The 115,343-nt window shown below is 50.7% G+C and carries 91 protein-coding genes and 2 pseudogenes (2 of these 93 running past the window's edge); 43 read left to right on the top strand and 50 right to left on the bottom strand.

Going from position 1 to position 115,343, the window contains the following annotated elements:
* The 4 genes in view from ACO0K9_RS03170 to ACO0K9_RS03155 are tightly spaced (at most 13 nt apart) and all read right to left on the bottom strand, a layout consistent with a single transcriptional unit that may run on beyond the window.
* Window positions 1-702, bottom strand: partial view of an EboA domain-containing protein gene (locus ACO0K9_RS03170; protein ID WP_422981668.1) — the 5' portion only. 210 nt of this gene lie to the left of the window's left edge; only the first 702 of its 912 coding nucleotides appear in the window; the start codon lies at window positions 700-702; its stop codon lies off the left edge, out of view.
* A gap of 11 nt (window positions 703-713) precedes the next feature.
* Window positions 714-1,685 (bottom strand): UbiA family prenyltransferase, encoded by a 972-nt coding sequence (locus tag ACO0K9_RS03165; protein WP_422981666.1) that lies wholly within the window; start codon window positions 1,683-1,685, stop codon window positions 714-716.
* Window positions 1,682-2,890, bottom strand: coding sequence for a metabolite traffic protein EboE (gene eboE, locus ACO0K9_RS03160; RefSeq protein WP_422981664.1), 1,209 nt, complete (start codon window positions 2,888-2,890; stop codon window positions 1,682-1,684). Before eboE ends, ACO0K9_RS03165 begins: the two co-directional genes overlap by 4 nt.
* 13 nt (window positions 2,891-2,903) lie before the next feature.
* A complete protein-coding gene (locus ACO0K9_RS03155) occupies window positions 2,904-4,175 on the bottom strand; it encodes a 3-dehydroquinate synthase (RefSeq protein ID WP_422981662.1) in 1,272 nt (423 codons plus the stop codon).
* A gap of 14 nt (window positions 4,176-4,189) precedes the next feature.
* Between ACO0K9_RS03155 and ACO0K9_RS03150 the strand changes: the two genes are divergently transcribed.
* The 3 genes from ACO0K9_RS03150 to ACO0K9_RS03140 all read left to right on the top strand — a co-directional run bounded on the left by ACO0K9_RS03150 (window position 4,190) and on the right by ACO0K9_RS03140 (window position 7,179).
* Window positions 4,190-4,414: a hypothetical protein gene (locus ACO0K9_RS03150; protein WP_422981660.1), complete on the top strand. Its 225-nt coding sequence runs from the start codon at window positions 4,190-4,192 to the stop codon at window positions 4,412-4,414.
* Between the two features lie 236 nt (window positions 4,415-4,650).
* Complete coding sequence (locus tag ACO0K9_RS03145) at window positions 4,651-6,039, top strand: nucleotide pyrophosphatase/phosphodiesterase family protein (RefSeq protein WP_422981658.1); 1,389 nt, start codon at window positions 4,651-4,653, stop codon at window positions 6,037-6,039.
* 18 nt (window positions 6,040-6,057) lie between these two features.
* The gene (locus tag ACO0K9_RS03140) at window positions 6,058-7,179 is read left to right on the top strand and encodes a TatD family hydrolase (protein ID WP_422981656.1); all 1,122 of its coding nucleotides are present in this window, start codon (window positions 6,058-6,060) and stop codon (window positions 7,177-7,179) included.
* 63 nt (window positions 7,180-7,242) lie between these two features.
* On the opposite strand, the pseudogene ACO0K9_RS03135 reads toward ACO0K9_RS03140, so the two are convergent.
* The 5 genes and pseudogenes from ACO0K9_RS03135 to ACO0K9_RS03115 all read right to left on the bottom strand — a co-directional run.
* Window positions 7,243-7,376: pseudogene (locus ACO0K9_RS03135) on the bottom strand (efflux RND transporter permease subunit); the annotation flags it as partial.
* Window positions 7,377-7,445: 69 nt separating this feature from the next.
* Entirely contained in the window at window positions 7,446-8,216 is a 771-nt protein-coding gene (locus tag ACO0K9_RS03130; RefSeq protein ID WP_422981654.1) for a hypothetical protein, read from the bottom strand.
* Window positions 8,176-9,369 carry a hypothetical protein gene (locus ACO0K9_RS03125; RefSeq protein WP_422981652.1) on the bottom strand — a complete coding sequence of 398 codons (1,194 nt, stop codon included), beginning with the start codon at window positions 9,367-9,369 and terminating at the stop codon, window positions 8,176-8,178. Before ACO0K9_RS03125 ends, ACO0K9_RS03130 begins: the two co-directional genes overlap by 41 nt.
* Window positions 9,370-9,506: 137 nt before the next feature.
* Entirely contained in the window at window positions 9,507-10,133 is a 627-nt protein-coding gene (locus ACO0K9_RS03120; RefSeq protein WP_422981650.1) for a response regulator, read from the bottom strand.
* A gap of 58 nt (window positions 10,134-10,191) precedes the next feature.
* A complete protein-coding gene (locus ACO0K9_RS03115; protein ID WP_422981648.1) occupies window positions 10,192-13,155 on the bottom strand; it encodes a two-component regulator propeller domain-containing protein in 2,964 nt (987 codons plus the stop codon).
* A 152-nt stretch (window positions 13,156-13,307) separates the two neighbouring features.
* Between ACO0K9_RS03115 and ACO0K9_RS03110 the strand changes: the two genes are divergently transcribed.
* Both ACO0K9_RS03110 and ACO0K9_RS03105 read left to right on the top strand, forming a co-directional pair.
* Entirely contained in the window at window positions 13,308-14,225 is a 918-nt protein-coding gene (locus tag ACO0K9_RS03110; protein ID WP_422981646.1) for an alpha/beta fold hydrolase, read from the top strand.
* An 81-nt stretch (window positions 14,226-14,306) separates the two neighbouring features.
* Entirely contained in the window at window positions 14,307-15,098 is a 792-nt protein-coding gene (locus ACO0K9_RS03105; protein ID WP_422981644.1) for an SDR family NAD(P)-dependent oxidoreductase, read from the top strand.
* Between the two features lie 272 nt (window positions 15,099-15,370).
* Here ACO0K9_RS03105 and ACO0K9_RS03100 read toward each other — a convergent pair whose 3' ends face one another.
* The 4 genes from ACO0K9_RS03100 to ACO0K9_RS03085 form a co-directional block, all read right to left on the bottom strand.
* Window positions 15,371-18,412 carry an efflux RND transporter permease subunit gene (locus ACO0K9_RS03100; RefSeq protein WP_422981642.1) on the bottom strand — a complete coding sequence of 1,014 codons (3,042 nt, stop codon included), beginning with the start codon at window positions 18,410-18,412 and terminating at the stop codon, window positions 15,371-15,373.
* Window positions 18,409-19,470, bottom strand: a complete 1,062-nt coding sequence (locus ACO0K9_RS03095; protein ID WP_422981640.1) for an efflux RND transporter periplasmic adaptor subunit — start codon at window positions 19,468-19,470, stop codon at window positions 18,409-18,411. The genes ACO0K9_RS03100 and ACO0K9_RS03095 overlap by 4 nt, the downstream gene beginning before the upstream one ends.
* A 391-nt stretch (window positions 19,471-19,861) precedes the next feature.
* The gene (locus ACO0K9_RS03090) at window positions 19,862-21,172 is read right to left on the bottom strand and encodes an ATP-binding protein (RefSeq protein WP_422981638.1); all 1,311 of its coding nucleotides are present in this window, start codon (window positions 21,170-21,172) and stop codon (window positions 19,862-19,864) included.
* 20 nt (window positions 21,173-21,192) lie between these two features.
* Window positions 21,193-21,855, bottom strand: coding sequence for a response regulator (locus ACO0K9_RS03085; RefSeq protein WP_422981636.1), 663 nt, complete (start codon window positions 21,853-21,855; stop codon window positions 21,193-21,195).
* Between the two features lie 445 nt (window positions 21,856-22,300).
* Here ACO0K9_RS03085 and ACO0K9_RS03080 point away from each other — a divergent pair, with 445 nt between their 5' ends.
* The 3 genes from ACO0K9_RS03080 (at window position 22,301) to ACO0K9_RS03070 (ending at window position 24,353) form a co-directional block, all read left to right on the top strand.
* The gene (locus tag ACO0K9_RS03080; RefSeq protein WP_422982516.1) at window positions 22,301-23,038 is read left to right on the top strand and encodes a hypothetical protein; all 738 of its coding nucleotides are present in this window, start codon (window positions 22,301-22,303) and stop codon (window positions 23,036-23,038) included.
* Between the two features lie 235 nt (window positions 23,039-23,273).
* Window positions 23,274-23,684, top strand: coding sequence for a hypothetical protein (locus ACO0K9_RS03075; RefSeq protein ID WP_422981634.1), 411 nt, complete (start codon window positions 23,274-23,276; stop codon window positions 23,682-23,684).
* A 234-nt stretch (window positions 23,685-23,918) separates the two neighbouring features.
* A complete protein-coding gene (locus ACO0K9_RS03070; RefSeq protein ID WP_422981632.1) occupies window positions 23,919-24,353 on the top strand; it encodes an EamA family transporter in 435 nt (144 codons plus the stop codon).
* Window positions 24,354-24,445: 92 nt separating this feature from the next.
* Here ACO0K9_RS03070 and ACO0K9_RS03065 read toward each other — a convergent pair whose 3' ends face one another.
* The 5 genes from ACO0K9_RS03065 to ACO0K9_RS03045 all read right to left on the bottom strand — a co-directional run bounded on the left by ACO0K9_RS03065 (window position 24,446) and on the right by ACO0K9_RS03045 (window position 30,051).
* On the bottom strand, window positions 24,446-25,573 hold the full coding sequence (locus ACO0K9_RS03065) for an ABC transporter substrate-binding protein (protein ID WP_422981630.1): 1,128 nt from the start codon (window positions 25,571-25,573) through the stop codon (window positions 24,446-24,448).
* Between the two features lie 201 nt (window positions 25,574-25,774).
* On the bottom strand, window positions 25,775-26,644 hold the full coding sequence (locus ACO0K9_RS03060) for an ABC transporter permease (RefSeq protein ID WP_422981628.1): 870 nt from the start codon (window positions 26,642-26,644) through the stop codon (window positions 25,775-25,777).
* A 16-nt stretch (window positions 26,645-26,660) separates the two neighbouring features.
* Window positions 26,661-27,437 (bottom strand): ABC transporter ATP-binding protein, encoded by a 777-nt coding sequence (locus ACO0K9_RS03055; RefSeq protein WP_422981626.1) that lies wholly within the window; start codon window positions 27,435-27,437, stop codon window positions 26,661-26,663.
* The gene (locus ACO0K9_RS03050) at window positions 27,437-28,432 is read right to left on the bottom strand and encodes an ABC transporter substrate-binding protein (RefSeq protein WP_422981624.1); all 996 of its coding nucleotides are present in this window, start codon (window positions 28,430-28,432) and stop codon (window positions 27,437-27,439) included. The genes ACO0K9_RS03055 and ACO0K9_RS03050 overlap by 1 nt, the downstream gene beginning before the upstream one ends.
* 302 nt (window positions 28,433-28,734) lie before the next feature.
* The gene (locus tag ACO0K9_RS03045) at window positions 28,735-30,051 is read right to left on the bottom strand and encodes a porin (RefSeq protein ID WP_422981622.1); all 1,317 of its coding nucleotides are present in this window, start codon (window positions 30,049-30,051) and stop codon (window positions 28,735-28,737) included.
* A 195-nt stretch (window positions 30,052-30,246) separates the two neighbouring features.
* Between ACO0K9_RS03045 and ACO0K9_RS03040 the strand changes: the two genes are divergently transcribed.
* The 5 genes from ACO0K9_RS03040 to ACO0K9_RS03020 all read left to right on the top strand — a co-directional run bounded on the left by ACO0K9_RS03040 (window position 30,247) and on the right by ACO0K9_RS03020 (window position 34,679).
* Window positions 30,247-30,921 carry a response regulator gene (locus tag ACO0K9_RS03040; protein ID WP_422981620.1) on the top strand — a complete coding sequence of 225 codons (675 nt, stop codon included), beginning with the start codon at window positions 30,247-30,249 and terminating at the stop codon, window positions 30,919-30,921.
* Window positions 30,905-32,302: a sensor histidine kinase gene (locus tag ACO0K9_RS03035; RefSeq protein WP_422981618.1), complete on the top strand. Its 1,398-nt coding sequence runs from the start codon at window positions 30,905-30,907 to the stop codon at window positions 32,300-32,302. Before ACO0K9_RS03040 ends, ACO0K9_RS03035 begins: the two co-directional genes overlap by 17 nt.
* A 262-nt stretch (window positions 32,303-32,564) precedes the next feature.
* Window positions 32,565-33,245, top strand: a complete 681-nt coding sequence (locus tag ACO0K9_RS03030; protein ID WP_422981616.1) for a Fe2+-dependent dioxygenase — start codon at window positions 32,565-32,567, stop codon at window positions 33,243-33,245.
* Window positions 33,246-33,449: 204 nt separating this feature from the next.
* Window positions 33,450-33,617 (top strand): hypothetical protein, encoded by a 168-nt coding sequence (locus tag ACO0K9_RS03025; RefSeq protein ID WP_422981614.1) that lies wholly within the window; start codon window positions 33,450-33,452, stop codon window positions 33,615-33,617.
* A gap of 99 nt (window positions 33,618-33,716) precedes the next feature.
* Window positions 33,717-34,679 carry a WD40/YVTN/BNR-like repeat-containing protein gene (locus tag ACO0K9_RS03020; protein ID WP_422981612.1) on the top strand — a complete coding sequence of 321 codons (963 nt, stop codon included), beginning with the start codon at window positions 33,717-33,719 and terminating at the stop codon, window positions 34,677-34,679.
* 176 nt (window positions 34,680-34,855) lie between these two features.
* On the opposite strand, the pseudogene ACO0K9_RS03015 reads toward ACO0K9_RS03020, so the two are convergent.
* A pseudogene (locus tag ACO0K9_RS03015) lies at window positions 34,856-35,047 on the bottom strand (S46 family peptidase); the annotation flags it as partial.
* A gap of 181 nt (window positions 35,048-35,228) precedes the next feature.
* On the opposite strand from ACO0K9_RS03015, the gene ACO0K9_RS03010 reads away from it, so the two are divergent.
* The 5 genes from ACO0K9_RS03010 (at window position 35,229) to ACO0K9_RS02990 (ending at window position 37,762) form a co-directional block, all read left to right on the top strand.
* On the top strand, window positions 35,229-36,095 hold the full coding sequence (locus tag ACO0K9_RS03010; protein WP_422981610.1) for an MBL fold metallo-hydrolase: 867 nt from the start codon (window positions 35,229-35,231) through the stop codon (window positions 36,093-36,095).
* Window positions 36,096-36,125: 30 nt separating this feature from the next.
* Window positions 36,126-36,365: a hypothetical protein gene (locus tag ACO0K9_RS03005; protein ID WP_422981608.1), complete on the top strand. Its 240-nt coding sequence runs from the start codon at window positions 36,126-36,128 to the stop codon at window positions 36,363-36,365.
* Window positions 36,362-36,682 carry a GlcG/HbpS family heme-binding protein gene (locus ACO0K9_RS03000; protein WP_422981606.1) on the top strand — a complete coding sequence of 107 codons (321 nt, stop codon included), beginning with the start codon at window positions 36,362-36,364 and terminating at the stop codon, window positions 36,680-36,682. The genes ACO0K9_RS03005 and ACO0K9_RS03000 overlap by 4 nt, the downstream gene beginning before the upstream one ends.
* Before the next feature lie 11 nt (window positions 36,683-36,693).
* Complete coding sequence (locus ACO0K9_RS02995) at window positions 36,694-37,329, top strand: DsbA family protein (protein WP_422981604.1); 636 nt, start codon at window positions 36,694-36,696, stop codon at window positions 37,327-37,329.
* 181 nt (window positions 37,330-37,510) lie between these two features.
* Complete coding sequence (locus ACO0K9_RS02990) at window positions 37,511-37,762, top strand: hypothetical protein (protein ID WP_422981602.1); 252 nt, start codon at window positions 37,511-37,513, stop codon at window positions 37,760-37,762.
* A gap of 282 nt (window positions 37,763-38,044) precedes the next feature.
* Here the strand turns inward: ACO0K9_RS02990 and ACO0K9_RS02985 are convergent, their stop codons facing one another.
* From ACO0K9_RS02985 to ACO0K9_RS02970, 4 genes are all read right to left on the bottom strand, one after another.
* Window positions 38,045-38,461 carry a nuclear transport factor 2 family protein gene (locus ACO0K9_RS02985; protein ID WP_422981600.1) on the bottom strand — a complete coding sequence of 139 codons (417 nt, stop codon included), beginning with the start codon at window positions 38,459-38,461 and terminating at the stop codon, window positions 38,045-38,047.
* Window positions 38,462-38,504: 43 nt separating this feature from the next.
* Complete coding sequence (locus tag ACO0K9_RS02980) at window positions 38,505-39,248, bottom strand: SDR family NAD(P)-dependent oxidoreductase (protein WP_422981598.1); 744 nt, start codon at window positions 39,246-39,248, stop codon at window positions 38,505-38,507.
* Between the two features lie 105 nt (window positions 39,249-39,353).
* A complete protein-coding gene (locus tag ACO0K9_RS02975) occupies window positions 39,354-39,938 on the bottom strand; it encodes an NADPH-dependent FMN reductase (protein ID WP_422981596.1) in 585 nt (194 codons plus the stop codon).
* 416 nt (window positions 39,939-40,354) lie between these two features.
* Complete coding sequence (locus ACO0K9_RS02970; RefSeq protein ID WP_422982514.1) at window positions 40,355-41,179, bottom strand: pirin family protein; 825 nt, start codon at window positions 41,177-41,179, stop codon at window positions 40,355-40,357.
* Window positions 41,180-41,442: 263 nt separating this feature from the next.
* Between ACO0K9_RS02970 and ACO0K9_RS02965 the strand changes: the two genes are divergently transcribed.
* Window positions 41,443-42,357, top strand: coding sequence for a LysR substrate-binding domain-containing protein (locus ACO0K9_RS02965; RefSeq protein WP_422981594.1), 915 nt, complete (start codon window positions 41,443-41,445; stop codon window positions 42,355-42,357).
* A 39-nt stretch (window positions 42,358-42,396) separates the two neighbouring features.
* Here ACO0K9_RS02965 and ACO0K9_RS02960 read toward each other — a convergent pair whose 3' ends face one another.
* Window positions 42,397-44,559 carry a S46 family peptidase gene (locus ACO0K9_RS02960; RefSeq protein ID WP_422981592.1) on the bottom strand — a complete coding sequence of 721 codons (2,163 nt, stop codon included), beginning with the start codon at window positions 44,557-44,559 and terminating at the stop codon, window positions 42,397-42,399.
* Window positions 44,560-45,370: 811 nt separating this feature from the next.
* On the opposite strand from ACO0K9_RS02960, the gene ACO0K9_RS02955 reads away from it, so the two are divergent.
* The 10 genes from ACO0K9_RS02955 (at window position 45,371) to ACO0K9_RS02910 (ending at window position 57,156) form a co-directional block, all read left to right on the top strand.
* Entirely contained in the window at window positions 45,371-46,777 is a 1,407-nt protein-coding gene (locus ACO0K9_RS02955; protein ID WP_422981590.1) for a hypothetical protein, read from the top strand.
* Window positions 46,778-46,955: 178 nt separating this feature from the next.
* Complete coding sequence (gene ribA, locus ACO0K9_RS02950; RefSeq protein WP_422981588.1) at window positions 46,956-48,239, top strand: GTP cyclohydrolase II; 1,284 nt, start codon at window positions 46,956-46,958, stop codon at window positions 48,237-48,239.
* A gap of 191 nt (window positions 48,240-48,430) precedes the next feature.
* Window positions 48,431-49,699, top strand: a complete 1,269-nt coding sequence (locus tag ACO0K9_RS02945) for a hypothetical protein (protein ID WP_422981586.1) — start codon at window positions 48,431-48,433, stop codon at window positions 49,697-49,699.
* A gap of 14 nt (window positions 49,700-49,713) precedes the next feature.
* Window positions 49,714-51,543, top strand: a complete 1,830-nt coding sequence (locus tag ACO0K9_RS02940; RefSeq protein WP_422981584.1) for a WD40 repeat domain-containing protein — start codon at window positions 49,714-49,716, stop codon at window positions 51,541-51,543.
* 5 nt (window positions 51,544-51,548) lie between these two features.
* Entirely contained in the window at window positions 51,549-52,292 is a 744-nt protein-coding gene (locus tag ACO0K9_RS02935) for a sulfotransferase (protein ID WP_422981582.1), read from the top strand.
* A gap of 39 nt (window positions 52,293-52,331) precedes the next feature.
* A complete protein-coding gene (locus ACO0K9_RS02930) occupies window positions 52,332-52,769 on the top strand; it encodes a VOC family protein (protein ID WP_422981580.1) in 438 nt (145 codons plus the stop codon).
* Window positions 52,756-54,039 (top strand): hypothetical protein, encoded by a 1,284-nt coding sequence (locus ACO0K9_RS02925; protein WP_422981578.1) that lies wholly within the window; start codon window positions 52,756-52,758, stop codon window positions 54,037-54,039. Before ACO0K9_RS02930 ends, ACO0K9_RS02925 begins: the two co-directional genes overlap by 14 nt.
* 94 nt (window positions 54,040-54,133) lie before the next feature.
* The gene (locus ACO0K9_RS02920; protein ID WP_422981576.1) at window positions 54,134-55,117 is read left to right on the top strand and encodes a glycosyltransferase; all 984 of its coding nucleotides are present in this window, start codon (window positions 54,134-54,136) and stop codon (window positions 55,115-55,117) included.
* Between the two features lie 48 nt (window positions 55,118-55,165).
* On the top strand, window positions 55,166-55,969 hold the full coding sequence (locus tag ACO0K9_RS02915; protein WP_422981574.1) for a hypothetical protein: 804 nt from the start codon (window positions 55,166-55,168) through the stop codon (window positions 55,967-55,969).
* Window positions 55,930-57,156, top strand: a complete 1,227-nt coding sequence (locus tag ACO0K9_RS02910; protein WP_422981572.1) for a 3-deoxy-D-manno-octulosonic acid transferase — start codon at window positions 55,930-55,932, stop codon at window positions 57,154-57,156. The genes ACO0K9_RS02915 and ACO0K9_RS02910 overlap by 40 nt, the downstream gene beginning before the upstream one ends.
* Before the next feature lie 80 nt (window positions 57,157-57,236).
* Here ACO0K9_RS02910 and ACO0K9_RS02905 read toward each other — a convergent pair whose 3' ends face one another.
* The 3 genes from ACO0K9_RS02905 to ACO0K9_RS02895 form a co-directional block, all read right to left on the bottom strand.
* Window positions 57,237-58,655, bottom strand: a complete 1,419-nt coding sequence (locus tag ACO0K9_RS02905; RefSeq protein WP_422981570.1) for a glycoside hydrolase family 88/105 protein — start codon at window positions 58,653-58,655, stop codon at window positions 57,237-57,239.
* Window positions 58,656-58,722: 67 nt separating this feature from the next.
* A complete protein-coding gene (locus ACO0K9_RS02900; protein WP_422981568.1) occupies window positions 58,723-59,421 on the bottom strand; it encodes a DUF6250 domain-containing protein in 699 nt (232 codons plus the stop codon).
* 56 nt (window positions 59,422-59,477) lie between these two features.
* A complete protein-coding gene (locus tag ACO0K9_RS02895; RefSeq protein WP_422981566.1) occupies window positions 59,478-60,407 on the bottom strand; it encodes a rhamnogalacturonan acetylesterase in 930 nt (309 codons plus the stop codon).
* Between the two features lie 305 nt (window positions 60,408-60,712).
* Between ACO0K9_RS02895 and ACO0K9_RS02890 the strand changes: the two genes are divergently transcribed.
* A complete protein-coding gene (locus ACO0K9_RS02890) occupies window positions 60,713-62,119 on the top strand; it encodes a hypothetical protein (RefSeq protein ID WP_422981564.1) in 1,407 nt (468 codons plus the stop codon).
* A 46-nt stretch (window positions 62,120-62,165) separates the two neighbouring features.
* Here ACO0K9_RS02890 and ACO0K9_RS02885 read toward each other — a convergent pair whose 3' ends face one another.
* Window positions 62,166-62,831: a 3-keto-disaccharide hydrolase gene (locus ACO0K9_RS02885; RefSeq protein WP_422981562.1), complete on the bottom strand. Its 666-nt coding sequence runs from the start codon at window positions 62,829-62,831 to the stop codon at window positions 62,166-62,168.
* A 98-nt stretch (window positions 62,832-62,929) separates the two neighbouring features.
* Here ACO0K9_RS02885 and ACO0K9_RS02880 point away from each other — a divergent pair, with 98 nt between their 5' ends.
* The gene (locus ACO0K9_RS02880) at window positions 62,930-63,865 is read left to right on the top strand and encodes an alpha/beta hydrolase (protein ID WP_422981560.1); all 936 of its coding nucleotides are present in this window, start codon (window positions 62,930-62,932) and stop codon (window positions 63,863-63,865) included.
* Window positions 63,866-63,938: 73 nt separating this feature from the next.
* Here ACO0K9_RS02880 and rhaM read toward each other — a convergent pair whose 3' ends face one another.
* From rhaM to ACO0K9_RS02850, 6 genes are all read right to left on the bottom strand, one after another.
* The gene (rhaM, locus tag ACO0K9_RS02875; protein WP_422981558.1) at window positions 63,939-64,253 is read right to left on the bottom strand and encodes an L-rhamnose mutarotase; all 315 of its coding nucleotides are present in this window, start codon (window positions 64,251-64,253) and stop codon (window positions 63,939-63,941) included.
* A gap of 17 nt (window positions 64,254-64,270) precedes the next feature.
* Window positions 64,271-65,482: a glycoside hydrolase family 88/105 protein gene (locus ACO0K9_RS02870; protein ID WP_422981556.1), complete on the bottom strand. Its 1,212-nt coding sequence runs from the start codon at window positions 65,480-65,482 to the stop codon at window positions 64,271-64,273.
* Window positions 65,483-65,519: 37 nt separating this feature from the next.
* Entirely contained in the window at window positions 65,520-66,974 is a 1,455-nt protein-coding gene (locus tag ACO0K9_RS02865) for a glycoside hydrolase family 28 protein (RefSeq protein WP_422981554.1), read from the bottom strand.
* Complete coding sequence (locus tag ACO0K9_RS02860) at window positions 66,971-69,730, bottom strand: glycosyl hydrolase (protein WP_422981552.1); 2,760 nt, start codon at window positions 69,728-69,730, stop codon at window positions 66,971-66,973. Before ACO0K9_RS02860 ends, ACO0K9_RS02865 begins: the two co-directional genes overlap by 4 nt.
* A gap of 176 nt (window positions 69,731-69,906) precedes the next feature.
* A complete protein-coding gene (rhaI, locus tag ACO0K9_RS02855; protein WP_422981550.1) occupies window positions 69,907-71,202 on the bottom strand; it encodes an L-rhamnose catabolism isomerase in 1,296 nt (431 codons plus the stop codon).
* Between the two features lie 71 nt (window positions 71,203-71,273).
* On the bottom strand, window positions 71,274-73,382 hold the full coding sequence (locus tag ACO0K9_RS02850; protein WP_422981548.1) for a bifunctional rhamnulose-1-phosphate aldolase/short-chain dehydrogenase: 2,109 nt from the start codon (window positions 73,380-73,382) through the stop codon (window positions 71,274-71,276).
* 388 nt (window positions 73,383-73,770) lie between these two features.
* Between ACO0K9_RS02850 and ACO0K9_RS02845 the strand changes: the two genes are divergently transcribed.
* From ACO0K9_RS02845 to ACO0K9_RS02820, 6 genes are all read left to right on the top strand, one after another.
* Entirely contained in the window at window positions 73,771-74,637 is an 867-nt protein-coding gene (locus ACO0K9_RS02845) for a DeoR/GlpR family DNA-binding transcription regulator (RefSeq protein ID WP_422981546.1), read from the top strand.
* Window positions 74,634-75,638: a rhamnose ABC transporter substrate-binding protein gene (gene rhaS / locus ACO0K9_RS02840; RefSeq protein ID WP_422981544.1), complete on the top strand. Its 1,005-nt coding sequence runs from the start codon at window positions 74,634-74,636 to the stop codon at window positions 75,636-75,638. Before ACO0K9_RS02845 ends, rhaS begins: the two co-directional genes overlap by 4 nt.
* Window positions 75,639-75,781: 143 nt before the next feature.
* Window positions 75,782-77,353, top strand: coding sequence for a sugar ABC transporter ATP-binding protein (locus ACO0K9_RS02835; RefSeq protein WP_422981542.1), 1,572 nt, complete (start codon window positions 75,782-75,784; stop codon window positions 77,351-77,353).
* Entirely contained in the window at window positions 77,350-78,357 is a 1,008-nt protein-coding gene (locus ACO0K9_RS02830) for an ABC transporter permease (RefSeq protein WP_422981540.1), read from the top strand. The genes ACO0K9_RS02835 and ACO0K9_RS02830 overlap by 4 nt, the downstream gene beginning before the upstream one ends.
* An 11-nt stretch (window positions 78,358-78,368) precedes the next feature.
* Window positions 78,369-79,370, top strand: a complete 1,002-nt coding sequence (locus ACO0K9_RS02825) for an ABC transporter permease (protein WP_422982512.1) — start codon at window positions 78,369-78,371, stop codon at window positions 79,368-79,370.
* Between the two features lie 25 nt (window positions 79,371-79,395).
* Window positions 79,396-80,784 carry an FGGY-family carbohydrate kinase gene (locus tag ACO0K9_RS02820; RefSeq protein ID WP_422981538.1) on the top strand — a complete coding sequence of 463 codons (1,389 nt, stop codon included), beginning with the start codon at window positions 79,396-79,398 and terminating at the stop codon, window positions 80,782-80,784.
* A 127-nt stretch (window positions 80,785-80,911) separates the two neighbouring features.
* Here the strand turns inward: ACO0K9_RS02820 and ACO0K9_RS02815 are convergent, their stop codons facing one another.
* The 13 genes from ACO0K9_RS02815 to ACO0K9_RS02755 form a co-directional block, all read right to left on the bottom strand.
* Window positions 80,912-82,843, bottom strand: coding sequence for a family 43 glycosylhydrolase (locus ACO0K9_RS02815; protein ID WP_422981536.1), 1,932 nt, complete (start codon window positions 82,841-82,843; stop codon window positions 80,912-80,914).
* Between the two features lie 186 nt (window positions 82,844-83,029).
* Window positions 83,030-86,200 (bottom strand): TonB-dependent receptor, encoded by a 3,171-nt coding sequence (locus ACO0K9_RS02810; RefSeq protein ID WP_422981534.1) that lies wholly within the window; start codon window positions 86,198-86,200, stop codon window positions 83,030-83,032.
* A gap of 408 nt (window positions 86,201-86,608) precedes the next feature.
* Window positions 86,609-87,556, bottom strand: coding sequence for a LysR substrate-binding domain-containing protein (locus ACO0K9_RS02805; RefSeq protein ID WP_422981532.1), 948 nt, complete (start codon window positions 87,554-87,556; stop codon window positions 86,609-86,611).
* A 31-nt stretch (window positions 87,557-87,587) separates the two neighbouring features.
* Window positions 87,588-88,394, bottom strand: a complete 807-nt coding sequence (locus ACO0K9_RS02800; protein WP_422981530.1) for an SDR family oxidoreductase — start codon at window positions 88,392-88,394, stop codon at window positions 87,588-87,590.
* A complete protein-coding gene (gene araH / locus ACO0K9_RS02795) occupies window positions 88,391-89,410 on the bottom strand; it encodes an L-arabinose ABC transporter permease AraH (protein ID WP_422981528.1) in 1,020 nt (339 codons plus the stop codon). Before araH ends, ACO0K9_RS02800 begins: the two co-directional genes overlap by 4 nt.
* 18 nt (window positions 89,411-89,428) lie before the next feature.
* Window positions 89,429-90,946, bottom strand: a complete 1,518-nt coding sequence (araG, locus tag ACO0K9_RS02790) for an L-arabinose ABC transporter ATP-binding protein AraG (protein ID WP_422981526.1) — start codon at window positions 90,944-90,946, stop codon at window positions 89,429-89,431.
* Window positions 90,947-90,959: 13 nt separating this feature from the next.
* A complete protein-coding gene (locus ACO0K9_RS02785) occupies window positions 90,960-91,970 on the bottom strand; it encodes an arabinose ABC transporter substrate-binding protein (RefSeq protein WP_422982510.1) in 1,011 nt (336 codons plus the stop codon).
* Window positions 91,971-91,972: 2 nt separating this feature from the next.
* Window positions 91,973-93,052: an SMP-30/gluconolactonase/LRE family protein gene (locus tag ACO0K9_RS02780; RefSeq protein ID WP_422981524.1), complete on the bottom strand. Its 1,080-nt coding sequence runs from the start codon at window positions 93,050-93,052 to the stop codon at window positions 91,973-91,975.
* Between the two features lie 200 nt (window positions 93,053-93,252).
* Window positions 93,253-93,909 carry a 2-dehydro-3-deoxy-6-phosphogalactonate aldolase gene (locus tag ACO0K9_RS02775; RefSeq protein ID WP_422981522.1) on the bottom strand — a complete coding sequence of 219 codons (657 nt, stop codon included), beginning with the start codon at window positions 93,907-93,909 and terminating at the stop codon, window positions 93,253-93,255.
* A 49-nt stretch (window positions 93,910-93,958) separates the two neighbouring features.
* Window positions 93,959-94,978, bottom strand: coding sequence for a 2-dehydro-3-deoxygalactonokinase (locus ACO0K9_RS02770; protein WP_422981520.1), 1,020 nt, complete (start codon window positions 94,976-94,978; stop codon window positions 93,959-93,961).
* 2 nt (window positions 94,979-94,980) lie between these two features.
* The gene (gene dgoD / locus ACO0K9_RS02765) at window positions 94,981-96,129 is read right to left on the bottom strand and encodes a galactonate dehydratase (protein ID WP_422981518.1); all 1,149 of its coding nucleotides are present in this window, start codon (window positions 96,127-96,129) and stop codon (window positions 94,981-94,983) included.
* A gap of 165 nt (window positions 96,130-96,294) precedes the next feature.
* Window positions 96,295-97,941, bottom strand: coding sequence for an alpha-L-fucosidase (locus ACO0K9_RS02760; protein WP_422981516.1), 1,647 nt, complete (start codon window positions 97,939-97,941; stop codon window positions 96,295-96,297).
* A gap of 110 nt (window positions 97,942-98,051) precedes the next feature.
* Window positions 98,052-99,746: a rhamnogalacturonidase gene (locus tag ACO0K9_RS02755; RefSeq protein WP_422981514.1), complete on the bottom strand. Its 1,695-nt coding sequence runs from the start codon at window positions 99,744-99,746 to the stop codon at window positions 98,052-98,054.
* A 514-nt stretch (window positions 99,747-100,260) separates the two neighbouring features.
* On the opposite strand from ACO0K9_RS02755, the gene ACO0K9_RS02750 reads away from it, so the two are divergent.
* From ACO0K9_RS02750 to ACO0K9_RS02725, 6 genes are all read left to right on the top strand, one after another.
* A complete protein-coding gene (locus ACO0K9_RS02750; protein ID WP_422981512.1) occupies window positions 100,261-104,286 on the top strand; it encodes a beta-galactosidase in 4,026 nt (1,341 codons plus the stop codon).
* Window positions 104,287-104,422: 136 nt separating this feature from the next.
* Window positions 104,423-107,188: a Tat pathway signal sequence domain protein gene (locus tag ACO0K9_RS02745; protein WP_422981510.1), complete on the top strand. Its 2,766-nt coding sequence runs from the start codon at window positions 104,423-104,425 to the stop codon at window positions 107,186-107,188.
* A 120-nt stretch (window positions 107,189-107,308) separates the two neighbouring features.
* On the top strand, window positions 107,309-109,753 hold the full coding sequence (locus ACO0K9_RS02740; RefSeq protein WP_422981508.1) for a TonB-dependent receptor domain-containing protein: 2,445 nt from the start codon (window positions 107,309-107,311) through the stop codon (window positions 109,751-109,753).
* 198 nt (window positions 109,754-109,951) lie between these two features.
* The gene (locus ACO0K9_RS02735) at window positions 109,952-111,202 is read left to right on the top strand and encodes a rhamnogalacturonan acetylesterase (protein WP_422981506.1); all 1,251 of its coding nucleotides are present in this window, start codon (window positions 109,952-109,954) and stop codon (window positions 111,200-111,202) included.
* A gap of 60 nt (window positions 111,203-111,262) precedes the next feature.
* Window positions 111,263-112,129, top strand: coding sequence for a rhamnogalacturonan acetylesterase (locus ACO0K9_RS02730; RefSeq protein ID WP_422981504.1), 867 nt, complete (start codon window positions 111,263-111,265; stop codon window positions 112,127-112,129).
* 65 nt (window positions 112,130-112,194) lie between these two features.
* Complete coding sequence (locus ACO0K9_RS02725) at window positions 112,195-112,905, top strand: GDSL-type esterase/lipase family protein (protein WP_422981502.1); 711 nt, start codon at window positions 112,195-112,197, stop codon at window positions 112,903-112,905.
* A 60-nt stretch (window positions 112,906-112,965) separates the two neighbouring features.
* Here the strand turns inward: ACO0K9_RS02725 and ACO0K9_RS02720 are convergent, their stop codons facing one another.
* The 3 genes from ACO0K9_RS02720 to ACO0K9_RS02710 all read right to left on the bottom strand — a co-directional run.
* Window positions 112,966-113,433, bottom strand: coding sequence for an Rrf2 family transcriptional regulator (locus ACO0K9_RS02720; protein WP_422981500.1), 468 nt, complete (start codon window positions 113,431-113,433; stop codon window positions 112,966-112,968).
* Between the two features lie 147 nt (window positions 113,434-113,580).
* A complete protein-coding gene (gene hmpA / locus ACO0K9_RS02715) occupies window positions 113,581-114,798 on the bottom strand; it encodes an NO-inducible flavohemoprotein (protein ID WP_422981498.1) in 1,218 nt (405 codons plus the stop codon).
* Between the two features lie 171 nt (window positions 114,799-114,969).
* On the bottom strand, window positions 114,970-115,343 hold the 3' portion of the coding sequence (locus tag ACO0K9_RS02710) for an HNH endonuclease (protein WP_422981496.1). Its footprint extends 187 nt past the window's final position; the window shows 374 of its 561 coding nt (coding positions 188-561); its start codon lies beyond the right edge, outside the window — the gene reads right to left on this strand; it ends in the stop codon at window positions 114,970-114,972.

The following is a 115,343-nucleotide window of genomic DNA, read 5'->3' as shown; positions in this document are numbered from 1 at the left end:
ACAACGCCATAACTCCGGGCTGATGGACCGGCCTGCCGCCCAGCGTTCATGTACCAGATCCAGCAGGATGGCAGCCAGTGCCGGATTATTTCTTTGTTCCAGTCCCTGCAGCGGCCATAAAGGGCTATCAAGAAAAAAACATTTGACCACCATCTGGTTCCAGGCGGCTTCATCAAATGCTTCCATGGGATAGGGGTTGCGATGCGCCATCGCTTCAAAAATGGGACGCATACTCGAACGTATGGCTTCACGTGCGCGATGCTCTATCGCCATGGCCGCCGGATACAGGGGAAAGCCGCAATACAGGGCAATCAGTTCATTGATTTCAGCACTGTCGGCAATGCGGTCCAGTTGGTTGGCAAATTGCGCTTCATCGCTAGCATAGCTGGCAAGCAGGAAAGCTACCCTGGCGGCTATATCCAGGCTCCAGCCAGACGGATCGAAGCCGGGGCGCAACTGGTTGGCCGCCGCCAGTTCATCGCTGTCCAAGTTCAAGTCAGCCTTGCCCATTTTACGCGCTGCCAGGCCCATGGCACGGTAGACATCGCGCTCCTGTTTTGCTGTGCTGATTTGCTGGCATTGCTGTCTGAACCAAAGCAAGGCTTCCGGCGTACTACGCGATGCTATCCAGGCGTCAAGCTGTGCCTGAGCCGCAGCTGTTTGTGGCAGGGCCTGTATTTCTTCTGTGGAAGGATGTTTCATGTTTGCGGGCTTCAGGTTCCGGGTATCACGCGTTGCAAAACCCTGGTCATGACAAAGGCGCAAAGGCAAAAAGCCACGGCAGCGATGCCGCCACCAGCTATTGCGATCACCAGGGCATCGAGCAAGGATGTTGCGGCGATCAATTGTGCTACCGCCCTGGGTACGGCACCGGCGATATGGCGTGTGATCAATAAGCGCACGGCAATGATGTCGGCAACAATCAGCGCCAGCAACATCAGCAAGGGCAAGCCACCCTCACCCCAACTGGTGACCGAACGGCTGCCATATAACAGCACAGGCAAGGCCAGGATCAGCAAGGGCCACAGACTGCCAAGGCGATTCAGGCTTTCCTGCTTTGCTGCATAAGTCAGACCAACCACATGTGCCCAGATGGCCAGTGCTGCCAGCACAACTGTGGTATTCACCAGCACGGTATTGGTCAAAGGCGGGATGCCGCCGGTTTGGAACAGGTTTTCATCCGCCATATCGCCGGTGATGACCATGGCGCTGGCAGCCGCAGCAAAATAAACAAGTGCGCGGCACAAGCCCATGATCAGAGGGCTTAGGGGATTGCCCTTGTGCCAGACGTTATACAGCAAGATGGTTGCGGCCAGCGCGCAGCCACAGACGATGGCCCAGGTGCCGTAATAACTGAGTATGGCGATGCCGGCAAGCTGCAATATAAAGCCGATGGCAAATACCGCACGGGCACTGATTTGGCCCGAAGGTATGGGCCGTCTCGGTCTTTCACGGGCATCGATTTCCCTGTCAAAGGCATCGTTCAGATACATGCCGGCGCAATAAAAAGCCGAGATCGCCAGCATCACCAACACCGTATGCAGGGTGGACAAAGAGCGACCGGTAATGCTGCTGGCGACAATCGCCCCCGCCAGCACATTGGTCCATACCGTAGGCAGGTTGGATACCCTGCCCAGGCGCAAATAAATGCCCATGCGGCTGTTGTTCATCACTATCGTATTCATGTCAGCAGTTCTTTCATGATAAAAACCAGCTCACGCGCAATGGCATGGGCTTTGGATTCATTTTTTAAATGGGCGGGCAAGACATCCCAGGTATAGGTTTCCACTTCCAGGTGATTTGAAAAACCTTGTTTGCGCAAGGCTTGCAAGGTCGCCAGCAATTCTGCACGGGTTGAACCCAGTTGACCATTGCCATCCCAGAATATCGGTACATGGCAATGAATACGCCATTCACCATCTGCCTGGCCCGCTTGATAAGCCGCAAAGGCAGCAGGCAGGTCGGTATAGCGCTGCAAGCCATGTTGATTCCGGACGACAACCTGATGCAGATACACGCCGTCATCAAAACGCTGTAATTCAGCCAGCATATCGGCCTGCATGGCTGGAATGCGCAAGGCGCAAGACAACTGGATCTTGGGCACGCGTATGCCCAGGGCGGTCAAGGTCTGCAGTGCATACACCGGGTCTTCAAATTCAACAGCGGCATGGCAAACGTCATAGCAGACACCCAGATGCCGACGCATGAGATGGCTGGCTTCCGCTTCTGTACTGCCACATAAATCTGCCAGCCTGGCTATGCTGTCTGTAGCCCACAATTGCTGGCTAAAAAAAGCGGTGGTTTCGACCAGAGTTTCCAGAAAACAGCAGGGCTCAGGTTCCAACGCCAGGGCGATGTATTTACCGGTGTCTTGCTCCAGTTGCGCCAGCGTGGCCACTGCTGCTATCAGTTGCCCGACAATTTGATTCTGTGCATCTGCTGTTTGTGCTTCAGTTTTGTAGGCACCGGGGACGGTGGAAATACTACCGTCCATGCCATCCGGTAAAAGCGCTGCCAGGATATGCGCGCATTGTCTGGTATAACGCAAGCGCTCATCATCGCGCCAGTCGGGCAGATAAACTTGTTCTTTCACCCTGACCGTATGAAAAGGCCCATATGGAAAGGCATTGATGGTAAAAACGTAGGCGCCCAGGCGTGTCAGTTGCGCTTTAAATTCATCCAGCTTTGCTGGAACGATGAGACTGTCCGCCGCCTGTGCAGACAGCCGCAAGCCTATGCCAAAAGCCTGGCCGTCACTGAGTTCCAGTTTTTTTCTTAGCACAGGAATGGTTTCATCCAGACTGGATACCACTTCATCCCAGCTTTCACCCGCATGAATATTCGTGCAGTAAGTCAAATGCAGGTTTTGCAGTGGCGGGGATAATTGCATATCAGCCTTTGCCTCAGGTAGCCATGACGGGCTGCAAATCAGATACCGAATCGGCTGCTGAATCGGCATGCAGGTTTTGCAGCCAGTCTATCGCGGCACGTACCTGTACTGCATCCATCTCATGCACTTCCACACCGCTGCCTATGGCAGCCAGCAGGGTGATGGTCAATTCGCCGCCCAGGTGTTCACGGAATTCTTTCAAACCTTGCAGTACCAGTAATTCGCCTTGTGCATCCTGTGTCAGCAATTGCGGATGCCACAAGTCAAAACCCAATCGTGTCAGCAAATTGTATATGCGCGCATCTTCACCTGTCGGCAGTAAACCTGCCAGACAGGAATAACGGGCATCCAGCGCCAGGCCGATGGCAACCGCTTCGCCGTGAGATAGCGCGTGCGCAGTCAGGCGTTCGAGTTTGTGCGCGACCCAATGTCCATAATCAAGCGGCCTGGCAGAACCACTTTCAAACGGATCGCCGCCGTGCGCAATCTGGTGCATGTGCAGGCTGGCTGAACGGGCAATCACGGTATTGAGGATATGGCTGTCAAACGCAGCCAATGCAGGCAACTGCTTTTCCATCATCAGGAAAAATGCGTGATCGCGTATCAGTGCCACCTTGACGGCTTCTGCCAGCCCTGCGCGTTTTTCACGCACGGGCAAGATATCGATAAAACGCGCATCGTTGATGACTGCCCAGGGTGGTGCAAAGGTGCCGATCAAATTCTTTTGCCCTTGCCAGTTCACGGCGTTTTTAACGCCGACGCCACTGTCATCCTGCGCCAGCACCGTGGTGGGGAAGCGTATATGCCGCACACCACGATGGAAAATGGCAGAGGCATAACCCACCGCATCCAGCACGGCACCGCCACCGATGGCGACCGAGTATGAATGCCTGTCTATCGCCCGTTCGGACAAGGCCTGCAGCAGTTTTTCCACCAGCGCCGGATCATTCTTGCAGGCTTCACCGCCTGGCATCATGAAGATGTCGCCGATCAACTCGATTGCTTCATGGTGAAAACGCAGGTAGGCAAGTATCTGCTCGACCAAACCCGGCATGGCTCTGGCCACGCCTTCATCCAGGAAGATGGCAAGACGATGACGCCGCTGGGACTCGCGCAAGCTCAGCACGGCACGAAAATCAGGGTTGGCAATATCAAAGGCATCGCGGGTGGATACCACAGGGAAGGAATAATCGACGCGCACATGTTGCTGTTGCCAAGCACCGCGCAAGGCGGTCGGTGCGGTCACATCCAGATCGGGTAGCCTGTTCAGTTCAGCCAATTTCACGATAATTCCTCTCCATGGATGACCATTTCCAGTTTTCTTTCGTGCTTACACATTTTCTCTCGCCTCATGCTGGAAATGATTATAAAACTGATATGCATTCATTTGCAAATTTAGAAACACATGGGCTTGCCATCGGCATATTGAAAGCAGCGAACGTCCTGGCCGGATGGTTCAGGATCAGCGCCACTCTGCTTAAACTTGCACATACATATTTCATAAAACATAATTACCAATATTGAAATATTAGTGCAAAATAAGCAATGTCTTTTGAGCATCTTTCAAGAAATATCTTTTTTACACAACATTTATCTTCAAGAAAGATTTTGCGGTAATAAGTTATTGCACAAAGTGGCAATTAAATTGATAATAAGGAAACAATGCATCTGCAATGCCTGAGTGCTGATTCCCTTTGCCATGGCCAGAATTGGATGTATTTCCCAACTTCATCGCAGTATGAATACGCAAGGCCAGACGCATGCAAAGCTTGTTGATGTTGAATATCGTTGGACTGACACCCAGACTGTTGGGGGAACTGACCCCGCGCCTGTCTACCTTTGTTGCCAGCGGCAAGATGCAGCCGCTGCAAACCGTGACCCCGGCGGTTACCTGCACAGTGCAGGCAACGCTGATGACAGGCTTGCCGCCTCAGCAACACGGCATCGTCGGCAATGGCTGGCTGTTTCGTGATCTGGCAGAGATCTGGTTTTGGCGGCAATCCAACAAACTGGTGACCGGCGAAAAAATCTGGGAAGCCGGTAAGGCACGCAACCCCAAGTTCACCTGCGCGAATCTGTTCTGGTGGTACAACATGGCGTCCAGCCATGACTATGGCATTACCCCTAGGCCCATATACAAGGCAGATGGCCGCAAGCTGCCCGACTGCTATACGACCCCCCCTGGCTGGCGGGATGAACTGACCAGCAAGCTCGGTGCCTTCCCGCTGTTCCAGTTCTGGGGGCCAGCTACCACGATCAAATCGAGTCGCTGGATTGCCGACGCCGCCAAGCTGGCGATCAGTGAAAAAGATCCTACACTGACCATGGTCTACCTGCCGCATCTTGACTATGACTTGCAAAGGCATGGTCCAGACCTGAGTAACCCGGCAGTACAACAATCCCTGCGTGATATCGATGAAGTGGCCGGAGACCTGATCGCCCATGCGCAACAGGCTGGTCGCCGCGTCATGGTCTTGTCAGAATATGGCATCACGGCGGTTGACCGGCCTGTCCACCTGAATCGCATCTTGCGCGAAGCCGGTTATCTGGTGGTACGTGAAGAAGATGGTGCCGAATTGCTGGATCCTATTGCTTCCAGAGCCTATGCCGTGGCTGATCACCAGTTTGCCCATGTGTATATTGCGCGTCCGGAATTGATCGCCCCAGTGCGCAAACTGTTAAGCAGTGTCGCCGGTGTCGAAGGCATCTGGGCCGGTAGTGAACGGGCAGAGATGGCGCTTGATCATCCGCGTTCGGGCGAGCTGGTAGTGATGGCCGACCAGCGTTCCTGGTTCACTTACTATTATTGGCAGGATGATGCACTGGCCCCGGACTTTGCACGCACGGTGGAAATCCATCGCAAGCCTGGCTATGACCCGGCAGAGTTATTTGTCGATGCCAGTATCCGCTTCCCCAAACTGGCGGTGGCCTGGCGTCTGGGCAAGCGCATGCTGGGTTTTCGCAGTTTGATGAATGTCATAGGTCTGGATGCCAGCCTGGTACAGGGGTCGCACGGCAGGCCGGTAGATGATGCTGCCGATGGCCCTTTGCTGATACTTGATCGCCCACTGCCAGATGGCAAGGATAAAGTCCACGCGGCAGATATCAAGGGTATCGCTCTGGACATCATGTTTGAAGAAAATCAGTAAAGTACAAGGAGCAGGCAAATGAACAACAACGGCACATACCCAGACAAATCCCCAGGAAATTTCGTCGCTGACAGCAGCATCGTGGATGAAATGTTTTCTGACCGCACAGTGACCTGCCCCTGCTGCAACGGCACCATCACACCGCAAATGCTGCAAAACCTGCTGGCGCAGGCCGGTCAATTACAACAGGGACAGGCAGCCTTTCGTCAACTGGCCAGCGGCGGCAATGGCATGATGATAGACCCACATGCCCATATGATCGCGCGCACTACCGATGACTACGAAGCCATGGCCAAAGCCGGTATCGTCGCCGTCATCGAACCAGCCTTCTGGCTAGGGCAGTTGCGTACCAATGTCGGCAGTTTTATCGATTACTTTTCCACCATCACCGGTTTCGAACGTTTCCGTGCCGGGCAATTCGGCATACGCCATTATTGCGCGATAGGCCTTAACCCCAAGGAAGCCAACAACCCGGCCCTGGCCGAAGCCGTGCTGGATATCATGCCACGTTATCTGGGCAAGGAAGGTGTAGTGGCACTGGGAGAAATTGGTTACGATGAACAGACCGAACTCGAAGACAAAGCCCTGCGTGCACAAATCGCCATGGCGATAGAATTTGAATTGCCTATCATGATACACACGCCACATCGGGATAAAAAACGCGGCACCACGCGGACCATGGATGTGCTGGAAGAATGTGGCTTTGATCCGGCACGCTGCGTCATTGATCACAATAACGAAGAAACCGTGCAAGAAGTGCTGGATCGTGGCTACTGGTGCGCCTTCACCATCTATCCATCCACCAAGATGGGCAATGAAAGGCTGGCCGACATCGTCAACCAGTATGGCCCTGAACGCATCATCGTCAATTCTGCCTGCGACTGGGGCGTATCTGATCCGCTGGCCGTTCCCAAATCAGCCCGCCTGATGGCCAGCCGCGGCATTTCAGCCGACGTTATTCATCAGGTTGTGTATGCCAACGCCCTCGCCGTCTATGGCCTGAACCGGGAAATGCAGGAGGCCCACTGGTGCCAGCCAGCCAGTATAGACCAGCGCACCCTGTACAGCGGCAATTCTGTGTTGCGTGGTCAAACACCCAGGGTGGATGAGGAAGTGCTGAATCCTGACATTATCCGTTGATCTGCTTGATGCTTCATTTGCCATCGCCACAGCATAGCTTCAGGACTGGCATCAGAAGGGTTGAATTGATAGCCCCAGGGGGTGAGGCAATTCTGTTCTGCCCCCAAACCAAGCGCAATCGGAAGCGCTCCCATGATGGCGCAAAACGTGGCCATCATGATTGGACGAAAACGCAACAGGCGCGCCTGACGAATTGCGTCATTGTGCATTAAAAAAGCCGAATGATGCCGGCTTATCGCAGGCCGACCACCAGACCAGCGCTAGGTTCAATCAATTACAAAGGCCACCTGGCCCTCGTCCTTGCACAGTTGCGCGCTCCGCTCCGCCTGTTCAAACGCCGAACACAAACGATTCCCCTGCGGGTCTTCCAGCTGTGGATGGATGCGCAACAGGTAAGTCCCAGGACGCCAAATCCGCGCTGGCGTGAAACGCCATTCCCGCTCGCCCGCCGTGAGTGTGGCGGTGCCGGACATACGCCGCCCCTCCGGGTCTTGCACCGCAATCTGTGCTGCAGCAGCGCCGTCCAGCGCGGCGGGGACAATGACGCGCAAAGGCTGCAGGCTTCCACGCTGGACTGTTTGCACCGCCCATTGCTGTGGATCGATGCGCTGGCGCAGTGGCGCCGTTACCAGCCAGCGCTGTTCCAGTGGCCGGTCGAGTTGCGGATCGTCGATGCGCAGCGTCACGGACTGGCCGCTTCGTAAGGCGGGCCCCAGCGCGAGATTGGGCCCGACCCCGCGCTTGATGCGTCCCGGATGCAACAACAGTGTCACGTTCCTGCCACTCTGGTCGGGCAGCGGCAGGTCGAGAAAAGCGTCACGGATAGGCGTGCCGGTGCTGTCGAACAACGCCACATGGGCCATATCCAGCGGCGCTGCCAGTGGCCCATCGAGGTGCAGTTCGATCCGCAGCAGATTTTCCGCCACCGTCGGCCCGGAAGGCGTCAGGCCAGCCCCGGCCAGTGCCAGCCCTGGTGCCACGGCCAGCAGCGCCGCGCTAGCGAGCCAGTTCAGGATAGCCCTCGAGGGTGCGCGCATATTTGTGGAAGTCACGGAATTTATCTCCATCCGGGTAGCGGTAGTCGGGGAAATCGTACTCGTTGACGAAGTCACTCAGACGCAGGTAGCCACCTTTGGGGATCGACACCAATTGCATCTCGCCGCCGGCTTCCGAGCGGCGTAGTGCCAGCAGCAATTGCGGATTCAGGTTGTCGATCCGCATCACCGCCGACAGCGGCGTCATGGTCGCCTTGACGCCGAGATAGGGCTTGGCTGGCCATTCGATCGGCGTACTCAGGCCAGGCGCAGCGACGGCACTGGCAAGATCGGTGGCGCTCAGCAAGTCGGCTGAACGGCTGGAATTGATCAGCAAGGCATATTCTGCATCGCCCATCTTGAAACTCACCAAACCGTTAGGTGCGCTGCCCCAGCCCAGTTCCCCAATCGTCCTGGCGGCGATATGCGCACCGTCCTTTAAATCCTTGAGTTGAATGGCGACCAGCGGCGTGCAGGTATAGGCAGCCACCAGCGTCGGTTCACCGTCGATGGTCATCACCGTCATGCTGCGGATGGGCGCACGGGTTTCGATCTGATTGTGCACCGGATGGTACATCTCGATCGTGGTGGCACTGGCCTTGCCGCTGAATGGATAGTCGTACACCCGCAGTGTTGAAGCAAAGCTGCGGTTCGACAGCCCAGCCACATACAGCTTGTTCTGGTAGTAGCGCATGTCGGTCACGGTCAGTGTCTGTTCCGGCAGGTCGTGCCAGAAGGTGACATCGGCCGTCGGCGCATCGGTAATTGGAGCCGAACCCGAAGTCCTGGCCAGATCCAGCCGCCTGACTTTGCCCGTCGCATCGATACTGACGATGGCGGGTTTGCCCGGCCCCTTGCCGCCGCGTACGGTCAGTGCCACGTACGCCAGTTCGCTGTCTGGCTGCACGGCCAGATCCTCAAAGCGCAACGCCGTCGGCACCACCCCTAGCGCTTTGGCGATCGGTGCCTGCACATCCATCAGATTGAACGGTTTGCCAGCCGGCCTGGCAGGTGCTGGTACCGGTAGCGCAAAAATGCGTGCGCCCTTCCAGTCAGCGACAAACAGCGTATTCGCATCGCCGAAACTGAGCTTGCTGGCCGACTGTATGACCAGCGGCGCCGCATGCGCGGAGCTGACTGCAAGGAGTAAACTCAACAACAATCTGCATAGTGTTTTCATCGCGATACCTTCCTTTCATTGAATGACAAAAAAATCAGTATAGACATGGCATACTGTGCCGGTCGCTCAGCCATAAATCAGTTTTTTTCGCCCCATAGGGGGTTGAACGGTTCTCAGTTTTCCCAATAACCACGCCGCATGGCAATCGTCACAGCATGGGTACGATCACGTGCGTCAAGCTTTTGCAAAATGGATTTCATGTGGGCCTTGATGGTGTCCTCACTCAAGCCCAAGTGGTCGGCCACGCGCTGGTTCGAGTTGCCGTCACCTACCAGACGTAGCACCTCGATCTCGCGCTTACTTAACTTATCCAGTTGAAAACTGTTCACCAGGCTGGCCGCGACTGGTGGCGGCAACAGCCGCCGGCCAGCATGCGCGGCAACGATGTAGTCGATCAAGGCATTGCGGGCCAGATTTTTCAGGACGTAGCCAATCGCGCCGGCGCTCAGTCCGCGCGCTACCTGTACATCGCCGCCGAACGTGGTCAGTATGATGATGCGGGCCCCGGGGTCGATACGACGTATCGCACTGGTGACCTCGATGCCGTTCAATCCGGGCATCTGTATATCCATCAGGGTGACATCCGGACGCCACCGTTGATACAGTTCGATGGCGGAGTCGCCATCCTCCGCTTCGGCCACCACCGAGAATTTCGGATTGGACGACAGCACAGCGATGATCCCGCTGCGCATCAAGGGATGATCGTCCGCGATCATGACGCGAATCAGGCCACTCTCCATGACTATGCTCCTGTGTTTTTACCAGAGCGTATCACCGGCAGCACCGTCGCACATCACCCTATCGGGTATATGCCAGTGCGGCCGGAACATCCAGTTGCCACACGGTGCCGCCTTCACAGCTGTGCACCACCAATTTGGCCTTGATCCTGGCTGCACGCTCGTACATCCCGCACATACCCCAATGGTTCTGGCGACCACCGTCGTTGAGAACGGCGGCAGGAATGCCAGTACCGTCGTCGCGCAGAATACAGCGGAATTCCCGCTTGCCGTAGTGGAGTTCAGCTTCTATCCTGGTTGCCCTGGCATGGGTATAGGCATTTGCCAGCGCCTCGGTGATAATCGCCAAGGCGTCCTCATAGATCGTCGCATTGAGCTGGCGGGCGGATTCGGAAATAGTCAAACGAACCGGGCCGGCATCGCCATGCTGCAGGCGCGCAGCCGCAGCCAGCACTGCATCGGCAAGACTCAGCTTCCCGGCATCTTCGCCGCGCAGTTCGCGTATCCGCTCCCGCCCCTCGTCGATCACCTCGTCGGCCTGCTGCAATGCGGTTTCAATCTGCAGCCGCGCCGTATCCCTCGCCGGCAATTTCAGCAACGCGGCATGCACATGCAGCACCAGTCCTTGCACTGATTGCAGCAGCGTGTCGTGCAACTCCCTGGCAATCCGCTCCCTCTCGTTGACCCGCTCCTGCAGCCGACCGGCCATCTGTCTGCCCAGACGCCTGATATGCCATCGGTAAGCGATGTGGGCGACCGTGAGCAAACTGAGTACACACAGCGCCTTGAACCACCAGGTCTGCGTCGCTTTAGGCGCGATCGAAAAATCCACCGTGGTGACGGCGTCGGACCACTTGCCGTTGTAGTCTGTCGCGGTGACGCTGAAGTGGTAATTACCAGGCGCGAGATTGCTATAGTAGGCGTTACGACGTCCACCTGCATCCTGCCATGTCGCATCAACCTCCTGCAGACGGTATCGGAAGTGCAGGCGTTCCGGAATCGATAGCGCCAGGCTGGTGTAATCGAACTGCAACACGGAACTGCCCGGCGCGAAGCGAATAGGCAACTGCGGCGGTCTGCCGTCGCCGGGTGGTCCCAGTGTCTTGATGATGACGGGCCGCTTGGGCGCAGGTGGCAACGGCTCGCCAGGATTCAGAAGGAAAATGCCGGTGGATCGGGCTATCCACAGACGCGAATCGGACGCCAGCACCAGCGACGGCGCGGGCGTAACGTAGGGAGCGCTGCCCTCTAGTCCATCCAGTTGGTCCAGTCGCTCGTACTGCACATGATAATCGCGCTGCCTTTCGAATTGGGCGATTTCCGTGCCCGGAATGCGGAACAGGCCGGCGAAGGCGTTCAGCCAGAGATCGCCGTTCTCCAGTTCGACGATGCCGGAAATGCCGTGGAAAGTTTCGCCATTGACACCGCTGATCTGGCGAAAATGGTCTGCCCCAAACAATGCCAAACCTTTTTCGCCGCCGGCCCATACGTGCTCACCGTGCAGATGCAGCGCCATCACGGTGCCCAGCGCCAAGCCTTCGGCCAAACCGTAGCTACGCCACGGCGCGCCTTGCGCATGGACCACCAGGCCGGGATAATAACCAAGCCAGAGTCCGGTGGTGTCCGAGCGGGCCATCACATTGACTTCGCCCTCGCCCCCTGTTTTTTCCCATGTTCCCTGCGGCCTGCGGCGATACAGGCCATACTGCAACAGCGCCACCAGCAAGCTGTCATCCTTGTCCGCCAACAGCGCCTGCACCTTCACCCCGCTGATGGCGGCAGGCACGGCAATCGGCCGACTGTCCGCGCCCTGGAAGCGCCGCAAGATTCCAAATGAAGCACCCCATAGCGCACCGTCGCTGGTGCGGGCAAAACTGGTCAGATTGCGATCCCATCCGCTGCCGCCCAGCTTCCAGAGCGGCGTGGCTGTCACCTGACCGGTCTCGTTGGCGACCACATGATAGTTGCCAATCCAGGCGCCGGCGCTGTCATCGGCGATAATCCCGCCGCCTATGGCCGCTTCAGGAACCTCCAGCTTGGTCAGCCGTTTGTGACGAAACCGATCGATCCCGCTTGACGTTGACGCCCAGATATTTCCCTCTTGGTCTTCGAAGATCGCGCCCACGGCACGCCCGCTCAAGCCCCGCCGCGGCGTCGCGCGCGCGATTCCCCGCGCAGTATGAAGCTCGAGCCCCTCCAGCAGACCTACCCAGAGATCTCCGTGGCGGTCGATCAACAGGCTACCAGGATCGCCTATGGCGCCCCACTGCCGATACGCTGTATTCTGCCTCGGCCCTGTCAGCAGATTGAGCCGCGCATGCTGCGCATCCCAACTGATCACATTGCCATTGGGGAGCTCGAAAAGCACGCCGGTCCCTCTGTCGACAGCTGACCTGGCAAACTGTGTCTCGCCTGGCTTGAGGGAATACACGCCGGCATCGCCCTGCGCCCACAGTACGCCATGCCGATCGCGCATCAGTGTTTTATATCGGCCGCCAGCCAGGCCCCATGAGCTGGCTGGCTTCTGCCAGCGGTCGCGGTCCAGGTAAAACATGCCAAGCGCAGTGGCCGCCCACATGCGGCCACTGCCATCCTGCTCCAAGCCCCACACGGCGCGGTTGGGCAAGCCATCCTGCTCACTGTAACTGCGTATCAGCCCGTGCTGCAAAAAACTGGCCCCGCCAGTGCGATAGCCTATCCACAGTCCACCGTCGGCCACCGCATTCACCAAGCTGACGTTTTGGGTCGGCAACGCCGCATTAAACGGCGCAAACTGTTCGAACTGCATGCCGTCGAACCGATACAATCCGCCCGGCCCACCCAGCCACAGCCAGCCGTCGCTGGTCTGCGTGATCGACAAAATCGATTCCGGCGCGCCATCGCGCGCGCTCCAACTGGTGTGATGCAAATTGATCGCCGCTGTTGCAACGCTCTGCGACCGGCCTTCCGCCGGCAAAGCGCCGCAGCAAAACACCACACAACAGGCCACGGCTGCGCGGCAATAGCCAAGCAATAGACTCTTCATCGGGTCAACTGGTAGTTAATTTTAAATTAATTCTAAATTAATTCTATTATGCAACTATCATGCTGAAAATTGTATGGAATATACTACCCGATAGTGTGTATGTTGAGCCTGACTGCTTGGCTATACTGTGCTTTCAACCACAGGAGAACATCATGCGTATCAACCTTGCCCGCGCAGTCGCACTAACCGCCGCCCTTCAGCTTACGTCGGCGTGGGCGGCACCTCTGCCCTATCCATCTACTTTCAAAATCGAAGACATCAAGACGCCGGAGGTCACCATCCATGTGCGCGTTGGCGGCAGCGGGCCGGCGGTAGTGCTGCTGCATGGCTTTGGCGACACCGGCGACATGTGGACGCCGCTGGCGATTGCGCTGGCCAAGGACCACCAGGTGATCGTGCCGGATCTCCGCGGACTGGGTTTGTCTTCCAGGCCCGAAACCGGCTATGAAAAAAAGACCCAGGCCGGTGATCTCCGTGCTGTGTTGGACAAACTTGGCGTCGGCAAGGCCGTCATCATCGGCCACGATATCGGCACCATGGTGGCCTATGCCTACGCTGCGCGCTATCGCGACCAGACCACCAAGCTGGTGGTGATGGATGCGCCGGTGCCGGGCATTCCGCCATGGGAACAAATGGTTCGCTTGCCCGCTTTGTGGCACTTCGATCTCGGCGGCAAGGATGCCTTGCGCCTGGTCCAGGGCCGCGAACGCATCTATCTGGACCGCTTCTGGAACGACTTCGCCGGCAACCCGGGCAAGATCGACGAAAGCACCCGCGCGCACTACGCAAAACTCTACGCCGCGCCTGGTGCCATGAAGGCTGCCTTCAACCAGTTCCAGTCGATCCGCAAGGATGTCGATGACAACGCCGAATCCGTGAAGACCAAACTGAGCATGCCGGTACTGGCGATCGGCGGCGAAAAATCGTTCGGTGCCAATGAAGCGGTCGTCATGCGCAACGCCGCCACCAACGTCACCGAAAAAGTGATTCCCAACTCCGGCCACTGGTTGATGGAAGAAGCGCCCGACGCTACCATTCAGGCAGTGCTAACCTTCATCCAGGCCAAATAAGATCGCCGCTCTGCCACCGACGAGCACCACTTTGTACCCCATCCGCGCGGGTTTTTCCGCGCGCAACCAAGGAGCATCGACATGGACTTACAACTGAACGGTAAACTGGCACTGGTAAGCGGGAGCACGGCCGGCATCGGCTACGCGATCGCATCTACGCTGGCCCAGGAGGGTGCCAGTGTTATCGTCAACGGCAGGACTCAGGACGGGGTTGACGAGGCGGTGGAGCGCATACGTGCGGAGACGCACGGTACGGTCCACGGCTATGTCGCTGACCTTAGTCAATCAGAGGCGGCAAAGGAGCTGGTTCGGCGACATGCGGGTATCAGCATTCTGGTCAACAACCTCGGCATCTTTGAACCCAAGGCTTTCGAAAATATCCCCGACGAAGATTGGCAGCGTTTTTTTGACGTCAATGTCCTGAGCGGCGTGCGCCTTGCGCGGCTGGTGCTGCCGGAGATGAAACGGGCGAATTGGGGGCGTATCATCTTCATCTCAAGTGAAAGCGCGGTCCAGATCCCCACCGAGATGATCCACTACGGCATGACCAAGACCGCGCAACTCGCTGTTTCGCGCGGGCTGGCGGAATCAGTAGCCGGTACCGGCATTACAGTCAACAGCGTATTGCCGGGTCCGACGAAATCGCGCGGCGTTGGCGACTTCGTCGAAGGCATGGCGCGCGCGAGCGACAAGAGCTTCGAACAGATCGAGGCGGAGTTTTTCGATCAGGTGCGCCCGACGTCGTTGATCAAACGCTTCGGGACGCCGCAGGAAGTGGCTTCGCTGGTAGCTTACGTGGCAAGTCCACTGGCGTCGGCAACCACCGGTGCGGCGTTGCGGGTCGACGGTGGTGTCATCAAGAGTGCCTTCTGAAAAGAGACGATGAACTTTTATTAAGCCTTCATCACTTTCGTCAATGCATCCGGACCCGGTATTGGTAGCAACTACCGCCAGGTCCTCTGCTTTACAACCTGTTTACGATCTTAAGCGCGTGCGTGATCGGAGTCCATGCGGAGTCCACGCGGGGCCCATGCGCTGCTCAAAATGCCCATGGTCCAGAGACCATTCCGCTTTTTGCGCTGCACTTTTTTACCCTGAATGTTGCACTGACCCCGCTGATGCTTGCTACAGATCGTAAACAAGTTCTAAGACGTATGCGTTGCTCGGTCAAAACAGACATAAAGCACTGGTGTGATGAACAAGGTAATCAATTGAGAAAACAGTAAGCCACCGACAATTGATACCCCCAGGGGTTGACGCAATTCTGCTCCTGCCCCCAAACCAAGCGCAATCGGAAGTGCTCCCATGATGGCACAAAACGTAGTCATCATGATTGGCCGAAAACGCAACAGGCATGCCTGACGAATTGCGTCGATTGGTGTCATGCCTGATGTCCGTTGCGCATCAAGAGCAAAATCGATCATCATGATGGCGTTTTTCTTGACGACACCGATGAGTAGCAAGATACCTATCATGGCAATAAACGTGAGTTCCAGACCAGTAATACGCAAAGCGAGAAGCGCCCCCACGGCTGCTGAAGGTATCCCCAGCAATATCGTCACAGGATGAATCCAGCTTTCATACAGCATACCCAATACGACATAGATGACAGCCACAGCAATTAAAATCAGCCATAACTGCGTGCTTTGTGCCTGCTGAAACAAGGCAGCCTGTCCGGCAAATGCACCAAACACAAATGTGGGTAGCCGTATCTCCTGACGAGCAGCATCAATCGCTATGGCAGCGTCGGACAACGACTTACCTGGTGCGAGGTCAAAGGTAACGGTGACCGCTGGCAACTGGCCCTGATGATTGATTGCCATAGTCCCTTTTGCACGCTCAACACGCATCAATGCACTGATAGGTATAAGCGTTCCCGTGTTACTTCTGACATACACTTGATGCAGGCTGGTTTCATCACGGCGGTTTTCAAGCGCCATTTCCATGATGACCTGATAACTGTCTTCCGGGGCATAAATAGTTGATACTTGCTGCGTCCCGAATGCCGTGTACAAAGTATTCTTGATGACACTCATGTCTACACCTAGCAGCGATGCCTTGTCACGGTCGATCAGCAATTTGGCCTGTAAGCCATCTTTTTGTGCATCAGATGCCAAGCCTACAAACACATCCGATTTCTTTAAGGCAGCAATCAACTTGTCCGCCCAGACATCCAACTCTCCCGGACTGACTGATTCCAGTGTGTATTGGAAGGTGCTTTTCGATCCTCGCCCCCCAATGCGCAGGTTTTGTACCGGACTGAAAAACACTTTAATGCCAGGCAAGAAGCCGGTTTTTTTTCGTAGTTGTGTCAATACCTCTGCCATGGGTGGTCTGCTGCCTTTTTCCTTCAGTGTGACGGTGAAAGCAGTTGTATCATGATCGACTTTTGACACGACATCACTGATGGAAGCGTCATGCAACAGTATAGTTTCAAGTTGCTGGTTGATTAGCAAGCGTGCGTCATACGCCATGTCTTGCGGCGTATCGACATTGACTGAAATTTGACCTATGTCTTCTTGCGGGAAAAATCCTTTTGGTGCGACGATATACAATACACCAGTCAATATGACGGTCGACAAACCACCAAGTAAAACTATTGCACGATGCGCAAGAGCCCATTCCAGCCCACGTCCATAAGCTGCAAGAGTGCGGTCAAAGATGGTTTCAAAAGTGCGACTCCAGCCAGGAATCTGATCATGACGCGGACCAGTTTTGATCAACATGGGCACCATTAAAGGGATCAGCGTTAAGGCAACTGCCGCAGAAACGACAATGGAGAGCGATACAACAACCGCAAATTCATGAAACAACAAACCGGTTACTCCTGGCATAAAAAAAATAGGGATGAATACCGCAATCAGTGAAACTGAAATAGAAATTACTGTGAAGCCTACTTCGCGTACTCCTTGTCTCGCGGCCAATGCTGGCGTCATGCCATCTTCGATATGACGCATGATGTTTTCCAGGACGACGATGGCATCGTCAACGACCAGACCGACTGCAATGGTAAGACCCATGAGCGAAATATTATCGAGACTTAGTCCAAGTGCATACATGAGTCCAAACGTGGCCAACAGTGAGATCGGTAGACTGATCGATGGTATCAATGTTGCAGCCAGGCGGCGCAAAAACAGCAAAATCACCATAACAACCAGCGCGATGGTCAGCAACATCGTCAGATTTACATCATGCACGGCATTGCGGATGGAAATCGATCGATCCGAAAGTAGCGATACCTTGACAGATGCAGGCAATTGCGCCTGTAGTATGGGCAGCATATTTTTGATAGCATCCACAGTTGCCACGGTGTTGGCACCAGGCTGTCGCTGTATTGTCAACAGGATGGAGTTGATGCCATTGATCGCGCTGGTATTCTGGGTATTCTCTATACTATCCTGAACTTCTGCCACATCACGTAATCGAATTGTTTGTCCGTGTCGGCTGACGATAATGACATTGGCAAAATCAGCTGCTTTCATCAAGCCGCCCGGTACGTTCAGCATCATCATCTGGCGCTTGCCGTCAAATTGCCCCGTTGGCGCATTTGAGTTTGCCGCTTTAAGTGCGGTTGTTACTTCCGGCAAAGTCAGGTTCACAGCCGCCAACCTGTCTGGTTGGATTTCTACCCGGACGGCATAGCGCTTTTGTCCAGTAACGTTAACCTGCGCCACGCCGTTTAACGTTGAAAGTGCGGGCACAATCAGGTTATCTGAAAAACCATTCAGGTCAGTCAATTTCATTGACGGTGAACTCAAGCCTATCAATAGTACGGGCGCGTCTGCCGGATTAACTTTGCGGTACGATGGTGGTGTAGTCATTTCTGCAGGCAGCGAACGGCTTGCCCGAAACAATGCTGCCTGTACATCACCGGCGGCTGCATCAATTGGTCTGCCGGGATCAAATTCCAGCGTGATTTGCGTCTCACCCTGTATACTTGTTGACGTTGTTGCCAGCAACCCAGGGATTGCAGAAAATTGTTTTTCAAGTGGTGTCGCCACCGAAGTCGACATGGTTTCAGGGCTGGCTCCGGACAATCGGGCAACAACCTGTATAGTCGGTGTATCGTAATTTGGTAAAGCAGCAATAGGTAACTTCAACCAACACGCTGCACCAGCCACAATAATGCTTAACCACAGCAACATGGTAGCAATCGGACGTTCAATAAAAAATTCGTAGCTATTCATTGCGACTTACCAGCTACATTATTGACTGGCAGATTGACCGTCTTACTGCCTGTCTCATCTTCAGGTGGTCGCTTTGCTTTCTCTACCACCACTACAGCGCCGTCAGACAAATTTTGCCCCCCTTCGAGTACCACTCTTTCACCGCCTGACAAACCTTCAAGTACGGCCCTCCCATCTTGCAGGCGTAATAAATTCACGGGCTTTATTCTCACCTTGTCATGCTCATCAAGCAGGTAAACAAACCGTCCAGCAGGTCCTTCCAGTACTGCTTGTGGCGGTAAGACCACTGCAGCTTTGCTGACGCCGGCACGCACGGTAACCCGGGCGAAACCACCTGGCCAGAGCCGGTGTGAGGTGTTGGAAAAACTGGCTTTCAAGTTGATCGTGCCGGTATCCGTGCTCACGCTATTATTCACAAAACTGACATAACCTTCGACCTTCTGCTGATCCTGCGTTTCCAGAGTTGCACCGACCTTACCCTGTTCACGCGCAATCAGGATCGCCTGAAGCGTTTGCTCAGGAAGGTTGAATTCCATTGCAATGGGGTCCATCTGCACCAGTGTCACCAGTGGGGTAGCCGAAGAAGTCTGCGCCAGGCTACCGGGATGGATACTTACGCCCCCGGCCAGGCCAGATACCGGTGCCGTGATGCGTGTATAACCGGCCTGTATCTTTGCACTATCCTTCTCAGCGCTTGCAGCAGCCAATTGTGCCTGCAGTGCTTCAACTTTACTCTTTGCACTAGTCAACGTGCTGTCAGAAATAAAGCCAGACTTGACCAATTCCCTGGAACGCATATAGTCACGCTGAGCATCCACCAACAATGCTCTTATTTGTGCAGCTTGCGCGTCATAGCGATTAAGTTGTGCGTTTGCATCGCTGGCATCCAGCGTAAACAAGAGTTGCCCCGCCCGCACCTGGTCACCTTCGTGAAAATTAACACTGCGGATGATGCCTGTAATCTGTGGACGTACATCGACCTGATTCAATGTAACCAGATGCCCCTGCGCAGAAAACTCGATAGGCAAGTCAACCCGCTGAGTTATAGCGACTGTCACTATCAGTGGTGGCTTTTGAGTGCTCGCTTTCCCGGCGGTCTTTCCCCACATATAATGCTGACCGATGATCGCGAGAAGAATAACTCCCGCAGCAATAGCAAATAATAATTGTCTTTTTCTTTTTAACATAACTTATCCTGAAGACTACAAGCATTTCCTGGCGAATATTTAGAACTTAATTCCGTAAGGCGCCAGGATTATATTTATTTCGTCAGTCCTGTTTTACCTTAACAGCTTTATTACGAGTGGACTGTAACAGTTGAAACAGAAGTGAAAGACGCTTGCCCGGCGATCAGGGCAAGGCGCAAAGCAGAGCGATAGTGAACTATCGCGAGCATTTGCAACGCAGCCATGGTCGTCGCGCAAGCGGAAGGCACTCTGTTTTCAATTGTTACAGTCCACTAAGCGCAGGACGAATAACTGCGTCACTGGCGAAGCGCACGGTAACCACCAGTCCACAGGAAAGCTGGTTGCTGCTCAACTGAATTTCTGCCGCATGCAAATCAACGACATTCTTTACGATAGACATACCCAGGCCGCAACCCCAGTCGGCATTTCCGTCAGGACGATAAAATCGGTCAAACACTCTCTCACGTTCGTCTTCAGGAATTCCTGGTCCATTGTCGCTGACGCGCAATACTGGACGTCCATTTTCGATACCGGCAAATACGTCCACTTTTCCATCCTGTTGGGTATAGCGTAAAGCATTGTCAACCAGATTGCTAAGCATGACACTTAAGCCATCGGCATTTCCCATTATCTGTACCGACATGGAATCGCTGGACAATCCCAGATCAATCGATTTACTGTCCGCATAGGTCGAATGGTCAATCACTGATTGCTGGGCCAGCAGATGAAGTTCGCACATAGAAAATGCACGCTTAGACTGATCAGGCTCATGTCGTGCCAGGGTTAACAATTGATGAACCAGGTGGCTGGAACGATCCAATCTGTCATGTAATTTTGCAAATGCAGCTGTACGCAATTCATCCGTCGAAGAACGCTCAGCCAATTGCAATTGCAATTTGAGCGCAGTCAAAGGGGATCTCAATTCATGGGCGGCATCTGCAACAAAAATGCGTTGCGCGGACATCGCTGTTTCGATCTGGACAAGCAGCCGGTTCACAGCGGCCACTATTGGTAATAAATCTTCAGGCAAGCCTGACAGATCAATCGCCTGCAATGCATTGGGTGAGCGTATGGCTACCGCAGCGGCTACTTTGTCCAGTGGAGCTAAAGTTCTGCCAACGACGAAATATATTAAAACAATCAAGGCTAGAAGCAATATTACTAAAGGCGACAAAATACGCAACGCCATATGCACTGCAAATTTATGCCGCACTGAAACCGGCTGCGAAATCTGAACCAAACGATCAGACTTGGATTCAGTGTAAATCCGTAAGGTTTCACCTGCGAAAGACACACTTTGATACCCTTTCCCCTTTTGAAACGGCATGCGCATATTTGCTTGGGAAAAATAGATTTTACGACCATCCTGATCCCATACCTGAACGGCAATCTGGTCATCCAGATCTTCCGTTGCGGGCAATAACTGATTTGCCACTAACTGCAAAGGCAAGGCTGCGGCTATTTGCTTCAGTTGTCGATCTGATTGTTCATTTGATTCATTGTCTGCCAAATGATAAATGGCAAAACCAGCGAGCAGAGTACAAAGCAAAGCTCCGGCAAGCAAGCCCAGCATTAATTGGGTTCGTATTGTTTTCATTTTTCAGCGGTCAGTTTGTACCCTACGCCTCTGACATTTTTTATGAAGTCTGCGCCCAGTTTCTTGCGGAGATGATGAATATATACGTCAATAGCGTTACTCTCGACTTCGTCCCCCCAACCATAAATCTTGTCTTCCAGTTGCATTTTTGAAACGACATTACTGCCCGAATCCAGCAATGCACGCAATACAGAAAATTCACGCGCCGAAAGATGCACGATCAGTCCGTCCAATGTAACCTCATGGGTAGCTAGATTCATGGTGACACCGGCGTGCGTTATGATGGAGTGAATATGTCCGCGATGACGACGCAAAACTGCGCGTATGCGTGCCATGAGCTCATCTATGTCAAATGGTTTGATCAGATAGTCATCTGCGCCGGCATCAAGACCTTCAATCCTACTTGCTTTTGCATCACGTGCAGTAATAACCAGCACGGGAATATCGCCACCTTGCTTGCGGTAATGATGTAGCACATCAAGTCCATTTTTTTTGGGCAATCCCAAATCCAGCAACATCAGATCGTAACTTTGGGTGCTGAACGCCAATTCAGCACTATGGCCATCACGCACCCAATCCACAGCATAATTTTCGCCACGCAATGCTTCCTCTATACTTTCGCCGATCATACGATCATCTTCTACCAATAGCACCCTCACGCGAACCCTTTCTTGAGCATTTGGTCAGCACCAATAACGTCAATGACCTTTTTATGCTGGAAAACCAATGCCAGCTCAGATTAGCCCTTAGTCTAGCTGACGCATTGTTAAGCTAGTCTTAAAGTTTGACATACCAGACAAATATCATACTTCCTTGTAGTTGAAACCCATTTCACAAATAGGGCTGCGACACGAAATCAGTTCAATTAATGATTTCTTAATTTTTGTACCAGTATGCTTAAGCCCGCTGACAAATACGTTAAGAAGAATGCAAATTAAGAGGGATGCATTCAAACAAGAATAACAATAACAAACCTATATTTACCCACTTCAGGTAGCTGTCAGTTTCACACAGAACGCTGCTGCGAGAACCAGTTGACTGATACACATGTTTTGCCAAGAAAGATGCTGAATGAGCACAATTCAACAAAAATTCCCACATCAGATGCTTAACAAGGTTCCAGAAATAAGCCTTTATTTCTGGACAATCAAGATACTCTCTACCACTGTGGGTGAAACCGCTGCCGACTATCTGGCTGTACATGTTGGCTTGGGAATTGCCATTACCGGTACCGTCATGACGAGTTTGCTTGCACTTGCACTAACGTCACAAATCCGGCTGAATCGATATATACCATGGGTGTATTGGTTGACGGTCGTGCTGTTAAGTATTGTCGGCACCCAGATAACCGACGCCTTGACTGATGGCCTTGGTGTCAGTCTGTATCTCAGCACTTTCGTATTTTGCGTGTTACTAGTGTCAGTATTCAGTGCATGGTACTGGTGTGAACGTACGCTTTCAATTCACACGATTATGACGCGACGCCGTGAATTATTCTATTGGGCCGCTATTCTGTTGACATTTGCCCTGGGAACCGCCGCTGGTGATCTGGCAACGGAAGAACTTGGCCTTGGCTTCAGGCTTGGTGTGGGCTTATTCACTGGAATGATCATCATCATTTATGTGGCCTGCCGTTTGGGGCTAAATTCCGTTTTGGCTTTCTGGCTGGCTTACATTCTTACCCGTCCCTTAGGTGCTTCGCTTGGCGACCTGTTATCACAATCTTCTGAATATGGCGGTATCGGCTGGGGAACCATCAGCACCAGCGTCGTTTTCCTGAGTGTCATTGCGATTTTGGTGTTTATCGTAAGTCTGCGAAAAGACAGGCAGGTCCAGACATGAGTTACGAATGAGTCACGACAGTGGACTGTAACAATTGAAAACAGAGTGCCTTCCGCTTGCGCGACGATCATGGCTGCGTTGCAAATGCTCGCGATAGTTCACTATCGCTCCGCTTTGCGCCTTGCCCTGATCGCCGGGCAAGCGTCTTTCACTTCTGTTTCAACTGTTACAGTCCACTAGGCTTCAAATATTTATACTTGCTTCAACTTATTAACTCCAACCACAGGTAGATCAAATGAAAAAACAGAAAATGAAACAGATTATGTTGGCTCTCAGCGTAGTTGCCATACTGGGTTCAGGGAATTTTCCTGCCGCAATTTCCATCATCAGTGCAGCCGAAGCAGCGGGTAGCAAACTCGGTGACCTGAGCAAGTTTCGTGTGATTGCCCAGGATACTGCAGTATTGATTAACAAAGGTGATCTTGCCTCTGCAAAGAAACGTATCAAAGACCTGGAAGTCAGCTGGGACGAAGCTGAAGCCGGCTTGAAACCTCGCGCCGCAGCGGACTGGCATGTGATTGATAAATCTATCGACAAAGCTTTAGCCGCCTTACGTGCAGACACGCCCAATGCGGCACTCTGCAAACAAACAATCGGCGATCTGCTAAATGAGTTTGATAAGGCAAATGCAGGCACTGGTAAATAGATAGCAGGAAAATCAGAAAAATGCACTGACTGCCAGCCTCATCCCGTCTTAGAACGTGTTTGCGATCTTTAGCGAGCGAGCGTCAGCGGGAGTGAAGAGCAGCGCAAAAAGCGGAATGTACTTTAGTACATGAGCATTTTGAGCAGCGCATGAGCCCCGATCACACTCGCGCAGTAAGATCGGAAACAGGTTCTTAGGTGTATATTAACGTATCGATCTTTACTCGAAACCAAAATGAACACATCGAATGGCTGGTTTTATTGGGCATGTCTGTCCGCGATATTTGCTGCCTTCACTGCAATTTTCGCAAAAATTGGAATACGGAATGTTGACTCGGATTTTGCGACTTTAATCAGAACAGCCATCATTCTGATCGTCTTGATCTGTTTCGTCTGGTTCACCGGGAAAATGCAGACCCCGAGCGCGCTCCCAGCTAAAACCTGGACATTCCTTATCTTGTCGGCTTTGGCAACGGGTGCTTCCTGGGTCTGCTATTTCCGTGCATTGCAGATCGGTGATGCATCCAAGGTCGCGCCTGTAGATAAAATGAGCCTGGTATTTGTTGCTGTATTCGCTTTTGTTTTTCTTGAAGAGCGGCCGTCGCTGCAAGAATGGCTGGGAATTGGCATGGTTGCGGGTGGCGTACTGGTATTGGCATTCAAACGCTGAGACAACAAAAATATATGAAAGCCGTCAGCGCCATTTCATGATTTGAAATGGCGTTATTTCTCAATATGGCGACACATGTCTGGCACACAAAATCAACGTTGAATTGCACCGTTCTTACCTATGACAGTCAATTCCACGAATTTTGAACCGTCATGCATATTTTGAGTATAAGACACCTTGACACCACCGAGGTCAACATTGCGCATGCCGTTCAATGCAAGCAAAAGCTTCTCCCGGGTGACGGCAGGCCCAGCGCGACGCAAGGCTTCCGTCAATAATTTGGCGGCTAAAAAACCCTCCAGGGTAGCGTATGAAACTGGTGGTGGACTATCCATCCCTTTCAATACGTGCTGAAATTCTCTGACCACTATTGCACTAATATCTTTTGGATACGGCATTACTTGCATTACGCCGACTCCGCGACCATCATCGCTCAGTGATTTGAAAAAACTGTCAGAACTGACGTTCGACAACATCAGAAATCGTGGATAAAGACCTTTCTTATGAATTTTCTTTACAAAATCCGCACATGCAGACGGGGTACATGCCATTAACACTGCTTGCGGGCTGGTTGTGGCGATTTCGCTGACCGCTTCATCTATTTTCAAATCTTTTCTGTCATATTTGGCTACCACTATTGCTTTTAAATTGTGCAATGCCAAGTTTTTTTCGAAACCAGCCAAACCGTCTTTTCCAAATGGATCATCCTGATGCAAAATCGCAATCTTGTTTATTTCAAGAGGCAATAATGATTCCACCATTTGGATGGTTTCATCCTGGTAGCTGGCCCGTAAATGAAATAAATAGGGATTAAATGGATGATGTAAGGTCTGCGCCCCAGAAAAAGGGGCAATCATGGGTATTTTTTCTGAAATCAACATTGGCAGTACCGCCTCTACTGTCGGTGTGCTGCGATAACCAAATAGAGCCAATGCATGGTCTTCTTTGATTAGTTTTTCTGTGTTCATTTTAGTGATTTCTGGCTTACGCTTGTCGTCATACGTTCTGAGTTCAATCTGTCTGCCGTAAACACCTCCCTGAGAATTGATCCAGTTAAAATAGGCAAGCGCCCCTTCCCGGTTTTCTTTTCCGGTAGCTTCCCCTGACAATTCAATAGATTGACCAATCAGAATTTTCTCTGGAATGACTTTTTTTTCACTTGCTTGAGCCAAATTGATCAAAGTAAAAAATGTGAATGTGAATGTGAATAGATATTTCATGGCTGCAATCTCCTGTTTTATATGTTTTATTTTTAAACTGTGCTACGTCGGGGCTGTTGCGAAATCAATCTCGCTCGTCGCACCGTATTACTGTACTAAATTTGCAGCAACATCTGGTCGCCATGATTTTTTTTTGCCTGCTAAAAAAATAGCCCGCAAAAGCGGGCTGGTAACACAGCTACTCATCTTCCTGATGAATAACTACATGCCCTGCTCAACGAATTGCGCGGGTCTCCATTTCAATAACTTATTTTCTATTGCCGTCAATGCATATTCTGCGACCAAAGCCACTATCGCCAATACGATCATTGCTGCAAATACTCCAGCCGCATTAAAGGTACCTTGTGCTGTCGCAATCAATAAGCCTATACCATGCCTGGCCCCCAGAAATTCACCAACAACGGCACCGACCAAAGCAAAGCCAAAACTAACGTGCAAGCTGGCCAATATCCAGGTCAGTGCAGATGGAAACACCACTGAAAACGTTACCTGACGCTTATTGGCTCCTAGAATGTAGGCATTGGCGATCAGATTTTTGTCGGCTTCGCGAACACCTTGAAAGGCATTACCAAATACCACGAAAAATACCATCACGACTGCCAAAGCAACTTTGGACCCCATTCCCAGGCCAAACATGATGATAAAGATAGAGCCCAGAACTACCCTTGGAATAGCGTTGGCAACTTTGATATAGATGCTAAATACGTCGGCGGCCAGCTTGTTACGCCCCAGTGCGATACCAAAGAAAATACCCAGCAGGCTACCTATCAGGAAACCCAATACGGTTTCTTCCATGGTGACCAGTAATTCTTTCCACAGAGGCCCCTGTGCCGTTCCTTCTGTTAGCCAGATTAACAATTGCTCATAGATAGCGGATGGCTTGGAAAAAAAGAAAGCATCGATAAGACCCCAATTGACCGCCATCTCCCATCCTATCAAGGTGACTACGGCCAGTGCTATGCGCAGGAAAATTACAAGGCGCCGATGATTCACGGCACGAGCGATAGCCTTGCGTTCTTCCTCCCCAATTTCAGACGGTAACAAATTTTGTTTCATGGTTGCTGTATTCATAATGATTATTTCCGCTTCAAATTTGGACTTCGTCTTTTAAATCGGACCATATCTGTTTGGACAGATGAATAAACTCATTGGTATAGCGGGCTTCCGATACGTCGCGCGGACGGGCCAGGGGAATTTCGTAACTGCTCTTAACTGAACCCGGGCCTTTGGACAATACGATTACGCGATCCGCCAATGCAATCGCTTCTTCGATATCATGGGTAACGAACACGACGGAAGCTTTTTTCTCGGACCAAAGGCCAAGCAACTCTTCCTGCATCAGTGCACGTGTCTGCACATCAAGCGCCGAAAAAGGCTCGTCCATCAATAAAATCTTGGGTTCATTAATAAAAGTCTGCGCCAATGCGACACGCTTTCTCATTCCGCCGGACAGTTGATGAGGATAATGCTGCTCAAAACCGGATAAGCCGACTCGACGCACCCATTCAGCGGCCATATCTTTGGCAATTTTTGGGTCTTTACCCCGATAAATCGGGCCGATTGCAACGTTATCAATCACATTTTTCCAGGGGAATACCGCATCAGCCTGGAAAACAAAACCTATGTTAGGATCGATTCCCGTAACAGGTTGACCAAAAACCTTTACACTACCGGATGATGGTGGATTCAGCCCGGTGATCATCCCCAGTGTAGTAGATTTTCCGCAGCCGGTTGGTCCTACGATTGCGCAAAAATCTCCTTCATTCACAGTCAGGCTGAAATCACGCAGAGCCAATGTCACTTTGCCCGATGGGCTGATAAATTTTCTGCTGACATTATTTAATTCTATCGCAACATTTTTCATTATTTGGCAGCTTTCACAAACTCAGTAGTAAATGTATTGGCCAGATTAATGGACTTACCCTGTACGGCCTTGTCAAAACCGTTCAACACTTTCAATACGGTACCTGGTCCGTTTTCCGGCATAACACCATCAGGTGTGAACATCAGTTTGCTTGCTTCCAGTGCGTCTATATACATTTGCTTGTTTGAAGCGTAATAATCAGCCGGCATTTTTTCGGCGATTTCTTTAGCACTATGCGTTTTAATGTATTTCAGGGTTTTGACGAAAGCAGTCACAATTTTTTGGACTTGTTCCTTGTGTGTGCTGACCCAGGCAGAGGGCATGTAAAGGCAGGCTGCCGGATAGGTTCCACCAAGTGCTGCTTCAGTTTCCTTGACTGTACGCAAGTCAACCAGGATAGTTGCTGCGCCAATGGACGTCAGCCGGGATATTGTTGGTTCTGTCGTCATGCCGGCATCGATCTTGTTTTGTCCCATGGCGGCGATAAAAGTCGATCCTGCACCTACTGGCAATGTCGTAAATTCGCTATTTTTAACACCTGCTTTGGCTGCCAAATACTGTGTCAAAAAATTGGTGGAAGAACCAAGGCCAGTGACGCCCAAAGTTTTTCCTTTAAAATCAGCTGGAGACTTGATGTCTTTGGCGGCCGTCTTTGAAACCAGAATGACTTCGCCTGGTGCCTGGCTGAATTGCACAACCGACTGCACTAATTTTCCGCGTGCCTGCAAGTCAATGGTGTGATCATAAAAACCGACCACACCTTGTGCTGCACCGGACAACATTTCGGTTTCGGCATTGACGCCAGCCGGCTCACTCAGCAGTTCGATTTCAAGGCCTGTTTCTTTCAGATACCCCAACTGTTCCGCTAGCTTTGCCGGTAAATAAATTTGCTTTTCTATCCCGCCAACCATGATAGTGATTTTTTCGGCAGCATAGGTATTAAGGCTGGTTGCCAATAGCAATGCCATAGCGAGGGGCTTACATCTTAATTTCATCATTGTCTCCGTTTTTTATAATTAACTGCTTTTGTATTGTGCTGCCACTATTCCTTCAATTTGCTTTCATTTTCAAAAAAAAACAGACTATCGGTGTTCCCCAGGTATGCCCTTACCTAAGATCGGACCGAAAGCGATTTAGATATAGTGCGAAATGCCATTGCACGCACAAATAAAGGCGACAAAGAACTACACGCACTTGACTACGCATGAGCCAAATGTATTCCCGTTCCCTTGATAAAATGAGTGCTGGCTGGCAAAAGCCTTACATAATCGGGCTTTTGCCAGCTAAGACCTGCTTCTTAGAATTTGAACCGCATCCCGATAGCGTATTCATTTTGCGATGTAAATCCGTTCGCTTGGGCGGCCAGATAAGTACCATCCGTATTCAGGCGATCGAGCGCAAAATACAATTCAGTCCGTTTGTCGAAGTGATAGAACGCAGAGCCGTACCATGTCTTGCGTTTGCCAGTCGCAGTTTTGCTGGCGCTCGCTGTATTGGCATAAGCATTGAGGACGTAGCCACTGCCGTTGACGGCTGCATTCTCTGCATTCATGGTTTGCCAGCCCAATTCATAGTCGAAATTCCCGGCAGGTGTGAATTTAGCTGAAAGCGTATAGGCTTTATCACTACGATTGCCGATTGCAACAGGTTGATCTGCCTTGTAACTGATATAGCCAGCATTCAAACGAATCAAGCCAAATTGATAATTGCCACCCACAGAATACGAACTGTGCGTATAACCATTTACGTTCGCTGAATTATAGAATCCTGAAACATTGACGTCGCCACCGTTATAGGCAAGCCCCAAGGATTTGGTGGTGCCGGTTGTGGTATCGCCAGGAATACCGCCTACCTGATAGCCGACGCCAGCAACGATATTGCCAAATTCTTTCTTCCAGACGATACCTTTGTCGTAACGCGTACCTGTCGCACTGCCGGAATAAAAAATAAGTTGTTTGAAGTTGTTATTATTGGAATAGCCGCCCTCATCCAGCGTGACACCGGCACTACCATACGGGTCGCCATAGATTTTCGAGAATTCGCGTGCCAGAGTGTTTTGGCGCCCCAAGGTCAGCTTACCCAGTGACTCGCTCTGTACCCCCAGCCAGGCGTCGCGATTGAACAGGACACCAGGGGTATCCATGTTACCTGTAGGCAATTCGTATTCACTTTCCAATTTGAATATGGCTTTCAGGCCATCCGTATCCTTGAGAGCATGTTCACCTTCTATGCCCCAACGATTGCCACTGAACCAGGCAACTGACATATCTTTCTGGCTGTTACCTGCTTTATCCGCATTGTTCTTGTTGCTGAGGCTTAAATCAATCAGGCCATACAGTCTGACCATATCCCCACCGTTTTTGTACACCAGGCCTTCACCTGCTGGCTGGGTGACTGATGCTGAACTCTTTGTTGCCTCTGCTGCCTGGCTGGCCGCAACGGTTGCTTGCTGAATTTGTGCCAAGGCCTCTTGGGCTTGTTGCGCGGCTTTTTGTGCATCCGCGGCGGCTTTTTGAGCCTGGGCTAATGCTTGCTGTAAATCTTGCACCGATTGCGCTTGAGTTGTTCCTGCCAGCGCGCCTAAAATGGCAAGCGCCATGAGCTTTTTTTTCATTTGTATGTCTCCATATTTATAAAGTTGTATCTCACGTATCTATTAGCTGATTGAGTGAGCCTACACAGGCAAATATAGTTGGCACTAGCCTTCTGCTTGCCTTCAGCGGTAAGCTTGTGGAAAAAATGAAACGGCAAATAAAATGAGGTGAGCGGATTCGTTTGGCAATACACAAAATGATTTACTCTTGCAGCTATGAAACTACTCTTGGTGGACGACAATCGCGAGCTATCGTCTTGGCTGACGCGCTTATTGACGCAATCTGGCTATGCTGTTGAACAGGCATTCACGGGGGAAGAGGCGTCTCATTTATTGATCACACAGAGTTATGACGCAATCCTTCTGGACCTTACGTTGCCAGGTATTAAAGGGCAGACCGTATTAAAAAGCATCCGGCATAAAAATAACGATGTCCCGGTCTTAATCATCAGTGCCCTCGACTCTTTGGGCGATATTATTGAAAATCTGAATCTGGGTGCCGATGACTATCTGGCGAAACCATTTGATATCCAGGAACTGGAAGCCCGCTTGCGTTCACTATTAAGAAGAGCGAGTGGAAAAACAAATCCCATAACTACGTGCGGTGCATTGAGTTACGATAGCAATTCAAAAATATTTAGCAACCACCAGATCGCCATTAATCTGACACCAAGAGAACACGCGGTACTTGAGGCATTGATACGAAAATCCGGAAAGACCGTATCAAAAAAAGAATTGGCCGATGGATTATTTACATTGAGCGATACTGTTTCTCCCAAAGCACTGGAAATTTACATAGTCAGACTAAGAAAGAAAATAGAAAATTCCGGCGCACAAATTATTACTCTGCGCGGATTGGGGTATATGCTGACCTATGTTGCCACGAATTAATAGTCTAAAAGGCAGATTGGCATTGTGGGTGTTTTTACCTACATTATTAATCTCTGCTATCGATCTGATCGTTACTTACCATAGTACGGACCTGATTGCCACCCTGGTGCAAGAACAGCTATTAAAAGGTTCAGCCAGGATCATTTCCGAGCAGTTGGTCATTGTAGACGGTGCTTACGAGATAAGCATACCTCCGGCAGCTTTTGAGCTATTTGCAAGCAAATATAAAGATCATGTTTTTTACTCAGTGCGCAGCAAAAACGGCGTACTTATTTCTGGCGATGAAGAACTCGTCAGCTATCATTCGAGTTTGCAAATCGAACAGGGAAAATATTTCCTGACGACGATACGGGGTGAACCAGTAAGAGTGATTGCCTATGCGCATGCACTTCCAAGTACGTCCAATAACGACTATGCAATTACGCAAGTGGCACAAACCTTACGTAGTCACGACGCATTCAAGAAAGACCTGTTTTTATTGACGATGAGAGAACATCTGCTTCTTTTATCGATCGTCCTTCTAGGTTTATTCATTGCCTTTCGTTGGACACTAAAACCACTGATTGAATTTGGTGAGAAACTGCTGAAACGCCAGCCGGGGTCCTTAGAAAAACTTGATGCAGAAAATGCCCCTGTAGAGTTAAGCCCAGTCATTTTCGCCATGAACGACTACGTCGCAAGACTGGATAAGACTTTAACATCTTACGAACAGTTCGTTGCAAACACGGCCCATCAATTAAGAACATCTTTTGCCATCATTACCTCTCAAATCAATTTTGGAAACAGAAATAACAAGCTTGATCAATCGCAAAAAGAAATTTTTTCTGCCATTCAAAAAACGATAGTACAAGGAACAAAAGTCATCAATCAATTACTGGTTCTTGCATCTATTGAACAAAATCGACATATCAATAACTTTAAGACGCCCACTCGATTTTCTGAAGTCATTCAAGGGGTCATAGAAGAATTAGCACCACTTGCGCAGCAAAAAAATATTGATCTTGGCATAGATACACTGGATGATTGTGTCATCAATGCTCCGCGGTCCTTACTGCGTGAACTGGTGTCCAATCTGGTTGATAATGCGATCACCCACATAGTAGATGAAGGCATGGTGACGGTCTCCCTGCAAAAAAAGGACACCTCAGTATTGCTGTTAGTCACCGACAACGGACCAGGAATTCCAGTTTCAGAGCGCCAAAAAGTATTTGAGCGTTTTTATCGACTGAATGAAAACAAACCAAACAGTTCAGGATTAGGATTGTCCATCGTCAAAGAGATTTGCGACATGTTAAACGCATCAATCGTCTTGAGCTCGCCAGAAAGCGGAACAGGCCTGGTAGTGGGCATTACTTTCGTTGGCAAGACTGCTAATTTTTGATTCGCGAATCCTTTCATTCAATAAGGCGGCTGTGCATGCAGAACAATGTCAGTGCGCAATGCTGAATTCGTAATCCACAAAATTCCGAAAACGACGACTTTGTTCCAGTTCAACAATGCCTCGATCGCCTGCATCCTGCCTATCTAATACGCTTCTCAATAGTTGGCCTACATGCGATAATGCAAATAATTCTCATTTACATGCGCCTTGTATGTAACCCAACTAAGCAAGCCAATTTAAGTAAAGTTTCAAAGGACTTATCATGATGTTACATATTCCGGGCGTGCTAACACCCGAAGAAGTGGCGCAATTTCGCCAGCGTCTGAATGACACTTCGTGGATTGATGGCCGTGCCAGTGTTGGCCCTCAGGGGGCACAGGTCAAGCGCAATCGTCAATTACCGGAAGGGTCGCCACTGGCTATAGAGCTGGGGCACATCATCGTCAGCAAACTGAAGTCGCATCCGCTGTTTTTTTCTGCGGTGCTGCCCTTGCGCATTCTGCCGCCTTTTTTTAACAGCTATGAAGGCGGTGAACACTATGGTCTGCATATCGATGGTGCCATCCGTACCCCGCTTGGTGGCGCTTACAGCATGCGCTCGGATGTGTCATCCACGCTGTTCCTGAGCGCGCCGGATGAATATGACGGTGGTGAGCTGGTCGTGGTAGATTCTTATGGTACACATGAAGTAAAACTGCCGGCCGGCGACCTGATTGTCTACCCGTCCAGCAGCGTACACAAGGTAGAGCCCGTGACCAGCGGCGTAAGAGTCTGTTCTTTCATGTGGACACAAAGCATGGTCCGTGATGACTGGAAGCGTTCCATGTTGTTTGAGCTGGACCAAAATATCCGGCAATTGCGCGCCGACTATGGCGACAATCAAGCCATTGTCGGGCTGACCGGGCATTACCATAATCTCTTGCGTCAGTGGGCTGATGTGTGAGCTTCTGCCCAATCTACACCTGTTCATACTGAAATCTGCAGTCTCCACCTGACAGGCTGTCAAGTGGTGTTGCCAGCGCCTGACAGTGTCGTCATTCCCAGTCCAGGCATGCGCTGTTAAAATGCGGCAGGTTCATCCAGGCAGGTCAACAGTGGTTCGCCATGGACAAATGGATCTACGACGACTACCCGGGACAGACTGCCTATGCACCGTGATACTTTTTCGATTTTGCTATCGCAATACATGCGCCGCATTCGTGCCAGCGCATCTGGCGTTGCTACCGAAATTGGTTTAAGCCGGGAATCGGTCAATAACTGGAATCTTCAAGGCCATATGCAAGTGTTTGTTGGTGCGAAAGGCGACAAGTTATAAACCTGTGCCGCTAATCAAAGATACAAAAAGCCTGTTTTCCGTTTATGGTTTTAACTATGACCGCCGACGAATGCAGTTTTTAAGATGTTCCAGGATGATATGAAAAAGATAATTGCGATCATTTTACCTCTATTTTTTGTGTCAAATTTATATGCGACAGCCCCGCTGGTTCCCACTGAGCCTTCATTTACGAAGCTTTTTATTGGTCCACATGGCGAATTCCTTGCCCGTGCAGGAAAAGATATATATCGAAGCACGGATAGCGGTTTGCACTGGGTAAAAGTATTTGCTAACGCGAGCGTACTTTTATTGATCCAGGGAACAGACGTCTTGTCTATAAAGATACCTGGCAGCATATATCGCAGCAAGGATTTTGGCATTACCTGGAAATATGATGGCGAAACTAAAAATGTGTCCTGGGCCGAACAAATGTTCCATGAGTCAGTGGCAGAAACCAGCATTGATGAAAATGGAACTTATTATATTTGCGTAGGATATCAAACACTTCAAATTTCAAGCAATGGTGGAAAAAGTTGGAGACAAGCTAGTGGCTTAAATGAATGCAGTGCGGTTGCCGCAACTAATCAATTTATTTATGTTGTTGGCCGACATGGTTTATTTAAGAGCGTTGATTCTGGATTGCATTGGACTAATGTCCCCATACTTAACATCGAGATGAAAGAGCTATTTTCGAAAGGTTATGTGCGCTTCTTAAAAATTGACAGTGGTGGGAAACTTTATGCGGTTGGGTATGAAAGTAGTGACGGCGAAATGAGCTGGAGACGTCAGAATTTTGGGATTGCCAAGGAATTAGAAGCATGTGTAGTTGATGTCAGATCGGATATTATGTACATCACTACAGGAGGAACACCGGACGTTCCTTTCATTGGCTACCTCAGCATTAACGGTGGTTTGGCTAAAAAAATCGGATTGCCTTATACGGGATATGATCCAGTTACGAGAAATGGAAGTAACCTTTACATTACAACTGGTGGAAATATTTATAAAAGTACGAATGAGGGAGTTTCTTGGAGTAATCTTGGTAAAGATGGGATTGATTGATGAATTAACCATCGCATACCTTTGATAGTGGGTAAAAATCGCCGCAAAGATTAACAAATTATGTAACGCCAGTAAAAACTGGACATATACCAACTACGCTATTGGATATAGTAAAAAAACCCCTGCAAGCTCAAAGTCTTGCAGGGGTTTTTTTACAATGTACCAGTCTTAGTTTATTACTCTGAGCCCATCTCTTTGAGCAGGCGGTCAGCCTTGTCCGCGTGTTTCATCTGCCACAGCATATAGAGCAGGTCAACCTGTCTGGAACGGGTATTGGCCTTGTTGTAATCCCAGTCAGAAATGATGGAATCCAGAGTGCCGTCAAATGCCAGACCGTTGAATTCACCTTTAGCGTTCAATACATAGGAAATACCGCCCTCCTGTTTCAAACCCACTAAATACCCTCTCATGAGGTCAATTGACTCATTATTTGATCGATTTAAGAAACAATAATGTGCAATTTCCGCTATTTATCTGCTTGATTCTAGCAACTATAGTTCATTGTAACGCTGCAAGGCGTACCTTTAAACCATCTGACTGGAGCTCATCATGATCCGTACCACTGTTATCGCCGCTACACTGGCTATTAGTTTTACCTCTGCGCAAGCTGCGCAGCCGCTTACCGTCAAGGTTTACAACGCCAATGGCGCCAGCTTCAACGTTAACTCCACGCTGGTTTACGGCGAAAAAGAAGCCATGGTGATTGATGCGGGTTTTACCCGCGCTGACGCATTGCGTATTGCCGCAAACGTGCTCGACAGCGGCAAACAGTTGACTACCATCTACGTGAGCCAAGCAGATCCCGACTACTATTTTGGTGTAGAAACCTTGAAAGAATTTTTCCCCCAGGCCGATGTAGTGACTACACCTGCCGTTCTGGAGAAGCTGACGGCCAAGATGGCGGGCAAGCTCGCATTCTGGGGTCCAAAGATGGGTGCGAATGCACCACATAAGCCAGTGGTACCACGGGCACTGGAAGGCAATGTTCTGAAGCTGGAAGGCCAGTCCATTGAAATCCGTGGCACCCAGGGCTTGCTGGCGCATCGCCCGTATGCCTGGATTCCGGCGATCAAGGCTATCGTGGGCAATATCGGTGTATTCGGCAATATGCATGTGTGGACTGCAGACAGCCAAACAGCGGCTGAACGCGCTGCCTGGGTGGCGCAACTGGATGAAATGTCAGCACTGAAGCCTGAGCTGGTGGTTCCTGGCCATATGAGTGCCGGCACCCAGGTGGATGCCAGTGCGATCACATTCACCAAAGACTATCTCCTGACTTTTGAGAAAAATCTGGCTTCCAGCAAAGACGGCGCAACGCTCATCAATGCCATGAAGCAGTCTTACCCGCAAGTGACCGACGGCGCGATGTCGCTGGACATCGGTTCCAAAGTCAACAAGGGCGAAATGAAGTGGTGACACCACAAGCCTGACCAGGCTTGAGGTTCCATGATCTCCATTGCACTGCACCCGATAAATTTTATCGGGTCAGTATTGTCTTCCCTCACCAAATATGTGATGAACTCTATGAAACACACTTTAATGACCTTGAGCCTGGTTGCACTGGCCGTCGGCGGCGGTAATGCTTTTGGCGAAACAATTAACTACGGCGCACCTATCAGTCTGGAAGTTGCCAAAAAAGTTGCCCAGGCGGCTGTGACCGAAATGCACAAAAAAATCTTGAATTGACCATCGCTGTCGTTGATTCTGGCGGCAACCTGATTTATTTAGAGCGCTCAAATCAAGCACCAATTGGCACTGTGGATGCCGCTATAGGAAAAGCCAAGGCGGCCAACGGAATTAAAGCGCCTACCAAAGTTATTGAAGATCAGGTTTTGAATAACAACAAAGTCAACCTGCTTGGCATACCCGGTGCTTTCCCTGTTGAAGGCGGTGTACCACTGATTTTCAATAAGCAGATCATCGGTGCTATCGGTGCCAGCGGTGCAATGCCGGCAGAAGATGGCGCGGTCGCCAATGCCGGTGCTAAAAGCCTGTTACCTTAGGAGATCGTATTATGCCTACTATTCTTACTTATTTATTTGATCCCTTGTGTGGCTGGTGCTATGGTGCTTCGCCCGTGATCCAGAAGCTGGGTCAGCAAAGCAACTTGACGCTGGAACTTGCTCCCACTGGCTTGTTTGCAGGCAGCAACGGACGCACCATGGACGCTGCATTTGCAGAATACGCGTGGACGAATGACGTCCGCATTGAACAACTGACTGGTCAGCGCTTCACCGAAGAGTATCGTGCGCAGGTATTGGGTAAGCATGGCAGCCGCTTCGATTCAGAGACAGTTACGCTGGCACTGACTGCTGTTTCCATGACGGAACCGCAACGTGAACTGGAAGCATTGAAGGTCCTGCAAGAAGCACGTTATGTCTATGCACAAGACATCACGGCCACTGGCGTAGTGGAAAAGCTATTGCGCGACATGGGCCTGGTTGCAGCAGCCGTTAGACTGGCAACTGGCGATGCAGAACTGCGTCAGGCCACCGATGCACGCATACGACGCGCGCAACACCTGCTGCAAACGTATGGCATCACCGGTGTGCCTAACATGGTGGTGACAAAAGGTGGCGAAAGCCGACTGTTGCGGGGCGACGCCCTGTTCGGTGATATTGAAAGTCTCCTGGATGTACTGGAGAAATGACTCACTTCCAGTCTGCCTTCATATGAAGGCAGACACGTTCTGCACCGGGCCAGTATCCTGTTGAATGTTGAAACGAGCATAAAATAGGTGTACAAGGTACAAAACTACACATATTGATATGTGTTGGCCTTGTCCTCGACCCTGAATTGTTTTACCTTGGCCCCATCAACAGGAGCTTCCCATGAACAAACTTCATCAGGTCCTTGCTCATATGCGTCAGGGACAGTGGAACGAAGCGCATGATCTGGTACAGAGTGACGATACGCTGCTGGGGGCATGGCTGCACGGCATTTTGCACATACAAGAAGGTGATCTGGAAGATGCCGAGTATTGGTACGGCAAGGCCAATCAACATTTCCGAGGTCGTGGAACACTGGATGAAGAACTGGAACGTTTTACGGCAGAATTGCTGAATATTGATGCCCAGGCATAACATTCAGCAAAAAACGAATTCAGCGCTTCGTCGCTCAAATCGAGACCAAGGAAAACATCAATTTATGCAAAAAATCATCAGCTTATGAAACCCTGATGCAAAAACGCTGGGACACGACTACAACGATTCCACCTTCGGCGACGTTGTCGGCCCCAGTGATGAAAGAACTCACTTCCGAAGCAAGAAATACGGCGATATTGATTCTGCCATCGCAGTAACGTCTGTAGGGTGAAGCGGAATCATGCTAAATCGTCTGAAGCCACTTGGAGTGACATCTCAGCCTTAGAACGTTGCACCGCTCATAGCTGCCATGAATGCCATTGGATTCCAATACTCGCGGTAATTGACGATAAGTCCATTACGGAAAGTGACAAAAGTGGCATAGCTCATTTCATAAGGATTGCCGTTGCCTATAACTTGGCCTGAGGCACTCCACTCCGCGATGGCGACATTTGGATCGTCAGTGGTGTGTATCTTCAATGTGGGAATTGTTTTTACATCAATAACGCTTGGATAATTGCGCAGATATTCGTAAATAGCCGTGCGGCCCAGAATTTTTTTGGATGCGGCATCCGGCGCAAAAGGAAATTCGACGACAACATTCTCGTCGCAAAGATCCGCCCAGCCCTTCATGTCTTTGGCGAGGAAGGTATCCAGGCTACGTTTCAATAATTGTGCTGCAGTTAAGTTGTTAGTCATCATTTGATCCTGTTTTTTTGTTTGTTAAAGCTTGGTTAGAAAACTATCCGACGCGATATTGCCCACCATCGACAACCAGCGCCTGGCCAGTCATGAAGGCGGCATCGTCCGACGTGAGGAAGAGAATGGGCCCGACGATTTCTTCTGGCTCTGCAAAGCGCTGAATGGCTTGAGCCTGCCATGTTGCGCGGCGTTGCTCTTCACCCTGGGCTTCGGTAGCAACTGTGTGTGTCAGGCCGGGTAGTACCGCGTTGCAAGTAATGCCATCGTTCGCGACGTCATTGGCCAGTCCGCGCATGAAACCTACAATACCCATCTTTGAGGCGATATAGTGGCTCATGCCCTTCACCGTCAGGCCAATGGAATTCGAGGAAATGCCGACAAAACGCCCCCATTTATTGCGACGCATGGCCGGTACGAATTGTTTGGCGGACAGGAACTGTGCGTCTAGATTGACCGACATAGTCTTGCGCCAGGTGTCCAGGTCAAGTTCTTCGATCGGGTGATTTGGGTAGAAAGCAGCATTGTTGATGACGATGCCAACGTCGCCGAAGCTTTCCTCTGCCACACGGGAGATAGTAGCCCAACCGTTTGGATCGGACACATCTGCCGCGACACCCACTGCGTTGTGACCGATAGCAGCAACTGTGGCGCTCGGAGATTGCAGATCAACGACAACCACCTTTGCTCCGCGTTGCGCCAGCGCTACCGCAATGGCAGCACCAATGCCCCGCCCGGAGCCGGTGACGACGGCGACGCGGTTCTGGTGAGTTAAAAGAGTAGTCATTCTTGTCCTTTAGATTTTGATGAAACCGGATCCACCCCGTCAATAACGATGCAAATACTCAAGATACCGAAGGTGCCGGGGTACGGAATCTATCGTAGGTCAATATTATTTAGTGCCTCGCGCATGCTTGAGTACCTTCGCCCACCAGGCGAGATCGTCAAGCAAGCCATTGGCTGCCTGCTCAAGGTGAGGAAACTCTTCGAATTTTTTGCCTTGTTGCCAGATACCGAGAAATTCCGTCATCCCGATATGTACGGCATTTCGTATTGGGGCCATTTGCAATTCGATGGCAACCAGTCGCAGTTGTTCGACGGCGCGAGCCGCGCCAACGCCACCATAGCCGACAAAACCAATCGGTTTACGTACATATTCCTTGTACGCATAGTCAAATGCATTCTTCAGTACTGCACTCGGGCCATGGTTGTATTCTGGCGTGACAGCTATTAGTCCGTCGAGTGGTGCCAGCGTTTCCGCCCAACGCTGTGCAGCGATATTCTTGACAGGTGCCCAGGACGGTGCGGTTGCTTCCTCAAAGAATGGCATGGGATGATCACGCAAATCGATCAACTGGACAGTAATGTCTTCCCGTTTGAGCGCAATATCGTGTATCCAATGTGCTGGTTTGTCGCCGAACCGACCTTCGCGGGTCGATCCAATGACGATACCAATAAGAGGTTTGATTAATTCCATGCTGGCTTACTCCTGGTTAGGTTAAAGAGGTGAAGGTAATCCGGCAGCATGAAGACTCGTGCGCCACCATGGCAGCAAAAAAAGTACTTTCGCTAACAGAAAACCTGCACTGCTCAGTAAAAAATGTGTGTGGCGTGTGGACAAAAAATAACCGTAACGGTAGATATCCTGGTTCAGGCTTGTACCTGCTTATTGATGAAATCCAATTTCCTCTAATTCCGCCTTCCATATCTGTTAAGCAAAGGATAGAGGCGCCGGCATTGGGTGAATAGACAGAAAATTAGTAGTAGACTCATCCAATTTTCGTCGCTATCGGCCAATGTGAGTTTCAATACCAAAGATATCTGTCAGGAAATCCCACGCAGTTTTCAGAGTAGATATCGTATTTACCTCGTAGCGCCGATATGTCAAAAGCATCAGGTTAGACGTCCCTCTCGCTGCAGTGCTATACCTATCCGCCGGATCTCTGCCTCGCCTTGCTCAAGTGCAGATTTGTTAGTGTGGACCGAGTAGGAACCTGTGACCAGCGCATAGGGATGTTTTACTGCTGAGCCGAGTACGAAGGCGGTTTCTTCCTCGGCCACAATGTCAATGGCTTGATTCGATTCCTTGAAAATCACCAACTCACCGGCACCAACAGCTTCATGCGCATTGAGCTGCCCGGTATTCACCGCGAGCCAGGCCACGGTGTGGCCAGTTGGCGGGGAGTAGTGCCATCGCTCGCCCGCTTTCAGGTGCATCGCCAGGTAAGCCATATCAGAAGGTGCCGGGATCAAACTTTGTGCCATGCCATAGCGACCAAGCATCACGCGCACAGGGCCCTCTGGCGGCACCTGCGAAGGGGCGAGATAGATACTTTGCGCAGGTGCATTTTCTTCGGCTGGAGGGAGTGCTATCCAGAGCTGAAAGCCACGAATGCGCGAGTCATCAGCAGGCCCGCCTGTGTGCCAAACGCCATTCCCTGCGCGCATCCATTCCACTCCTCCTGCTGGCAACAACCCCGACTTGCCGGTGGTGTCCTCATACACGACGTCCCCCTCCAACAGGAAGGTGAGCGTCGCGATCCCGGAATGCGGATGCATGCCAAAACCCTTTTGCCCTTCTCTGGGTTTGAAACTGACAAGATCAAGAAACACAAATGGCTTCAGTAATTCGCCAAGATCCCCCGGGCTCATCAGCCGCGTGATCGGTCCATGGGTACTGCCGCAGGTGCGAAAAACGATTTCGCGAGCTTCATTCATCGTTGCTGTAGTCACGCTGTATTCCTAAATTGACGCATTGTTTGTCGAAATGATCTTGTATGTCCGTGACGAATTGGCTAGCGCAAGTCGCAACATCAGCCTGCCGGGCTATTGCTTACACGGACAAGGACAATTGTCAGGTGACGAAGACGGGCAACAGGCTCCACACCAGCTTTATGTGGACGAAGATACGGCCAACGTGATTATTTGAGTAGATGGTATGATTGCATTTAACTCATCCATTTTTATTGGTAATAAATTTCATGATCGACTTGAATGACATTGCACTGTTTGTACAAGTCGTGCGCAGTGGTAGCTTTGCCGGGGCGGCAAGGCGGCTTGGGATACCAGCAAACACGGTGAGCCGACGCATACAGCAATTGGAGCAACAACTCGGGATGCGTCTGCTTCAACGTTCGACGCGCAAGCTCACGCTCACGAATTCGGGTCAGACTTTCTATGAGCGCTGCGCTGATAATGTTGAAGGACTAAACGAAGCCGCGCGCGACTTGATGACGGACATACAGGAACCTGGTGGCCTTATTCGGGTAGCAGCCCCTGCTGACTTCTTTGATTTTTTCCTAATGGATTGGACAGCCGACTTTTTGGCGAAATACCCCAAGGTGTTTGTCGAGTTCATTCTTAGCGACGCAAAAACCGATCTGATTGCCGAACGCATTGATGTGGCTTTTCGAGGAGGTTCGATGCAGGACTCTGGCTATATAGGCCGACAAACGCAGTGTGATGGCAATCAATGTCTGGTAGCAAGTCCCGCTTACATTGCTGCACACGGCATGCCGGACTCATTGCAGGATCTGGTGAATCATGCCTGCGTGAGCTTCAGTCAACCTGGGAGCCACGCCGTTTGGAGTCTTACAGGACCAAACGGCATAGACGAAGAAGTTCAGTTTGTAGCGCGTTTCAGTGGCAATACGGTGCAAGCCTTGCGAAAGGCAGCGATGGCGGGCATCGGCATCGCCCTCCTCCCTAACCCGATTATAAAGCACGACTTTAACGCAGGCCTGCTCTTGCCCGTACTGCCCCAGTACAAGCGCACCGGGCGCAATCTGCACGTACTTTACCCAAGCCGACGACACTTGCCGTTGGCGGTGTCAATATTTATTGAGCTGGTGGTAGAAAAACTGACTGCGGAGTATGCAGCACCGATGGTGCCTTAGTTTGCACACTACCGCAGATAATAATAAAAGCCGCAATAATTACTCTGCGCCCATTTCTTTGAGCAGGCGGTCAGCCTTGTCCACGTGTTTCATCTGCCACAGCATATAGCGCAGATCAACCTGTATGGAACGGGAATTGGTCTTGTTGTAATCCCAGTCGGAAATGATGGAATCCAGGGTGCCGTCAAATGCCAGGCCGATGAATTCGCCTTTGGCATTCAATGCAGCGGAACCTGAATTGCCACCAGTGATATCCAGTGTCGCCAGATAATTGACAGGGACTGTTTTCAGTTGCGGGTCAACATATTTGCCGAAGTCTTGGGCCTTGATAGCTGCCAATTGTGCGGCTGGTGCATTGAATTCGCCAGTACCGGTTGCTTTTGGCGGGATGCCGTTGACGGTGGTAAAGGCACTCCATGCCAAGCCATCGGCAGTACCGTGGTCACGACCGCTCACTTTGCCGAAGGTGACGCGCAAGGTGCTATTGGCGTCAGGGTATACCGCCTGTCCTTTGCTCTGCATGTAGGCGATTTTTGCTTTCATGTAGTTGCCATAGGCTAACTGGATTTTACCCATCAACTCTTCTTCTTCGGCTTCACGTTTCAGGCCGCCTTCATACATGGCAACTGCTGCCTTGACGAAACTGTCATTGCTGGCCTTGAAGTCTTCTGGCTTGGCGGTCAACCATGCGCCGCGCGCAGCCTTGTCACCCAGCTTGCTACCTGCATACATAGTATCGAGCAGGGATTTCAGCTCAGCTTCAGACATACCGTCCTTGATACCCATTGCGGCATCAAAATTGGCGCTGCGGTCTGCCTTGGCTTGCGCGGCATATTTGCTCAGGTTGTACAAGACCAAAGCCTTGTCGACTTTTTCATCGTAGTTACGCTCGATGGCATCCGCCGCCGCCTTGAAGCGAGGTAGATCACGCACCTGGAAGCCAGCTTTGCGTTCTGCATCAGCCTTGGTCGATTCATTCGACAGACGATAAAAAACCCGTGCTGTAGACAGGAAACGTGGGGAAGAATTGGGCAGATAAAAGTCACGCTTGGCCAAGGTATCGCGTTCGGCAATCAGCTTTTCAACCTGATCTATATCGCTGGCAAATTCCTTGGCGCGTGCAGGATTGCTGTTGATCCATGCTTTCAGCTCATCATGCTCTTTGGTCTTGCGTGCCAGGATATCGCTGCCGGCATAGCTGTCGAGCATGCCTTGACGGTTTTTATAGTAATTGTTGATACCTGCCACCTGGCCGGCATACTTGAGTTTGGCATCCGGATTGTCGCTGGTCTCTTTGGCGATGATGGCCAGCATGTCGCCAGAGCTCTTCACAAAAGTAGGATAGTTCCAGTCAAAGGTGTAAGCCACTTCTGACGGCAGGCGGTGGCGGTTGGTGCGGCCTGGGTAGCCCAGCGCCATGATGAAGTCGCCTTCTTTGAGATTATCTTTGGCCAGTTTCAGGAAATGCTTGGGCACGTAAGGTACATTGTCCTTGCTGTAATCAGCAGATTTGCCGTCCTTGCTGACATAGGCGCGGTAGAAACCGTAATCGCCTGTGTGACGTGGCCACATCCAGTTATCGGTATCGCCGCCAAACTTGCCTACCCCTTCAGGTGGTGCATGGACCAGACGTACGTCTTTGATTTCCAGTTGTTTGATGAGGTAATACTCAAGGCCACCGTAGTAAGGATAGACGTTGCAGCGATGACCGGCATCTTTTTCACATTCAGCGATGATGACTTTGGAATTCTTTTCGATGGCGTCAACACGGGCCTTGCCATTCAGCTTGGCAGTTGTCTTGTCAATGATTTTGGTGCTGACATTGCTGACATCTGTGGTGACAAGTATGCGCGAGCCAGGTGACGCCGGCAATTCTTCGTCCAGGCTGTTTGCCAGGAAACCATTGGCCAGCAAATTGCGTTCTGGCTTGGAGTTATGTGCCACGCTGTTATAGACACAGTGGTGATTGGTGGCGACCAAGCCTTGTGGCGACACAAAGGAGGCAGAGCACCCACCCAGGCTGACAATGGCAGCCATAGGGAATTCCGTCAATTTGGTCAGTGTTGCCGGGTCCAGTTTCAAGCCGTCTGCCTTCAGTTGCTTGGCAACTTGTGGCAGTTGTTGCGGCATCCACATGCCTTCATCTGCGCTGGCGATCTGGCACAGGCTCATGAGCGCCAGTGTTGTAAGTGTTTTTTTCATCATATTATTATAGAAAAATGTGAAAATTAAAGGTAATTCCCCCTCGAAACCCGGGATTATTAATCCGGGGCGCGATTTGCTTAGTCTGGCAATTGAAGGAAAAGTTCCTTGTCCCAATACGTTTTGTGAAATACGCCCTTCCCTGACCTGCTTTATTTACTCTACTGAATTAACCACTGAGTTCCCTACTGAGCAGTCTCATCGCGTCGCTTGCGAGACCTGCCTTCGCTCTGCCGCCTACCCGTGCAATAAATTCCAAAACGTCCGTCCCAAACTCATCCCTGACGATGAAATGGGCTCTCAGCATTATTAGTTGCGCAACGGCAATTGTGCAACATCAAGTCAACGTATAAATAGCACAACGCCAGAATTGCCAAATACAAATAATTAATTGACAATCCATTATTGCAATGATATTGTTTTTTTGCCATTCGGCGTTTGGGGGGGATCATGATAAATACCAATAATTTAGCTGACCCTGTCTTAAACATTGCCCCGCCTTCTTCACGCCCGGCTGGTATTAAAATAGCAACAGAGCTTACCTTGTTGTCGGTTCCAGTTACAAAACATCTACATCCTATGTGTGCGCTAACCCGGAATGGCTGCCACACACCATAAAAAACTCAGCTGCCAATAAGTCACGCTCTGTGGAAAAGAAGTTTGCGTTCATGCGTAGGAATCTTCGCTGAATACTCGTAAAAAGCATCACCTCTGCGCCTCAAAGTTCAAGTCAAGCGCAGATAAAACGTCAAATCTGCAATTAACTTAGCTCCTGATGCAAAAACATTGGGACATTACTGATGAGGAAATAATGAAAAATCCTACTTGCTCCACTCAACTCGGTTTTAGCGCAATTATTGGCATGGCGCTTGCGCTTGCGACTCCGGGTTTATATGCACAATCAGCTTCCGCAGCAAGTTGTCCAACACAGAACTGGGCGACTAAGGTCTTGCCGACTTTCAACCAGCCCAACGCCCAAGTACCAACTGCGGCACCGCAGTCGTTTTGTGAATTTCATCAAACTACCTACGAGAGCTTTGTCTGGGCAACCACCATGATCAATGGTGCGCCACGTTTTTTGAGTTTAAAAACCTCCGATCAATTGGTCACAGCGATCCCGTCTAACAAGAAAACAGGCGGTGTGACACTTAACCTGGCTAGCCGCAACTTTGCGCCAAAATCAGGGAAAAGTGAAGGTGCCGGTGCAATTGTTGAAGCTGATGGCAATATGCTGGTTGGCCCAAACGGCTACCCGATTTATGCTTCGGTGCATATGAATGACTCGTATTTTAATACAGCTAAAAACAATTTAATTGTGAATGGCGGCTATCAAAAGAACACCGATAATTTCAAGGTAGGCGCAGCGGTCTTTAAGGCCACCTGGTTGCGTTTGGGCAATGGTTTAAGCGCGCCCCAGGGCAGCTTCACCACGAAGGCAAACGTTCCGGTGCTGGTCAATAAAAATGGCGTGGTACAACCTGATGGCGATAAAACGGTGGTAGTTGACGTAGCTCTACTTGGATTGCATGTGGTGGAATTAACCAAAGATCATCCAGAATTCCTGTGGGGTACCTTTGAACATAAATTAAATGCCCCGATGTTGCCTGATGGCACATTCAGTACAGGCGGTAGCAGTCCAAATAATTTTACTTTGTACAAGGCAGGCACCTTATTTGGCCAATCAAATATCGCCAATTTATCGAACTCCAATCCACCGAAAATTTCTGGAACAAGCTTTGACGCCTACACCCAAATTTTTTCGCCGACGATGAATGTCGTACTAAACAATGCTACTGGTGGTGACACTTCTGGAACGATACCTTTGGTTAACACGGCAGGCCAACAATATCTGGCGGGCCAAAGCTCTGTCTTTGCAAACTATGTGATGATAGGCACCGTTTGGTTTGCGCCAAACGCGTTTGTCATGCCTGCCGCACAGAACATGGGTGCAGAACAGGGGGTAGGTTCAGTCAATCTGGCCAACAGCACAGCAGAAACATTTGTGCAAATGCCGCAGAATTCATTTGGACAGACAGTCAATAATTGCTTCTCTTGTCATAATACAAATTCGTACACCTTCCAGACGCCAGCTTTAACAGCACGCTTGATTGCCACCAGCCATGTTTTGCCGCAGGGTGCTGCGGCTATGTATACCGTACCAAACCAGGTTCGTCTGCCACTAACACCTCTGACAGCAGCCGCCGCCGCAAAGAAATAGATTGCCAGAAAGCAGCCCGTACATTCTTTCCAGATCATGGAGAAATGTACGGGGGTGCGCTTGCATTGAGACGGCAAAGGTCGGCCGCCTGCCATGACTTCATGGAGCAGACCCGACAAAAATTCAGCAAGACCTTGCTTGCAACCTGCAGCCAACTCCTGTTTCAAAAGAGAATGTCATGAATCTTGAAGCCAGCACACAATTGCCGACCGATTTTGGCAGTTTTTTGGTCAAGGTATATCGCAATAAGCAAGGACAAGAAGTTACAGCAATTTGTTCCGGCGCACTTGTTGGCCGCAGCAATGTGCCGGTCAGAGTTCATTCAGCATGTTTTACTGCTGAAACACTCGGTTCTTTGAAATGTGATTGCAAGCAGCAATTAGATTTTGCACTCTCCTATATTGCCAAGCATCAGGGGGTGGTGCTGTACCTGCCACAAGAAGGCCGTGGCATTGGCTTAAGTAATAAAATCCGTGCCTATGCATTGCAAGAAAAAGGTTATGACACGATACAAGCCAATCGCATGCTGAATTTGCCGGTGGATTCACGCACCTATGAAGACGCCCGCGATATTTTGCTGGATCTGAAAGTCAACTCGATTTGCCTGCTCACCAACAATCCCACCAAACTGCAGAACCTTGAAGATCTTGGCGTGCAGGTAACAGGAAGAATTCCAGTGCCGAGCGACCCCAACAGTTTTTCGGCTGCGTATCTGGATACCAAGCAACAACAGATGGGACACCTGATCAAGGTCGACAACGGAAAAAACACAAAAAATTCACCTGTCGCGAGCAAAAAAAATACCGCACAGATATCGAGACGCCCGTTTGTCCATGTGAACTTTGCCATTGACAGCGAGGCAAGTACACTCAACGCATCTGGTACCAACACGACCTTGTCCTGTGACGCAGATTGGCGACGGGTACATGAGCTACGAGAAAAATATGCAGCGGTTGCCGTTGGCGCAAATACCTGGCAACTCGATAGCCCACGCCTGACTGCAAGGGCTGATGTATTGGGGCGAAAACCAATTCGTCAACCCGCCAGGGTCATATTTTCGGGCCACCAGGAATGCCAGTTCAAACTGGATTTGAGCGAGCGACAAAGTTTTCTGATTGGCCATACCGAACACGCTTTGGCAGCCACACAAACTTTCATCCGTTGCCAGAATCATGACCTGGCCCAACCCTTGTCCAAGCTCAAAGAACTCGACGTTGATTCCATGCTGGTCGAGGGTGGATTGACATTAATTGATTCTTTTATCCGCCAAAATATGGTTGATTTGCTGACCATTTATGTCCGGACCTGTTGCATTACCACTGCCACCAATGCCGCAATCAAGGCAATTCCCGATTTAAATGCCGATGCGATAGAAGCACGCAAGTATGGCCAGGGAATGCTGCTGTCGGTTGCCTTTACAGAATCTGTTCGCCACGAATTGAGTTATGGGATGGTTTCATGAAAAATGTCGTTTTTGCTGTCGTCAATCCTGCCGCCGGGCGGGAAGAACAGAATAAGTTGCGTGAATTCACCATTAGCTGGTCACGCTATGGCTACCATGGCGACTTGATCGAAGCTGCGACGATAGATCAGGCACTTGCGAGTGCTGCACAAACACCGGCCAGCTATTGCCTGTTGCAAGGCATAGGGCACGTGATTGACGAACAATGGTATTTATCGCATTGGCAAAAGGAAGGCTTTTATCGCGGAATGCGACGTTTGATGGACAAGGGAGATTTCCTGGTCGCTGGGGAATGGTTTAACAGCGACTCTGCGTGCCTGGGCTTACAGACAGATTGCCTGCTGGTGGATTTGCAACGGTATCGCACTTTAGGCATGCCAGGTTTTGGCATGCCAGACTTCCAGGTTCGTCAATTGCCAGGCACTACCCTACAGGCTGAGGATGATCTATTTCCGGCCAACACGCATTTTCGTGATGTGATGGCCAATGCAGCTGGCTGGCGTTTCATCGCAACCAGCATGCAGCATCAATTACCTGTTCGCCGTTTTGGAAATGCCATCAACGATTGTCGTTTCAATTTGGCGGACGATGTGCAAGTAAGTGGCTTTCACAAACTTGTTGGTCAACAGATTAACCAGTTGGAGCAACTGGATCACCTGCTCCCTGCCCAACGTACTTTCATTGGTCGGATACAAAAGCAGTTGGCCGATGCGAAAAAAGGTGTTTTCTTATTTAATATCGAATCCTACGACGATCTTCAAAAAAACGACGCAACCCATGCACCCTTAGATGCTATTTTTAGCGTCGCCGCCGGTTTCAAACCGTATAAAATTTTACAGACGCAAGGCTTTCACGCCAACACCAAAGTTATCTTGTTTGATTACAGTGCCAAAGCCCTGGAGGTCAGGCGTTATATTGTGGATCACTGGGATGGCGCGGATTTCCCCAGTTTTATTCGCCGGATATTCCAGGCATTTCCGCATCCAGATGCGTTCTATCAGCTATGGCATGACACGACGCCAGAGAATATTGACTGGCACGATGTAGAAATGTTGTGGCAACAGGAATTGGAAAAATGGGGAGGCGCGCAGGCTTTTCAAGAGCACTGGCAGGTCTGTCGTCAACTACCGCATCAGTATTTACATTGTGATTTACTGCAAACACGGCAACAGCTACTGCTTGAACTGGGTCAATACAAGCATGCCTATATTTGGTGGAGTAACGCTTTTTTTACGATCTACAGTCATTGGCACTACAGCGCGACTGAGCGCAAACAACAATACTTAGCCTGGATAGATGAGTTAGCAAAAATCGCACCTGATTGCCAGGTGAATGGTGCCGACCATCACAATGTGGCGGTCAATGGCCTTACCGCCAGCGCCTATGAAAGGCAATTTATGCGTCATCAGGATGATGAGCTGACGCCACAACATCTGCATGCCGTTGATATTCGATTTTAAAGGACAAGCAAATCATGCAACCCCAAATTTTTCGACGCCACAGGGGGCCTGTGACCTGTGCAGCACAAATTCCAAATAGCAACACCATTATTACCTCGGGTTACGATAATGCCGTCGCCCTATTTGACACGCTCAGTGGCGAGGTCAGCTTGCTTGGTTATCATCAGCATTTGGTAAATCGTGTCACCGTCAACCAATCTGGCACATTGGCGGCATCGGCATCATCCGACTACAACGTCTACATCTGGGACTTAAAAACAAGTCAGCTTGCGATGGTGCTCAAGGGGCACGACGACGATGTTGAAGATTTTGTTTTTATTAGTGATGCATTAGGAGCATCGGTGTCGCGCGATTGGCGCATCATTATATGGGACTTGAGCAGCGGAACCATCAAACGCATCATCCTGGGACATCAAAAGGACGTGCTTTCTATCAGCTATTTTGATGGGAAGCTGTACACCACTGGCGATGACATGACTCTGCGCATCTGGGATATTCATAACGGAGCAGAAATAGCGAAAATTGGTCCATTTGAAAATGAGACAGATACCTGTGCGATTGATACCGTGAATAAACGCCTGGTACTTGGCTGTGATGATGGCATGGTCCGGGTCTTTGACATCTACAACAAACAGATGATTGTTGAAATCCCTGGCCATCAGTCAGCCATTAAAAAAGTGGCTGTGTCACCTCTGACTGGTGATATTTTGTCTGCCGCATACGATCAAAACATTTTCATTTGGGATGCAAATAGTTTCACAAAAAAACAAAAACTTGCCAGCCATGCAGCGCTGTGGGAGCGCTCATTTAACTGGACCGTCGATGGCAGGCAAATAGTAGCCGGCACTTTCGATGGCACGGTTTTATTATGGGATGCAGAGAGCGGTGAGTGCCTGGCAGAATTTGGTGCCGATAGTCAAGGTAATGCCTGTTTTAATGATATTGCCTCCCAAGGTGATGCGCAGCTTGCCCTGGTCAGTGACGATGGACTTATCCGTGTAGGGGAACTCAGCGAAACCACAGCCCGCTGGCAATATCAAGGTGCACCGCAACAAGGGCGAGTGCTGATGAACGCGGCAACATTTTGCCCATTAAAAAAACAGCTTATTACAGGGGCGCATAATCAGCATTTGCATATTTTTTCCAATCAGGCACAAGAACTGGCCCAACAATTGGAAATAGGCTTACATGAAGGCCCGATCAATTCCATCCGTACGTCTATACTGAAGGGGCACGAAGGAGAAATGTTCGTTGCCTGCTACAGTGGTAACCTCGTCCATCTCGATGCAAATGGCGTACTGCTGAAAAAGATTGCGCTGCATGACAATGCCATCAAAGCACTCGCATTGCATCCTGAGTTGCCGATAGGTGTCAGTTGTTGCGCCGGCGGAGAATTATTGAGTTGGGATTATACGGGCAAGATACTGAAACACTATGTAGGGCATACCGCCATTGTTGATGGGGTTGATATTGATCCTAGCGGACGTTTTATAGCCAGTGCCGGGCGAGATTTCACTTTGAAAATTCATGGCCTTGAAGACGGTGTGCTATATCACTGCATTCATTTAGGACGACGTTCACCAAAATCTTTGTGTTTTGCTGCACCCGACGTAGTGATCGTTACCAACTATTGGGGAGAATTACTGCGTGTTTCCTTGTCAGACGGAACAATAATTCGTCAGACTGTCGCACAAAACGGCATTAGCTCCATTACACGACATGGTGAACATTTCGCCGCAGCCTCCTATGATGGCGCTGTTTATCTGGTTGAAGAGCAACAGTTGCGTGTCCTCAATGTATTGCGTTCGATGACGCAACAAATTGCCGCACCGGCTTTCGCCTGAATGTCATGAATCATCTTGCCACGACCCGCTTTGTTATTTTGGCCGCCCCCAGAAGCGGTAGCAATATGTTGTGCAGCATGCTGGACTCGCATCCGGATATTTTGTGTCACCATGAATTATTTAATCCCACCGGTATTTTTTATGCACTACCACTACGTGATAGCGATTTCCAGCTGGCACGCAACATGCAGGAGCGGGATCAGGATCCGCTAAGGTTTTTGGCTAAAGTATGGCAGCAGCACGCCAGCAAATCCTGTATTGGTTTCAAAATGACATACCAACAAAACCTGGCAGCTTTCAATTCAGTACTGGTAGCTCCTGAGATAAAAAAAATAGTTTTACGGCGTAAAAACACGGTCAAAAGCTATGTTTCCAAATTGATCGCTGAGCAAAGTGGAATATGGGAAGATTATGGCGACACCAGACCTAACGACGATATACAAGTGGAACTTGATCTAAACCACTTGCAGCAAGACCAGGCGTTTAACCAGCGTTATTACACACATATTGAACATCGCCTGCAGCAAACACAACAAAATTGCCTGCACCTTGAATATGAGCAATTAAGCGACAGTGCTTGCCAACGTCAGCTTCTCACCTATCTGGCTTGCAGGTATCTGCCACTGCACACACGCAGCCGTAAGCAAAATCCCAGCGATTTGGGACAAAAAGTGAAGAATTACAGGCAAATTCTGGAGCAATGCAGGGATAAAGAAATTCTTGTCCAACTGACCGATCTTCATGCCTGAAGAAGCCTGCAACCGCAAGCAGTCAAAAAGGAATTCTGTATGAGTACTTATCTGGAACATGCCAACCTGACGGTGCCCAACATCGAACAGGCTATCGATTTTTTGCGCACAGTGGAACCGGATTTCAAGGTCCGCCACGATCAAATCGACCAAGTGGAAAACGGTAGGCGGCGCTGGGTACATTTCGGTAGTGAACGGGTATATATCGCCTTGCAGGAAGCGGAGCCAGGCAGTCAACCACAAATGCCCAGGCGCAGTTATGAAAACTACGGCATCAATCACCTGGGATGGGTGGTCGATGACTTCGATGCAGTCCTTTCACGCTTGCATCAGCAAGGTTATAAACAAAGCTTGTTGATCACAGATGAAAAATTCCGTCTACGCGCGTATTACCATGATGCAGCAGGATTTGAGTGGGAAATTATTCATTATCTCAGTGACAAAGACGAACAAAGAAACTTTTATGAATCTACATGAACTATTTGATACCCCAATTGACAAGCCATTAAGCAATGTCAATCATGTGGCACTCACCTATGCGCAGTTACATACCTTGGGCGCGCAAGGTGCAAGTGCCTTCTATTTTTTGGATTTGGAAAAACTGCGGGACAATTACCATCGCCTGCGTCAGGCCTTTGTCAGTGCGTATGAAAACAGCCAAATCGCCTACTCGTTCAAGACGAATTATGCGCCAGTAATTGGTCGTCATTTAAAAGACCTGGGTTGCTGGGCGGAAGTTGTTTCGGCGATGGAATATCACATCGCAACAGAAGTACTCGGCTTTGCACCTGATCATGTAGTCGTCAACGGCCCTCTGCACGAGCCGGACTTCATCGAAAAAATATTGCTGGATGGAACGAATTTCAATGCTGACGCATGGTATTTGCTCGACATGATCGGGCAAATCAGTCAACGCCATCCACATCGCCAGTTTCAAATAGGAATACGCTTAACATACCCTATTGCAGAAGGTGGTTTTTCACGTTTTGGCATCAGCAGCGACGCTGAGAGCCTGCAACGCTTAAGCGAATGGCAAGCAAGCCACCGCAACTGCAGGATTCGCGGTCTGCATAGTCATTTCTCCAATTCATCACGTAGCCTGGTTTCTTTTGCAGACCGGATTAATGGCTTATTGGCTGCCAGCGATATTTTGTTTCCAACTGCACCACCAGATTTCATTAATATTGGCGGTGGTTTTTTTGGCGAAATGCCACAATGCCTTGCCAGCCAATATGCACAAACGCCAGATTTCTCTGCTTATGCACAGCAAATCGGCAGTACCATGCGTGCGCGCTTTGGTGCCAGTAGCGGAGTTACATTAATGCTGGAGCCGGGTACGGCTTTGATCGCCAATGCCATGGTGTTCGCATGCAAGGTTATCGAAGTCAAGCATGTCGAGGGCAAGACCTTGGCCCTGGTGAATGGCAGCAATCATAATATCAATCATAAATGGGCAGGCGAAGCACTGCCGGTACAACTGATCAGTCAGCATCCACAAGCAGGGAATGCGGAATTTGATATCGTCGGTAACACCTGCATAGAAAAAGACGTACTGCGTCTCGGTGTACAAGGCAATGTAGCCGCTGGTGACTATCTGGTCTTTCAATACATGGGGGGATATACCAATGTATTGAAACAGCCGTTTATTCATCCTTGCCAGCCGATTTACTGCTGGCAAGACAAACAATTACGCATCGCTAAACGACAAGAAAATATCACCGATATTTTGGCCACCTATGTCTTATGACTTTACAGAATAGGTGTACTGCCCCCAATACTACTCCCGTTGATACGCCGCTGGGGCAATTTTCCAACCGCCTTAAACAAGAGGATGAGTCACAATGAACGTTGAAATGGAAACGGAGCTACCCTCCCGATACTGTATTTCAACAATTACCTGTGATAACTTTTGCATAGGCACCGAAGTGCTGCTTTACAGCGTCTTGAAATACAATCCCTGGTTTTGCGGCGACATCAATATCGTCATCAGTGAATTGTCTGTGGCAAACCGCAATCGCCTGCAAGCCATTTACCCGGTTAAATTTATTCATGCCAGCGCTGACCTGGTAAAAAAAGTGGACACTTTGCGCAGTCATTTTTCTTACTTGCACGATATCCACTTACGCTTTTATTCATTAGTTTCATTTAACCTGCCACAATATGACAAGGTAGTTTATCTTGACAGTGACATGTATTGCGCCGGAGATATCAAGGCATTATTCCTATCTACTGCCCCTCTGCAAGCTTGTCTGGATGGTTTTTCCTACGAAGATCGGATTGCCCCCCTCGTCGCCCAAGCGGGCCTTAGTCTGCCCACATCACAGAAACGCTACGGAAAGCATTTTGAAAACTCATTCAATGCTGGTGTCATATCCATCTCACCAAAAAAACTAGGTAATTTTAATTTTCAGGAATTATTGAACATGCTCGACCATGATGCATGGTTAAGTTACGGCGAATCGATTTTCACTGATCAAATGGTGATTAACCGGTATTTCGAAGGCGCAATTTCATCGATATCGAGTCAGTATAACTATATGATTTTTTTGGGTGACTATCTTCATTTCGTTGACGGTATTCATTGGCAGCAAGCGAAGATTATTCATTTTGCCGGCAAGATAAAACCTTGGAACGACTATGACCAGCAAGCTCTATGGAAAAGTGCACCACACTACCTCCCCTTCATACACCAATGGCGTGAATTTTTGCACGAAGCCCGCAGTATCAACCGTGCCTATGACCAGGCGCAACGTGTAATCAATCAATATCAATGGATCACGTCTGGCGCTGACCATCAATTGCAGGCACTTGACAGGTTATATTGAAAAATAAAAATACGTCCTGGCCACTACAAAACCATATCACTAGTTCCCATGAAGATTTATTTCAGTCCAGACTGCCCCAAGCTACAGGATTACTCGATTGTGGCAATGATTCATTATCTTGGCTATACAGTCGTAAAAAGCGCAGAAGAAGAATTCGATTTTGCCTATATGTGGGAAGATGCGACCAAAACCATCCCAAGTGCCGAGCTATTGAAAATCGCCAGACACAAAAAAGTACTCAATTTGCATTGCAACGACATCGGCAAACGCAAGGTGGATCAAGTCTGGCAAGATATCTGCGGCTATAGCAGTTTGATTAACCCTTGTCAGTATCAAGGTAAAGCATTGAAAAAATCAGATGCGAATGGAAAAGGTGGTGGAGAGATCATTGACTGCCCAATTTCAATCGATGAACTTGATACAGATTGTGTCTATCAATCCTATATTGAGACCAGTGGCATCGGCGCGCAATTGGAATATCGCCTCCCCTATATTTTGGGCCGCATGCCACTGGTATTTGAGGTGTTGAAGGATGATCCGGAAAATGTCCCTGGTCGGCGTATCCAATTGCAATACAAGCACTCTATTTCACCCAGGCAAAGCAGCGATGTTTTTAATGCCGGGGAATGTGAACAAATTATTTGCTTTTGTCAGCAACTTGGATTAGATATCGGCGAATTGGACATTTTGCGCTGTCGCCACAGTAATCGTCTCTATATCATCGATGCCAATACTACGCCAACCTATTTTAATATGTTTAACCGCTATTGGCGCACGGACGACAAGCGCATGGCCATCCATACGCTTGCAGAATGCTGGGAACAGCAATTATTAAAAATATTGCCACCATGACCGCGCCCAGGCCAAAACAGAGCATTCTGTTAATTGCACAGAATATCCCGCAAGTCTACGTCGCCCTGGCTTTGCTCCCAAAGCTTGACGCGCAGTTTGCGGATTCTAAAATAGTGGTATTGACCCGAGCAAAACATTTTCAGCATTTCGAAAGCGATGCCATTTTTTGCAAAGGAAAAAGCAAGCCACTTCTGATCGATGAATGGCCAGTACGAGAAGAAATGACGGGATTTTCCTTGGTACTCTGTATTGGCCATAGCTATTTTCTTAGCGAAGAATTGCTGCATCATTTAACTCATGTAGATTGTCCCGTGTATTGGATCAACACGCACTTTGAACAAGCTGACTTGATTCGATGGAGCCGGCGCAAGCTGGTTATTGCCGACATCTTTCTTGGGGTATTTTATGAAAATCACGAAGATAGACAGGTACTGTCAGAGACGGGGTTTTCAGACCAGCAATTACATTTTGTCGGCAGTGCCAAATTTGACTGTGCCGCAGCCAGTCCTTGGCAAATAGCGCATGCCAGGACAGGCTTGAACGCAATACAAATGAATGGCCACGCCGAAAATCCAATTACCCTGGTCGCTGCATCTATTGCTGAAATCAAGGAAATGGCGCTCATCGTCAATGCTTATCATGCATTGACACTGCAGCACCCCAATCTTTTCCTGGTACTTGCGCCCAGAAGCCTGGAGCGAATTGAAGAATTTGGAAATTGGATGGAACAGCGAAACTTTCACTATCACCGCAGTTCTGGCTCGCATTGCACGCCCTGCCCCATCTTATTGGTGGACGAAGTTGGTATTCTCAAGGGTTATTATTACAGTGCTGATATTGCCATCATGGGACGCAGCTTTTACGCATCGTCTGGTGGTGGTTCAAATTTACTTGAGCCGGCAGCAGCAGCGCTTCCCATCGTGTGCGGCCCATACATGGACGGGTTCAAGGCAATCACGTCTCTTTTTTTGCAACAGCAAGCGGTACTGCAATTGAGCACTCCAGAGCAATTGCTAGCTTGCCTGCGTCAATTGCTTGGAAATCCATCGGTATCCACAGGCTATGGCAACAAGGCCAAATCCTTATTGCAAAAACATATGGGTGGATTAGAGTCAACTGTCCGGCAGTTGGGAGAAATCTGTGATGCTTTGGGGCCGGATGCGCACTTACCGCTTGTCTCAGTGTAATGCCAAGAAAATACAGGAAAATACACGGATCAAGGAGGCATTTCGTACCGCATTGAAATGCCTCCCAGGGTCCTACCCGATTATGGCTTGCTTATTTTGACCTGCAATGAACTGTCATTGATTTCAAAGGTATTGGCCTTCATCAGATTGATGACTTCTGCACCAGCCAGCAATACCGGGCCATAACTGTGCGCAGCAAATACATTCACCGGGCGATAGTAATAAAACGCCGGATCAAAGCCCATGCCTGTACCCACGCAGGTGCCTTCGACCTGGCCTTTTTGCGTCACTTTGCTGGCAACTGCATTCCATGCCAGCATGACTACCGGTGCGTAGGCACGTTTATCGATAAAGCCACGATTGATGGCGTGTGCCATGGCGTAGGTATAGATGGCAGTGGCAGATGTTTCCAGGTAGCTGTCATTGCGATCCAGCAGTTGGTGCCAGAATCCTGTGCCGTCCTGATATGACGCCAGGCCTTTGACATGGGCCTGCAATTGCGCCAGCACATCGGCATAACCGGGATGCTCTGGTGGCAGTACATCCAGCAATTCAACCATGGTCATGACGGCCCAGCCATTTGCCCTGGCCCAGTGGAATTGTGGATGAACACCCATATCCTGCACCCAGCCATGCATGTACACGCCTTTTTCCTTGTTGAACATGCGTTCGGAAAACAGTTTGACCTGTTTCACGGCATCATCATAGTACTTGGTGTCCCCGGTCAATTTACCCATTTGCGCCAACGCAGGCACACTCATGAACAAATCATCCAGCCACAAGGTATTCGGTTGTGGCCGGTTGCGCGCCAGCGTGCCGTCGGGCAAGCGGAATTCCTTGGTGCTGACAAAGCTGCTGCAAATATCAATCAGGCTTGACAGTTTGTTAGTGACACCGTCCCTGGTGGCTTTGATCATGGCAGCACACATGGCACCGGCGTCATCCAGCGCATGGGGCTGCAACAAAGAACGGATAGGTGAAGGGCTCTTCGGATTAGCTTTCAGGCGTGCAATGTAATGCGGTGCCAGGTCGGCCAGCAAACCAAGGCGATCACTGGCGTAATTGCTGAAACGTTTATCACCTGTAGCACTGGCGGCCAGCAGCATGCCCGCGTAAGTGACACCCCATTCATAGCTGGTCAGGCGGTAATCGCCAGGGGCCAGTATGGTATCGTCATTGATCTGGGAAAAATCAGTAATCTGTTTCTTCGTTTTGCCATCAATAATCTTGGCAGGCGTGACGTTATCCAGATAGGTGTGCACGCGATACAGCACTTTCTTGACATCTTCTGCGGTCGGCGGTCCATATGGCGTGGGGTAAGCGGGTTGCATCAAATGCAGTGGCGCAGTGACGTCATTGGCTGGCTTGCCAGCGTTGTTTGTTTTACCTGCGGCTATTGCCGTGTTCATGCCCATACTAAACGGCAGCATGCAGCTAATGCCTGCGATGGCCAACAATTTCAATGTCGAACGCAGGCGTGATTGGTTTTCTTGTCTCATCTTGGTCATCGTTTTTTGCTCTTTATTTCGCTCTTTATTTTGCTCATTAAATAGGTCTTGCGGGTATTCATTCCAACTGGTAAATCTTGAAATCACGTATTTGTTGCCGGGATTGCGTGGTCCGAAATCCAAAGTAGCCATCCCGCAGGGCATCTTTATCTTGATACGAAAAGAAAACCTTCCCATCCACCAGCAGGCGCGTGCAACCCTGGTACACCGCAGTTTCTATGACGTAATCACGGTTTGCCTGCAATAAGGCATCGCTGCCATTCAACTCCGCCAGCAGAGTGCGTTCGCCATTGCCCTGATATTTGCGAAACCTGGTAGTGGTATTGGTGTTGCCGCCTATGCCGACGTAATACAGGCGTAAAGCGTCGTATTGTTCAAATACGCCTTTGCGGGTAAAGATGTGCGGATTACGTGGGTCGGTCGCCATCCAGAATTGATTCAGGTCAGACAGGCGGTCATTACGACCCTGTTCCATCACCACCCTGCGCGTATACCTGACCAGTATGTCACCAGATAATTTTTGCTTGAACCACACCGTCGCCCCTGCAGCGGCATCGATCAAAAGCTGGTGATTGGCAACGCTGATATTGGAATGCTGCGTATCAGCAGACTCTACCTGCCACTGCCGCAGATCCGTATCAAAATCATCCTGGTAAATCAATTTACCGGGCTTACCCCACTGGCTGCAAGAAGATTCTGTGGATTGTGCAGCAGCAGGCAAAGCCAGAAGCATGACGACGGCAGTTGAAATAGCCATGCAAAACGGTCGCAAGGCATTTCGCAAATATGATATGCAGATCATTTCCTGAACTACTATTTTGGTGATACATCAGTCGATTTGATGTCGGCTGATTTATCATTTAAATAGTTTTTCAATTGCGCATATTGCAAAGTCTTGATACCCGCCACGACCACGCGTGCATTGAATTCTGCGCCAGCCAGGTTGGTGTGCGTATGTTCGTCCGGCGTCACCACCGGGAACAGCTTCATCACTTCATCCTTGCCCATGCTATCGTAGGCGGTGGCGATGTTTTCATTCAGGTCGATGAAATCCACTTTTTCCTGACGTGCCACCTGTTCAGCCCAGCCGCCATAGCTGGCTTTGCTGCGATTGACTTTACCGCTGGTGTCCCAGCTCTTGCGTGGTATCGGGGAGCATACAATAGCCTGTACGCCTTTGGCCCTGGCCTCGGCAATAAATTTGCGTAAATACCAGCCATAGCTGTGTACCGTTTCTGGCAGTTTGGTCAGCAGGTTATCGATTTCTTCCGCCTCGTCGCCTATGCCTTTGATGGTCCCGCGTGCGCGGCTGGTGTCGTTCAATGGGCCATTGTCGTTGTGACCGAATTGCATAATCACAAAATCACCAGCCTTCATCAATGCCAGACTTCTTTGCCAGTGCCCGCCTGTCAGATAAGTGCGGCTGCTAAGTCCACCAATGGCACGATTGACGACATTGATTTTATCCGTCTGAAAATAGGCCTTGATGGGATTGCCCCATCCCCACTGCCCTTCTGCCCCCTTGTTTTGACCATCATCCCGACCATTACGCACGGTCGAATCACCAATAAAGAACACCGAAGGCAATTGCGGGTTCGCCGGTTCGGGCAAGATAATACGCGCTGCTGCATTGGGGTCGGTATTCACCGCAGGTGGAGGTGTGGTTTGCGCCAGGGCAGAACAGGTCCAGCCCAGCACACTTACACAGATCAGGCGGCGCACCGCAGACATACTGGTATTCATAAATGGATGATAAGAATAATGGTTAAGTATCGTCAGGTAGAGGAAGGCTGAAGATCATCATACACGGGAGTGCATGCGGGAATATCAACGGCTTCTTCACATGATTTCATTTTATTCGAGAGCTTGCAATTGACTGTAAGACATATTTAAAGAATCAAAAAAATGATCACTATTGATTGTGCAGTGCAAATTCTGGGAAAACTGCCTGAAAACCAAGCACAATAGGCGTCACTGATCTCATTTCATTCAAACATGGAATGATCATCCGGGATCTAACCGATTACTCCCACACCTATCAAAATTCCATGAACCGCTTATCTGCTCGTCTATTACCTGCAAGTATCTTGTCCTCCCGTATCCTGACTCTCTTCCTGTGCCTGTTCTGTCTGGTGTCCACATCTGCCTTTGCACAAATAGGTCATCGCTTTCCCAGTGAGCGCAAAGTGGTCAAAGACCCGGTCACAGGGGTGATGCTGACCTTCTTGACCAGCCAGCCGCATGGCGATTCAAAAATCTACCCCACCCATCCACAATGGACTTCAGACGGACAATGGGTGATCTTTCGCTCTGGCATCGCAAAAGGTGAAGCGATGGCAGTCAATGAGCAAACCGGGGATATCGTGCAGGTATCTGAAGGCGGCTATACCGGCATGCTGAATGTGTCGACACGGGCCATGAAGCTATATTTCATGCGGAATACAGATAAATCTCCGCGCGAAGGGAAAGTTGGCCGGCCACGTCAGGCTTCGCCGGTTGAACTGGTGGAAGTCGATCTTGCTGCGGTCTTTGCCGATAGCAAAGCCGGCAAGATGAAACCGCCAGAAAGCTACCAACGCATATGCGGCGTGGTACCAGCCGAAGTCGGGCAAGCCGCCGACCTTGCACTGGATGCCGCAGACGAGTGGATATACTTCCGCGAAACCTCACAGGAAGCGGCAAAATACCTGGCTAAAGCGACCCGCATAGAGAAAAGCTTCGGCCCCAGGAACATGGGTGCCGGCCCCGGTGGCATTGCAAAAATGCATGTCAAGACCGGTGAAATACGCCACGTTGTTTCGGTACCCTTCCAGATCGGTCATATCCAGGCGAATCTGTGGAATCCGGGAGAAATTATTTTTTGCTGGGAAACCGGCGGCAAATCACCTCAGCGTACCTGGGTCGTGATGGCAGACGGCAGCGGCTTGCGTCCGCTTTATCCGGAAGCCGACTATGAATGGGTAACTCACGAAGCGGTCATTTCGAAAGATGAAGTTGCGATGGCGATTATGGGTCATCGCACTATCGGTGGAACAAATGGTGGAGCAAATAATGGCACCAACAAGGGTACTGCCGTTGAAGGTGCCAACCCGGGGCAAGATCCGGGCTGGGGCAATGCCGGCACCCGTGAAAAACCCAGCGGCCTTGCCATAGTGAATTTGCGTACACGTGAAATGCGCATTGCAGGGCAAACGCCATCAGGCAGTGGCTTATGGCATGTGCATGGATCAAGCGATGGACGCTGGGCTGTTGGTGATGATTTCAGCCGCAGCATCTATCTGATAGACCGGCTGAGCGGCAAGATGAGCATGCTCAGCACCGGGCACAAGGACACGGCAGCGGATCACCCTCACCCCACATTCAGCCCGGATGGCAAAAAGATAGAAATCCAGTCAGCCATGCTGTCTGCAGATAACCGGACACTGAATATCTGTATTATTCCTGTACCGAATTGACAGGTGTATTCAGATCATGCGATCAACAAGGGGGCGCTTGCGGGCATCAATCCAGTTTTTGAATGCGCACATTGCGCAGTTCATACGCGGTGCCTTCAAGCTGAAAGCCGACATGGCCAGAATCCGGGTTGGATTTGCTGATCCTGTTTTGCACTATGCCGTTGATCTTGACTTCAACAGACCCGTCCCTGGCAAGAATGTCGCAGCTATTCCATTCGCCAACGGGTTTTTCACTGTCGGCCAGTTTTGCCTTGATGGGGGGATAGGCGCCCTCGGCTGTGGTCAGGGGTTCGGCAAAGCTGGCACCAGCCATGGGCAACAGGTCGCCAACATTTTTGTATTTGGTCTGAATTTGCAGGCTCAGTGGCCACACCTTATCCTTGGGACCAGAGCTGATGTGGATCAGCACACCACTATTACCGGCGGCACCAGTCCAGCGCCATTCTGCATGCAGCGCAAAATTTTTATAGCTTTCCGTCGTAGCGATATAACCCGAAGGTTTGCCGGCAGAAGCAATCACACCATCAGCTGCGATACTGAACACCTCTTCCATCTTGCTTGCGGGTGAAGTTTGAATTTCCCAGCCCTTGAAATCATGGCCATTGAACAGTTCATCGGCATTCGCCACAGGACTGGCCATGACAGCCAGGACGGATGCAACAGGCAATACTGACAATTGAAAAGGCTTTAAAAAACGCGAAAGTTGACGCATGATGTTCTTTCTCAAATGGAATCGATATTTTTTGTATTAATGCAAAATAGCTTTACCCAGGATAACCGGATTTTTTATAACATACTTCATTTACTGCCATGACACGACTTTTTTTCATTTTGTTACTGGCCTTGTCGGCCTCTGCCTCTTTCTCTTCTACTTCTCACGCACAATCGAGTTCCATCAGCTTGTGGCCAGAAGGTGTACCCGGCGCAAAAAACATAGGACCAGAGCAAGTTGCTGATGGCCGTACATCCAATGTCAGTGAACCCACTCTGACTTTTTATCCTGCTGCCGCCGACAGGAAAAATGGCAGCGCCGTGATCATTTGCCCAGGCGGCGGCTATGTGCGCCTGTCTACCCTGCGCGAAGGAGAGCAATACGCACACTGGCTAAGCACCCTGGGTGTCAGCAGTTTTGTGCTGAAATCCCGCCTGGCAGAATTTGGCCACCCTGCCCCCCTGCAGGATGTCTTGCGTGCCATTCGCCTGGTACGTTCCAGTGCAACGCAATATGGTATAGACCCCAACCGTATCGGAGTGATGGGTAGTTCGGCGGGTGGTCATCTGGCGGCCAGTGCCGGCACTCTGTTTGATCACCCGTTAGGACGCACCGGTACCGCGCTTGACAGTGTCAATGCGCGCCCTGACTTTATGATACTGATGTATCCCGTGATTACCATGCAAGACCCGTCGGTACATGCAGGGTCGCGTAAAGCCCTGCTGGGTGCGTCGCCCAGCGCGGAATCCCTGCAATTGATGTCACTGGAAAAACAGGTCAGCAGCACGACACCCCCTACCCTGTTGATCCATACCCAGAATGACAAAACCGTCCCGGTCGAAAACAGTATCCTGTTTTATCAAGCCTTGACCAAAGCTGGCGTACCGGCGGAAATGCTGTTGTTTGAACGTGGTACGCATGGCATGGGTATGCGACTGGGTAACGGCAATGCATCCGATTGGCCACATCGTGCAGAAGAATGGCTGAGAGACAGAAAAATATTGCAATCCGACAGCCCGTCACAAGGAAAATAAGCAGGAAAATAAGCGGTCGGAAAAATACTGAAATCGCCAGCGCATATCTTGGTATGGGCTGGCGATTTTTTATTTATTCGAAATAAAACACCGGTTTCAAGGCCCATTGTTTGGGACGATTATCGGCCTCGACTTCCATCAGGTCCGCCATATAATCCCACCAGCGTTGCATGACAGGATGTTTAGGCAAGTTATCAATCTGGTGATCAGGGTGCAGTTTGAGCACACCAAACAGATGCAAAGTCTCTTCATCCAGAAAAATGGAATAATCATAAATACCGGCAGCGCGCAAAGCATCTGCCAGGTCTGGCCACAAATCATCGTGACGGCGATGATATTCCTCCACATTGCCTGGCTTTAGCTTCATCCGGAAAGCACGGGTAATCATGACTGGCTCTCCTGCTGTCATTTAGCTGGTTTGACTGCGACCATCTTCTTCAATTCGGCAGCGGCCAGCATGAAGCCACCGACGCCATAATCAAAGCTGGATGCCGGTCTGTAGAAAGCAGGTTCGGCACCAGTCTGTTGTATGCCACCCAAGCGGCCATCTGCATACACATGCTTCAGGATACCCTTCCATGCCTTGGCGATCACCGGCTGGTATTCTTTGGGATCAAGAATGCCGTGATTGATGCCGTAGGCCATGCCATATACAAACAGGGAAGAACCGGAAATTTCTGGCAAGGGGTAAGTGGCCGGATCCAGCAAGCCAGCATGCCAAAGACCATTTTCATCCTGCAACTGGGCAACGCGGGCTGACATTTCACGCAACTGCTGTATGTAGAACGGGCGTTGCGGATCGTCTTTGGGGATATAGTCCAGTGTCCTGGCCAGGCCACCCATTACCCAACCTTCGCCACGAGACCAGAAAATTTTCTTGCCATTCGGTTCGGTCTTGTTGACATAGCTAGCATCGCGTGCATACAGGTGTTCTTGTTTGTCGTACAGCAGCTCGTAGGTGTTTTTCCATTGGGTGTGTACGTAATCCAGGTATTTGCGCTCACCTGTTGCCACATACATTTTTGCCCATACTGGCGGTGCCATGAACAGTGCATCACACCACCACCATGGCAGGCGATCATCACCTGGCTTGAGGGTCTTCAGATCAATCAGGGTATCCAGATCTGCTCTGGTCGGGGTGATGAATTCAGGCTGTTTATTGAGGAAATACAAGTCCAGATAAGTCTGCGCCACGCTCTGGTCATCTGCATTTGGCAGACGTTTGGCCAATTGCCATTGATGTTGCTGACTCATGGCCAGCATGGCGTCTTTGTATTTACTGTCATTTGTTGCTTCCGACGCTGCCATGAAGCCGGTGTACATGACGCTGGATGTCCAGATACGGCCAAAGTAGGCTTGCGAACGGGCCAACTGCCAGTCTGCCACCTTGCGTAAAACTTTTTCTATAGCCGCTGCTTCGAGCTCTGCTGACAGGTCAGTTGCCAGCGGACCAGCATCAGATGGCGCGTCACCAAAATGACGTGAAGTATCCTTGTCGATAATGACTTGCATGGCTGGCGTTGGAAGCGGGTAGTTCTGCGCCCAGGTACAGGCTGGCAACATGCTGCCAACAAAACCCAGGCTGGCGAGCATCAGGTATTTTTTTGCGATTTTCAACGTGTTCTCCTTCATTTTATTGTTGCTTGCTTCATGCTTACTTTGCAGCGTCAGATGTCTTAGCTGTTACGGTCAAGCCCGATATTTCAGAATCTGCCGATATCTGTACCGGTTTGCCATCTGCAAAAACCAGTGTGGAATCTGACAACTTCCAGCGTTTTACGTAACGAATAAAACCGCCAGTACTTGCCTCAATATCGAGCTTGCTGAGATTGAAATCTTCCAGTGGAGCTTGCGCGTACCCTTCAATTTCAAAGGCAGTTTTTGCACCGCGTGCCCTGATGCCGGAGATATTAACGCGACGCAGCCGGGATATTCCATCTTTTTCTGGTACAGGCGTCACCAACACTTTCCAGTAGGCCGGGACATCCTTCACATCATCGGGGATTTTTGCGTAGCTGTATTGCGGGTTCCAGTTCATGATCACACGTAATACGACAGGTACATCAGTCATGACGAAATCATGAATATTCAGATATTCACCAAAGCCGCCACGTGTGTGTGCCGATTTGAAGAGTATGCCCACCGGCACATCTTTCATAATCGTGAAGCGATATGCTTCAATACGACGAAAACCGCCTGAAGTCTCACTGCCAAAACTCAATCCGGCAACTGCTTCACGGACAGTGATGTCACGGATAACCACGTCTTCTGTCGGGCGATTGACACGCAGACCGTCAGAATCACGTCCCGCCTTCAAGACTATCGCATCATCATTGACGGCAATATCGGCTTGCTGGATCAGAATGTTTTTGGATGAATCGATGTCTATACCGTCAGTGGACGGTCCATGCCCGCCTTCGTTATTGCGGATGGTGAGGCGATCAACGACCACCTTGTCCGAATAACAGATGTGCAGGGTCCAAAAACCTGAGCGACGCAACAGCAAACCGTCACCCACGCGCACATCAGATGCCTTGTAGATTTGCAGCAAGCGCGGGCGACCGGCATCGTAATCCGATGCCCATCTCAGGCCACGGGGCTCATAGGTTTTGCGCAGGCTCCAGTAACTTTCCCAGAATATCTTGCCGTCACCGTCAATCACACCGTCGCCTGTGATGGCAACCTTGTTTTGTTCGTACACATTAATCAGTGCTGCCGGCCAGCTCATCTCTATACCGGCAACCCGGGTAGGCATGACAGGGTAATCTTGTATATTTTGTGAGCCCAGCAAGGTGACACCTTTATCCAGGCGCAGTGTGACGCCAGTTTTGAGGAACAAGGCCCCGGTCAGGTAGGTACCCGTCGGGAAAGTCAAGGTACTACCCTCTTTGGCAGCGGCATCGATTGCTGTTTGTATAGCGAGGGTATTGAGCGTCTTGCCGTCACCTTTGGCACCATAGGTACCGGCACTGATCTCTTTTGCCGCTACGGTGAACGATGTCAGTATCAGTACGGACATCAACGCCGCAGCAACTGCCAGATGCAAGAGCATGGGCAAGACAAATACCATTTCCGTGTGGCGCAACCAGCGCCGGGCTAACAATTTCATTGCAACTTCGCGCCTATCAGCTTGAGTGGTCCAAGAATACCGGCGGGTTGAGCCTGTATCAGATGTGTATCCTGCGGGATGAATCGTTGCCCATAGCGCGCAGATAGCAGACGATAATCGGGCAGAGCATGGCCAGCCAGAGCATTTAATCCCAGATTGGCGACCTGTATCTCCAGGTGATTATTGCCGGCACGCAGCAACTTGCTGATATCCAGCTGGTAAGGCGGTTTCCATACCGAACCGGCACGCTGGCCATTGACGAAGACGATCGCAGCTTCCCGTACCGGGCTGTCCAGCATGGCACGCATGCCGCTCGGTACTTTAGGTGTCACCTCCAACGGCGTACCCGGACCAAAATCCAGGGTCAGCTTGCTATCCTTTAGTTGTGCTACGTTCAATTCCAGGTCTTTGGTATAACTTGCTATACCGGAAAAATAACGTGTTGCTTCATCCTCTGTCCATGAACGCAGACTGGACATATTCACCGTCTGTGTTTTTTCACTGAACTGCACTTTCCAGTCATGGCTTAAATCCAAGATGGTGGCGGCATCTGCCAGCCTGGGTTCTGACTGGGCATTCTGTGGCGTATCGGTCAGTACCAAGACCCGTGACTCATACGGTGCCAGACGTAACACCGGCTTGATATCGGCATTGCTGATCTTGCCGTCATAGGGATTCCACCAGTAAGCTGTTTTGTACTTGCTGCGGAAAGCCGCATTCGCAGTCACATCGCGATTGCTGGTGTTGGCAATGAAATAGACATCCGAATCAGTCAATTGCCGGCGTATGAAGCCTATATTTTCTCTTTCAGCGCTGAGTTCCATATCGGCCGGAACGGCGGCCTTCACGGCGGCGCCCACTGCACTATCACTGTTAACCAGACTGACCTTGTCCTGATTGGCAAACAGGGTATCGGATGCAAGCTGTACTTCTGCACTGATACGTGCCGCATCCAGGTAGCCTGGTGCCAGCGATGGCTTGCCACCGACAGCGATGATTTTGCCACCGGCACGTACATAGTCATTCAATTTGGCGATGACTGCCGGCGACAGTCGTGTCACATGCGGCAATATCAGCACCGGATAATTGACACCCAGTTCCATAACGGATTCAGCATCCACATAGTCGATGTTATGCCCGGCGTCGAGTATCTGTGCGCTTAATTCCGGCGTCACATATTTGCCCATTTCTGCCGATACGGACACCTTGCCCAAAGACAGGGTCGCGTACACGTCATCCGTAGGCAAGAACACAGCAACCTGGTTTGCCGGCTTACCCTGGCGCATCAGGTAACTCATTCTTTGCAGATAACCAGTGACGTCCGGCATGACATTCCACCATGGCAGATGGGCATTGAATACCGCCGCCGCATAGAAGGCATAGCCAGGTTCCAGCGTGCCTGGTGGGGTATACGGCCAGCCATGGCCGACGAACTGATTGACGCCTTGCAACAGCATGCGATCGGCTTCTGCCTTCATATCCAGCGGCGTCGCGCTAAAGGCAGGCGAATGCAGCCAGGTCCAGGTTTCAGCAGAAATGACAGGGCGGCCATACAGGTGACCGGCGGAGGTCGCCCAGCGCGTGAAAGAAAACTGGCGGAACTGATAGCCCTCGCCTTCCGGCAAATCAACCAGACGATTACTGGACATGGTCACAGCCGGTTCACCATAGGTTTGGGAGCGGAAACGCGTACCATGGGCTTTTGCCCATTGATTCACTGGCACCAGATAGTGTTCGTTTGCCAGTTCGGTTTGTGTCAATGCCCAGTCACGCCGTATGGCGGCGGCGTCAGCGCCGATGCCGTATTCGATTTTTGGCAGATGTGGCTTCAGGTCATAGCCACGACGACGCTGGAATTCGGCCAGGAAATCGTCTGTCCAGTCGGTGCCATAGGCTTCCAGGCTGTCAGAAAAGACGGCGTAAGGCGGATTTTTTCCAAAGGCTTTTAACAGCGGTTCAGCCACAGCTTTCAGATGATTATCAATCGCATTGCGGCTCAGGTGATCAAGCACAAAACCTTCAGCGCCCAAAGCGGCACGCTTGACCTGCTGGCCGGTACGGCTGGCGATATAACAGACGACCACGCGGTCAGCAGATGCTGCCTTGAGGCTTGCACGGCCACTTTTACCTGGCAGTACCTGCGGTTCAAATAACTGCAATTTACTGCTGTCGAGTTGTTTGGGAGTACCATCGGCAACGAAGCTGGCGAGTAATTTTTCACCATTCATGATGACTGGCAAGGCAAAGCTTTCGTTCCCGGCTGGCAGTTCGATCACGGCGACACGCAAGCGGCTGGCGGCATCGCCCACCGCCACATGCGCCCCACCGTAGGGCCAACCGCTGCCCAGCGTAATATCTACTCTGAGTTTGTTGGCACGCGCCTTGTCATTGGCAAAGCTGACATGCTCAAGAAATTGTTTCGATAAATACGGATAATTGTGTGTGCCTTTGGCCGCATCATCCAGTTCCATGGGGTAGACAGCCTGAATTTCAACGCCGCCGAAACCACCTGCTTTCATGTCCAGTATTTCACGTTCCAGTTGCTTCTTTTCCACCGATGGTCCAAACCACCACCAGCGCACCATCGGACGCGCATCATCGGGCGGTGTGGCAAAGGCTTTGACGACATCCTTTACCGACGGCAGATTCGCTGGGATTGCCTTGCTTTGCGCCAATGCTGGCGTGGTACACAGTATGGCAAGAGAAAACAGGACGCTGGTGCGCAATTCAAGAACAGTAAATGCGGGCTTGGTCATAGAAAATGATAGTCCAGACAAACAGAGTGCGGGTGTCTATCCTGAATGGAGATCAGCTTATTGCTAAGGATATTCCATATGGAGACATAGCGATGAAAAATCCCTCTGAAGCAAAGCACCATTACGCAAAAAATGCGCAACAGTACAGGACAAAACAGGCTTCAGAGGGAACTGAATCAGACGATACCGCTACCGCTGGCACCAGCCTTGGCTGGACGGAGTGTAGCTTGTTTTTCACGGTAGCCAGTTGCGCGATAGCAGGCAACCGGATCAATAGCTGCGCCAGAACGGGCGCGTGCCATGGCCAGGATAGGGCTGACATCAGTACGGAAAGCCTGTTTCAGTGTTTGTGCAGCCAGCAGCACATCATTATTTTCCTGATACGCGCTCAATGCCTTGCGGTCGACCAGTGCAGACTGGACAAAAGAACGCTGTACTTCGATGGCACTGGACATCAGGCTTTCTATAGGATCGGTCACATTGTGTGACTGATCCAGCATGTAAGATGGTTTGAATGCATCACCATCACGCTGAGCAACATCGGCCAGTTCATTAAAAATCAGGAACAGCTGGAACGGATTGATACTGCCGGAATCCAGATCATCATCGCCGTATTTGCTGTCATTGAAATGGAAGCCACCCAGTTTGCCAAATTGCGCAAGACGGGCAACGATCATTTCTATATTGGTATTTGGCGCATGGTGGCCAAGATCCACCAGGCATTTTGCCTTGGCACCCAATTCGGTTGCGCAGGCATAACTGGTACCCCAATCTGCAATTGTGGTGGCATAGAATGCCGGTTCAAACAGTTTGTGTTCGATATACATCAACCAGTCTGCAGGCAAGGCCTTGTAGATGTCGCGCATGCTGTCGAGATAGCGTTCCAGCGCGCCACGCAAATTATGCTGACCCGGGAAATTTGCGCCATCGCCGACCCATACGGTCAAGCCCTTGGAACCCAGTGCACGGCCCAGTTCTATACATTCGATATTGTGTGCTACCGCCTGCTCGCGCACGGCTTTGGCATTGGCTGTCAGGCTGCCAAATTTATAGGTTTGCGCCTGATTGGCCTGGTCCTGGAAGGTGTTCGAATTGACGGTATCGAATCCCAGGCCATGTTTGCTGGCAAATTCACGCATGGCCGCTGGATCGCTGCTTTTATCCCAAGGGAAATGCAGGGATACGGTAGGTGTAGCCTGCGTCAGTTGATGGATGACGGCACAGTCTTCCAGTTTTTCCATGACATCGCGTGGTTCGCCCTTGCCCGGGAAGCGTGCAAAACGTGTACCACCAGTGCCGACACCCCAGCTTGGCAAGGCTACGGCAAAAGTCTGGGCTTTGGCTGTCAGTTGCTCAATATCCTGGCCGCGCCTTGCCAGCATGCTACCCAGGGCAGCATAGTCTGCATCCAGATTCTGTTGCAGTTTGGCGTTGTGTTCTGCCACTTGACCGTGGTCAATTACTTTATCCATCTTATGTCTCCGTAGTTGCTGACCTGATCCGTATTGGGTATCAGATCCAGGTCAGTCAATCTTTTAATATTTTAGCGCGTGAATGCAGCAGCATTGCCTGCATCTACGTTAATGATGTTACCTGTGCTCTTGGCAGACTTGTCGCTTGCCAGGAAATACACTGCTTCTGCGATATCTTCCGGCAATACGCTGAGTTTCAGCATGCTGCGCTGACGATAGAATTCTTCGATATCATCTGCATCGATTTTATTCGAAACAGCACGCTCTTCTTTCCATTTGCCGTCCCAGATACGGGAACCACGGATCACTGCGTCCGGATTGACCACATTGACGCGTATGCCATGGGCAGCACCTTCGAGGGCGATGCAACGTGCCAGATGGATTTCTGCCGCTTTTGCCGTGCAATATGCGGAGGCACCAGCAGAGGCGACCAAGCCGTTCTTACTGGCCACAAACACCATGCTGCCGCCGATTTGTTGCTGCTTCATGATGCGGAATGCGCTGCGGCTGACCAGGAAGTAACCTTTGACCAGAATATCCTGATTGCGCTCCCAGATTTCCAGTGTCGTTTCATCCAGCGGTGCAGACGAAGCGATACCGGCGTTCGAGATCAGCAAATCGATACCGCCAAATCGCAAGGACGTTTCGCTCAAGATCGCATCAACATCGCTTTCGCGGGTGATATTGGCGCTGATGGTCGCCACATTGTCTTTGCCTGCCACTTTGGCCAAGACCTGATGTGCCTGGCTCAATGCCTCGCCATCGATGTCTGTCAGCATGACACAAGCGCCTTCTTGCAACAATTGACGTGCCACAGCCTGACCGATACCACCGGCAGCACCAGTCACCAATGCGATGCGGCCAGCCAGGCTTTTCGGCTTGGGCATACGCTGCAGTTTGGCTTCTTCCAACAACCAGTATTCGATATCAAAGGCTTCTTGCTCTGGCAAGCCGACATAGCTGTCAACGCCATTCGCACCGCGCATCACATTGATGGCATTCACATAAAACTCACCGGCGATCCTGGCAGTTGCCTTATCTTTAGCGAAAGACAACATACCTATGCCAGGGATCAGGTAAATAATCGGGTTGGCATCGCGCACTGCCGGGCTATTATCATGTTTGCAACGCTCATAGTAAGCAACATAGTCTGCGCGATATTGACGCAAGCCCTCATCCAAACCGCTCAAAAGTTGATCAAAATTGGGATTAGAAGGATCAAAATCAATCACAAACGGGCGAATTTTTGTGCGCAGGAAGTGATCAGGGCAAGACGTACCCAGGGCAGCCAGTGCCTGCAAGTCTTTGCTGCAGACAAAATCCAGCACTGTGGTGCTGTCATCAAAGTGGCCCAGTTTGAATTCTGTTTTACTGATCTTGCCGCGCAGTACGGGCATCAGACGGGCTGCCAGGCTGGCGCGCTCTGCTGCTGGCAAGGCGCTATATTTGGCACCGCCAAATGCCGGCTTACGGCTATTTTCTTCCAACCAGGATTCAGCGCGCTGAATGATCGCCAGCGTGGTCTCGTAGCAAGACTTGGCTGTATCACCCCAGGTAAACAAACCATGGCCTTCGAGGATGATGCCTTTCAAATTCGGCTGGGTTTGGGAAACTGCTTCCAGCTTCAGGCCCAGGTCATAGCCAGGACGCTGCCAAGGCAACCAGCCCAGTTCACCTTCGAATATTTTTTGCGTCAAATCCTTGCTATTGGCGCAGGCGGCAATGGCAATGACTGAATCAGGATGCATGTGATCAACATGCTTGCGATTGATATACGCATGCAGTGGCGTATCGATACTGGCAGCGCGTGGGTTCAGGTTAAAGGTGCAATGTGGCAAATATGCCACCATTTCATCTTCCAGCGCCAGGCCCCGATAACGACCTTTCAGGGAATGCAATTTATCCATGTACAGTGTCGAAAAGCCATCCATCTTGATGCTTCCCAGATCACCGCCAGAACCTTTTACCCACAATACTTCTACCTGCTCGCCAGTCAGGTAATCCGGCATCATCACCTTGGCCGAGGTATTGCCACCGCCAAAGTTCGTAATGCGCATATCAGAGCCGAGCAAATTCGAGCGATACAGCAATAATTCTGGCTCAGACAAGCCAGCTGCGTATGCGTCGTCCCAAAGTGAAGTGATTGGTTTTTTCTGCTCGGTTTGAATCGTTGAGGTCATACACTCTCCGTTATTGATTAATATTTTTATGACAAATTCCTTAGCCTTACCTCTTGGTCTCCTGAGAGGTCACCGAAACTATTGAGCAGTTTGTGATTGGACTGCATTTTTGTCCGGTATGGCGGTGGCAGTCAGTAGAAAACAGCCAGCATTGAGTGTCAATACAGAAGCAATCAAGACGCTGATTGAAATTAGAATAGTCAGCATGATGATTGATTTTCGCGACAGCAGATGATCAACCGGGGAAATAATCACTAGATTGATCAAATTTTGATTGACGTCCGATTTTTAAGTGATTAGTCTCGATATACGCCAGCAAATTAATACAAAGCAACGACTGGTGGTATGCCTCGCTAAAGACAAAAGATGGCTACAGATGGAGACAAAAATGGTAAATCACAAACGTCGTAAGCGTTTGCTAAAGCTGCTCGCCGAGCACAATTCAGCAAGCGTCCAGCAGTTGGTTGAGTGGCTTAGCGCATCCCCGGCAACCGTCCGGCGCGACATAAGTTGGCTTGCTGCACGCAATCTGTTAACCCGCACACGTGGCGGCGCAGAAAACCTGCAGCAGAAAAAGCGTTCTATTGCGCTCACCAGCGAAACCTTCCAAAACAATATCAAATGCTACGCTGATCGTAAACGGGCTATTGCGCGTTACGCCAGCAATATGTGCAATGATGGCGAAACAATCATCATCAACGGTGGCACCACCACCTTCATGATGGCTGAATTCCTGGTCGACAAACAGCTGAAAATCCTGACGAATTCGTTCATGATGGCTGAGCGCCTGCTGGTATCGAGCGAAAACGAAATCATCGTTCCTGGTGGTCGCGTCTACCGTGAACAAAATGTAATCCTCAGCCCTTTCGATAACGACATCACCCAGCATCACTATGCCGGCAAGATGTTCATGAGCGTATATGGGCTATCCCTGCTGGGTTTGATGGAAGTCGACCCGCTTCTGATACAGGCAGAAAAACGCCTGATCAGCCAGGCCGAAGAATTGATCGTACTGGCAGACAGTTCAAAATTCGCCAAGAAAGCTGGTTTGATATTGTGCGGGCTCAATCGTGTCTCCTGCCTGATCACCGATAACAATGCATCTGATTCTGCTGTGCAGTTGCTTGAGCAATCTGGCGTCAAAGTCATCACCGTTGCGCCAGAGGCGTTGCCGGTAAAGTACCCGGCTACAAAATTTAATCAGGCTTATGACATGGAGTCAGCAAGCATGTTCCAACCGGAGACAGTGGAATGAAAAGAAGAAAGGTATTACTTGCAGCGCTGGCACTGAGCATGCTGGGCGCACTGCAGGGTTGCGAACAAAAATCGGATAAGGTCAAAATTGCTATCGTCGTTAAAAACCTGGGAAACGGTTTTTTTGATGCGGCACATGAAGGTGCCAAGGAAGCGGCCAAACAAATCGGTAACGTTGAAATCATTTATACCGGGCCAACCACCCCTAGTGCCGAAGGGCAGATTGAAATCATCAATTCCCTGATCAGCCAGAAAGTCAATGCGATTGCCATTTCTGCCAATGATGCCAATGCGCTGGTCCCGATCACCAAAAAGGCCATGCAGCGTGGCATCAAGGTCATCTCTTTCGATAGCGGCATTGCGCCAGAAGGCCGGTTGATGCAGTTGAACCCGTCGAATGCAGATTTGATCGGCATCAAGCAATTGCAGATGGCGTCGGATGCCATCGGTGGCAAGGGTGAAATCGCCATTTTGTCGGCATCTGCCCAGGCAACCAACCAGAACATCTGGATCAATGTCATGAAAAAGGATTTGGAGAAACCCGAATTTGCAGGCCTGAAACTGGTGGCAACCGTCTACGGCGACGACCAGTCCGACAAGAGTTATCGTGAGGCAATAGGCCTGCTGCGCAGCAATCCCAACCTGAAAGTGATCATTTCCCCTTCCACTGTCGGCATCAATGCCGCCAGCAAGGCGGTGGTGGATGAGCATCTGGTCGGCAAGGTATTCGTTACCGGCCTGGGCTTGCCTTCAGAAATGGCTGGCCATGTAAAAAGCGGGGCCGTCAAGGAATTTGCCATCTGGAATCCTATCGATCTTGGCTATGCAGCGACTTACATTGCCAATGAATTTGTCAAAGGCAATCCGAACGCCAAGGCTGGTGGCAGTTTTGCCATCGGCCGCATGGGGACGATTGCGATTGACGCCAATGGGGAAGCAGCCATGGCCCCTCCTTTCACCTACAACAAGGATAATGTGGAGCAGTTCTCCAAGATATTTTAAGCAAAGAAGCCCACACATGTTGACCTGAGCGCCTGTCGCCGGGTCATCTGCAAACAGAAAATCAGCTGTCTGTCACAGATTCATTTCTTGCGGTCAGACCGACGGCTGAGTTTTCCTATCCATCATCTCCTTGCCTTATGTTAATGACGAACGAGCACAATCCGTTTCCTATCGCGCCCGACGGTTCGCTGGCCCCACCCATCCTGACGCTGAAGGGTATTTGCAAACGCTTCCAGGGCATCATTGCATTACATGAAGTGGCGCTGAACGTCCGTGCTGGCGAAGTCATGGCATTGATAGGTGAAAACGGGGCAGGCAAATCCACCCTGGTCAAAACCCTGACCGGCATTTACCAGCCTGATAGTGGCAGCATGCACATTGCAGGCAAAGAAGTGCGGTTTGCCACGCCACAACAGGCCATGCTGGCGGGTGTCACTGCAGTGCATCAGGAAACTGTCATGTTTGATGAGCTGACAGTTGCTGAAAATATTTTTATAGGCCGGCAACCCATGCACGGCTTTCCGGCTCGCGTGAACTGGTCATTGATGGAAGCGCAGGCAGAACGCCTGTTTACCCGGCTTGAAGTTTCATTGCCGGTGCGCGCCAAGGTCAAAGACCTGAGTGTGGCACAACGCCACTTTGTAGAAATTGCCCGCGCCCTGTCACAAGATGCGCGCGTGGTCATCATGGATGAACCAACGGCATCCCTGTCGCAGCGGGAAATCCAGGAACTGTATCGCATTATCAGGCAATTGCGCGCCGCCGGCACTGCCGTTATTTTCATCTCGCATAAGTTTGATGAAATTTATGCCGTGGCAGATCGCTACACGGTCTTGCGTGATGGTCATTTTGTGGCCGAAGGTGCACTGGCCGATATTTCCGAACCAGATCTGGTATCGCTCATGGTGGGACGTTCCATCCATCAAACCTTCCCCAAACAGGAAGTGGCAATAGGTGACACCCTGCTGGAGGTGAAAGATTTTTGTCATCCTACCGAATTCGACAATATCAATTTCTCGCTGCGTCAGGGGGAAATACTGGGTTTCTATGGATTGGTTGGTGCCGGTCGCTCGGAAGTCATGCAAGCCCTGTTCGGGCTCAGCAGCAATGTGCGCGGCAGTGTCAGCCTGGCAGGCAAAATCCTGGATATCAAATCAGCCAAAGATGCCATAGCCCACGGCATAGCCTATGTACCAGAAGACCGGCAACACCAGGGCGGCCATCTGACCATGTCGGTACAACAGAACATCACCCTGCCCATATTGGACAGGATCGGGTTCTTGCTGGGAGCACGTCGCAATGAAGAAGCTGCAATTTCCAGGCATTACAGTGAACAACTGGAACTGAAAGCCAGTCACCTGACGCAAATGATCGCCGAGCTGTCGGGCGGCAACCAGCAAAAAGTGGTGCTTGGCAAGTGGCTGGCGACCAAACCCAAGGTCATCATTCTGGATGAACCAACCAAAGGTATTGATATCGGTTCCAAAGCTGCCGTGCATCGCTTCATCAGCGAACTGGTATCGACCGGTCTGTCAGTCATCCTGGTGTCATCCGAATTACCTGAGGTATTGGGCATGTCAGACCGCGTCGTTGTCATGCATCAGGGACATATCAAAAAAGTATTTGACAGAGCCCATGCCACGCCAGAGAGCGTCGTCGCAGCAGCATCTGGTAGCGACTCATCAGTAATGGAAATGGCAGAGGAAATAGCATGAACCGTTTGAAGTACCTGCAGCAAAGGGAAGTATTGCTGGGATTGATGATCGTCTTGTTGATCGGCCTGGTGGGTTTGCGTGCGCCTATCTTTCTTGGCATGTCCAGCCTGTCTAACTTGCTGACCGATAGTACTTTGCTGGTCATGCTGGCGGTGACACAGATGTTTGTCATCATCACACGTGGTATTGATTTGTCGGTTGCCTCCAATCTGGCTCTGTCAGGCATGATGTCGGCCTTGCTGGCGTCTAAATTCCCTGGTCTGCCGCTGTTGCTGATTGTACTGGTGGCGATGGCCATAGGCCTGGGTCTGGGCCTGATCAATGGTTACCTGATCGGTTATCTGGGCTTGCCGCCCATCGTTGTGACGCTGGGCACCATGAGTGTCTACCGCGGCCTGGTCTTCGTCTTATCTGGTGGTGCATGGGTATCGTCACACCAGATGCCCGCTGACTTCATTGCCTTCCCGCTTAGTCAGTTACTGGGGATTACGCATCTGGTCTGGATTGCAGCCATCGTCGTTGTACTGATGTGGTATCTCGCCCGTTATACGCATTTTGGCAGGGATTTGTATGCCATCGGCAACCAGCCTACGGCTGCCAATTATATCGGCATCCCTACCCCGCGCCGCCTGTTCTGGACCTATGGATTGTCGGGCCTGATGGCCGGCTTGTGCGGTTACTTGTGGGTGGCACGCTATGCGGTGGCCTATACGGAAATTGCCTATGGCTTCGAATTTACCGTCATTGCAGCCTGCGTCATTGGCGGCATTAATATAGCCGGTGGTGCGGGTACGGTATCTGGTGCAGTGCTGGGTTCCCTGTTTTTGGCGGTTATCAACAATGCGCTGCCGGTCGTTAAAATTTCCCCATTCTGGCAAAGTGCATTGACAGGTGTGGTCATTCTGACTGCCGTCATGATCAATGCGCGTAGTAACAAAAAAGGCAGCCGGCAGATTTTGCCTTTGCAACTGCTGCAAAAGAACGCAATCAGGAGTAGTACGTGAACACGACCGCCATGACATCACCAACCAACAGCTCCCGCTATACCATACGCGACAAGGAAGAATTTCAGTTCAAGAAATTCTTCTCCCATTGGGAAACCTTGCTGGCTTTACTGTTTGTCGCAGCGTTCATCATCAATAGCCTGCTGCTACCGAATTTTTTTGACTTGCACAACCTGGCAGATGGCACCTTCAACTTCAGTGAAAAGGCCCTGATTGCCCTGCCCATGGCCTTGTTGATTATCTGTCGCGAAATTGATATTTCAGTTTCCGGCATCCTGGCGCTGTGTTCCGTCGCCATGGGCCTTGCCAATTCGCATGGCCTGCCCGCCTACAGTCTGCTGTTTATTGCGGTCTTCACCGGTGCGGCCTGCGGCAGCCTGAATGGCTTGCTGGTCACGCGTTTTGCCCTGCCATCCATCGTGGTGACGATAGGCAGCGTGTCCCTGTTTCGCGGTCTGGCCAGCGTGGTGCTGGGTGACCAGGCATTCACGGCCTATCCACAGTTGCTGATTGATTGGGGTCAGGGTTACTTTTTTGATTTCATCCCCAGGCAGTTCATCATATTGTTGTTCTTCGTCGTTCTGTTCGCCATCATCCTGCATGCTACCAGTTGGGGTCGCAAGATTTACGCCATAGGCAATAACCCGGTTGCGGCCAGGTTTTCCGGCGTGTCGGTGGACAAATACCGTTTCATGTTATTTACACTGACTGGTGCCATGGCAGGTCTGGCCGCCTTTTTACTGACCGGACGCATAGGCAGTACGCGCCCGAATATTGCCACAGGGTGGGAGCTGGAAATCATTACCATGGTTATCCTGGGTGGTGTCAGCATCGCTGGCGGAGCAGGCACCATCGTTGGTGTGTTCCTGGCGGTATTGACACTGGGTGTCGTCAATTACGGTATGGCGCTGGCGAATATACCTGGCATCATCATGACCATAGTGGTCGGTATTTTGCTGCTGATTACCATCGCCCTGCCGCGTTTGTTGAACCGTAAAAAACAAAGAAAATAATATGCAAGGCAGCCAGACAGCACCAATGGAAACAATAAAAGCGGACGCCAGTATCGTACTGGACATAGGCAAGACCAATGTCAAACTCAGCTTGCTGGATGTGCAGGGAAAACCATTGGCTGAGCAGCGTTGTCCCAACAATATTGTCCAGGACGGTATCTATCCGCATCATGATACCGACCGGATATGGGCATGGATGCTGCGCGTTTTCAGTGAATTTTCCCGCATTGCTACAGTGACGGCGATTATCCCCGTGACCCATGGTGCGACCGCCGCGCTAGTGAATGACGAGGGCCTGGTGCTGCCGGTTCTGGATTATGAGTCAGATCTGCCAGAACAGGAAAACAGCAAATACCGGCCGCTGCGCCCTCCTTACCAGCAAAGTTATTCGCCTGATTTGCCAGCCGGCCTGAATCTGGCCCGTCAACTTGCCTGGCTGGAAAGCACCTATCCATCTGATTTTGCACGTGCATCACATATCCTGATGTATCCACAGTATTGGGCCTGGCGCCTGTCTGGCATAGCCGCGACGGAAGTCAGTTCGCTGGGATGCCATACTGATCTGTGGGACACGAACCGACAGCAATACTCTTCCCTGACAGAACAGAAGGGGTGGACGCCGCTGTTCCCGCCCATGCAGAAAGCCTGGTCCAGGCTGGGGAAAATACGTCCGACATTGGCAATGGAAACCGGCCTGCCCGAAAACTGTCAGATTATATGTGGCATCCACGACAGCAATGCTTCCCTGCTGCGTCATTTGCATACTGCTGGCAAGGATACAAAATGCACGGTGCTGTCCACTGGCACCTGGATGATCGCAGCAGCCCTGGGGGCATCACAATCTTGCCTGGATGAAGATGCAGACATGCTGGCCAACACCAATGTACTGGGTGAAGCCGTTTCCTGCATGCGGTTTATGGGCGGGCGAGAATTTGCTACCCTGGCAGGCCAGGAACCTGCGACCTGCACGCCATCCGATATCAGCAAACTGATCAGTCAGGAAAGCTTCGCCCTGCCCTGCTTCGCTGAATCAGGTGGTCCATTTTCCGGGCAGCTTGCCAGGATATCAGGGCAGGCACCAGAAAACATGCAGGAAAGATATGCGCTTGCCACCCTGTATTGTGTTCTGATGACGGATTATTGCCTGAACAAGCTGGGTTCAGAGGGAAATATCATCGTCGAAGGAAGCTTTACCAATAACCCCTACTTCGCCCCTTTGCTGGCAGGCCTGCGGCCACAACAAAACATCATGCTGTCAAATGATACCAGTGGCACGACTTACGGCGCCTGGATGCTGCATCACTGGGAACAGTTGCCAAACATGAGTGACGCTTCGATCAATGTCAGCAAACTTGAGCCAAAAGGCTGGTCAGCTTATAAAGACAAATGGCTGGATCTGGTGACATCCAGATAAAAGCAGCAAAGTAGCTGACGGAAACCTCATGAATGGGAAGGAATAAAATGGGAGCGAATAATTCGCTCCCATTTTAAGGTTTCATTTCAGGTTCTCTTTTCAACGCATTTTTTAACTACGTCTTCGATTATTCTGCTGGTAAACGTACATAGGCAGGAGCATCACGATCTGCCTGCAAGCCCTGCTCCGTATGCAATAACTCAACCACCTGCAAGGAACTGCGTCTCTGTTCCCGGCCATCTTTTTTCTGGTCTGGCCCACGCTTGCCAGGGTGGGTGAAGTAAAATAAAAATGCCCTGTCACCGTTGACGACGACATCCGGATGACCGCCCATTACTTCGTCATCTTCACCGTGTCCCGGTACTTCAAGCAGATTACCAACCTGGCGCTTCCAGTTTAACAAATCATCGGAACGATATACAGCCAGGCCACGCCACACATCAGTAATCATCCACCACTGATCTTTCCAGCGAAAGACTTTGGGGCCTTCGCCACCTTGATCACCAACGGCCTTGCCTTTATCTGTCCAGTTTTCCAGGTCCGGGCTATCGGCATAGTAAATCGATTTCTTGTCCACTTCATTGTTGTACCACATGCGATACCCACCCTGCGGCAACCGTAACACGGTAGCATCGATCACGCGTTCAGACGCCAGTTGCAAGACTTTGGCATTGCGCCAATGACGCAAATCCTGACTGGTCAGATGCACCATGTAACGTGGATGCTTCCAGTCTTCAAAGATACCGGGCACCACTGTCAGGTGCATGTGATAACTGCCATCATTCGCCCGGATGATGTCTGGTGCCCAATGGGTGGCTTGCGCGCCGCCCATTTGCGGTGGCAATTCTATGTCTGCTTCTCCAATGTAGTGCCAGTTCGCTCCCTCGTCGTCTGACTCGGCAATGCCTATGCGTGTGCCATGCACCCAGGTGACACCACGCGCTTCAGATGCATTGGCGCGGCGATTGGTATACAACATCCACCATTTCCCCAGCATGGCATTGCGTACCAGAACAGGGTCTGCGGCACCATCCATCACTGGATCACGAAACAGGGGCTTGGCTGCCCGTTTTCCCAGGTTGATGGTGGCAGCACCAGGCGCTCCGAAGTCGGGTGTACCGTCTGCACGCCAGTAAAATACCTGTGCCCGGGTGTGGCGGTTGGGGTCATACAGGGAATCCCCTTTGATTTCACGATAATCGCGGGCGTGATATATCAACACATCAGTTTTACCATCGGGGGTAGTCGTGAACGAATTATGTCCCGGTCCATACTGGGCATTTGCCGCATTCGTCTTGAATACCGGCTGGGTAGATTTTTGCCACACCTTGGAATCGAGCAAACCAGCATCTGCAGATGCGCTCAATAAGCCCATGCAGTAATTTTCATCGGTTGCACTGGCAGAATAGGTAATAAAGACACGGCCATTCCTGATCAATACGGCAGGTGCTTCGTTGACTTCATACTTCACTTTCTCCCAGTCATAGTCAGGACGCGACAACAAGGCGACGGGTCCTGTAATAGACAGGGGCGTATCCATTTTCGCCAGATAAATATTGGTATTCTTTTTGTCCGGTGCCGGGTCACGCTGGGTCCACACCAGATAACGCTGACCCGCCAGCGCAAAGGTAGTCGCATCCAGCGAGAAAGATTCTCTACCAGTCTTTAACTGGCCACGCTCTATCCATTCCCCTTCCAGAGGATTGGCTGAAGAATTTTCCAGCACATACAAACGGATATCCCAAATGGCTTCGGCTCTACCAGCGGTAAAGTACACGTACCATTTACCCTGGATGAAGTGCAATTCTGGTGCCCAGATGTGGTGACTCATAGGCCCACTTGCGTGTTTGCTCCAGATCACTTTGGCGTCTGCCGTACCAAGATCATTGATGCTTCTGGCACGTCGCAATTCAATACGATCATATTCCGGCACGGTGGCGGTGAAATAATAATAGCCATCCTCATGCAGGGATATGTGAGGATCGGCCCGATTCTTGACTAGTGGATTATTAAAAACTGCTTGCGCTGCCAGCGGACCACTGACCATCATCACGATCATACAGAGCAGAGAAAAAATGCTTATCCGGTGTTTAAAAAATGAGGTCATTAGAAGAATAAAAGATAAGAGAGTATGCAGTGAGCATAGGTGGCAGGCATCCTGATGTTTTTCATGATGAAAAAAAACCAGCCATTTGGTCAAGAATGGCTGGTGTTAACTACTACGCTTTCCAAAACGCCCTACAAATTAATTCTTGATCGATACACCTAAAAAGTAACGACGACCAGACCATGCCAGTTCATTTGGACGTGACAGATCACCAGCATCTGTAATATTCGCCTGATCAGTCAGATTCTTACCTTCAAACGAGAAAGTAACAAAGCGATTGTAGCGATATTGAATCTTCGCATCCAGGTAACCGGTTTTTTCGTTAAATACTGGATTCTTTGAAACGTCCAAAGTACCTGTGTAATAACGATCCCGGAAGTGATATGCAAGGCGAGCATTGAATTTATCCTTGTCGTACCACAGACCAAAGTTGTAAGCATTCTTGGACAAACCTGCGTATGGAAGAATCGATCCATCCAATGGATTCAGCTGTTCGGTACCAGGAGCGTAAGTAAAATTCATGCGCGTATAGTTGGTATCGACACCAAACCCACTAAGGATACCAGGCAAGAAAGTCAATGCTGTTCTGGCAGCCAATTCCACACCTTGAGTCACCGCGCCAGGGAAGTTGACTGGCATAGTAACGTCCCACAAAGTGCCATCCTTGAACAGGTTGACATTTGAGACAGTGGTTTTAACTGCGTTACCTGTCGTTATGTTTTTGCGGAACAACGCAAGACTGAGTTGGCTGTCAGCATTTGGATAATATTCAAAACTCAAATCCGTATTGATAGCCTGGAACGGTTTCAGAGCTGGATTACCTGCTGTACAGTCATCTGTGCCGTCACCACCAAATTGTATGGAGCCGCTATTTTTAGTACATGTCGCGTTCGGGACGATATCGGTAATTCTTGGGCGAGCCATGACTTTACCCCAACCCACACGCACCAGGAACTGGTTAGGTATCAACCATGCACCGGCATTAAAGCTAGGCAATACGTTTGAATATGTATTATCGATACTCACTACCGAATTAGAAACAACGTAGGTAGTAAAAGTAGCCGATCCAGGTGTTTTTTCTACATTAACTTGTTGCTTGAACAAACCCTGGGAGATATCGCGTGTTTGCGTGTAACGAACCCCAAAGTTACCAAAAATTTCTTTGCCAAATAGTTCTGTTTCAAAGTCCGCACGTAAATACGTCGATTTGACACGCTCATCGACAACAAATGCAGGAATCTGCACGTAGGTTTTACCATCACTACCCGGTGCGTTATACAGGTAATCGTGATTGAAATGTGTCAGGTCGAACAGCGATCCAACATTTGCAAATGAAGGCGCGACCCAATTGGCTGGTACATTACCGGCACCGCTATAGCCCTTGAAGAATGTGCCAGGTGAATTAGCGAATACAGACTGTGCAAGCGCTGCCATGGCAGAACTATTAACTGACTTGGTCCAGGCATTCACGTCCGCAAGATTTACCGGGCCTACTACTGCACGAACTGCATTGGTTGTATTCAGCGGGTCAAAATTATAAGTCTGGTTGATATTTGCGGTTTGCACATACACATCATCTGCCGTACCGACCAAATCGTTACCCGCACTTGCCAGATAACCGCCGCCGTTATATTGGCTGGCTTTAGCTTGCTGACCCTGCACACCAAACCAGATACGTGAGATGTAATCATTGTTCAGCTTATATTTGAAATCAAGCTTGAGCTGATCTTCTTTGTTAATTGTTTCTGACGGGCGATATTGCACTTGTGCAGAAATATAAGAATTAGGATTCGATGGATTGTAGCCTGACGGGAAAGTGAAATGCGGCAGTCCTGACGAGTCCAGATTCACTTGCAAACCAGGGGCATTTTGTGTCAACACAAAATTATTCGAATCACTGCTGTAAGTGGCTTTGGCAGAAGAAATCAAGCCATCTACATCCAGTTTATCGCCCTTGTAATTGAAACCAGCAGTCGTGTATTTTGAATCAATTTTAAGTGCATAGTCACGCAACGATGTACTAAACGCAGCTTGCCCGCCGTTTGGATTAGTAGAAGTGCCTGGTACCAGGCAGTTACCCAATACATATTGAGTAACGATATGATTTTGTACAACCATTCCGTCAGGCGTTGTGGTTGTCGAAACCGGTGTGCATGAACCACCTGTAGGAACAGCAGTCGTGGCATTATAGGTAGGCAATGTACCTGTGTTAGACAAACGTGTCGTTGAACTAAAGTCAGTACCGTAATTGTAATCACGCAATCTTTGATTCTGAATGTTAGTCTGGTAACTAGCCCATGCATTCAATCTGTCGGTGAATTTGTACTGCGCAGTCAATTCAGCAGAAGTTCTCTCGTGGTCACGTTCCCAAATGCCATAACGTGCAATCTGTGGTGAATAATCATTCCACTGCGAGACGCAGTTGGCCTGCAAGGCGGCTGTGGCAACTGCCGCTGTTTGTGTTGCGGTTGCTGGGCTGCTCAAGTTTGAGCAGTTTGCTTTGGTAGAGACACCAGCCAGGACAGGATCTGTGCTGACAACAGTCTTATCAGCGGAAAAATCCCAGTCACGGAGATAACGCCACGAAGTATTTCGGGAAAAATCACCGCGCGTTAAGACCTTGTCATAAATTACGTTCGCCATCAGGCCAAGGCGACCATCCAAAAACTTGTCAGCGATGAAAAAATTAACGCGCGGTTGTACGCCGCCACGTTGCGGTGCCTGTTCACCAGCGATAGTGCCAACGATAGTCAATTTTTTGAAATCGAGCGGCTTACGTGTGTTGATTTGAACCGTGCCGCCAACGCCACCTTCGGTCATATTTGCGGTTACACCTTTGATGACGTCAATAGAAGAAATCAGTTCGGCAGGTAACTCGCGCAAATCTGCGCCACGGCCAGCGGTGCCAGTTGTGCTCAGTACCGATACACCATTGATTTCTATGCGGTTCAAATCTGGTTCAACACCACGAATCGAGATGCTGGTCCCTTCACCGAAAGTACGTTCAAGCTGTACACCAGTCACACGCGACAGTGCTTCACCGACGTTTTTGTCCGGGAATTGGCCGATGTCTTCAGCAACGATGGAATCAGCAACGGTGTCAGCACGCAGTTTTCTGTCAATGGCAGAAGCGACCGATTTCCGTGTTCCGGAAACAACGACAACCTGATCGGCTTGCTCCTTGGTATCGTCAGGTTTTTTTGTATCTTGCGCCATGCCTGAATTGGCAGCCATGACGGACAGTACAGCCAATGCTGTACCTTTAAGTTTGGGATTGAAAAATACTTTCTTGCTGCGATTATTTAACACAATGATCTCCTCCGGTTGTTGCTCATATATTGGCTATGTTATTGGCTGTGTTCCGACCATCAATTTGGTCTGTCGTTAAAACAAGCACATTCAACAAAAATGATTCTAAGTGATGATGAATTGCAATTACGAATCCCCAAAAAAAGAATCAACAAAGTGATTGGTTTTGAAGCAGAAATTTGATCATTTCTGACGGAAAAATATAAAAATGACTAAACGTGATCATTGCGTTTTATGGCATTTTTATGCGTCGCAACGTGCAATATTGAAAACAAAAAAAAGACAATTAAGCGAAGATAAAGTCATTGCTTTTTAGATCACGTCGCCCGCAAAACCATACCCAGCTTAGTTTCCACAGGGCATGCTTTTAAAAAGCATGTTGCGCGCCTTGAGAAAATTTGAGGGTGATTATTTATTCGAACGTTGCAGTGCCAACTCACGTAAGGTGTCGAGCATGGCTTGCGCACCTGGTGAGAGACGGTGTTGCTTTCTGGTGACAATTCCATAGGCATCCATGCGCAATCCAAGATCATATGGAAGTACAGTGAGCAAATTTGAATCAAGATAGTTCTTGATCAGGTCTTCTGGCAACGCAACGATCATGTCACTGGCCAGCAGCAGACTGGTGATCACGGGCAGTGACAGGGTCTCAACAGTTTCTGTCGGTTGATCAAGCCCATGCGATAAAAATAAAGCCGTCAGACGGTCGCGCAAAATACTGCCTCCTGGAGGTAGTATCCAGGCTTCGTGTGCGAGATCTTCCAGTGTCAGTTGCTGACGTTGGGCCAGTGGATGCTTGCTGCGTGCGATCAGGCTATGTGGCTCGTCTGTCAGAGGTTCGAAGTTCAATTCTGCGGCGGATTCCGTATCCAGTATCCGCCCTATGACCATGTCCAGTTCACCGGCACGCAAACGCTGTATCAGTATCTTGCTGGTATCGACCTGTATCGCGACATGCAAACGCGCATGGCGTGATTTAAGCAAGGTGACCGCCTGGGGAATCAGGTTGGTGGACGGCGTCATCACGGCACCGATGGACACGCAGCCACTTAAACCCGATAACAGCTCCATCACTTCCTGATGGGCTGCGTCCATTTCTGCCAGCGCAGCACCGGCACGGCGTATCATGATCTCGCCGTACCAGGTGGGTGCTATACCACGTGGCAAACGTTCAAACAATTGCACACCGAGTGCATATTCAAGCTCGGTCAGTAATTTAGATGCTGCCGGCTGCGTCAGATGCGCTGCTTCAGCAGCATGAAAAATAGAGCCATGCCGGCCCAGTTCGACCAGCAACACCAGGTGTCGTGTTTTTAAATGTGTGCGGACAAAACGGTCGGGGCTGGAGTTGCTCATGGCATCAGCAATGTGGAATAGTGGTCAGAGGTTAATCATGGTATAGCTGTGATCGCCCTCCATCAATCAAGATGTCGGTCGCATTAATAAAACGTGCTTCATCACTGGCGAGGAATACTGCAGTATAGGCGACTTCTTGCGGCTCACCTATACGGCGACAAGGCAAAATGTCAGCCTGCCGTTGTTGTTCCGCCACGGGATCAGGGCAACTGGCAAACCAGGATTGTATGGCCTCAGTCATAATCAGGCCGGGTGAAATCGAATTCACACAGATGCCGCGTGCGGCGTACTCTATGCCCAGTGAGCGTGTCAACCCTATCAATGCATGCTTGGCCACAGGATAAGGGAAGCAGCCAGGTATGATTTTATGACCATGTACCGATGCGATATTGATGATGCTGCCAGCACCCTGTTCCAACATGGCTGGCAAGACGGCGCGGGTAGCATTCCAGGCACCTTCAAGATCAACAGAAAAACAACGCTGCCACTCTTCATCACTCATTTCAAGAGGGTCGGCAAACACATTCATGCCAGCATTATTGACCAGCACATCCACTTTCCCGAATCTTGCCAGGGTCTGTTCCACCACGGATCGCATTGCTGCGGCGTTGGAAACATCACCCTGGATGAACATGCTGTTGTCGGTTCCGAGTTCCGTAATGATACGCTCCGCCGCTTCGTCATGTTTATGACTATTCAGAACCACCCGTGCACCTTGCTGTACAAACAAACGGGCAATCGCCGCGCCTATACCTAGCGTAGACCCCGTCACGATGGCGACTTTACCCTGCAGCCTTCCTGATGCGGCGGCCTGCGTTTTTGAAGAATGGTCAATCATGATTTGCGTGTTGCGTGGCTTTTCAACTGATCCAGCAAGACGGCAGCCAGCAAGATAAAGCCTCGCATCAGGTATTGATAAAAGGCGTCAACGTCCAGCAAGTTCATGACATTTTCCACCGTACCCATGATCAATACACCAACCAGTACGCCGGATATCCTGGCCTTGCCACCTTGCAGGGAGACACCACCAAGTACACAGGCAGAGATGACATCCAGTTCAAAGCCCTGTGCAGAATTCGGCTGACCACTGGTGATGCGCGAAGCCAGGATCAAGCCGGCCAATGCAGTGATCAGACCCTGCAAAAGAAATATCCATATGCGCAAACGTTCTACCTTGATGCCTGCCAGGCGCGCAGCATCCGGATTACCGCCTATCGCCAGCGTATTGCGACCAAAAACCGTATGATTCAGTAACACACCAAATACCAGAAAACATGCTGCCACCACCAGCACAGGGTAAGGTAAGCCGAACAGGCGTCCGTCACCAAAACTGATGAAGGTCTCATTTGAAATACCTACCGCCTGCCCTTTGGAGACGATAAAAGCAAGACCGCGTACCATCAGCATGGTGGCCAGCGTTGCAATCAGGGCGTTCACGCGCAAATAAGCGATCAGCACACCATTCCCGGCACCAATCAGGGCGCCGGCCAGTAAGCCGCCACCTACTGCCAGCGTGATGCTTTGAGTACGTTCCAGGATAATCGCGCCCAGTACACCGGCAAATGCAATGGTGGATCCAACCGACAAATCAAAATCACGCGATGCCAGGCACATCATCATGGTGCAGGCGACCATGCCGATTTGCGCAACCGAGAGCATCAGTCCAACAATATTGGTCGTCGAGAAAAAGTTCTCTACCGTGAATGACAACACCACGAAGAGTAAGGCATACGCCAGAGGCATGCTCTGTTCTTGTAACCAGTGTTGAGTAGTTTTCATACCTGTACTTTGCTTGAGTGTTGGCTGCTGAACTGCCGATGCATCATCTGCCTGTGCAGAACTGAGGGAAGACATGGAAGATTCCTGTAAAAATTATGTGGTTTGCATATCCGGCAAAGCCAGACCAAGCACTGCTGTTTCATTTGCCTGGGCACGTTCAAGCTGGCCGCTGATCTGCCCTTCGCGCATGACGATGATGCGATCGCAGATACCCAATACTTCAGGCAATTCGCTGGATACGACGATGACACAGCAGCCGCGCTCTGCGACTTCATGAATGATGCGATAGATTTCGTTTTTTGCACCGACATCGATGCCACGTGTGGGTTCGTCCAGTATCAATACTTTCATGCCCGGCTCTGCCAGCCAGCGTGCCAGAATGACTTTTTGCTGATTGCCACCAGATAGCAAGCGGATTTCCTGCTCCCGATTGGGGGTCTTGATTTTCAATCTTTGAATAAAGCGATCAGCCAGTTCTGCTTCTCGTTTATGTCTTAAAAACAAACCACCTAATAAGTCATGGCGACGGCAACTGATATTGATATTCTCTGCCACCGACGCCTGCGCCAGGATGCCCTGCTCTTTGCGATCTTCGGGACACAGAACGATACCTGCTTCAATCGCAGCAGCGGGGCCACGATCAGAAACAGTGGCACCATCCAGTACCACGCTGGAGCCACCGCCGCGTTTGTCAACGCCATACAACAGGCGCATCAACTCACTGCGGCCCGCACCAACCAGGCCAAAAAACCCCACTACCTCGCCACCGCGCACGCTGAAATCCTGGCCGGTGGGAAGTGCTTCGCCCTGCAATTGCCTGACCACCAGTCTTTCAGACTGAATGGTACGTGGACGGTAATCATAGATATCGCTGAGTTCTCGTCCTACCATGTCGTTGATCAGCACATCACGCGGAACATCAGCCATGACGGGATGGGTGACGATCTTGCGGCCATCGCGGAAAATCGTGCAGGCATCACACAATGCATACAACTCTTCCAGCCTGTGCGATATATAGATAATGGTACGTCCGGCCGCACGCAGGTCACGTATCAGGCGGAACAGGATTTCGCTTTCACGGTAGGACAGGCTGCTGGTCGGTTCATCAAAAGCGATGACTTGTGCATCCTGCAGCAAGGCCTTGCATATTTCCGCCATCTGGCGCTGGGCAATCGACAAATCGCACAATCTGGCATCCGGGTTCAAATCCACGCCCATTTGCTGCAAACGCTGGCTGACCATACGGCGCGCTTCGCTCCGGTTCACAAAGCCCAGCTTTTGAGGCAGACGACCCAATAACAGGTTTTCTGCCACGGTCAACTCAGGAACATATTGCAATTCCTGATGGATGACGGCAATCCCTGCCGCAATGGCATCGCCAGCTGATGTGAAATGGCAAACTTGGCCATTCAGCAAAAGGCGTCCGCCATCCGGCTTGTATTGTCCACCCAGTATTTTCAATAGCGTGGATTTACCGGCACCATTTTCACCAAGCAAACCATGAACGGTACCGGCATGCGCTTCAAAACTGACGCCATTGAGTGCTTTCACACCCGGAAAAAATTTGCAGACCTCTTCAAACTGAAGAGATGTAACCTGAGATGACGACATGGCAGGTGATATCCTAAAGTCCGAATTCGGCGCGAACATCAGCCTGATTACGGCGAGTCATCAATACACCGGTAGTCAATGTCAATGGTGCTGGCGCCTTGCTTTCAGCGATCCATTTGTACATATTGACCGAGGTTTCATAACCATGACGCTTGGGGCTGATCAATACCGTGCCATAAAATCCTGTCGGGCTGGGTTTGGCAAATTCATTCAAGGAGGTTTTGCTGCCGCCTATGCCTATGCCTATCACAGCATCACTACGCAGGCCCCTGCCCTCGGCTGCCCTTACGGTCCCCAGGACGGCTTCATCATTCATGCCAAACACGACCCAGTGCTTGAATTTGGTTTGCTTGGTCAGGGCGATATTAGCGGCATTGAAGGCGCTTTCTGTATCGGTTTTTGCCTGTGCTGCATCGACAATATTCGCGACCGGGAACCCTGCTGTTTTCAATGCATCCACTGCACCCTGAGTACGCTCACGCGCGGTCGGCAGTTGATCAAAGGCCATGCGCATGGCACCAACGTCCTTCATATTCCAGCCACGTGATTTCATTTCTTCGATCAGGCCCTGGCCAACCTGCTTGCCAATTTCATAGGCAGAAATACCCATGTGCGGAATCGATGCGATCGGTTTGCCACCACCATCGACAAGCTGATCATCTACCGACATCACTTTGAGGTTATTCCGTTTGGCAGCACGTTCAACCGCAATACCCAGCTTGACATCTGGCGCGCATATCACAAAGCCCTGGGCTTTTTGTGCAGCCAGATTATCAATGGCAGCCATCATTTTTTCGCCATTGGCGACACCTATCTTAACCAGGGTAAAACCTTTTTCCTTGGCTGCCTGTTCTGCATAACGCCATTCATCCTGGAACCACGGCTCTTCCGCCTGCTTGACCAGGAACCCTATTTTTACCGGATCAGCCGCCTGCGCGACCGAAACCGCAGCCAGGCCAAGGAAACCAGCAGCCAGGGTCGCACTTATCAGTTGCGAGCAGACTTTCTTCATTGCGTTTTTCATCATCATTGTCTCTTTATTGTTTTAGGGACTGGTTGCAATACTGCGCCAGTATCATTGTCATCAAATAAGGTATCAGGAACAGCCAGCGATTCGTCCATCTGCAGCAGAAACAGGCTGCCTGCACCGGGCATACGCAACAGCTCTTCGGCACTCATTTCCTGGCGGGCGCTGGAAACCATCAACTGGTCACCATTAATGCCGCCAAACGCCGGGCAAGTAGGATTCTTGGTGGCGACGGACAGTCTTTGCAAACGACGCCCATCCGGCGCGTACTGCGTAACACTGCCTGCACCCCACTCGGCATTCCACAGACAGCCATGCTGGTCTATGACTGAACCATCCGGATAGGCTTTGTCGTCGTCTGGTATGGCGAACAGACGGATATTATCTACCTTTGCCGATTCAGCATCATAATCACATTGCTGGATACGGCGCGTCAGGGTGTCGGTAAAGTACATGGTTTTACCATCCAGACTGAAACAGATACTGTTGGCAATTGCCACTGCAGGCAAAGCCAGGCGACGCAGGCCATATTGCATGGAAAACTGGTAAAAGCTGGCGATGGGACGCTTTTCCGCCGCCTCATTCATGGTGCCGAACACAAAGTAACCACGCCTGTCGGTACGGCCATCATTCACACGTGTACGTGTTTCTGCGGGGTCCACTGCCACCAGCGACTGCACCGGCAACTGCACTGCTGCAGTGGCGCTGGTGGCGTTGGTGGCGTTGGTAGTACTGGTGATGCTGGCACTCCCAGGATTGACTGACGCCGCTGCCATACCAGTTACTGAATTTTTTTGCGGACTGGTAAAGCACAATCGCTTGGCCAGGCCAAGCAAGATGCGTCCTGACTGGCAATGTGCAAATGAGCCTAGCCGGTCTGGTAATTTATAGGTTACCACGGGCTTGCCAGGTGACCAGGCTTGCAAAGTTGCAGCTTCGATATCGGTCCACCACCAGCTTTCTGTCGCACCATGCCAACCAAGGCCTTCACCCAGAGTCGCATGATGAGTCACTGCTTGTTGCAGGCTGGCCTTGTTGCTGGCCGATGACTCGGTTTGAAAAAGCGGATTGACTAACATAGACTTCCTGCAAACAGACCCCATGGAACACAGGGCAATTAAAATCCATCATCCATGTCTGGCAAGGCCAGACCTGTAGCTACAGACTGCACAATCACTTAAACAATAAGATAACAAGCGCAGCTATTCCGAACAAATACAATTTTAAGAATTATCTATATCAAATAGGAATAGATATTCTCAAATAATCAACTCCTTGCTTACGCGGATGTACTGCCTTGTGACTGCGCCCTGATCGCTGCAACAAACCTGCGTGCCTGCTGCTGCACTGCCACACTATCCATACCTGGCTTGTACAGGGCAGAACCCAGGCCAAAACCGCTGACACCCGCTTGCAGATAGGCTTGCATATTGTCCGGGGTAATGCCGCCAACGGGCAGCAAGCGCAGAGTGGCTGGCAATACCGCCCGCATGGCGCGCACGATAGGTGGAGTGATCAATTCAGCCGGGAAAAGTTTGACGGCATCGGCACCGGCGTGCAAGGCAGCAAATGCTTCTGTCAGCGTGCATACGCCGGGTACGCAATACAGGCCCTGCGCCTTGGCTTCGCTGATGACTTGCGTATCTGCATGCGGCATGACGATCAAACGACCACCAGCATCACGCACCCGTCTTACTGCATCGGCACTCAATACCGTTCCGGCACCGCACAATACATCTTCAGGCAGGCTGCGGCTGAGTAGGCTAATCGATTCAAGCGCAGAAGGCGAATTCAGTGGCACTTCTATGATGCGAAAACCGGTTTCATACAAACCCATGGCAATGGCTTGCACTTCTTCTGGGCGTATGCCGCGCAGGATGGCAACCAGAGGTAAAGCGGTAAATGCCTGATCAAAACTGATAAGGGAAGTCTTCATGCACTGTTTTCCAGATAAGGTAGATGCGGTAGATGCAGGCAGGACTGAATTACACCAGACGTGCGACGCTAGCCAGGTGCCACAATCCGGCAGGTGCCGTATTCACCAGCACAGCATCAGGCTTGACGCCCAGATATGACAAAGCGCACGCATAACGAGCACACAGGGCAGCGTCACCTATCAGTATCAGGGGAGCATGCCCCAGGCCATGTATCGTGCGCCAATGCAGACCAGCCAGCAATTCATTGGCAATCAGCAACCCAGACAAATAATCAGGCAAGCCCGTAGACGGCATATCGCCCATCAAACCCAGGGTGCGTACGCTAAACAATTGATGCCCGAGTCCCTGCCCCAGCATCTTGCGCGCTGCTTCAAGGCCGGCAATGAAGCAGGCTTCGTCTTCTTCGACCCTACCTGCAGCACCATCCGGCGCGGCCGGCATCAATCGGCCCAGCACTGAATGCTGCTTAAGTACGGCAAACAATTCACCTGTCATATGGGTGGCAAAGGCATGCACCTTCCCATCCACGATGCTGGCCCATTTGGAATGGGTGCCCGGCATGACTATGCATGACTGGCTGGCCCAGTCTGGCTGCCCTTGCAGGGCACCAACTATCTGGGTTTCTTCGCCGCGCATGACATCAGGCGCCCCAGCCTCTGGCCGATACAGCAGGCCGGGCAAAATGTGCAGGCTGGACGGCGCTGCCAGCAAACTGCCGGTATCAACGCGAATGGCATTGCGCGCTATATGTTGTGCATCTGACGGGCAATTCACATATGGCACTTCTTGCCAGCCATGTTTGCTGCCGACCATGCCGCATGCCAGCAGGGGCGCGTCTGGCCATGTGGTCAGCCAGTCACCGGCGAGTTCCTGCAAGGTCCGCATATAAGCGGCTTTCCCGCCCTGAATGACGGAAATGCCGGATGTCGCTTCACGATGACCGATGATCCTTCCATTCTGACTCATCAAAAAAACCCGCATCCCTGTACTGCCCCAGTCTATACCTATGAGGCGCACATCTTCATTGCCACTCAGGGGTGCGATGTCCTTGCTGCGTTCCATATTCATGTCTACCATTCCGCAACGCTGCCGTCAGGATGACGCCACAGCGGGTTACGCCAGTCGGGGGCGCGCAGGCTGGCTTCTTTCACGCGCTCTTCATCAATTTCCACACCCAGACCAGGTTTCGGCAAGGCTTTGATATAGCCGTCAGTAATGCGCAAATCTTCGCGATTGATGACGTAATCCAGCAATTCTGCATCCTTGTTGTAATGAATCCCCATGCTTTGTTCTTGCAAGACTGCGTTATGGGCTACAAAATCAAGTTGCAGACAGGCAGCAAGGGCAATTGGCCCCAACGGGCAATGCGGTGCCAGGGCAATATCATAGGCTTCTGCCATTGCAGCGATTTTGTGGCATTCAGAAATACCACCTGCATGCGACAGGTCAGGCTGCACAATGGCAATCCCACCTTGTTCGAACACGCGCTTGAACTCAAAACGCGAATACATGCGCTCGCCTGCTGCCAGCGGTATCGAGGTGCTTTCTGCCAAGCGTGGATAATATTCTGCCTGTTCGGCCAATACCGGCTCTTCTACAAACAAGGGACGATACGGCTCCAGTGCGCGCAACAAGACCTTGGCCATGGGTGCAGCAACGCGACCATGAAAATCAATACCGAATTCAATCTGGCTACCAAACGCTTCACGAATTTCTGCAATCCGGCCGACGGCGGCATCAACTGCTGCGGCACTGTCAATCATGCCGAATTCTTCCGTACCATTCATCTTGAAGGTATCAAAGCCTGCTTCGCGCAGACGGCGAATGTCGGCTATGACATCGGCAGGACGATCACCGCCCACCCAGCTATAGGTTTTCATGCGGTCACGCACCAGGCCGCCCAGCAATTGATAGACCGGCACACCAAGGGCTTTGCCCTTGATATCCCACAAAGCCTGATCAATACCGGCCATGGCGCTCATGAGGATGGCACCACCACGATAAAAACTGCCACGGTACATGACTTGCCAGAGGTCATTGATGCGGGCCGGATCTTGCCCTATCAGGTAGGGAGCAAATTCCTGTACCGCAGTTTCTACAGTGCGAGCCCGTCCTTCAATGACAGGCTCGCCCCAACCGACGATACCTTCATCGGTTTCTATCTTCAGCAACATCCACCTTGGAGGAACACGGTAAGTAGTCAGTTTTGTTATTTTCATGACGCAATGGTTTGGCAAGTGAAGTCATGAGTGTAGATTGGCACTCATGATAAGAAATATGAATTAACTAGACCAAAGTATATGAATTTGGAATAGCGACGGACACGGATATACCAAGGAAACATGAGGCGTTTGTATTAAGCGTTTTCTTTGTATGGGCTTTCGTTACCAGTCCGGGTTGCCTGAGCGGGTTGCCGAAGCTGGATTCATCTTCAGGCCTGTGATTTTTACCGTATAGGCGGGTGACCCCTTCAAGTTTTGCGGTATTTGCAGCTTCAAACCAGCCTTATCATGTACAAATATCAGGTTTTCCGCCTTGCCCAGCAGGCTGACCTGGCTGACTCTACCAGACACTGTCGCTGTGCTTAATGGGGTAATCAGCAGCTCTGTGCCCGGTTTTGCCCCGATGACGATGGCATACAAGTTATCCGCTTTTACGGTGAAGCGGATGCTTGGTCCTGCTTCATTTCGGCCGCCACCCGTGCCAAAACTGGTCCAGCTATGCGTGCCGTAAATCGCTTCTCCATTCACTTCCAGCCATTCGCCGATGGCAAGCAAGGTGTCTTGCTGTTCTTGAGGAATAGTGCCGTCTGCCTTGGGGGAAATATTCAACAGCAAAGTACCGTTTTTACTGACCGTGTCAACCAGTTTGGCAATAATACTGGCCGGACTGGCGATCTTCATGCCTTCGGTATAGCCCCAGGTATTGCCTATGGGTTCATCCACCTGCCAAGCACCAGGGCGAATACCGGAAGGTGATCTTTCACCGATTTTTTCAAAATCAATGATGGAGGCGATAGTCTCGGTATTTTGATTACTTGGCGAATACGCAGCTTTCTTGGTGCTCAATGATACTTGCTTGCCCCACTGGCTGGCGCGATTGTAGTAATAGGCGGCAATCTGCAATTTGAGCGGATCAAGATAGCGCTGGTCAACGCCATTATCAAACCACAACATGTCTGGCTGGTATTTGTCGATCAGCTCCACATTGCGCAGGTACCAGTCCACCAGAAACTTCTTGCATGCTTCATCACTGCGGTCAGCGACGTTATAAAAGTCGGCCCATTCAGGATCATACAGGTCAGCTTTTTTCGCTTTCAGCCTGGCTATCAGATCAGCAGGAGGGTTGATGAATTGAAAATTTTCTATCCCGTGATTGGAAACCCCGAACTTCAATCCCTGCGCACGCACAGACTTGGCCAATTCGCCAATCAGGTCACGGCCAGGCCCCATCTGTTTGGCATTGAAACGTGTGACTGCACTATCCCACATGGCAAAATTATCATGATGCTGCGCACTGGGAACAACAAATTTGGCCCCCGATTTTTTGAGCAAGCTTGCCCATGCATCAGGATCAAATTTCTCCTGCTTGAACACGGGGATAAAATCCTTGTAGCCGAATTTTTCCTGATCGCCAAAATGGCTGGCATGCCACTGCCTGTCAGCGCCATACATATGCTTTTCGTACCACTCATTGTGATGCGCCGGAACAGAATACAGGCCCCAGTGCATGAAAATACCGAACTTGGCTTCATTGAACCAGGCAGGAACCTGGTAATTTTTCTTCAGTGAATCCCAGTTGGCCTGGAACGGCCCGGATACCAGTACATTGCTGGCTGGCAGTGCGGCAACGGCGGCTTCCACCACTTCCTGCCGGGTTTCCGGTGCCATGTCGTAGCCTTGAGAATTGCCGCCGGATGCATATTGATCCGGTACTCTTGCTGATACGGTCGATGCAGATACTGCTGCTGCCACCAGAGATAAAACCAGCAAAAACCTGCGTTGACGACGGGAGACGTGATAAAGGGACATGATGATATGCAATGAATCAAGAAGATAAGAACAACCCGCCACAACAAAGCAGCAATCATCATCGATACGATAATGATTGCTGTATACCCCTGTCGGCAAGCGCTTTGGTTTTACAGACTCTCTCGTTCTACCTGTTTGCGCTGGGTATCCGCCAGGCCACTACAGTCTTTTGCGGAAAATTCCTTGACATCCTGCAGGCTGAAACCTGGCGTGCCTGGCAGCTGAGGGAAATTCACCTGACCAAAATAAGCGCGGTTCACGTCATGCAAGACAAAGGCGGGCCGGCTATCGGCCTGCTTGCAGGCGATATCCACATGATGCAGCTCCAGATTCTTGACATGGCGCGCGAACAGGCCATGCGCAGGGCTAAGGCCAAACATGCTGGGTTCAGGATAACTGCCAGCATTTTCTGGCGGATTCATGGGTACCTTACTGATGTCGCCACCGCCCTGATGCAATACGTGCACATTGCTGATGCGCACATCTTCTATCGGATAGCCCGGCACACCGCTGATGATGGATGCATAGCGCGAATCAGCGCCCGACACCACGATATTGCTGATATTGATGCGTCGTATGGCACCGGTTAGCGCCCCTTCGGGCGCGCGCAAACGGCTACCCAGGCGAATGAATAGTGGTGGATTAGTCAAATCACGCATGACCAGATTGCTGACGGTAATATCCTCGATGATGGCACCGTCAACGCTCTCAATAGCCAGGCCACGGCAACGTTCGAACACGCAGTTGGAGATTGCTATATTGCGAAAACCACCGTTCGACTCGGTACCCAGTTTGATGCGGCCAGCAACGCCTTCCCTGTCTGGCGCAAATTCCTGCTTGCGCTGGAAGCTGCCGTCCAGGAAAGTGCCTAGATCAAATCCGGATACCTGACAATTAGTGATATTAATATTTTCGGTAAAACGCTTGTACCCCAGCGCAAGCGAACTCTTGAGACAAATCGCATCGTCGTTCGGAGAGTTGATGCTGCAATTGGAAATATGAACATTGCGACAACAATCAATATCGAATCCATCCCTGTCCGTATCCACTTTCAGGTTATCTATCGTCATATTGTCAGTGCCGGTCGCCAGCAAGGCAAAGTGACCGCCATTGAAAATACTGATATCGCGCAGAATGACATTTTTGCAGCCTTTCAGGGCAATTGCCTTGTTGCCCTTGCCTGCCATATCGGCACCGTAAGGCTTGCCGCTGCCGCGTTCCCCATGTGGGTCACTGTCACCCAGGCTGGAAGGCATGTCGCCAGGCTTTGGTACGCGACGCGGCCCGGGACCGGAATGAGTCAAGCCTGCTCCATAGATAAGGCCGGTACCCAGGATGGACACATGCTCCAGGTTTTCACCCCAGATCAGGCTGTTATGCCAATGGCTATGGCCAAAATCCTGATAGGCATCCCATTCATTTGGTTCTGCCGCATCGTAACTGCCACCGTGCTTTACCGGATCAGCCGCAATCAGGGTGGCACCAGCATCCAGGTACAGGCTGACATGGCTTTGTAGGCGGATAGAGAAACTCAGGTATTTGCCCGCAGGGAAAAACACTGTTCCACCCCCTGCTGCTGCCGCTGCACTGATGGCACGATTGATGGCATCAGTATCCGTCTTCTTGCCATCTCCGCCAGCGCCGTAGGCCCTGACATTGAAATTGCCCACAAGATTCGCATTTGATGCTGTTTTCCGTTGCGCCATCACTGGCAACGCGTACATAGGTAATGTGGCCGCCACTGCTCCGGTACCAAACATGCGCAAAAAGTCACGTCGCAATGGCGATGAGGTCTGCTTATTCAATCTTATTGTCTCCAGCGGATCTTTTAAAAATAGATTTGTCATGGCATTTTTTCTTTTTATCCATGCAAAATATCGGCTGAGGGTACCATTAAAAAACAAGCGGACACGCAGTCAGAATGTTCAACTTGATGATTAATATTGAGCGTAGCACGATTCATTTTGCCCGAATGCGCAAAACCAATCGTCCCAAGAACAGTTAATTAACTGCTTATATTCAATCGGTTGACAGCAAAATACAAATATCCTGCCATTGCTCAGAAACGTGATTACATGATGCAAACCTGCTCAGTTTTGTTGACATGCTCTGCAGCGAAATTGATACTCAAAATAATAAGCTGCGTATTCAAATTGCAGATTGCATATTGAATCTGCAGCCGTGAAAAAAGAGACATCTCACACCAGGTCCAGGCCAATCAAGCATCTACGCCAGATGGATATGGCTGATTGCCCGGTGTGGGCATACATCTACTTACTCTCCCCATTCTTTGTTTGACCAAGCGTCAGAAGGAAAATGATGAACTCAGTAGTACGATCCGGATTGGCTATGCTGGCATTGACATGCAGCGTAAGCCTGGTACACGCACAGACACAAAATACTGCGCCACCACAAAATCCCCCCGTCACCGGTGACGCCCTGATGGACAGTTTCGGGCTGACCAGTACCAACAAGGTACAGACCAATAGTACCGTTGCTCCACCAAATGCCAACCCAAAAGTGGTCCCGTTGAAGGGTGACACCAGCTTTTTGATGTCGGCCTTTCCCTCTACTTCACAAAACAAGCTCAGCCTGTTTACTTCTTACGACGGCACCAGCTTTGCACCACTTGCCTCAGAAGCGTATACGCCGCCACAGGGCCTGCTGCGCGATCCATCCATTTTGCATGCAGATGATGGTTACTATTATGTGATTTACACTACTGGCTGGGCTGGCGATACTTTTGGCGTGGCCAAAAGCAGCGACCTGCGCCACTGGCAGCATGTACGTGATGTGCGCCTGCAACTGCCAGACGCCAATACCAATGTCAAAGTCAGCAATGTCTGGGCTCCTGAGTGGTTTACCGACACAGATGGCTCGGTCCACATAGTCGTGTCAGTATCAACACAGGGCACCAAGGGGCCTTTTGGTGCGTATGTCCTGCATGCGCTAGACAAGACTTATGCCAATTTCTCGCAAGCCCAGGTCATGGCAGGCCTGCAAAATAATTACATTGATACCTTCCCCATCAAGGACGGGTCGCGCTATGTGGTCTTCACTAAAAATGAAACCAGCAAGTACATAGAAATGGCAACCGCCCCTGCCCTTGCTGGTCCATGGAAAGTGGAAAAAACTGGCGACTGGGCAGGCTGGGGCAAGCCGTCTGAAGGTCAGGCACTGGTCAAACTGAAAAATGGCGGCTGGCGTATTTACTTTGATGATTATACGACCAAGCATTACTGGTATTCAGACAGCAAGGACAATTTCAAAACCTGGACAGCAAAACAGGAACTGGGTGGCGTATCGGGTGCGGTACGCCATTTCACCGTCATCAGCGAACCCACCAAGCTGCTGGAACAGGCCACCGCTGCCAAAGCCCCGGCCAGGAAGATCACCTGGGATAAATACTCACTGATGATAGACGGCAAAAGGGAAATGATCTGGGCCGGTGAATTCCATCCTTTCCGGCTGCCCAATCCTTCACTGTGGCGTGACGTCATACAAAAAATGAAAGCCACTGGTCTCAACACTGTGGCGATTTACTTTGACTGGGGTTATCACTCATCCCGCCCGAATCAATATGATTTTTCCAGCATACGCAATGTAGAACTGGCGATAGAAATGGCGGAACAGGAAGGCATGTACGTCATTGCCCGCCCTGGCCCCTATGTGAATGCAGAACTGACACGCGGCGGTTTCCCCGGTTACCTGGCCCGGCAAAAGGCAATTGCCCGTACCGATGCAGCCGAATACATGCAATCTGCAGACGAATGGCTGACCCAGATTGACTCGATTATCGGCCGTCATCAAATCACCACCGGTGGTGGCACCGTGATTGCCTATCAGTTGGAAAACGAATTATCAAATACCTCGGATACGCACAAACGTTATATGCAGCATCTGGCAGACAAAGCCAGGGCGGATGGTATCAGCGTGCCGCTGTTTCACAATTCTGCTGGTCGTCTGCCTAACTGGACGCCACCCAATTCCAGTGCCCCCTATGCCGTGCCCGGCCCCACCGATTTGTACAGCTTTGACGGTTATCCCGGTGGTGGCTGCACCAATACCAAAGAAATTGGCAAGCCGAATGTCGTTCCCAACTGGGGTATGTATGGTGAAATCCCTGCCAATACCGGAACCGGGCCAGTCAAGATTGGCGCCCTCGCCTCGCCGAATACACCAGGCTTTGCGGCAGAAATGGGGGGCGGCTGGTTTGATTTCTGGGGCAGCGTCGGTACCTATGACTGTACCGCGCAGCGCACCGGATCAAATTATGTACGCACGTTTTATGGCGCAAATTTGATCAATGGCATTTCCATCCATTCCATCTACATGATGTATGGCGGTACATCATGGGGCTGGCTGCCAGCGCAGGTCGTGTATACATCCTACGATTATGGCGCAGCAATCGACGAAGGCCGTGGCTTGCGCGAAAAAGCCCTGACACTGAAGCAGATGGGGCATTTTGTCGATGCTGCCAAATCTGTGCTGAGTGCCATGGATAAAGGCGAAGCGGTCGCTGCGTCCAATCCTGCGGTCAAGCTGTATCACAATATCAGTCCAGCCAATGGCGCGCACCTGATTTTCGCCATCCATGCCAAGACCGATTCCACCACAGAAGAATTGTTCAGCTTCAAGCTCACTACCCGTGATGGCAGCTACCAGATACCGCAGGCAGGCAGCCTGCGCATCAAGGACCAGAATGTCAAACTGCTGTTGTCAGACTACACCCTGGAACGCCAGCACCTGGTCTACACCACATCAGATACCCAGACCCACCTGCAACAGGATGAACGTGATATCGCCCTGTTGTATGGCCGCAAGGGTGAAGATGGCGAAACTGTACTGCGTTATCAATCTGCACCCAGGGTTGAGGTATTGGAAGGTGCAGTCAATGTCGTATTTGACCAGAAAACCGGCGATCTGCGCTTGAATTATGTACACAAGGATCTGATACGCGTGCGCATCAGTGGTGGCGGCAAAGCAGATTTGCTGCTTTTGCTGGCAGATGACGAAACCGGCCGCAACTTCTGGCGTCAGGAAACCGCTCAGGGCGCTGTCCTTGAACGTTCACCAGCACTGGTGCGCCAGGCCAGCGTGCAAGGCAATACCTTGCATCTGAGCGGTGATACCCAACAAAGTAGCATGCTGGATGTATGGGCACCGAAAGCCATCACCCAAATCACCTGGAATACAGTCGCCATCGCCAGCAGCAAAAATGCAGATGGCAGTTTGTCGAGTGAACCACTGACCGGTCCGGCCGACATTGTTTTACCAAAACTGATGCAGCAGACATGGATGCGTCGTATGGATTCGCCCGAGGCTGCCAAAGTCTTTGACGACAGCAAATGGCGCAGAACGGACCTGACCACCACTGCCGCCACCGTCAAGACCACACCACCTGCCGGCCAACCCATACTCAGCATGAGTGATTACGGTTTTCACCACGGTGATGTCTGGTATCGCGGTTACTTCAAGGTCCAGGCCGGCAAACCATTGCCTGAACAATTAGAAATCAGCTATGGCGGCGGCGGTGCAGGTTTCATGCAGCTATGGCTGGATGGGGTCTACATCGGTGAAAATGAAATGCCAACCGGAAAACCCAAACCAGACAACTGGGGCACTGCCAGCTTCAAGCTGCCTGCTGTGGCATTAAGCACTGGCGAACATGTACTGTCCGTCATGGTCAGAAATAATTCCCACAACTGGGACCTGGCGGCAGATGATGAACATAAAGTGGCGCGTGGCTTGATCAGCGTATCACTGACGCATGACATCCAAGAAAAATTTGCCACACCAATTAGCTGGAAAATCCAGGGTAATAAAGGCGGGGAAGAAATTGCTGACCTGGTGCGCGGCCCCTTGAATAACGGTGGTCTTTATGGTGAACGTGCAGGCTGGTATTTGCCGGTCAGCACCAAGCCAGATTCCAAGCCAAATGACAGCGGCTGGGAAAATGCCAGCCCGGATGCAGCGCCACCTGCCGCCGGTACTTACTGGCTGCGTACCAATTTCACCCTGGATATGCCGGCCGGCCATGATGTGCAACTGGGCCTTGCCATAGGTGACACCAGCCAGCCGCGTTCTGACCGCAGAAATCGTGTGCTGATTTTTGTCAATGGCTGGAACATGGGGAATTTCATTTCCCATATAGGTCCGCAACGTCTTTTCATCCTGCCGCCGGGCATATTGAATCCAAATGGTGAAAATACGCTTTCACTGGCAGTCAGCACCGATGGCAAGGCTGAGAATGCCCTGGAACCACTGGAATTGGTCAAGATACGCGCGGCACGTGGCGGTGTACCGCTGGAGCTTGTACCTAGCCCGGCCAATCTGCAACGCTGATGACACCCGAGAGCCCGTACTTAAGAAAATCCATCATGGCATAAACACGGCTTCACTTTTGAGCGTTTATCGTGTAGTGCGGCCCATTACGCCACATCCGACTAAAGATATTTTCAAACATGCAAAGTAACGAATAATGTTTAAATTAACGCGTCGCAGTTTCATCAAAACAACGGCAGCCACGGCACTTGCCAGCCAAATACCTTCCCTGCAAGCACAGAATCTGTCTGCGGGCGATGCCGGTACTGCAGTCAAAGCAGATGAGTTCATACGCCTGAACTGGCTGGAAGCCAAAGCCCCGCAGGTACTGACAGGCACCACGGTTGGCGTGCCCTGGCCGCGCGGCAAGATCGCTAAAAGCCAGCAATTTCAATTGATCAATCAGGATGGCAAAGACTTGCCTACCCAAAGCTGGCCCTTGGCATACTGGCCAGATGGCTCCTTGAAGTGGACTGCCCATGCAGTGGCCGCCGGCGTCAGCCTGGGTTCGGAATTGCTGGTCAAACCAGTAGCGACAAGCACCTTGCCATCTGAAAAAATCGTCAGCGTCAAGCAAAGCAAAGATGGGTTTGTGATTGATACCGGCATAATGACTTGTGAGGTTGCCACTCAGGGGGCGCAGTTTATCCGCAGCGTGCAACGTAATGGCAAAGAAATCATGCGCAACGGCCACCTGGTCGTCGTCACCGATGATCAGCCTGATGGTGAAAGCGGTACTACCCGCCAGCACAATTACATCAGCAATATCAGTCAGGTCAGTCTTGAGCAAAATGGCCCGGTACGCGCCGTATTGAAGGTCGAAGGCATGCATAAGGATGCCAACCGCGCATGGCTGCCTTTCGTGGTCAGGCTGTATTTCTATGCCGGTGCAGATACCATACGCGTCATGCACAGCTTTGTTTATGATGGTGATGAACAGCGTGACTTCTTGCGTGGTATAGGCTTGCGCTTCGATGTCGCCATGCGTGATGAACTGCATGACAGGCATGTCCGATTTGCCGGTGAAAACACTGGCTTGTGGGCAGAAGGCGTACGCAATATGACAGGCCTGCGGCGTGACCCTGGCCCGGAGGTACGCAATGCCCAGTTGGCCGGACTGGCGTGTCCGCCGCTGACACAATTCCCTGAAGTGATACAGCGCCTGATCCACCTGGTACCGGCATGGGGTGATTACACCCTGTCTCAACAATCAGCAGACGGTTTCAAGATACGCAAACGTACCAAATCCGGCTATGGCTGGGTAGAAGCAGCCTGGGGGCACAGATCGCCCGGCACCGGCTACATTGGCGGTGTCAGTGGCGGAATCGCTTTTGGCTTGCGCGATTTCTGGCAACGTCATCCTACCCAGCTGGATATCCGTCAGGCCCATACCGACACAGCCCAGGTCACTGTCTGGATGTGGTCGCCGGATGCCCCGGCCATGGACTTACGCTTTTATCATGACGGCATGGGTATGGAAACCCATGACCAGGAACGTGAAGGCCTGGAAATCACCTACGAAGATTATGAAAAAGGATTTGGCAGCCCCATGGGTGTGGCCCGCAGCAGCGAAATCACCTTGTGGGTATGTGCCGCCACCCCTTCAAGGGAAAAGCTGGTGCAGTTTGCCGATGCCATACAGACGCCGCCACAACTGGTGGCGAAGCCCAGTCATTTCCTGGCGACTGGCGTGTTTGGCGGGCTGTGGAGCTTGCCTGATCGCTCGCATCCAGTCAAAGCTGCACTCGAAGATCAACTCGATTTCCGCTTCAATTTTTACAAGGACCAAGTCGAACAGCGCCATTGGTATGGCTTCTGGGATTATGGCGATATCCGCCATACCTATGATCTGGACCGGCATGAATGGCGTTACGACGTCGGCGGTTTTGCCTGGGACAATTCCGAACTGTCCCCCGACCTGTGGCTTTGGTACTCTTTCCTGCGCACCGGGCGGGCAGACATCTTCCGCTTTGCCGAAGCCATGGTTCGTCATACCAGTGAAGTCGACACCCATCACCTGGGCCAGTTTGCCGGCCTGGGTTCACGTCATAATGTCCAGCACTGGGGTTGTAGTGCAAAACAGTTGCGCATCAGTGCCGCCGTATATCGCCGTTTTTATTATTACCTGACGGCAGATGAACGCATAGGCGACATCATGCATTCACTGATAGATGCCGACAAAAAACTGGAAACCACGGATCCGGCACGCAAGCTCAAACCCAAAGAGGATATCAGCAAAATCAAGGCGCATGCCGGCTTCGGCACAGACTGGGGTTCGCTCGCAGGCAACTGGCTGACCGAATGGGAACGCAGCGGCGACATCAAGTACCGCAACAAGATATTGACAGGCATGCGCGATATTGCAGGAATGCCGCACGGCTTTTTCAATGGCAACAGCTTTGCCTACGACGCGGACACCAGCCATCTGATCAATGTCTTCGGCAACCGGGCGTCAGCCAGCCACTTGAATGCCGTCTTTGGTGCAGTAGAAATCTTTGCTGAACTGGTGACCCTGACTGACGAACCCAAGTTTGTGCAGGCGTGGTTACAGTATTGTGAACTCTTTAATGCTGGCAAACAGGAACAGATTAATGCTTTGGGTATGCCGCATGGTGCGGGTAATGCTTTACGTAACGGTCATTCCAGGCTCACTGCCTACGTCTCCTGGAAAAACAAAAACCCAGCATTGGCACAACGCGCATGGCGCGAGTTCTTTGGCAACCGTGGCGTACCCGGCCCATTGCTGAAAACCATACGTGTACAGGGTGTCGACAGCCTTAATCCTGTCGATGAAGTGCCATGGATCAGTACCAACGACACCGCGCAATGGGGCTTGGCTGCGATACAGAATCTGGCATTGATTGGTGACTATATTCCTTCGATGGCGGACCTGAAAAAAATGGATGCTACCGACAATGATTGAACAAATGAGGCAAGCCCAACTTCTGACAACAAACTGATACAAACCAAGTTGAACTGCGCAAAGATTTTTACGTCATAGTGTTGGCAATTTCATTCATTGGTGTTTAACTAAACCTAAATCATGACAACACACCGCAAAAAAATATGCACAGCAACTGTAACGCAATTTGTCTGCCATAGTGGCAAGACCACGCGCAATCTGGTATTGGGTGCACTGATCACAGAAGCCTTTTGCATGGGGCAAACTGCTTATGCCCAAACCCCGGACAAGCCAGCTGCACCCGTCACGTCGGCAACAGCAGTAACACCAGCCAAAGCAGCTAACCCCACCGCACCAGCCAAGCCTGCGGAAACAAAACCGGAAGAGACCGACAGCAAAACAGGCGCAGTCAGCAAAGCCGAGACAAAACCTGCAACACCTGAAGTGCCAGCCAACGGTAGTGCCGAACCACCATCCGTGACCGTGCAGGGAGAACGTCCCAGCAATCGTATAGATCGCCAGGTGTATGACATTAAATCGGATGTTGCCAGCACCAACGGTACAGCCGCCGATGCACTCAACAACATCCCGTCCGTGTCGGTTGACCCGGATGGCACCGTCAGCCTGCGCGGCAGCACCAAAGTACAAATCCTGATCGATGGCAAACCGTCCGCCATGATGCAGGGTGATAACCGCGGCGCATCACTGAATGCCATGCCTTCACACGACATTGAATCTATAGAAGTGATCAATAATCCCGGCGCGCAGTTTGGCAACGAAGGTGGTGGCGGACCTATCCTCAACCTGGTCATGCGACGCAATCGCCAGCCCGGTGGCTACGGTGTGGTTAATGCCAATGTTGGATCGGCAGGTCGCTACAACAGCGCCGTATCTGGCAGTTATCATGAAGGCCCGTTTGGCATACAGGGTGGTGTCAACTTCCGCCACGACGGTAGAAATTCAGTCGGTGAGGTCGTCCGCGACCTGATTAATCCTGATCAGCACAGCACTCAGACATCCAGTTCTGCCGGTCTGAATAATTCTTCTGGCATCAATAGCGCGATCACATACAACATCGGCACCAAGGACACGCTGGCTGCCAATTTTTCCTATGCCAGACGCAACAATGACCAGAAATCGACAGATCATTACCTGAACTTTGGCCAAATCAATAGTGACTATGTGCGCTCTACCCAGCGCGGTGGCGAAAGCACCAACTACAGCTGGGGGGGGCGCTATGACCACAAGGGTGATATCAACGGCGAAATCATGCGGGTGGACTTGCGCGTTTCAGGGTCGGACAACGCCAGTTCCAACGCGTATTCCAACGTGTATGCGATCAATCCCGGTGCTTTTCCCGACGTACACAGCAAGCAAAATAATGCCAACAATATCAAGATCGCTGACTTTACCGGCGACTATGAACGTCCAGATGATCAGGGCCTGTTGAAAATGGGCTATAAAATAGCCAACAACAAAAGCGAATTTGATACCAGCTATTTTAATATCGATCCCATCAGTAACGCATCCACTCTTAATCCATCGCGAACCAATAGCTACAATCTTGATGAGGCCAATATCGCCCTGTACGGATCATATCAATTGCGCCTGAACGAAAAATGGGGCGTATTGGCAGGCTTGAGAACCGAATATACACATATCGATATCCAGCAATTAACGGCGCAAATTGAGGCGACCAATCACTACATTAACTATATTCCCAGCTTCTTTGCCAGTTACAAGGCCAGTGACGATACCACCATACGTTTCAGCTATGCCCATCGTATACGCCGCGCCAATGCCAATGAGCTCAACCCTTTCGTCGTCTATCGCGATGATTTCAATGAATCAAGTGGCAACCCAAAATTGAAACCGGCACAGACAGATTCTTTTGAACTGGCCTATGAAACCAGGGTTATCGGGCTGGATATGAATATACGCGGTTACTATCGCACAGAAAGCGACAGTATTTTGTCTCGTAGAATCCCCATCAGCGACACTGTCGTTCTGACGACATTGGAAAACGGTGGTGGCAATCATTCCAGCGGTATCGAGTTCACACTCAGTGGTAAGTTAACGCCCAAGCTTTCCATCAATACCAGCGGCAACCTCTTGTTTATCGAACAAAAAATCCTGACTACAACTGGCCCAAGAATCTTGAATGCAAACGGTCAGGAAATCCAGACTGCAAGCAGCCAGGAAATCACGCGTTCGGCATCATCCTTAAGCCTGCGTGGGCGTTTCAATTACCAGTTGACCGAACAGGATCAGTTGCAAGTCAGCCTGAATGCCCAAGGAAAAACGCTGTCTGGCGAAGGCTATCGCCAACCCAACTCCACCGCCAATTTCAGCCTGCGCCACACGATTACGCCCAGCCTGAATCTGGTGTTGAATGTCACTGACGTATTCAATTCCAACAAAATAGAGACCATCGTCGATACAGACACACTTAAAGAACGCAATATCCGCCGCTATGACGGTCGCCTGATTTATATTGGTCTGTCGTATCGCTTTGGTGGCGTTACGACTGGTGGCGCTGGAAATAACCGTCAGGAAATGCGTCGCCCTCCACCCGGACAACCCTGATACCCCTTTGCTGCGGCACAGCAATCAACGGCCTGTCGATCCCTGTCGCCAGGTCGTTTTCGTTGGATGTTGATTTGATGCCAATCACAGCATTGATTGTTTTCCTGGGTGACACACTTTGCTACATGGCTGCCCTAAAATGCGTGAATAATTTGCAGGTATTTTTTATTGCTGTATCCATTTCCTGATCTGAGCTCCATGAAAAAATTGCCTACTTTCAGTCTGTTTGTTTTTCTTAGTAGCGTCGCCTTCAGCAATGCACTCCATGCACAAACATATTCATTTGATTTCAGCGCGAAACCAAGGACAAAGTCCACTGCGGTGAAGACGGATGCCTTGTATTCGGCAGAAGCTGGATATGGCTTTGAAAATGGCGCCCAGGTCACGACAACAAGCAATGGCGTCAGCAGTGCCAAACCCTTCCTGTTTTCCGTTGCTGTGCCGGAGGGTAATTATCGCGTCAAACTCACGCTGGGTGATGCCGACGAAGCATCTGAAACCACCGTCAAAGCAGAAACCCGTCGCCTGATGCTGGAGAAAGCCCAAACCAAAAAAGGTGAACGTATAGAAAGAAGCTTCGTCGTCAACGTACGCCGCCCGGGTATTGCTGGTGGTGGCGAAGTCAAACTGAAACCACGCGAAACCGGGGAAGAACAATTTACCTGGGATGACAAACTGACACTGGAATTCAATGGCCCGCGCCCTAGCGTAGATGCCATCGATATCGAACGTGTAGACAATCTGCCTACCCTGTATTTGCTGGGCGACTCTACCGTCACCGACCAGCCAGGCGAACCTTACGCCAGTTGGGGGCAGATGCTTCCGCGCTTTTTTGCATCAGATGTCAGTGTCGCCAATTATGCGCAATCTGGTGAATCCCTGGCTTCTTCCAAATCAGCACGCCGGCTGGACAAAGTACTCGGTCTGGTCAAGCCTTACGACTATGTGTTCATTCAATTTGGACACAATGACATGAAGGCGGTGGACGTAGCGACCTACAAAAACAATCTCAAAATGTATACCGCAGCGCTGGCCGAAAAGCATGTCCAAGTGATACTGGTCACCCAGGTGCAACGCCGTACATTTGAAGGTGGAGTCATCACCAATTCACACAAGGGCTATCCGGATGCCGTTCGTGAAGTGGCCAAAGAAGAAAGCCTGCCGTTGATCGATCTGCATGCCATGAGCAAGGTCTTTTATGAAGCCCTGGGGCCAGAAAAATCCTTGCTGGCATTTAAACCGGGCGACGGTACGCATCACAATGCCTACGGCGCTTATGAACTGGCCAGGTGCATCGTGGAGGCTGTGCGGCAAGCCAAATTGCCTCTGGCGAAATCCATCCTCGCCGGGGTAGACAGTTTTGACCCTGCCAAACCCGATGCGCCAGAATCATTTTCCATTCCGGCCAGCCCGGCCATGGTCAGTATCAAAAAGCCGGATGGCAGTTAAGTCTTTGATGCCGGACCATATCCGTATGTTTGCTGCTCCATTGTCTACAAAGAGGTTTTTATGATCACTAGCAATATACTTGTCTTATCCTGGCGCAAAGCCGTGCAGTTTTTACTCCTCTTCGCCGTCGCTGGTCTGGCCTCGGCGCAGGCCAGCAAGGAAGACGACAGGCCGGTAGTCGAAGAAACCAAGCAGGTAGCCAAGCAGGCGATTGATCCCAAACTGCCCTCTTTCTTTATCGTTGGTGATTCCACTGCCCGCAGTGATGCGCCCATGCGTGGCTGGGCCGATGAAATAGCACCCTACTTTGACTTGAGCAAGATCAATGTCATCAACCGTGCGATTGGTGGCCGCAGCAGCCGCACCTACATACAAGAAGGTCGCTGGGATAAAGTGCTGGGTGAAATGAAAGCCGGTGATTTTGTGCTGGTGCAGTTTGGGCACAATGATGTCGGCCCACTGGATGTCAAAGGCAAGTTCCGTGGCAGCATACGCAGCGCTGGTGAAGAAACTGAAAATATCACCAAACCCGATGGCAGCATCGAGGTCGTGCACAGCTATGGCTGGTATTTGAAGAAGTACATACAGGACGCCAGAGCCAAGGGTATTTCTGTCATCCTTGCCACACCGGTACCGCATAAAGAATGGGCCAATGATTTTGCTGAACACCGCAAACTGGCAAGTGCTGTTGCCAAAGAAACGCAAGTGCCCCTGATTGACGTCACCGCAATCACTGGCAAGACCTATGATGCCCTGGGCAAGGAAAAAGTGGAAACCCTGTTTAGCGACCAGCGTACCCACACCAATATTGCCGGTGCCAAAATCAATGCAGAATCTGTCGTTGCCGGTATCAAGGGCTTATCCAAAAATGGATTGAACAATTATTTTTCACTCAAGGCTGGCGTCATATCGCCGCAAGCAGAGTAAAGCTTTTTTTCTGACAAATTGCATTCCGGACTTCATTCCGAACTTCACTCATTTACGAGCACATCATGAAACGTTTACTTTTGTCTGCCCTTCTGGTTGCGTCCTTCTGCAATGCACAGGTCAGTTCCGCGCCGGTGTCTACGCCTGCCAAAGCGACCACGGTTGCCAGTGACCAGAATTACAGTCCAAGAATCAACTACCAGATCTATTTCAATGACTATATAACGCTCAGGAAAAACCGTCCGGCCGACCTGATTTTCATCGGTGACTCCATTACCGAGCAATGGCGTTGGGGTGCCGGCTCACCGGTATGGAAACAGCATTTTGAAGAACGTGCCATCGACTTTGGACTGGGTTCAGACAAGACGCAACATACCATCTGGCGTCTGGAAAACATCGATTTATCCGCCTTCAGCCCCAAGGCGGCAGTCATACTTATAGGCACCAATAATCAGAACGATACGCCAGAAGACATAGCCGATGGCGTCAAGGCGGTAATTGCCGCCACCCAGAAAAAATTCACTGGCATCAAAGTCGTTTTGCTGAGTATTTTACCAAATGCCCGTGCCACAGAAAAAATGGCAACGGTGAATGGCTTGCTGGTTCCACTCGCTGATCAGAAAGACATTTTCTATCTGAACCTGGCAGAAAAATTTCCTGCTGCCGGCGATAACTGGAAGGGCTTAAGCAAAGACAAACTGCATCTGTCGGCTGAAGGTTATGAAGTGTGGGCAAGTGAACTGGAAGCCATTCTTCCTACGGTACTGGCCAAGTGATGAAACAGGATTCAGGTGATGCAAACATGGCATCACCTGGAATCTTCAATCACGCTTTATCTACACATCACGTCCGATTTGTGAGCGATCAACAAAACCCAATTTGTGTAGCATTACTATAGCTTCATGCGTATTGCCAGCAACTGCATCTGCCAGCGTATGGGTATCAAGATGGGCATAAAAGACTGACAAAGCCTGATCCAGTATGCCCTTTAACTGACAATTGCCGCGTAACTCGCATGGCGGACTGGCGCAATCAATCAAGGCACTCTCTCCTTCCAGTTCCAGTATCGTTGTACCAAGCCGATAATTTTTTGCAGGCTGTGCCAGCGCCATGCCGCCACCTTTACCCCTGGTGGTAATGATCCAGCTTTTTTGCGCCATGAAATGCACTACCTTGACCAGATGATTACGCGAAATCGCAAATTTCGTCGCAATTTCGGTAATCGTCACAGGTTCTACTCTTTCCTTATGGCTCAAGTACATCAACACGCGCAAGCCAAGATCGGTAAAGTGGGTTAGTTGCATAAAATTTCTCGAATCAGGAGGTAGATCGCATGATAATACAGTTGCCAAAGTCCTTGAAAGATAAGCTTCATGCATTGTCGCCATAAAAATTGACGCTTTAGCAGCATGCCGATATAACGTCAATTTATTTCATCACATTTCTTTGGTTTATTGCGCAAATCCACCGCTGCCAAAAGCTTCCTTGTGAATGCGGTCGGCTGCCACGCCCAGTGCGCGCAGGCTGGCAATTTGTGCCTGCATGAAAGGACGTGGTCCACAAATATAATAATCGGCCTCAGGCAAAATGACATCGGCTGCGACAGCTTGCAGATTCAGGCGACCGCGGTAATCAAAGTCCACCGATGGCTGATCCTTTGCCCTTGGCGTTTCATAGTAAATCAGGGATTTGACGTGGGCATGCGACCCGGTCAGCTTGCGTACATGGTGTTTGAATGCATGTACGCCGCCGTGTCTGCAAGCATGCAAAAAGCGGACTTGTCGTGATGTCTTGTTCTGTAGCAAATGCTCCAGCATCGCCATCTTGGGTGTTACCCCCACACCGGCACTGATCAGCACAACCGGGGTCTCGCGGTCTTCATGCAAGACATAATCACCCATGGGAGGTGCCAGATCCAGTATGGCCCCTTCATGCAAATCACGATGCAATACGTTCGAGACCAATCCGGCAGGCTTGTCCGCCATTTCGGCTTCACGTTTCACTGAGATGCGCAGGTATTCACCGCCCGGTGCTGCTGACAGACTGTACTGGCGCGGCTGCATGATGCCCAGTTCCGGCACAAACACCTTGACCGACACATATTGCCCCGGACGGTATGCAGGCACCTTGCCGCCATCTGCCGGGCGCAGGTAGAACGAAGTGATCTCTTCGCTTTCTGGAGTTTTCTGGCTGATGACGAAGCTGCGCCAGCCTGTCCAGCCACCTGGAATGGTTGCGGCTTGTGCATAAATGGCGTTTTCCTGGGCGATCAGTACGTCGGCCAGTTGCCCATAGGCGGCGGCCCAGGCAGCGATCAATTCATCTGAGGCGGCATCTCCCAGTACTTCCTTGATTGATGCCAGCAAATGCATGCCGACGATGGGATAGTGCTCTGCCCGGATACCAACGCTGACATGCTTGTTGGCCACCAGCGTCAGTACCGGCATCAAAACCATGGGGTTATCGATATGTTCAGCATAGGCCAGCACGGCCATTGCCAGGGCCTGCTGCTGGCTGCCAGATTGCTGGTTACCCTGATTAAAGACCGGCTTTAGCTCAGGATTGTGTTCAAATAGGCGCGCGTAAAAGTGACGTGTCAGGGTAACGCCATGCTCTTTCAAAACCGGGACCGTAGCCTTAACCAACTCACGAGTAGAAATATCTAACATAATGCCTCATATAATGTATTTATTATACATGTTTAAAATTAAACGAATGGGATGAAACAGGAAAGGAATCCTCTTTTTAAATTCCTTGGCGGCATCATAATCCATGTAACATATATTTACAATACATGTTACATGGATTTCTTTCTACTTATCAGGGACATGCCGCCCGCATTACAGCAAACGGCTATGACGCGGCAATTTGGCGGTCAGATAATCCAGCTGATCAGCAATCACGTTTCGTCCACTCAAAATGAAGTGCTCGAAACGGCAGGGTGCGTACGGTACATAAATCAATGGCTTGAAGTCATGTACCAGTTTACTGCCCTTGTTCTGATTGCAGATACGGCAGGCGGTGACACAGTTTTCCCACACGTCCTTACCACCGCGTGAACGTGCCAGCACGTGATCACGAGACAGTTCGTGGTAAGCAAATTTTTCACCGCAATAGGCGCAAATATACTTGTCACGCGCATACAGCAGGCGATTACCATCGCCAAGGGGAATTTGATGTCGGTTATTCTTCGACATGCGTTCACTATTGCGTA

Origin of the sequence: Undibacterium sp. Ji50W (assembly GCF_049340445.1) — a bacterium.
Taxonomy (GTDB): Bacteria; Pseudomonadota; Gammaproteobacteria; order Burkholderiales; family Burkholderiaceae_D; genus Undibacterium.
Note: the sequence above shows the minus strand (reverse complement) of the source record. Positions and strands in the feature narration are given on the sequence as shown.

Excerpts from the sequence above, each read along its gene's own strand:
- ACO0K9_RS03165 (WP_422981666.1), bottom strand. The coding sequence starts at position 1,685 with ATGAATACGATAGTGATGAACAACAGCCGCATGGGCATTTATTTGCGC.
- eboE (WP_422981664.1), bottom strand. The coding sequence starts at position 2,890 with ATGCAATTATCCCCGCCACTGCAAAACCTGCATTTGACTTACTGCACG.
- ACO0K9_RS03150 (WP_422981660.1), top strand. The coding sequence starts at position 4,190 with ATGGATGACCATTTCCAGTTTTCTTTCGTGCTTACACATTTTCTCTCG.
- ACO0K9_RS03145 (WP_422981658.1), top strand. The coding sequence starts at position 4,651 with ATGCAAAGCTTGTTGATGTTGAATATCGTTGGACTGACACCCAGACTG.
- ACO0K9_RS03140 (WP_422981656.1), top strand. The coding sequence starts at position 6,058 with ATGAACAACAACGGCACATACCCAGACAAATCCCCAGGAAATTTCGTC.
- ACO0K9_RS03130 (WP_422981654.1), bottom strand. The coding sequence starts at position 8,216 with ATGCGCGCACCCTCGAGGGCTATCCTGAACTGGCTCGCTAGCGCGGCG.
- ACO0K9_RS03120 (WP_422981650.1), bottom strand. The coding sequence starts at position 10,133 with ATGGAGAGTGGCCTGATTCGCGTCATGATCGCGGACGATCATCCCTTG.
- ACO0K9_RS03115 (WP_422981648.1), bottom strand. The coding sequence starts at position 13,155 with ATGAAGAGTCTATTGCTTGGCTATTGCCGCGCAGCCGTGGCCTGTTGT.
- ACO0K9_RS03110 (WP_422981646.1), top strand. The coding sequence starts at position 13,308 with ATGCGTATCAACCTTGCCCGCGCAGTCGCACTAACCGCCGCCCTTCAG.
- ACO0K9_RS03105 (WP_422981644.1), top strand. The coding sequence starts at position 14,307 with ATGGACTTACAACTGAACGGTAAACTGGCACTGGTAAGCGGGAGCACG.
- ACO0K9_RS03100 (WP_422981642.1), bottom strand. The coding sequence starts at position 18,412 with ATGAATAGCTACGAATTTTTTATTGAACGTCCGATTGCTACCATGTTG.
- ACO0K9_RS03090 (WP_422981638.1), bottom strand. The coding sequence starts at position 21,172 with ATGCTGGGCTTGCTTGCCGGAGCTTTGCTTTGTACTCTGCTCGCTGGT.
- ACO0K9_RS03080 (WP_422982516.1), top strand. The coding sequence starts at position 22,301 with ATGCTTAACAAGGTTCCAGAAATAAGCCTTTATTTCTGGACAATCAAG.
- ACO0K9_RS03075 (WP_422981634.1), top strand. The coding sequence starts at position 23,274 with ATGAAAAAACAGAAAATGAAACAGATTATGTTGGCTCTCAGCGTAGTT.
- ACO0K9_RS03070 (WP_422981632.1), top strand. The coding sequence starts at position 23,919 with ATGAACACATCGAATGGCTGGTTTTATTGGGCATGTCTGTCCGCGATA.
- ACO0K9_RS03065 (WP_422981630.1), bottom strand. The coding sequence starts at position 25,573 with ATGAAATATCTATTCACATTCACATTCACATTTTTTACTTTGATCAAT.
- ACO0K9_RS03060 (WP_422981628.1), bottom strand. The coding sequence starts at position 26,644 with ATGAATACAGCAACCATGAAACAAAATTTGTTACCGTCTGAAATTGGG.
- ACO0K9_RS03055 (WP_422981626.1), bottom strand. The coding sequence starts at position 27,437 with ATGAAAAATGTTGCGATAGAATTAAATAATGTCAGCAGAAAATTTATC.
- ACO0K9_RS03050 (WP_422981624.1), bottom strand. The coding sequence starts at position 28,432 with ATGAAATTAAGATGTAAGCCCCTCGCTATGGCATTGCTATTGGCAACC.
- ACO0K9_RS03045 (WP_422981622.1), bottom strand. The coding sequence starts at position 30,051 with ATGAAAAAAAAGCTCATGGCGCTTGCCATTTTAGGCGCGCTGGCAGGA.
- ACO0K9_RS03040 (WP_422981620.1), top strand. The coding sequence starts at position 30,247 with ATGAAACTACTCTTGGTGGACGACAATCGCGAGCTATCGTCTTGGCTG.
- ACO0K9_RS03035 (WP_422981618.1), top strand. The coding sequence starts at position 30,905 with ATGTTGCCACGAATTAATAGTCTAAAAGGCAGATTGGCATTGTGGGTG.
- ACO0K9_RS03030 (WP_422981616.1), top strand. The coding sequence starts at position 32,565 with ATGATGTTACATATTCCGGGCGTGCTAACACCCGAAGAAGTGGCGCAA.
- ACO0K9_RS03025 (WP_422981614.1), top strand. The coding sequence starts at position 33,450 with ATGCACCGTGATACTTTTTCGATTTTGCTATCGCAATACATGCGCCGC.
- ACO0K9_RS03020 (WP_422981612.1), top strand. The coding sequence starts at position 33,717 with ATGAAAAAGATAATTGCGATCATTTTACCTCTATTTTTTGTGTCAAAT.
- ACO0K9_RS03010 (WP_422981610.1), top strand. The coding sequence starts at position 35,229 with ATGATCCGTACCACTGTTATCGCCGCTACACTGGCTATTAGTTTTACC.
- ACO0K9_RS03005 (WP_422981608.1), top strand. The coding sequence starts at position 36,126 with ATGATCTCCATTGCACTGCACCCGATAAATTTTATCGGGTCAGTATTG.
- ACO0K9_RS02995 (WP_422981604.1), top strand. The coding sequence starts at position 36,694 with ATGCCTACTATTCTTACTTATTTATTTGATCCCTTGTGTGGCTGGTGC.
- ACO0K9_RS02990 (WP_422981602.1), top strand. The coding sequence starts at position 37,511 with ATGAACAAACTTCATCAGGTCCTTGCTCATATGCGTCAGGGACAGTGG.
- ACO0K9_RS02985 (WP_422981600.1), bottom strand. The coding sequence starts at position 38,461 with ATGACTAACAACTTAACTGCAGCACAATTATTGAAACGTAGCCTGGAT.
- ACO0K9_RS02980 (WP_422981598.1), bottom strand. The coding sequence starts at position 39,248 with ATGACTACTCTTTTAACTCACCAGAACCGCGTCGCCGTCGTCACCGGC.
- ACO0K9_RS02975 (WP_422981596.1), bottom strand. The coding sequence starts at position 39,938 with ATGGAATTAATCAAACCTCTTATTGGTATCGTCATTGGATCGACCCGC.
- ACO0K9_RS02970 (WP_422982514.1), bottom strand. The coding sequence starts at position 41,179 with ATGAATGAAGCTCGCGAAATCGTTTTTCGCACCTGCGGCAGTACCCAT.
- ACO0K9_RS02965 (WP_422981594.1), top strand. The coding sequence starts at position 41,443 with ATGATCGACTTGAATGACATTGCACTGTTTGTACAAGTCGTGCGCAGT.
- ACO0K9_RS02960 (WP_422981592.1), bottom strand. The coding sequence starts at position 44,559 with ATGAAAAAAACACTTACAACACTGGCGCTCATGAGCCTGTGCCAGATC.
- ACO0K9_RS02955 (WP_422981590.1), top strand. The coding sequence starts at position 45,371 with ATGAAAAATCCTACTTGCTCCACTCAACTCGGTTTTAGCGCAATTATT.
- ribA (WP_422981588.1), top strand. The coding sequence starts at position 46,956 with ATGAATCTTGAAGCCAGCACACAATTGCCGACCGATTTTGGCAGTTTT.
- ACO0K9_RS02940 (WP_422981584.1), top strand. The coding sequence starts at position 49,714 with ATGCAACCCCAAATTTTTCGACGCCACAGGGGGCCTGTGACCTGTGCA.
- ACO0K9_RS02935 (WP_422981582.1), top strand. The coding sequence starts at position 51,549 with ATGAATCATCTTGCCACGACCCGCTTTGTTATTTTGGCCGCCCCCAGA.
- ACO0K9_RS02930 (WP_422981580.1), top strand. The coding sequence starts at position 52,332 with ATGAGTACTTATCTGGAACATGCCAACCTGACGGTGCCCAACATCGAA.
- ACO0K9_RS02925 (WP_422981578.1), top strand. The coding sequence starts at position 52,756 with ATGAATCTACATGAACTATTTGATACCCCAATTGACAAGCCATTAAGC.
- ACO0K9_RS02920 (WP_422981576.1), top strand. The coding sequence starts at position 54,134 with ATGAACGTTGAAATGGAAACGGAGCTACCCTCCCGATACTGTATTTCA.
- ACO0K9_RS02915 (WP_422981574.1), top strand. The coding sequence starts at position 55,166 with ATGAAGATTTATTTCAGTCCAGACTGCCCCAAGCTACAGGATTACTCG.
- ACO0K9_RS02910 (WP_422981572.1), top strand. The coding sequence starts at position 55,930 with ATGCTGGGAACAGCAATTATTAAAAATATTGCCACCATGACCGCGCCC.
- ACO0K9_RS02905 (WP_422981570.1), bottom strand. The coding sequence starts at position 58,655 with ATGAGACAAGAAAACCAATCACGCCTGCGTTCGACATTGAAATTGTTG.
- ACO0K9_RS02900 (WP_422981568.1), bottom strand. The coding sequence starts at position 59,421 with ATGGCTATTTCAACTGCCGTCGTCATGCTTCTGGCTTTGCCTGCTGCT.
- ACO0K9_RS02895 (WP_422981566.1), bottom strand. The coding sequence starts at position 60,407 with ATGAATACCAGTATGTCTGCGGTGCGCCGCCTGATCTGTGTAAGTGTG.
- ACO0K9_RS02890 (WP_422981564.1), top strand. The coding sequence starts at position 60,713 with ATGAACCGCTTATCTGCTCGTCTATTACCTGCAAGTATCTTGTCCTCC.
- ACO0K9_RS02885 (WP_422981562.1), bottom strand. The coding sequence starts at position 62,831 with ATGCGTCAACTTTCGCGTTTTTTAAAGCCTTTTCAATTGTCAGTATTG.
- ACO0K9_RS02880 (WP_422981560.1), top strand. The coding sequence starts at position 62,930 with ATGACACGACTTTTTTTCATTTTGTTACTGGCCTTGTCGGCCTCTGCC.
- rhaM (WP_422981558.1), bottom strand. The coding sequence starts at position 64,253 with ATGATTACCCGTGCTTTCCGGATGAAGCTAAAGCCAGGCAATGTGGAG.
- ACO0K9_RS02865 (WP_422981554.1), bottom strand. The coding sequence starts at position 66,974 with ATGAAATTGTTAGCCCGGCGCTGGTTGCGCCACACGGAAATGGTATTT.
- ACO0K9_RS02860 (WP_422981552.1), bottom strand. The coding sequence starts at position 69,730 with ATGACCAAGCCCGCATTTACTGTTCTTGAATTGCGCACCAGCGTCCTG.
- rhaI (WP_422981550.1), bottom strand. The coding sequence starts at position 71,202 with ATGGATAAAGTAATTGACCACGGTCAAGTGGCAGAACACAACGCCAAA.
- ACO0K9_RS02850 (WP_422981548.1), bottom strand. The coding sequence starts at position 73,382 with ATGACCTCAACGATTCAAACCGAGCAGAAAAAACCAATCACTTCACTT.
- ACO0K9_RS02845 (WP_422981546.1), top strand. The coding sequence starts at position 73,771 with ATGGTAAATCACAAACGTCGTAAGCGTTTGCTAAAGCTGCTCGCCGAG.
- rhaS (WP_422981544.1), top strand. The coding sequence starts at position 74,634 with ATGAAAAGAAGAAAGGTATTACTTGCAGCGCTGGCACTGAGCATGCTG.
- ACO0K9_RS02835 (WP_422981542.1), top strand. The coding sequence starts at position 75,782 with ATGACGAACGAGCACAATCCGTTTCCTATCGCGCCCGACGGTTCGCTG.
- ACO0K9_RS02830 (WP_422981540.1), top strand. The coding sequence starts at position 77,350 with ATGAACCGTTTGAAGTACCTGCAGCAAAGGGAAGTATTGCTGGGATTG.
- ACO0K9_RS02825 (WP_422982512.1), top strand. The coding sequence starts at position 78,369 with ATGACATCACCAACCAACAGCTCCCGCTATACCATACGCGACAAGGAA.
- ACO0K9_RS02820 (WP_422981538.1), top strand. The coding sequence starts at position 79,396 with ATGGAAACAATAAAAGCGGACGCCAGTATCGTACTGGACATAGGCAAG.
- ACO0K9_RS02815 (WP_422981536.1), bottom strand. The coding sequence starts at position 82,843 with ATGATCGTGATGATGGTCAGTGGTCCGCTGGCAGCGCAAGCAGTTTTT.
- ACO0K9_RS02805 (WP_422981532.1), bottom strand. The coding sequence starts at position 87,556 with ATGAGCAACTCCAGCCCCGACCGTTTTGTCCGCACACATTTAAAAACA.
- ACO0K9_RS02800 (WP_422981530.1), bottom strand. The coding sequence starts at position 88,394 with ATGATTGACCATTCTTCAAAAACGCAGGCCGCCGCATCAGGAAGGCTG.
- araH (WP_422981528.1), bottom strand. The coding sequence starts at position 89,410 with ATGTCTTCCCTCAGTTCTGCACAGGCAGATGATGCATCGGCAGTTCAG.
- araG (WP_422981526.1), bottom strand. The coding sequence starts at position 90,946 with ATGTCGTCATCTCAGGTTACATCTCTTCAGTTTGAAGAGGTCTGCAAA.
- ACO0K9_RS02785 (WP_422982510.1), bottom strand. The coding sequence starts at position 91,970 with ATGAAAAACGCAATGAAGAAAGTCTGCTCGCAACTGATAAGTGCGACC.
- ACO0K9_RS02780 (WP_422981524.1), bottom strand. The coding sequence starts at position 93,052 with ATGTTAGTCAATCCGCTTTTTCAAACCGAGTCATCGGCCAGCAACAAG.
- ACO0K9_RS02775 (WP_422981522.1), bottom strand. The coding sequence starts at position 93,909 with ATGAAGACTTCCCTTATCAGTTTTGATCAGGCATTTACCGCTTTACCT.
- ACO0K9_RS02770 (WP_422981520.1), bottom strand. The coding sequence starts at position 94,978 with ATGAATATGGAACGCAGCAAGGACATCGCACCCCTGAGTGGCAATGAA.
- dgoD (WP_422981518.1), bottom strand. The coding sequence starts at position 96,129 with ATGAAAATAACAAAACTGACTACTTACCGTGTTCCTCCAAGGTGGATG.
- ACO0K9_RS02760 (WP_422981516.1), bottom strand. The coding sequence starts at position 97,941 with ATGTCCCTTTATCACGTCTCCCGTCGTCAACGCAGGTTTTTGCTGGTT.
- ACO0K9_RS02750 (WP_422981512.1), top strand. The coding sequence starts at position 100,261 with ATGAACTCAGTAGTACGATCCGGATTGGCTATGCTGGCATTGACATGC.
- ACO0K9_RS02745 (WP_422981510.1), top strand. The coding sequence starts at position 104,423 with ATGTTTAAATTAACGCGTCGCAGTTTCATCAAAACAACGGCAGCCACG.
- ACO0K9_RS02740 (WP_422981508.1), top strand. The coding sequence starts at position 107,309 with ATGACAACACACCGCAAAAAAATATGCACAGCAACTGTAACGCAATTT.
- ACO0K9_RS02735 (WP_422981506.1), top strand. The coding sequence starts at position 109,952 with ATGAAAAAATTGCCTACTTTCAGTCTGTTTGTTTTTCTTAGTAGCGTC.
- ACO0K9_RS02730 (WP_422981504.1), top strand. The coding sequence starts at position 111,263 with ATGATCACTAGCAATATACTTGTCTTATCCTGGCGCAAAGCCGTGCAG.
- ACO0K9_RS02725 (WP_422981502.1), top strand. The coding sequence starts at position 112,195 with ATGAAACGTTTACTTTTGTCTGCCCTTCTGGTTGCGTCCTTCTGCAAT.
- ACO0K9_RS02720 (WP_422981500.1), bottom strand. The coding sequence starts at position 113,433 with ATGCAACTAACCCACTTTACCGATCTTGGCTTGCGCGTGTTGATGTAC.
- hmpA (WP_422981498.1), bottom strand. The coding sequence starts at position 114,798 with ATGTTAGATATTTCTACTCGTGAGTTGGTTAAGGCTACGGTCCCGGTT.